At 63.7% G+C, this 109,794-nt stretch carries 111 protein-coding genes and 1 tRNA gene (2 of these 112 only partly in view); 61 read left to right on the top strand and 51 right to left on the bottom strand.

Features of this window, described 5'->3' with window-relative positions; all coding sequences use genetic code 11:
* The 3 genes in view from FHW69_RS01575 to FHW69_RS01565 are tightly spaced (at most 48 nt apart) and all read right to left on the bottom strand, a layout consistent with a single transcriptional unit that may run on beyond the window.
* Positions 1-1,374 carry the 5' portion of a molybdopterin cofactor-binding domain-containing protein gene (locus tag FHW69_RS01575; RefSeq protein ID WP_183421263.1) on the bottom strand. Its footprint begins 903 nt before the window's first position, so only the first 1,374 of its 2,277 coding nucleotides appear in the window; it begins with the start codon at positions 1,372-1,374; the stop codon falls past the left edge of the window.
* Entirely contained in the window at positions 1,371-1,919 is a 549-nt protein-coding gene (locus FHW69_RS01570) for a (2Fe-2S)-binding protein (RefSeq protein ID WP_221195349.1), read from the bottom strand. Before FHW69_RS01570 ends, FHW69_RS01575 begins: the two co-directional genes overlap by 4 nt.
* A gap of 48 nt (positions 1,920-1,967) precedes the next feature.
* Positions 1,968-3,281 carry an amino acid permease gene (locus FHW69_RS01565; RefSeq protein ID WP_183421262.1) on the bottom strand — a complete coding sequence of 438 codons (1,314 nt, stop codon included), beginning with the start codon at positions 3,279-3,281 and terminating at the stop codon, positions 1,968-1,970.
* A gap of 150 nt (positions 3,282-3,431) precedes the next feature.
* Between FHW69_RS01565 and FHW69_RS01560 the strand changes: the two genes are divergently transcribed.
* From FHW69_RS01560 to murD, 3 genes are read left to right on the top strand one after another with little or no spacing between them, the layout of a single operon-like run.
* Positions 3,432-6,044: a bifunctional aspartate kinase/diaminopimelate decarboxylase gene (locus FHW69_RS01560; RefSeq protein WP_343203940.1), complete on the top strand. Its 2,613-nt coding sequence runs from the start codon at positions 3,432-3,434 to the stop codon at positions 6,042-6,044.
* Positions 6,041-7,387 carry a UDP-N-acetyl-alpha-D-muramoyl-L-alanyl-L-glutamate epimerase gene (gene murL / locus FHW69_RS01555; protein ID WP_183421261.1) on the top strand — a complete coding sequence of 449 codons (1,347 nt, stop codon included), beginning with the start codon at positions 6,041-6,043 and terminating at the stop codon, positions 7,385-7,387. The genes FHW69_RS01560 and murL overlap by 4 nt, the downstream gene beginning before the upstream one ends.
* Positions 7,374-8,729 (top strand): UDP-N-acetylmuramoyl-L-alanine--D-glutamate ligase, encoded by a 1,356-nt coding sequence (murD, locus tag FHW69_RS01550; RefSeq protein WP_183421260.1) that lies wholly within the window; start codon positions 7,374-7,376, stop codon positions 8,727-8,729. Before murL ends, murD begins: the two co-directional genes overlap by 14 nt.
* An 18-nt stretch (positions 8,730-8,747) precedes the next feature.
* On the opposite strand, the gene FHW69_RS01545 is transcribed toward murD, so the two are convergent.
* Both FHW69_RS01545 and FHW69_RS01540 read right to left on the bottom strand, forming a co-directional pair.
* Positions 8,748-9,020, bottom strand: a complete 273-nt coding sequence (locus FHW69_RS01545) for a flagellar biosynthesis protein (protein WP_183421259.1) — start codon at positions 9,018-9,020, stop codon at positions 8,748-8,750.
* Positions 9,017-10,171 carry a flagellar hook-length control protein FliK gene (locus tag FHW69_RS01540; protein WP_183421258.1) on the bottom strand — a complete coding sequence of 385 codons (1,155 nt, stop codon included), beginning with the start codon at positions 10,169-10,171 and terminating at the stop codon, positions 9,017-9,019. Before FHW69_RS01540 ends, FHW69_RS01545 begins: the two co-directional genes overlap by 4 nt.
* 289 nt (positions 10,172-10,460) lie before the next feature.
* Between FHW69_RS01540 and tgt the strand changes: the two genes are divergently transcribed.
* The 4 genes from tgt to secF all read left to right on the top strand — a co-directional run bounded on the left by tgt (position 10,461) and on the right by secF (position 14,981).
* Entirely contained in the window at positions 10,461-11,591 is a 1,131-nt protein-coding gene (gene tgt / locus FHW69_RS01535) for a tRNA guanosine(34) transglycosylase Tgt (RefSeq protein WP_183421257.1), read from the top strand.
* A 151-nt stretch (positions 11,592-11,742) separates the two neighbouring features.
* Positions 11,743-12,084, top strand: a complete 342-nt coding sequence (yajC, locus tag FHW69_RS01530; RefSeq protein WP_183421256.1) for a preprotein translocase subunit YajC — start codon at positions 11,743-11,745, stop codon at positions 12,082-12,084.
* 43 nt (positions 12,085-12,127) lie between these two features.
* Positions 12,128-14,002, top strand: coding sequence for a protein translocase subunit SecD (secD, locus tag FHW69_RS01525; RefSeq protein WP_183421255.1), 1,875 nt, complete (start codon positions 12,128-12,130; stop codon positions 14,000-14,002).
* 16 nt (positions 14,003-14,018) lie between these two features.
* Positions 14,019-14,981 (top strand): protein translocase subunit SecF, encoded by a 963-nt coding sequence (gene secF, locus FHW69_RS01520; protein WP_183421254.1) that lies wholly within the window; start codon positions 14,019-14,021, stop codon positions 14,979-14,981.
* 339 nt (positions 14,982-15,320) lie between these two features.
* Here secF and FHW69_RS01515 read toward each other — a convergent pair whose 3' ends face one another.
* Positions 15,321-15,569 carry a hypothetical protein gene (locus tag FHW69_RS01515; protein WP_183421253.1) on the bottom strand — a complete coding sequence of 83 codons (249 nt, stop codon included), beginning with the start codon at positions 15,567-15,569 and terminating at the stop codon, positions 15,321-15,323.
* 167 nt (positions 15,570-15,736) lie between these two features.
* Between FHW69_RS01515 and FHW69_RS01510 the strand changes: the two genes are divergently transcribed.
* Positions 15,737-16,051: a hypothetical protein gene (locus FHW69_RS01510; protein ID WP_183421252.1), complete on the top strand. Its 315-nt coding sequence runs from the start codon at positions 15,737-15,739 to the stop codon at positions 16,049-16,051.
* A gap of 9 nt (positions 16,052-16,060) precedes the next feature.
* Here the strand turns inward: FHW69_RS01510 and FHW69_RS01505 are convergent, their stop codons facing one another.
* Positions 16,061-16,429: a response regulator gene (locus tag FHW69_RS01505; protein ID WP_183421251.1), complete on the bottom strand. Its 369-nt coding sequence runs from the start codon at positions 16,427-16,429 to the stop codon at positions 16,061-16,063.
* A gap of 151 nt (positions 16,430-16,580) precedes the next feature.
* On the opposite strand from FHW69_RS01505, the gene FHW69_RS19170 reads away from it, so the two are divergent.
* From FHW69_RS19170 to FHW69_RS01485, 4 genes are all read left to right on the top strand, one after another.
* Positions 16,581-17,918: a PAS domain-containing sensor histidine kinase gene (locus FHW69_RS19170; RefSeq protein WP_183421250.1), complete on the top strand. Its 1,338-nt coding sequence runs from the start codon at positions 16,581-16,583 to the stop codon at positions 17,916-17,918.
* Positions 17,919-17,979: 61 nt separating this feature from the next.
* Complete coding sequence (gene motA / locus FHW69_RS01495) at positions 17,980-18,834, top strand: flagellar motor stator protein MotA (RefSeq protein WP_183421249.1); 855 nt, start codon at positions 17,980-17,982, stop codon at positions 18,832-18,834.
* Between the two features lie 9 nt (positions 18,835-18,843).
* Complete coding sequence (gene motB, locus FHW69_RS01490; RefSeq protein WP_183421248.1) at positions 18,844-19,863, top strand: flagellar motor protein MotB; 1,020 nt, start codon at positions 18,844-18,846, stop codon at positions 19,861-19,863.
* A gap of 311 nt (positions 19,864-20,174) precedes the next feature.
* A complete protein-coding gene (locus FHW69_RS01485; protein ID WP_183421247.1) occupies positions 20,175-20,405 on the top strand; it encodes a hypothetical protein in 231 nt (76 codons plus the stop codon).
* Here FHW69_RS01485 and murU read toward each other — a convergent pair.
* Positions 20,402-21,106 carry an N-acetylmuramate alpha-1-phosphate uridylyltransferase MurU gene (gene murU / locus FHW69_RS01480; RefSeq protein WP_183421246.1) on the bottom strand — a complete coding sequence of 235 codons (705 nt, stop codon included), beginning with the start codon at positions 21,104-21,106 and terminating at the stop codon, positions 20,402-20,404. The genes FHW69_RS01485 and murU overlap by 4 nt on opposite strands.
* On the bottom strand, positions 21,103-22,110 hold the full coding sequence (locus FHW69_RS01475) for a phosphotransferase (protein ID WP_183421245.1): 1,008 nt from the start codon (positions 22,108-22,110) through the stop codon (positions 21,103-21,105). Before FHW69_RS01475 ends, murU begins: the two co-directional genes overlap by 4 nt.
* A gap of 201 nt (positions 22,111-22,311) precedes the next feature.
* On the opposite strand from FHW69_RS01475, the gene FHW69_RS01470 reads away from it, so the two are divergent.
* From FHW69_RS01470 to FHW69_RS01455, 4 genes are all read left to right on the top strand, one after another.
* Positions 22,312-23,889: a flavin monoamine oxidase family protein gene (locus FHW69_RS01470; RefSeq protein ID WP_183422226.1), complete on the top strand. Its 1,578-nt coding sequence runs from the start codon at positions 22,312-22,314 to the stop codon at positions 23,887-23,889.
* Positions 23,886-24,290 carry a cytochrome c gene (locus FHW69_RS01465; protein ID WP_183421244.1) on the top strand — a complete coding sequence of 135 codons (405 nt, stop codon included), beginning with the start codon at positions 23,886-23,888 and terminating at the stop codon, positions 24,288-24,290. The genes FHW69_RS01470 and FHW69_RS01465 overlap by 4 nt, the downstream gene beginning before the upstream one ends.
* Positions 24,287-24,775 (top strand): RidA family protein, encoded by a 489-nt coding sequence (locus FHW69_RS01460; RefSeq protein WP_183421243.1) that lies wholly within the window; start codon positions 24,287-24,289, stop codon positions 24,773-24,775. Before FHW69_RS01465 ends, FHW69_RS01460 begins: the two co-directional genes overlap by 4 nt.
* Before the next feature lie 65 nt (positions 24,776-24,840).
* Positions 24,841-26,118 carry a nucleotide sugar dehydrogenase gene (locus FHW69_RS01455; RefSeq protein ID WP_183421242.1) on the top strand — a complete coding sequence of 426 codons (1,278 nt, stop codon included), beginning with the start codon at positions 24,841-24,843 and terminating at the stop codon, positions 26,116-26,118.
* Positions 26,119-26,233: 115 nt separating this feature from the next.
* Here FHW69_RS01455 and FHW69_RS01450 read toward each other — a convergent pair whose 3' ends face one another.
* Entirely contained in the window at positions 26,234-29,248 is a 3,015-nt protein-coding gene (locus tag FHW69_RS01450; RefSeq protein WP_183421241.1) for a TonB-dependent receptor, read from the bottom strand.
* Between the two features lie 314 nt (positions 29,249-29,562).
* Here FHW69_RS01450 and FHW69_RS01445 point away from each other — a divergent pair, with 314 nt between their 5' ends.
* Entirely contained in the window at positions 29,563-30,186 is a 624-nt protein-coding gene (locus FHW69_RS01445; protein WP_183421240.1) for a glutathione S-transferase family protein, read from the top strand.
* Between the two features lie 63 nt (positions 30,187-30,249).
* On the opposite strand, the gene FHW69_RS01440 is transcribed toward FHW69_RS01445, so the two are convergent.
* Entirely contained in the window at positions 30,250-31,581 is a 1,332-nt protein-coding gene (locus FHW69_RS01440) for an ammonium transporter (protein ID WP_183421239.1), read from the bottom strand.
* Positions 31,571-31,909 carry a P-II family nitrogen regulator gene (locus tag FHW69_RS01435; protein ID WP_183421237.1) on the bottom strand — a complete coding sequence of 113 codons (339 nt, stop codon included), beginning with the start codon at positions 31,907-31,909 and terminating at the stop codon, positions 31,571-31,573. Before FHW69_RS01435 ends, FHW69_RS01440 begins: the two co-directional genes overlap by 11 nt.
* 236 nt (positions 31,910-32,145) lie before the next feature.
* Here FHW69_RS01435 and FHW69_RS01430 point away from each other — a divergent pair, with 236 nt between their 5' ends.
* From FHW69_RS01430 to FHW69_RS01385, 10 genes are all read left to right on the top strand, one after another.
* Complete coding sequence (locus FHW69_RS01430) at positions 32,146-32,589, top strand: SUF system Fe-S cluster assembly regulator (RefSeq protein WP_183421235.1); 444 nt, start codon at positions 32,146-32,148, stop codon at positions 32,587-32,589.
* Positions 32,590-32,615: 26 nt separating this feature from the next.
* A complete protein-coding gene (gene sufB / locus FHW69_RS01425; RefSeq protein ID WP_221195401.1) occupies positions 32,616-34,076 on the top strand; it encodes a Fe-S cluster assembly protein SufB in 1,461 nt (486 codons plus the stop codon).
* A gap of 55 nt (positions 34,077-34,131) precedes the next feature.
* Entirely contained in the window at positions 34,132-34,917 is a 786-nt protein-coding gene (gene sufC, locus FHW69_RS01420; RefSeq protein ID WP_183422224.1) for a Fe-S cluster assembly ATPase SufC, read from the top strand.
* Positions 34,914-36,239 (top strand): Fe-S cluster assembly protein SufD, encoded by a 1,326-nt coding sequence (gene sufD, locus FHW69_RS01415; RefSeq protein ID WP_183421233.1) that lies wholly within the window; start codon positions 34,914-34,916, stop codon positions 36,237-36,239. The genes sufC and sufD overlap by 4 nt, the downstream gene beginning before the upstream one ends.
* 29 nt (positions 36,240-36,268) lie before the next feature.
* The gene (locus FHW69_RS01410; RefSeq protein ID WP_183421232.1) at positions 36,269-37,516 is read left to right on the top strand and encodes a cysteine desulfurase; all 1,248 of its coding nucleotides are present in this window, start codon (positions 36,269-36,271) and stop codon (positions 37,514-37,516) included.
* Positions 37,517-37,610: 94 nt separating this feature from the next.
* Positions 37,611-37,925 (top strand): non-heme iron oxygenase ferredoxin subunit, encoded by a 315-nt coding sequence (locus FHW69_RS01405; RefSeq protein ID WP_183421231.1) that lies wholly within the window; start codon positions 37,611-37,613, stop codon positions 37,923-37,925.
* Positions 37,926-38,011: 86 nt separating this feature from the next.
* Complete coding sequence (locus FHW69_RS01400; protein ID WP_183421229.1) at positions 38,012-39,424, top strand: TolC family protein; 1,413 nt, start codon at positions 38,012-38,014, stop codon at positions 39,422-39,424.
* Entirely contained in the window at positions 39,424-40,557 is a 1,134-nt protein-coding gene (locus FHW69_RS01395; protein ID WP_183421227.1) for an ABC transporter permease, read from the top strand. Before FHW69_RS01400 ends, FHW69_RS01395 begins: the two co-directional genes overlap by 1 nt.
* A 19-nt stretch (positions 40,558-40,576) precedes the next feature.
* On the top strand, positions 40,577-41,317 hold the full coding sequence (locus FHW69_RS01390) for an ABC transporter ATP-binding protein (RefSeq protein WP_255494482.1): 741 nt from the start codon (positions 40,577-40,579) through the stop codon (positions 41,315-41,317).
* Entirely contained in the window at positions 41,314-42,213 is a 900-nt protein-coding gene (locus tag FHW69_RS01385) for an HlyD family efflux transporter periplasmic adaptor subunit (protein ID WP_255494481.1), read from the top strand. Before FHW69_RS01390 ends, FHW69_RS01385 begins: the two co-directional genes overlap by 4 nt.
* Before the next feature lie 2 nt (positions 42,214-42,215).
* On the opposite strand, the gene FHW69_RS01380 is transcribed toward FHW69_RS01385, so the two are convergent.
* The gene (locus FHW69_RS01380; protein ID WP_183421224.1) at positions 42,216-42,983 is read right to left on the bottom strand and encodes a MipA/OmpV family protein; all 768 of its coding nucleotides are present in this window, start codon (positions 42,981-42,983) and stop codon (positions 42,216-42,218) included.
* Positions 42,984-43,137: 154 nt separating this feature from the next.
* On the opposite strand from FHW69_RS01380, the gene FHW69_RS01375 reads away from it, so the two are divergent.
* Together FHW69_RS01375 and FHW69_RS01370 are read left to right on the top strand one after the other, a co-directional pair.
* The gene (locus FHW69_RS01375; RefSeq protein WP_183421222.1) at positions 43,138-43,842 is read left to right on the top strand and encodes an MtnX-like HAD-IB family phosphatase; all 705 of its coding nucleotides are present in this window, start codon (positions 43,138-43,140) and stop codon (positions 43,840-43,842) included.
* A 15-nt stretch (positions 43,843-43,857) separates the two neighbouring features.
* On the top strand, positions 43,858-45,261 hold the full coding sequence (locus tag FHW69_RS01370) for an aspartate aminotransferase family protein (RefSeq protein WP_183421220.1): 1,404 nt from the start codon (positions 43,858-43,860) through the stop codon (positions 45,259-45,261).
* A gap of 70 nt (positions 45,262-45,331) precedes the next feature.
* Here the strand turns inward: FHW69_RS01370 and FHW69_RS01365 are convergent, their stop codons facing one another.
* Both FHW69_RS01365 and FHW69_RS01360 read right to left on the bottom strand, forming a co-directional pair.
* Entirely contained in the window at positions 45,332-46,558 is a 1,227-nt protein-coding gene (locus FHW69_RS01365; protein ID WP_183421219.1) for a beta-ketoacyl-[acyl-carrier-protein] synthase family protein, read from the bottom strand.
* Between the two features lie 32 nt (positions 46,559-46,590).
* Positions 46,591-46,857: an acyl carrier protein gene (locus FHW69_RS01360; RefSeq protein ID WP_183421218.1), complete on the bottom strand. Its 267-nt coding sequence runs from the start codon at positions 46,855-46,857 to the stop codon at positions 46,591-46,593.
* A 90-nt stretch (positions 46,858-46,947) separates the two neighbouring features.
* Here FHW69_RS01360 and FHW69_RS01355 point away from each other — a divergent pair, with 90 nt between their 5' ends.
* Positions 46,948-48,018, top strand: coding sequence for a GNAT family N-acetyltransferase (locus FHW69_RS01355; RefSeq protein WP_183421217.1), 1,071 nt, complete (start codon positions 46,948-46,950; stop codon positions 48,016-48,018).
* Positions 47,996-48,868, top strand: a complete 873-nt coding sequence (locus tag FHW69_RS01350) for an arginase family protein (protein ID WP_183421216.1) — start codon at positions 47,996-47,998, stop codon at positions 48,866-48,868. Before FHW69_RS01355 ends, FHW69_RS01350 begins: the two co-directional genes overlap by 23 nt.
* 16 nt (positions 48,869-48,884) lie before the next feature.
* On the opposite strand, the gene FHW69_RS01345 is transcribed toward FHW69_RS01350, so the two are convergent.
* The gene (locus FHW69_RS01345) at positions 48,885-49,190 is read right to left on the bottom strand and encodes a hypothetical protein (RefSeq protein WP_183421215.1); all 306 of its coding nucleotides are present in this window, start codon (positions 49,188-49,190) and stop codon (positions 48,885-48,887) included.
* 341 nt (positions 49,191-49,531) lie between these two features.
* A complete protein-coding gene (locus tag FHW69_RS01340) occupies positions 49,532-50,545 on the bottom strand; it encodes a YeiH family protein (protein WP_183421214.1) in 1,014 nt (337 codons plus the stop codon).
* A 93-nt stretch (positions 50,546-50,638) separates the two neighbouring features.
* On the opposite strand from FHW69_RS01340, the gene FHW69_RS01335 reads away from it, so the two are divergent.
* Positions 50,639-51,514: a LysR family transcriptional regulator gene (locus FHW69_RS01335; protein WP_183421212.1), complete on the top strand. Its 876-nt coding sequence runs from the start codon at positions 50,639-50,641 to the stop codon at positions 51,512-51,514.
* A 154-nt stretch (positions 51,515-51,668) separates the two neighbouring features.
* Here the strand turns inward: FHW69_RS01335 and ptsP are convergent, their stop codons facing one another.
* The 12 genes from ptsP to FHW69_RS01275 all read right to left on the bottom strand — a co-directional run bounded on the left by ptsP (position 51,669) and on the right by FHW69_RS01275 (position 61,675).
* Positions 51,669-53,444 (bottom strand): phosphoenolpyruvate--protein phosphotransferase, encoded by a 1,776-nt coding sequence (ptsP, locus tag FHW69_RS01330; RefSeq protein ID WP_183421211.1) that lies wholly within the window; start codon positions 53,442-53,444, stop codon positions 51,669-51,671.
* A gap of 33 nt (positions 53,445-53,477) precedes the next feature.
* Entirely contained in the window at positions 53,478-53,747 is a 270-nt protein-coding gene (locus FHW69_RS01325; protein WP_183421210.1) for an HPr family phosphocarrier protein, read from the bottom strand.
* Positions 53,740-54,132 (bottom strand): PTS fructose IIA subunit family protein, encoded by a 393-nt coding sequence (locus FHW69_RS01320; protein WP_183421209.1) that lies wholly within the window; start codon positions 54,130-54,132, stop codon positions 53,740-53,742. The genes FHW69_RS01325 and FHW69_RS01320 overlap by 8 nt, the downstream gene beginning before the upstream one ends.
* 39 nt (positions 54,133-54,171) lie before the next feature.
* A complete protein-coding gene (rapZ, locus tag FHW69_RS01315; protein ID WP_183421208.1) occupies positions 54,172-55,068 on the bottom strand; it encodes an RNase adapter RapZ in 897 nt (298 codons plus the stop codon).
* Positions 55,069-55,074: 6 nt separating this feature from the next.
* Positions 55,075-56,025, bottom strand: coding sequence for an HPr(Ser) kinase/phosphatase (gene hprK, locus FHW69_RS01310; protein WP_183421207.1), 951 nt, complete (start codon positions 56,023-56,025; stop codon positions 55,075-55,077).
* 130 nt (positions 56,026-56,155) lie between these two features.
* Positions 56,156-56,476 (bottom strand): ribosome-associated translation inhibitor RaiA, encoded by a 321-nt coding sequence (gene raiA, locus FHW69_RS01305; protein ID WP_183421206.1) that lies wholly within the window; start codon positions 56,474-56,476, stop codon positions 56,156-56,158.
* A gap of 124 nt (positions 56,477-56,600) precedes the next feature.
* Positions 56,601-58,073, bottom strand: a complete 1,473-nt coding sequence (locus FHW69_RS01300) for an RNA polymerase factor sigma-54 (protein ID WP_183421205.1) — start codon at positions 58,071-58,073, stop codon at positions 56,601-56,603.
* Between the two features lie 139 nt (positions 58,074-58,212).
* Entirely contained in the window at positions 58,213-58,932 is a 720-nt protein-coding gene (lptB, locus tag FHW69_RS01295; RefSeq protein ID WP_183421203.1) for an LPS export ABC transporter ATP-binding protein, read from the bottom strand.
* Positions 58,933-58,935: 3 nt separating this feature from the next.
* A complete protein-coding gene (gene lptA, locus FHW69_RS01290; protein WP_183421202.1) occupies positions 58,936-59,523 on the bottom strand; it encodes a lipopolysaccharide transport periplasmic protein LptA in 588 nt (195 codons plus the stop codon).
* Positions 59,480-60,082 (bottom strand): LPS export ABC transporter periplasmic protein LptC, encoded by a 603-nt coding sequence (gene lptC, locus FHW69_RS01285; RefSeq protein ID WP_183421200.1) that lies wholly within the window; start codon positions 60,080-60,082, stop codon positions 59,480-59,482. Before lptC ends, lptA begins: the two co-directional genes overlap by 44 nt.
* On the bottom strand, positions 60,079-60,627 hold the full coding sequence (locus FHW69_RS01280; protein WP_183421199.1) for an HAD-IIIA family hydrolase: 549 nt from the start codon (positions 60,625-60,627) through the stop codon (positions 60,079-60,081). The genes lptC and FHW69_RS01280 overlap by 4 nt, the downstream gene beginning before the upstream one ends.
* Positions 60,628-60,661: 34 nt before the next feature.
* Positions 60,662-61,675 (bottom strand): KpsF/GutQ family sugar-phosphate isomerase, encoded by a 1,014-nt coding sequence (locus FHW69_RS01275; protein WP_183421198.1) that lies wholly within the window; start codon positions 61,673-61,675, stop codon positions 60,662-60,664.
* 153 nt (positions 61,676-61,828) lie between these two features.
* Between FHW69_RS01275 and FHW69_RS01270 the strand changes: the two genes are divergently transcribed.
* Together FHW69_RS01270 and murA are read left to right on the top strand one after the other, a co-directional pair.
* Positions 61,829-62,068, top strand: a complete 240-nt coding sequence (locus FHW69_RS01270; protein ID WP_183421196.1) for a BolA/IbaG family iron-sulfur metabolism protein — start codon at positions 61,829-61,831, stop codon at positions 62,066-62,068.
* Positions 62,069-62,114: 46 nt separating this feature from the next.
* Positions 62,115-63,374 (top strand): UDP-N-acetylglucosamine 1-carboxyvinyltransferase, encoded by a 1,260-nt coding sequence (murA, locus tag FHW69_RS01265; protein ID WP_183421195.1) that lies wholly within the window; start codon positions 62,115-62,117, stop codon positions 63,372-63,374.
* 80 nt (positions 63,375-63,454) lie between these two features.
* Here the strand turns inward: murA and FHW69_RS01260 are convergent, their stop codons facing one another.
* Genes FHW69_RS01260 through purM form a run of 3 tightly spaced genes read right to left on the bottom strand, consistent with a single transcriptional unit; the run spans position 63,455 to position 65,942 of the window.
* Entirely contained in the window at positions 63,455-64,165 is a 711-nt protein-coding gene (locus tag FHW69_RS01260; protein WP_183421193.1) for a DUF3108 domain-containing protein, read from the bottom strand.
* A gap of 60 nt (positions 64,166-64,225) precedes the next feature.
* Positions 64,226-64,900 carry a phosphoribosylglycinamide formyltransferase gene (purN, locus tag FHW69_RS01255; RefSeq protein ID WP_183421191.1) on the bottom strand — a complete coding sequence of 225 codons (675 nt, stop codon included), beginning with the start codon at positions 64,898-64,900 and terminating at the stop codon, positions 64,226-64,228.
* A gap of 4 nt (positions 64,901-64,904) precedes the next feature.
* Positions 64,905-65,942, bottom strand: a complete 1,038-nt coding sequence (gene purM / locus FHW69_RS01250; RefSeq protein ID WP_183421189.1) for a phosphoribosylformylglycinamidine cyclo-ligase — start codon at positions 65,940-65,942, stop codon at positions 64,905-64,907.
* 132 nt (positions 65,943-66,074) lie between these two features.
* Here purM and FHW69_RS01245 point away from each other — a divergent pair, with 132 nt between their 5' ends.
* From FHW69_RS01245 to hda, 3 genes are all read left to right on the top strand, one after another.
* Positions 66,075-67,052, top strand: coding sequence for a DUF2066 domain-containing protein (locus FHW69_RS01245; RefSeq protein WP_183421187.1), 978 nt, complete (start codon positions 66,075-66,077; stop codon positions 67,050-67,052).
* A 114-nt stretch (positions 67,053-67,166) separates the two neighbouring features.
* A complete protein-coding gene (locus tag FHW69_RS01240) occupies positions 67,167-68,321 on the top strand; it encodes an AI-2E family transporter (RefSeq protein WP_183421185.1) in 1,155 nt (384 codons plus the stop codon).
* Positions 68,318-69,013: a DnaA regulatory inactivator Hda gene (gene hda / locus FHW69_RS01235; RefSeq protein WP_183421184.1), complete on the top strand. Its 696-nt coding sequence runs from the start codon at positions 68,318-68,320 to the stop codon at positions 69,011-69,013. Before FHW69_RS01240 ends, hda begins: the two co-directional genes overlap by 4 nt.
* A 36-nt stretch (positions 69,014-69,049) precedes the next feature.
* Here the strand turns inward: hda and FHW69_RS01230 are convergent, their stop codons facing one another.
* A complete protein-coding gene (locus FHW69_RS01230; RefSeq protein ID WP_183421182.1) occupies positions 69,050-70,084 on the bottom strand; it encodes a metallophosphoesterase in 1,035 nt (344 codons plus the stop codon).
* Positions 70,085-70,457: 373 nt separating this feature from the next.
* Positions 70,458-71,261 (bottom strand): inositol monophosphatase family protein, encoded by an 804-nt coding sequence (locus FHW69_RS01225; protein ID WP_183421180.1) that lies wholly within the window; start codon positions 71,259-71,261, stop codon positions 70,458-70,460.
* A gap of 131 nt (positions 71,262-71,392) precedes the next feature.
* On the opposite strand from FHW69_RS01225, the gene FHW69_RS01220 reads away from it, so the two are divergent.
* The 4 genes from FHW69_RS01220 to FHW69_RS01205 all read left to right on the top strand — a co-directional run bounded on the left by FHW69_RS01220 (position 71,393) and on the right by FHW69_RS01205 (position 76,422).
* Positions 71,393-72,166 (top strand): RNA methyltransferase, encoded by a 774-nt coding sequence (locus FHW69_RS01220; protein ID WP_183421178.1) that lies wholly within the window; start codon positions 71,393-71,395, stop codon positions 72,164-72,166.
* A 94-nt stretch (positions 72,167-72,260) separates the two neighbouring features.
* On the top strand, positions 72,261-72,836 hold the full coding sequence (locus FHW69_RS01215) for a sigma-70 family RNA polymerase sigma factor (protein ID WP_255494480.1): 576 nt from the start codon (positions 72,261-72,263) through the stop codon (positions 72,834-72,836).
* Positions 72,836-73,855: a FecR domain-containing protein gene (locus FHW69_RS01210; protein ID WP_183421176.1), complete on the top strand. Its 1,020-nt coding sequence runs from the start codon at positions 72,836-72,838 to the stop codon at positions 73,853-73,855. The genes FHW69_RS01215 and FHW69_RS01210 overlap by 1 nt, the downstream gene beginning before the upstream one ends.
* 188 nt (positions 73,856-74,043) lie before the next feature.
* Complete coding sequence (locus FHW69_RS01205) at positions 74,044-76,422, top strand: TonB-dependent receptor (RefSeq protein ID WP_255494479.1); 2,379 nt, start codon at positions 74,044-74,046, stop codon at positions 76,420-76,422.
* Here the strand turns inward: FHW69_RS01205 and FHW69_RS01200 are convergent.
* Together FHW69_RS01200 and FHW69_RS01195 are read right to left on the bottom strand one after the other, a co-directional pair.
* Complete coding sequence (locus FHW69_RS01200; protein ID WP_183421174.1) at positions 76,410-77,387, bottom strand: DUF535 family protein; 978 nt, start codon at positions 77,385-77,387, stop codon at positions 76,410-76,412. The genes FHW69_RS01205 and FHW69_RS01200 overlap by 13 nt on opposite strands.
* A 71-nt stretch (positions 77,388-77,458) precedes the next feature.
* Complete coding sequence (locus FHW69_RS01195; protein ID WP_183421173.1) at positions 77,459-78,778, bottom strand: hemolysin family protein; 1,320 nt, start codon at positions 78,776-78,778, stop codon at positions 77,459-77,461.
* 129 nt (positions 78,779-78,907) lie between these two features.
* On the opposite strand from FHW69_RS01195, the gene FHW69_RS01190 reads away from it, so the two are divergent.
* Both FHW69_RS01190 and FHW69_RS01185 read left to right on the top strand, forming a co-directional pair.
* Entirely contained in the window at positions 78,908-79,537 is a 630-nt protein-coding gene (locus tag FHW69_RS01190; RefSeq protein WP_183421172.1) for a pit accessory protein, read from the top strand.
* 12 nt (positions 79,538-79,549) lie between these two features.
* The gene (locus FHW69_RS01185; protein ID WP_183421171.1) at positions 79,550-80,674 is read left to right on the top strand and encodes an inorganic phosphate transporter; all 1,125 of its coding nucleotides are present in this window, start codon (positions 79,550-79,552) and stop codon (positions 80,672-80,674) included.
* A 10-nt stretch (positions 80,675-80,684) separates the two neighbouring features.
* Here FHW69_RS01185 and FHW69_RS01180 read toward each other — a convergent pair whose 3' ends face one another.
* Complete coding sequence (locus FHW69_RS01180; protein WP_183421170.1) at positions 80,685-81,089, bottom strand: hypothetical protein; 405 nt, start codon at positions 81,087-81,089, stop codon at positions 80,685-80,687.
* 72 nt (positions 81,090-81,161) lie between these two features.
* Between FHW69_RS01180 and FHW69_RS01175 the strand changes: the two genes are divergently transcribed.
* The 6 genes from FHW69_RS01175 (at position 81,162) to FHW69_RS01150 (ending at position 89,791) form a co-directional block, all read left to right on the top strand.
* A complete protein-coding gene (locus FHW69_RS01175; protein ID WP_255494478.1) occupies positions 81,162-81,551 on the top strand; it encodes an MGMT family protein in 390 nt (129 codons plus the stop codon).
* 58 nt (positions 81,552-81,609) lie between these two features.
* Positions 81,610-83,424 (top strand): DNA helicase RecQ, encoded by a 1,815-nt coding sequence (gene recQ, locus FHW69_RS01170; protein ID WP_183421168.1) that lies wholly within the window; start codon positions 81,610-81,612, stop codon positions 83,422-83,424.
* Between the two features lie 188 nt (positions 83,425-83,612).
* Positions 83,613-85,307, top strand: coding sequence for a YbaL family putative K(+) efflux transporter (ybaL, locus tag FHW69_RS01165; protein ID WP_183421166.1), 1,695 nt, complete (start codon positions 83,613-83,615; stop codon positions 85,305-85,307).
* A 68-nt stretch (positions 85,308-85,375) separates the two neighbouring features.
* On the top strand, positions 85,376-87,190 hold the full coding sequence (locus tag FHW69_RS01160; RefSeq protein WP_183421164.1) for a glycoside hydrolase family 15 protein: 1,815 nt from the start codon (positions 85,376-85,378) through the stop codon (positions 87,188-87,190).
* Between the two features lie 33 nt (positions 87,191-87,223).
* Positions 87,224-89,224: a glucose-6-phosphate dehydrogenase gene (zwf, locus tag FHW69_RS01155; RefSeq protein ID WP_255494477.1), complete on the top strand. Its 2,001-nt coding sequence runs from the start codon at positions 87,224-87,226 to the stop codon at positions 89,222-89,224.
* A 123-nt stretch (positions 89,225-89,347) separates the two neighbouring features.
* Entirely contained in the window at positions 89,348-89,791 is a 444-nt protein-coding gene (locus tag FHW69_RS01150) for a hypothetical protein (protein ID WP_183421163.1), read from the top strand.
* On the opposite strand, the gene FHW69_RS01145 is transcribed toward FHW69_RS01150, so the two are convergent.
* The gene (locus tag FHW69_RS01145) at positions 89,766-89,975 is read right to left on the bottom strand and encodes a hypothetical protein (protein ID WP_183421162.1); all 210 of its coding nucleotides are present in this window, start codon (positions 89,973-89,975) and stop codon (positions 89,766-89,768) included. The two genes, FHW69_RS01150 and FHW69_RS01145, sit on opposite strands and share 26 nt — an antisense overlap.
* A gap of 158 nt (positions 89,976-90,133) precedes the next feature.
* On the opposite strand from FHW69_RS01145, the gene FHW69_RS01140 reads away from it, so the two are divergent.
* The 3 genes from FHW69_RS01140 to FHW69_RS01130 all read left to right on the top strand — a co-directional run bounded on the left by FHW69_RS01140 (position 90,134) and on the right by FHW69_RS01130 (position 92,002).
* Complete coding sequence (locus FHW69_RS01140; protein WP_221195346.1) at positions 90,134-90,403, top strand: hypothetical protein; 270 nt, start codon at positions 90,134-90,136, stop codon at positions 90,401-90,403.
* Between the two features lie 236 nt (positions 90,404-90,639).
* The gene (locus FHW69_RS01135) at positions 90,640-91,434 is read left to right on the top strand and encodes a PAS domain S-box protein (protein ID WP_183421161.1); all 795 of its coding nucleotides are present in this window, start codon (positions 90,640-90,642) and stop codon (positions 91,432-91,434) included.
* A 163-nt stretch (positions 91,435-91,597) separates the two neighbouring features.
* Entirely contained in the window at positions 91,598-92,002 is a 405-nt protein-coding gene (locus FHW69_RS01130; protein ID WP_343203984.1) for an HIT domain-containing protein, read from the top strand.
* Positions 92,003-92,071: 69 nt separating this feature from the next.
* On the opposite strand, the gene FHW69_RS01125 is transcribed toward FHW69_RS01130, so the two are convergent.
* The 8 genes from FHW69_RS01125 to ftsY all read right to left on the bottom strand — a co-directional run bounded on the left by FHW69_RS01125 (position 92,072) and on the right by ftsY (position 98,825).
* Positions 92,072-92,575 carry a molybdopterin-dependent oxidoreductase gene (locus FHW69_RS01125; protein WP_183421159.1) on the bottom strand — a complete coding sequence of 168 codons (504 nt, stop codon included), beginning with the start codon at positions 92,573-92,575 and terminating at the stop codon, positions 92,072-92,074.
* Positions 92,576-92,616: 41 nt separating this feature from the next.
* A complete protein-coding gene (locus tag FHW69_RS01120; RefSeq protein WP_183421158.1) occupies positions 92,617-93,318 on the bottom strand; it encodes a tetratricopeptide repeat protein in 702 nt (233 codons plus the stop codon).
* 90 nt (positions 93,319-93,408) lie between these two features.
* Positions 93,409-94,746 carry a PAS domain-containing methyl-accepting chemotaxis protein gene (locus FHW69_RS01115; RefSeq protein ID WP_183421157.1) on the bottom strand — a complete coding sequence of 446 codons (1,338 nt, stop codon included), beginning with the start codon at positions 94,744-94,746 and terminating at the stop codon, positions 93,409-93,411.
* 333 nt (positions 94,747-95,079) lie between these two features.
* Positions 95,080-95,155, bottom strand: a tRNA-Phe gene (locus FHW69_RS01110).
* Positions 95,156-95,225: 70 nt separating this feature from the next.
* Complete coding sequence (locus tag FHW69_RS01105) at positions 95,226-95,504, bottom strand: oxidative damage protection protein (RefSeq protein WP_183421156.1); 279 nt, start codon at positions 95,502-95,504, stop codon at positions 95,226-95,228.
* A complete protein-coding gene (gene mutY / locus FHW69_RS01100; protein ID WP_343203938.1) occupies positions 95,501-96,547 on the bottom strand; it encodes an A/G-specific adenine glycosylase in 1,047 nt (348 codons plus the stop codon). Before mutY ends, FHW69_RS01105 begins: the two co-directional genes overlap by 4 nt.
* Position 96,548: 1 nt before the next feature.
* Complete coding sequence (locus FHW69_RS01095) at positions 96,549-97,613, bottom strand: AsmA family protein (RefSeq protein ID WP_183421154.1); 1,065 nt, start codon at positions 97,611-97,613, stop codon at positions 96,549-96,551.
* 63 nt (positions 97,614-97,676) lie between these two features.
* Positions 97,677-98,825 carry a signal recognition particle-docking protein FtsY gene (gene ftsY, locus FHW69_RS01090; RefSeq protein WP_183421153.1) on the bottom strand — a complete coding sequence of 383 codons (1,149 nt, stop codon included), beginning with the start codon at positions 98,823-98,825 and terminating at the stop codon, positions 97,677-97,679.
* Between the two features lie 76 nt (positions 98,826-98,901).
* On the opposite strand from ftsY, the gene rsmD reads away from it, so the two are divergent.
* The 8 genes from rsmD to FHW69_RS01050 all read left to right on the top strand — a co-directional run bounded on the left by rsmD (position 98,902) and on the right by FHW69_RS01050 (position 105,021).
* Positions 98,902-99,489 (top strand): 16S rRNA (guanine(966)-N(2))-methyltransferase RsmD, encoded by a 588-nt coding sequence (gene rsmD, locus FHW69_RS01085; RefSeq protein WP_183421152.1) that lies wholly within the window; start codon positions 98,902-98,904, stop codon positions 99,487-99,489.
* 27 nt (positions 99,490-99,516) lie between these two features.
* A complete protein-coding gene (gene coaD, locus FHW69_RS01080; protein WP_183421151.1) occupies positions 99,517-100,020 on the top strand; it encodes a pantetheine-phosphate adenylyltransferase in 504 nt (167 codons plus the stop codon).
* Between the two features lie 23 nt (positions 100,021-100,043).
* Positions 100,044-100,547, top strand: a complete 504-nt coding sequence (locus FHW69_RS01075; RefSeq protein ID WP_183421150.1) for a hypothetical protein — start codon at positions 100,044-100,046, stop codon at positions 100,545-100,547.
* A 92-nt stretch (positions 100,548-100,639) separates the two neighbouring features.
* Positions 100,640-100,894, top strand: coding sequence for a YfhL family 4Fe-4S dicluster ferredoxin (locus FHW69_RS01070; RefSeq protein WP_183421149.1), 255 nt, complete (start codon positions 100,640-100,642; stop codon positions 100,892-100,894).
* A gap of 72 nt (positions 100,895-100,966) precedes the next feature.
* Entirely contained in the window at positions 100,967-102,667 is a 1,701-nt protein-coding gene (gene ggt / locus FHW69_RS01065) for a gamma-glutamyltransferase (RefSeq protein ID WP_183421148.1), read from the top strand.
* A 3-nt stretch (positions 102,668-102,670) separates the two neighbouring features.
* On the top strand, positions 102,671-103,522 hold the full coding sequence (locus FHW69_RS01060) for an MBL fold metallo-hydrolase (protein ID WP_183421147.1): 852 nt from the start codon (positions 102,671-102,673) through the stop codon (positions 103,520-103,522).
* Between the two features lie 23 nt (positions 103,523-103,545).
* The gene (locus FHW69_RS01055) at positions 103,546-104,592 is read left to right on the top strand and encodes a TMEM43 family protein (protein ID WP_183421146.1); all 1,047 of its coding nucleotides are present in this window, start codon (positions 103,546-103,548) and stop codon (positions 104,590-104,592) included.
* 21 nt (positions 104,593-104,613) lie between these two features.
* Positions 104,614-105,021 (top strand): MAPEG family protein, encoded by a 408-nt coding sequence (locus tag FHW69_RS01050; protein ID WP_183421145.1) that lies wholly within the window; start codon positions 104,614-104,616, stop codon positions 105,019-105,021.
* Between the two features lie 142 nt (positions 105,022-105,163).
* On the opposite strand, the gene FHW69_RS01045 is transcribed toward FHW69_RS01050, so the two are convergent.
* The 5 genes from FHW69_RS01045 to FHW69_RS01025 all read right to left on the bottom strand — a co-directional run bounded on the left by FHW69_RS01045 (position 105,164) and on the right by FHW69_RS01025 (position 109,346).
* Positions 105,164-106,438: an HDOD domain-containing protein gene (locus FHW69_RS01045; RefSeq protein WP_183421144.1), complete on the bottom strand. Its 1,275-nt coding sequence runs from the start codon at positions 106,436-106,438 to the stop codon at positions 105,164-105,166.
* 51 nt (positions 106,439-106,489) lie between these two features.
* Entirely contained in the window at positions 106,490-106,930 is a 441-nt protein-coding gene (locus FHW69_RS01040) for a flagellar protein FlgN (protein ID WP_183421143.1), read from the bottom strand.
* Positions 106,927-107,241, bottom strand: coding sequence for a flagellar biosynthesis anti-sigma factor FlgM (gene flgM / locus FHW69_RS01035; RefSeq protein ID WP_183421142.1), 315 nt, complete (start codon positions 107,239-107,241; stop codon positions 106,927-106,929). Before flgM ends, FHW69_RS01040 begins: the two co-directional genes overlap by 4 nt.
* Before the next feature lie 105 nt (positions 107,242-107,346).
* Positions 107,347-108,042, bottom strand: a complete 696-nt coding sequence (gene flgA / locus FHW69_RS01030) for a flagellar basal body P-ring formation chaperone FlgA (RefSeq protein WP_183421141.1) — start codon at positions 108,040-108,042, stop codon at positions 107,347-107,349.
* Complete coding sequence (locus tag FHW69_RS01025; RefSeq protein ID WP_183421140.1) at positions 108,039-109,346, bottom strand: methyl-accepting chemotaxis protein; 1,308 nt, start codon at positions 109,344-109,346, stop codon at positions 108,039-108,041. The genes flgA and FHW69_RS01025 overlap by 4 nt, the downstream gene beginning before the upstream one ends.
* A 159-nt stretch (positions 109,347-109,505) precedes the next feature.
* On the opposite strand from FHW69_RS01025, the gene FHW69_RS01020 reads away from it, so the two are divergent.
* Positions 109,506-109,794, top strand: partial view of a chemotaxis protein gene (locus FHW69_RS01020; RefSeq protein ID WP_183421139.1) — the 5' end (the start) only. Its footprint extends 629 nt past the window's final position; only the first 289 of its 918 coding nucleotides appear in the window; the start codon lies at positions 109,506-109,508; its stop codon lies off the right edge, out of view.

The raw sequence follows: 109,794 nt of genomic DNA, 5'->3' as shown, positions 1-109,794 counted from the left end.
GGTCAGATCGTCGTCGCGCGTCCACATCACGCGGATGGTGCGGTTGCGGATTTCGTCCGGTTTTTTGGCCAGCGCGATGAGCATGGCCTCGGCGACCTGATCGTGATGCAGGCGACGACCGAAGCCACCGCCGCCGCGCGGCACGCGGATGTCGATCTGCTCCGGGGTGAAGCCGGTAAGGCGCTGCACGACGGCATAAGCCTGGCGCGGTGCCTGAGTGGCGGCAATCACGGTGACGCTTGTGTCCGGGTCCAGCCGCACGAGGCAGTTGGGCGGCTCGGCCGTGGCATGAGCGACCCACGGCTGGAAATAAGTGGCTTCGAGCGCACGCGCGGCCTTCTTGCGTGCAGCCGCCACGTCGCCGTCGTCGCGTGCCGTCGAAGGCACCACCGTCTCGTTGTCGAACATCGCCAGAGCCTGCTGTTCCAGCGCGCCCGTGCCTGTTTCGACGAAAGCGCCGGGCTTCCACGTGGCCTTCAGTGCGGCGCGGCCCTGCAAGGCGGACCAGGTGTCTTTGGCCAGCACGGCGAGACCTGGCGCCTGTGGCGTGTAGCCGGGCTGCTGGCCCGTTTCCGGGCCGATGTCGATGACGTCGTAAACGCCCGACACGCGCTTCGCGGCTTCGCGATCCGCGGTATCCAGCGTGCCGCCCGGATACGGGCAACGGGCCAGCACGGCGACAATGGTGTCGCCCAGAGTCTGGTCGATGGCGTATTTCAGCTGGCCGGTGACGATGTCACGCGCGTTGACGTCGCCCACGCCCTGACCGATCAGGGTGTAGTGGTCGGCAGTCTTTACTGGCGGCGCGGTGGTGGGTGCCTGCAACGCGGCGGCGGCACTGGCCAGGTCGCCGTAAGCGAGGCGGCGGCCATCGGCGGCAATGGCCATGCCGTTGGCGCCATGGATCTGTTCGGCCGGCACGCCGAGGCGGCGCGCCGCCGCCTGGAAAATCAGCCAGCGCGCCAGTGCCCCGGCCTGACGCAGGTCGGCCCACGCGGCGGGAATGCTGTCGGCGTCGCCGCTGTGCTGGCGGCCGTAGGTCCAGCGGGGCTCGCCGTTGCCGGCTTCCACGCCCAGGCCCAGGGGTTCGACGATCACGCGCGACCAGTCGGCGTCCAGCTCGTCGGCAATGAGGCGTGCCAGCGAGGTGGATGTGCCTTCGCCGTTGTCGGGGTCACGTACGCCAATGAAAATGCGCCCATCGGCGGCGATGCGCAGGTAGGGGCCGAGCTGGCTCCATGCGTCGCCCAGCAGGGCAACGGGGGCCGGGCGTTCCAGCGCGGAGGCAGTGCTTACGCCAATGATCAGGCCACCTGCGGCGCAGCTGGCGAATTTCAGGAAACGGCGACGCGAAAGCTGAATCTCACCACTCATGCCTTGGCGTCCTTCATGGCCGCAGCAGCACGCTTGATGGCTTTGCGAATCGGGCCGTAACTGCCGCAGCGGCAGAGGTTGGTGATCTTGTCGATGTCGGCGTCAGACGGGTTCTTCTGGCGGGCCAGTAGATCCACGGCAGCCATGAGCTGGCCGGGCTGGCAGTAGCCGCACAGGGTGGCGTCTTCGGTGATCCATGCCTGCTGCACCGGATGAAGGTTGCCCTGGCCATCGGCCAGACCTTCCACGGTGGTGACCCGCTTGCCGGCGAGCTTTTCCATTTTGGTGGCGCAGGCCTGCACGGCCTTGCCGTCCACCAGCACGGTGCAGAAGCCGCACTCGCCGGAGTCGCAGCCGTATTTGGCGCCCGTAAGACGCAGTTCGTCGCGCAGGTACCAGAGCAGGGGCATGGATGCGTCGCCCGTGTGCCGGTAGCGCTTGTCGTTCACCACCAGATCAATGCCTTCGCGCACGGGCCGGGGAGCCGGCTGATGGGCGTCGGCAGTCGGGACGGGGACTGGGGCGTTCGGGCCTTGCTGTGCCATTCGGTTTCCTTCACTCGTACCGAATCATTGTCGCATCGGTGGCGTCGTTTAGTGGACGACTTTACTGAACAGGCGTCGCCAGACGAAGTAAACAGGCACGCCAGCTACCACGATGGCGCCCACGACTCCGGCACTCAGCGGGTTCTTGATGGCAGTAGCCACCACGACGCCCACCACGGTCATGAGGAACACGATGGGCAGCAACGGGTAGGCCGGGGTCAGGAAGGCCGGAGCCTCCCGGTCGCGCAGCCGGTACCAGAACAGCGTGGCGATGGTGATGGCACACGCCGACCAGTCGCCGAACGTGGCGAAATTGAGCAGTTGCTCGAAATCGGTGGTCACGGCCAGCACGATGGCCCAGCCGCTCAGCATCATCAGGGCGATGTTGGGCGTGTGATGTTTCGGGTGCAGTTTCGCCACGATGCGGAAGAACATGCCGTCATCGCCCATCACCTGCAAAACGCGGGCGCCGGCCACGAGGGTGATGTTGCAGAAACCCAGGGCGGAGATCGCGATGCCGATGGCGATCACGCGCGCACCGGCCTCGCCGAAGACCCGGCGCATGACATCCGCGGCAGGGGCGCGGCTTTCTGCCAGGCCGCCATGGCCCAGCACGGCCAGATAGGCGAAGTTGGTCAGCGCATAGGCCGCCACCACGATCAGCATGCCGACGAACAGGGCGCGGGGCAGGGTGCGCTGCGGATCGCGGACTTCGCCGGCGAGGTTGTTCAGATAGGTGAAGCCGCTATAGGCGAACAGCACCGGCAGCAGGGCGCCCACGAAGCCCACGTCGGTCACGGCCGGGTCGGCGGCCAGCGCCTTGGTGGCGCCGGATCCGGCGAAAGCCAGGCCCGTGACGACCAGCACCGCCACCGCCGCCAGCTTCAGGATGGCGAACAGGTTCTGCACCTGGGCGCCGAAACGAATGCCGAAAAGGTTCAGTCCGGTAACGAAGACCAGCGCACCCACGGTCAGCGGCTGGGTCATGGATGGCGGCAGACCCAGCGCCGGGGTGGCGTACAGGGCAAAAATCGTGGCTACCGCAGCGCTGCTGCCGCTGTAGATCACCAGCAGCATGGTCCAGCCAAAAAGGAATCCGGCCGGACGTCCAAAGGCCTCGCGCAGATAGACGTAGCTGCCGCCCGCCTGCGGGCGGCGGGCGCCAAGTTCTGCGTAGCACAGCGCTCCCACCAGGGTGAGCAGGCCGCCGCCCACCCACAGAAGCAGCAGGATCAATCCGGAGGAGGTGCGCTGCGCCGCGATATACGGGTTGACGAAGATGCCCCCGCCGATGATGCCGCCGACGACGATCAACGCGGCATCCATGAGCGTGAGACGGCGAACGTAGCCTGAGGAAGACATGGCGGCGCTTCGTGATGAGTGGCCGTGAAGGATGGCGGGCAGGGGCGCAGGGAGCAAGAGCGCCGTGCCCTCGTTGCCTTTTCTTTCCCGCAGCGCAACACTCCGGCGTCTACTTTTTACCCACCCACCACTACCGGCATAGATTCCCAAGTGAGAGAAATCGCAAACGCGCCGTTGTCCGCCAACGCGCCCTGGATCGTCATGAAGTTCGGTGGCACCTCTGTTGCCACGGTTGCGCGCTGGCGCAACATCCTTGAACTCGCAGCAACCCGTCGCGCCGAAGGCGCCCGTGTTCTGATCGTTGTGTCGGCCCTGTCCGGCATCACCGATGGCCTGAAACAGCTTTGCACTCACACCGAATCGAAACGTCGCTCGGAGGCGGCCGCCGCACTGGCCGATCGTCACCATGCGTTGCTGGCGGACATGGCGCTGACCATGCCCGAGACCCTCGGCGCGCGCCTGGCCGACCTTGCCGACCTTGCCGAAACCGGCGCCGGCCCGCTTGGCGAACTGGCCTGGCAGGCGCGGGTGCAGGCCCATGGCGAGCTGATGTCCAGCGCGCTGGGTGCGGCATTTCTCAGTGCGAACGGCCTGCCGACCGCATGGCTGGACGCGCGCGACTGCCTCGCGTCCGTTGCGTTGCCCAACCAGAACGAGCGCACCCGACTGCTCTCGGCCATGGTCGAGCCGCATTACGACGCCGAACTGTCGGCTCGCCTCGCGGCACAGGGCGAGGTCTTCATCACCCAGGGTTTCATCGCCCGGGATGAAGAAGGTCGTACCGTGCTGCTGGGACGTGGTGGCTCCGATACCTCGGCCGCTTACCTCGGCGCGCTGCTGCGTGCGCAGCGCGTGGAAATCTGGACCGACGTGGCCGGCATGTTCAGTGCCAATCCGCGCCAGGTGGCCGGCGCCCGCCTGTTGCAGCGCCTAGACTACGAAGAGGCTCAGGAAATCGCCTCCACCGGTGCCAAGGTGCTGCATCCGCGGTGTCTTTCGCCGTTGCGCGAACCCCGCGTGCCGTTGCTCATCAAGGACACCAACCGGCCGGAGCTGGAAGGCACGGCCATCGGGCCGGAAGTGCGCGAGCATGCGCCCAGCATCAAGGCGATCAGCGCGCGCAAGGGCATCACGCTGATCTCGATGGAGTCGGTAGGCATGTGGCAGCAGGTCGGCTTTCTTGCCGACGTGTTTGATGCATTCAAGCGTCACGGTCTGTCGGTCGATCTGATCGGTTCGGCCGAGACCAACGTCACCGTCTCCCTTGACCCAACCGAGAACCTGCTCGATTCGGACGCCATCGCTGCACTCGCCGCCGATCTGGCACGCGTGTGCCGGGTGAAGGTCATCGCGCCGTGCGCGGCGATCACACTGGTGGGACGCGGCATGCGTTCCATGCTGCACAAGTTGTCCGGCGTGCTGGCTGAGTTTGGTCAGCTTCGCGTGCATCTGATTTCGCAGTCCTCCAACAATCTCAACATCACCTTCGTGGTGGATGAGGATGTGGTGGACGACATGCTGCCGCGTCTGCACGAACTGCTGATCGGCGCGGGTGCGCTGCGCACCGACGACAGCCTGGTGTTTGGTCCCAGCTGGCAGGCGCTGTACGGCGCGGGCGAGCAGGTGCTGCCACCTGCCCAGTGGTGGCAGGGCGATATTCCGAAGCTGCTCGCTCTGGCGCAGGAGCGTACGCCGCGCTACGTGTACAACGTGCCGACCATCCGCGCGCAGGCCCGTCGCCTGAAAGCATTGTCGGCGGTGGATCGCGTGCACTTCGCGGTGAAGGCAAACACGCATCCGGGCATCCTCAAAGCGCTGGCCGAAGAAGGCATGGCATTCGAATGCGTGTCGCCCGGCGAGCTTGCCGCCGTGATGGCCGCCGTGCCGGAAAGTGCGCCGATTCTCTTCACGCCCAACTTTGCCGCGCGCCGCGACTTCGTGGCCGCGTTGAAGACGCGCGCCACCATCGGCATCGATGCGCTGCATCCGATTGAACACTGGGGCGATCTTTTCGCCGGTCGCGACATCATGCTTCGCGTTGATCTTGGCCGCGGCCTGGGTCATCACGAAAAGGTGCGCACGGGCGGCACGGGCAGCAAGTTTGGTGTGCCCATCGAACACATCGACCGCTTCCTCACGCTGGCGCACGAAGCAGGAGCGCGGGTCATCGGCCTGCATGCGCATCTGGGCTCGGGCATTCTCGATGCCGCGCACTGGGGCGAGGTGTATTCGCAGCTGGCTGCGCTTGCCGAGCGCATCGGCAGCATTTCCATTCTGGACATCGGTGGTGGCCTGGGCGTGCCGTCGCATCCGGGCGAAACGCCTCTGGACATGACGGCGCTGGATCGCGTGCTCAAATCCGTGCGTCAGGCGTATCCGCAGTTCCAGGTCTGGATGGAGCCTGGCCGTTTCCTTGTGGCTGATGCGGGCGTGCTGCTTGCACGCGTCACCCAGGAAAAGGAAAAGGGCGCCAGCGTGCGCTACCTCGGCATCGACACCGGCATGAACAGCCTCATCCGTCCGGCGCTTTACGATGCGTGGCACGACATCGCCAACATCTCGCGCTTCGGCGAAGCCGCTACCACCATGTATCAGGTGGTCGGGCCCATCTGCGAATCCGGCGACGTGCTCGGCTCGGATCGCCGCCTTCCGGAGTCGAAGGAGGATGACGTCATCCTGATAGGACAGGCAGGAGCGTATGGGGCGGTGATGTCGTCGCGCTACAACCTGCGTGATGAAGCCGATGAGGTGCTGCTGCCATGAGTAACTACATCGACCCGCGCGGCGCCGCAGCGTTCCGTTTTATCCGTTCGAGCTTCGCCGATGGCGTGGCCGAGCTGGTGTATGCGTTCGATCAGGGGCCCGAGCTGGTGGAACGCATCACGTTCCCCGGTGCGCCGGCCATTCCCGAGGGGCGGGCAGAAGCCTTTTCGTCGGCGCTTCGCCTGCTGCATCTGGTCGCTGGCGTCAGTTATTACAAGGCCGGCATTCCGTCGCGTATCGAGGTGCAAGGCTGGGAGCCCGATGCGGATACCGCCGTGCTCCTGGATGCGCTCTATCTGCACGGCCTGGCGGAGTTTGCGTATCGCAACAAGCTGGACCTGCGCGGCCGGGTGAACTTCCCGGCCAACGGCGCGCGTCCTGCGCCCGCGCCGGCCATTGGCCTGCCCGAGCGCTCGTTGCTGCCCATTGGCGGTGGCAAGGATTCGGTGGTTGCCGTGGAAGCGGTGAAGTCCACCGGTGCCGATGCCACGGCCGTATGGGTAGGGAACTCCCCTTTGATTGCCACGTGCGCCGAGCGCACGGGCCTGTCGATGCTCAACATCACCCGCGAACTGGCGCCCGGCCTGTTCGAGCTGAACCGGTTGGGTGCATGGAACGGCCATATCCCGGTCACCGCGATCAACTCTGCCATCCTGGTGCTGGCCGCCATCCTCTATGGCTACGACAGCATCGTGTTTGCCAACGAGCGTTCCGCATCGGTGGCCACCCTCGAGTACGAGGGGCAGGAAGTGAACCACCAGTGGAGCAAGGGCTTCGGTTTCGAGAAGTCCTTCCACGATTACCTGCATACGCACGTGGCGCGCGATCTCAACTATTGCTCGCTGCTGCGTCCGTATTCCGAGCTTGCCGTCACCTCCGCGTTCGCACGGCTGGGTACGCCGTACTTCGACGTGTTCTCCAGTTGCAACCGTAACTTCCGCATCCTCGGCCCGAAGCCGGCGGATCGCTGGTGCGGCCAGTGTCCGAAATGCCACTTCGTTTTTCTTGCACTGGCGCCGTTTGTGGCCAAACAGCGGTTGCTGTCCATTTTTGGGCGTAACCTGCTGGACGACGAAGAGCAGGTCGCGGGTTTCGACGCGTTGCTGGAGTTCCAGGACCACAAGCCGTTTGAATGCGTCGGCGAAGGGGCCGAAGCCCGGGCGGCGATGTATGCACTGTCGCAACGCCCCGAATGGCAGGAAGATGCGCTGATCGTGCGCTTCCGTCGTGACGTGTTGCCGCAGTTGAATGTCGAAGAGCTGGCGCTGGAGCCCTGGCTGTTGCCGGGGGCATCCCATCTGGTGCCTCAACGTTTGATCGGAGCATTGGATGCCCTGGGCTGAACTGGAAGGCCGCCGTGTCGCGGTGTGGGGTTTTGGTCGGGAAGGCCGCGCAGCGCTGAATGCGTTGCGCGCCCACTTGCCCGGGCAAAGCGTGGATGTGTTCTGTTCCACCTCGGAAGCCGAGGTCGTCCGTCACCTGTATGGCGCAGGCGTGGCGGTGCACGAGGCGGCGCCGGATGCCGATGCACTGGCCGGGTTCGACGTGGTCATCAAGTCGCCGGGCATATCCGCCTACAAGCCCGAGCTTCTGGATGCTTCGGCACGCGGCACCCGGTTCACGTCTGGAACGGCGCTGTGGTTTCTCAGCCATCGCAATGCGCACACCATTGGCGTGACGGGCACCAAAGGCAAAAGCACCACCAGCGCGCTGATCGCACATATGGCCCGGTCACTGGGAGTGCGTACGGCGCTGGCGGGCAATATCGGTTTGCCGCTGCTGGAACTGGATGCGGCGGAAGCGGAACTCTGGGTCATCGAGCTTTCCAGCTATCAGACCAGCGAAGCCAGCGGCGTGGATCTGGGTGTCATCACCAGCCTCTATGAAGAGCATCTGGATTGGCACGGCTCGCGCGAGCAGTATCTGGAAGACAAGCTGAAGCTGGCCGGTGCCTCGCGGCGCGTGCTGATCAACGCGCGGCAACCCGCGCTGATGGCCCGCGTCGCAGGTCATCCGGACGTCTATCGCTTCGGCGATGTGGCCGGCTGGCATGTGGCGGACGGCTGGATAAGGCGTGGCACCGAGCGCGTCATAGAGACATTCCGGCTCACGGCCCCCGGGTTGCACAACGCCGTGAACGCGTGTGCGGCGCTGGCGGCGCTGGAGTTGATGGGGTATGACGCGCGTGCGGCGGCGCCTTCGCTGGCAACGTTTGCGCCGTTGCCACATCGGTTGCAGCCTCTGGGCGAACACGACGGCCTCTTGTGGGTCAACGATTCGATCAGTACCACGCCTCTGGCGAGCCTTGCTGCGCTGGAAAGCCTGCACGGCGAGCGCATTGCGTTGATCGTCGGCGGCCATGATCGCGGACTGGACTGGACACCGTTTGTGGATGCCATGCGCCTGGAAGCGCCAACGGCCATCATTTGCCAGGGTGCCAGCGGCGAGCGGATTGCGGCGTCTCTGGAGGAGGCTGGCGTGTCGGTGGTGCATCACGCAGCCGATCTGGCTGGCGCGGTGAGCATCGCCCGGCGCGTGCTGGAAGGGGACGGCTATGTGTTGCTGTCGCCCGGTGCGCCAAGTTTCGACCAGTTCCACGATTACGCTGATCGCGGGCGCCGGTTCGCGGAACTGGCGGGGTTTGCCGCCGATGCCGCTTCGATTCAGGGGCTGGGCGTTTCCTGAAGCTTTGGGGGCGTCCGATTATTCGGCTTTTTTTGCCGCTGAAAGCAGCGTGCCCATCAGGGCGGCGAGTGCCGCGTAGAGTTCCGGCGGTACGTCGTCGCGAAGCCTGACCGCCGCCAGCAACGTGGCTACCTGCGGATCAAGATGCGGCGAGGACAGGCCCATCGCCTGAGCCCGATCCATCATGGCTTTGACGGCCGCAGCGTCCAGATGCTCGCTGTGACCGTTGTGGGTGGGGGAGGCGACGCGCAGCGTCACGCTGCGTCGCGGTGACGGAAGGCTGAGTGTCATGCGGTGGCTTCAAGCAGGACGGCACTGTAGGCACCGGCGGGTTGCGGCAAGCCGTGGATGCACGACAGGTGGTCCAGTTGCAGGCCGCTGCGTTCCAGCAACTGGCGCAGCGGCAGGAATTCGTCTTCGATGCGCGTAACGGTTGCATCGTGCTGTGCCCAGATGCGCACCGATACCCGTGGCACGCGCAGCTGTATCTCGCCCTGAATGGCGCCAAGCGCCGGGAGGTCGATGGCAAAGCCGATCGTCCACGAGCCTTCGCGGTCGTCCGGTCGCGACGCACCTTCCTCGATGCGCAACTGGAGCACGTCGTAGCCGCGCGTGCCGCCCAGCGGTACTTCCACCATCCACACGCCCGCGTGCGGCTGGGATTCCAGCTGGGCAATTTCCACGCGCGACAGCGCACCCCTGATGCCGCCGCGAAGTTGGGCGACCAGGTCGTCCATGTCGGTATCCGTGGCGGGTTCCGGCAGGCGCTGCTGCGGAACCAGTGAACGCTGGCGCAACGGCGGTGCCGTGTCGGTCAGTGTCTGCGGCAGGCCGCCGCCGCGCGCGCGCAGCGGCGGCAGTTCGTCCAGCGTGCGTCGCAACTGAAGCAGGGCGGCCTTGAAGTCGTCTGCGGCAGGGGCTTTTTCTTCCGGAGTAGCCAGGCGCGATTCGAGGAACAGGCCGCTGCGGGCAATGGCATCTTTCATTCCCGAAGGCGTGGCCACTTCCTCGCCCTTGCCGATGGCCGCCTCAAGCGTGGCCAGCGCAGCGCGCAATGGTGCGGGCAGCAGGCGTGCAGCGGGGCGGCGGGCAAGGGCACTGAGCACGCCAAGCAATGGAGCGTAGCCACTCTGTTGAGGCAGCCGCTCCCGCAGGCCCTGCATGGCGACGCGGTCGCCCGTGGGGGCGGCCACGATTTCAAGCTGGGGTTGCGGCCCCTGGGTCAGCACACGCACCTGGAACTGCGGCGGAAGCTGTGTTCCTGCGGCGTCAGCCTCCACGGCCATGCCGCCGACCTGGAGAATCAGCTTGCCCTGATCGTTCTGGCCCAGCAAGGTGGCAGACAACAACGCGCCTACCCGCCAGGTCTCCGCGGTGGCTGTGCTGCCCGCAGCTGCACCGGCCCATAGCTGAGCCGCCAGACTGGTCGGTTGGACGATCATGGGGCAGGGCCTCCTGCGTGCGTGGGCGTGGCCTGGGTAGGCACATTCCTGTTGCAGTGGGGATCGGCAGGTTTCGCAAGAACTTTAGGGGCCCCGGGGCGTTTCCCGCGAGCGTTGGGCGCTTCAGGTTGCACGGCTTTCGGCCGTTGAATGGTGACTTGTCGTCGTCGGCCCGAACCGGGGCGCCCCGCTGTCGATTGCAGGCGCGGGCATTCATGGCGGGTCATCGCTCGTCGGTGCACAGGGGCAGGGCAGGCGGCCGGTGGGTCAAACCGCTAGAATTGCCGTCATGACCCAATTGACTTTCGATCTCCTCGCCACCGATGGCGCGGCCCGGCGCGGTCGCGTCCGGTTTGAACGCGGCACGGTGGAAACCCCGGCCTTCATGCCCGTGGGCACCTATGGCTCGGTGAAGGCCATGACCCCGCGCGATATCCGCGACATTGGCGCCGAAATCATTCTCGGCAACACCTTCCACTTGTTCCTGCGCCCCGGTCTGGACATCGTCGGGGAGTTCGGTGGCCTGCATAAGTTCATCGGCTGGGACAAGCCCATCCTCACGGATTCGGGCGGCTTCCAGGTCTTTTCGCTGGCGCACAAGCGCAAGATCACGGAAGAGGGCGTGACCTTCGCCTCACCCGTGGACGGCTCGAAGGTGTTCCTGTCGCCGGAAGAATCCATGCGCATCCAGAAGGTGCTGGATTCGGACGTGGCGATGATCTTCGACGAGTGCACGCCGTATCCGGCTACCGAAAAGGTGGCCAGCGATTCGATGGAACTCAGCCTGCGCTGGGCAGAGCGCTCGCGTCAGGCGTTCGATGATCTGAAGAACCCCAATTCGCTGTTTGGCATCGTGCAGGGCAGCACATACGAGAAGCTGCGTCACCGTTCGGCAGAGCGTCTCGTGGAGATCGGCTTCGACGGCTACGCCATCGGCGGCCTGGCCGTGGGTGAGCCGGAAGCGGAACGCAACCACACGCTGGACCTCACGCTGCCGATGCTGCCGAAGGACCGTCCGCGTTACCTCATGGGCGTGGGTCGCCCGGAGGACATCGTGGAGGCCGTGCGCCGCGGCATCGACATGTTCGACTGCGTGATGCCCACCCGCAACGCCCGCAACGGCTTCCTGTTCACGGCCAGTGGCACGCTGCGCATCCGCAATGCGAAGTTCGCGATGGACACCCGGGTCATCGAGGAAGACTGCGACTGCTACACCTGCGCCAGCGGGTTCAGCCGGGCTTACCTGCGCCATCTGGACCGCTGCAATGAAATCCTGGGCGCCCAGCTCAACACGATGCACAACCTGCGCCACTACCAGCGCCTGATGGCCAGTCTGCGCGACGCTATCGAACGCGGCGTGCTGGAAGACTTCGTGGCGGCGTTCTACGCGGCCCGCCAGAAGGCGGAAGTCGACGGCTGAGGCCCCGCCGAGCGCCCCGCTTGGGTTCCCGGCGGGGTGCCCCCACGCCTTCACTCGCGGTGCACGGCACCGGGGGGCGTGGCATAATCCACGATCTTTTTAAGCGATCAGGCTTTTTTTTGAGTCTGATCCACAACTTGCGAGAATTTCGATGAGCATTCTGACCTCTGCAGCATTCGCCCAGGCCGCCGCTCCGGCTGCCGGTGCCCCCGGCGCTTTCGGTTTTTCGCCGCTGATCATGATGGCCGTGCTCTTCGGCATCTTCTATTTCATGATGATCCGCCCGCAGATGAAGCGTCAGAAGGAGCACCGCGCGCTGCTCGCCGCGCTCTCCAAGGGTGACGAAGTCGTCACCAACGGCGGTATCGCCGGCCGTATCACCGATGTGGGCGATTCGTTCGTCAGCGTCGAGATTGCTCCCAACGTTTCGATCAAGGTGCAGAAAGGCGCCATCCAGCAGGTCCTTCCGAAAGACACGCTGAAGAACTCCTGAGGCCCGCTGCCGCGGCCCCGGCCGCTTTCATGGAATGCAAGGCATGACTGATTTTCCACGCTGGAAATATGCGCTGGTCGTACTCGTGTTGCTGTTCGGTATCGTTTACGCGCTGCCCAACATCTTCCCGCCCCAGAGCGCCGTACAGATATCTGCCAACCGCGGTGCCACGGTCGATGAGGCCCTGAAAACGAAGGTTGCCGGGCTGCTGCAGCAAAGCAACACCCCTGTTTCTGCCATCGAGATCGACGCCACGGGCTCGCGCCTGCTGGCCCGTTTTCCGGATGCCGACGCGCAGTCCAGGGCTGGCGACCAGCTTCGTCAGGCGCTGGGTGACCAGTACAACGTTGCCCTGAACCTTGCTTCCACGGTGCCCAGCTGGCTCCGTGCGATCAACGCCAACTCCATGCCGTTGGGCCTGGATTTGCAGGGTGGTGTGCGCTTCCTGATGGAAGTGGACCAGAACGCGGTCATCGACACGCAGGAAACGCGCTACTCGGACGACATCCGTTCGCTGCTGCGCGACAAGAATGTTCCCTTCGACTCGGTCAACCGCAATCCGCGTGGCCAGGGCGTGGGCATCATCCTGCGCAGCGACGCCGACCGTCAGGCCGCTGCCACGCTGCTGGGCACGGAATACCCGGACCTGCAGATCAACGACGGTGCCACCACCGGCGACCGCTTCGTGCTCAACGCCACAGTGAAGCCGGCCAAGCTGCGTGAACTGGCCCAGAGCACCATCCGCCAGAACGTCACCACGCTGCGCAACCGCGTCAATGCGCTGGGCGTGTCCGAGCCGATCATCCAGCAGCAGGGCGAAAGCCAGATCATCGTCGAGCTGGCCGGTGTGCAGGATACGGCCGAAGCCAAGAAGCTCATCGGTGCAGTGGCCACGCTGCAATACCGCGCAGGTCTCTATAGCCCGGAACAGGCGATGGAAGCCGCCCGCTCGGGCAGCGTTCCGCCGGATGCGAAGCTGTACTTCGGTCGCGAAGGCCGTCCGTACCTGCTGGCCAAGAAGCCCATCGTCACCGGTGACGAACTGATCGACGCGACCTCCGGCCGCGACCAGCAGAACGGCACGCCGAACGTCAGCGTCACGCTGAACAGCTCCGGCGCACGCAAGATGGCTGAGTTCACCAACGCCAACGTCGGCAAGCCGATGGCGGTGCTTTACGTCACCCGCGTCAACGAAGTGAAGATGGTCGACGGCAAGGAAGTGAAGGTGCCCAAGACGACCGAAGAGGTCATCAACTACGCCAACATCAGCAGCCCCTTCAGCAACAAGTTCCAGACCAACGGCCTGCCGAGCGATTCGGAAGCCCGTGACCTGGCGCTGCTGCTGCGCGGCGGTTCGCTGGCCGCGCCTGTCGACATCGTGGCTGAAAGCGTCATTGGTCCGAGCCTGGGCGCCGACAACATCAAGAAGGGCTTCAACGCAGTGATGATCGGTCTGGGCCTCGTGCTCCTAGCCGCTGCCATCTACTACAAGCTCTTCGGTCTGGTGGCCGACGTCGCGCTGTTCTTCAACCTGGTGATCCTGGTAGCCGTCATGTCCCTGATCGGCGTCACGCTGACCATGCCGGGCATCGCGGGTATCGTGCTGACTCTCGGCATGGCCATCGACGCCAACGTGCTGATCTGCGAGCGCATCCGTGAAGAACTGCGCAACGGCTCGTCGCCGCTGGCTGCCATCCGCACCGGTTACGACAAGGCATGGGCAACCATTCTTGATGCCAACGTCACCCATCTTCTGGCCGCGCTTGGCCTGATGACGATGGGCTCCGGCCCGATCAAGGGCTTCGGCGTCACGCTGTTCATCGGCATCCTGACCTCCATGTTCACCTCGGTGACCGTGACCCACGCCATCACCGCGCTGATCCACGGCGGTCGCAAGCTCAAGACGCTGTCGGTCTAAGGGGCCGGAGAACGACATGGAAATTTTTAACCACAACGCCAATTTCAACTTCCTTGGCCTGCGTCGTTTCAGCATCGGTCTTGCCGTTCTTCTGATGCTGGGCTCGATCGGCCTGATCCTCGGCAAGGGCTTCAACTACGGCCAGGACTTCACCGGCGGTATCGTCGTCGGCGTGGCTTACGAGAACCCCATCGACTCGGCCGACGTTCGCGCGGCTCTGGCGAAGGGCGGTCTTGAAGACGCGCTGGTGCAGGCTGTGGGTGGCACGCGTGAGCTCAGCGTCCGCCTGCAGGGCAAGGACGATGCTGGCGCTGCCGGCATGTCCGGCGACGAAGCCGCTGGCAAGGTTGCCAACGACGTGGTCGCCGCACTGAAGGCCGCCCGGCCCGACGTACGCATGACCAGCCGCTCGTTCGTGGGCCCGCAGGTGGGTGAAGAGCTGCGCAGCGACGGTATCTACGCGGTGATCTTCGTCATCGTGGGCATCATGGGTTACCTGTGGATTCGCTTCGAGAAGCGCTTTGCTCTCGCGGCGCTTGCCACCGAAGTCCATGACGTCCTGGTGACCCTGGGCATCTTCGCGCTCACCCAGCGTGAGTTCGACCTGACCGTTCTGGCCTCCGTCCTCGCCGTGGTGGGTTACTCCATCAACGACAAGGTCGTGGTCTTCGACCGTGTGCGCGAACTGTTCCGCTCCAGCCGCAATGCATCGCCGGAAGAAGTGCTGAACAAGTCGATCAACAGCACGCTGTCGCGAACCATCATCACGTCGCTGTTTACCGGCATCACCATGGCCGCGCTGTATTTCATCGGCGGCCCGGTGGTTCACGGCTTCGCCATCACCATGCTGATCGGCATCCTGGTCGGTACGCTGTCGTCGATCTTCGTCGCCAGCCCGATCCTGCTGTGGCTGGGCGTGTCGAAGAAAGACCTGATGCCGGTGGCCAAGGACGAGGGCGAGCTCGCCCGCCGTCCCTGAGCATCACGGCACACGTGCACACAGAAAGGCCCGGCTGGAAACAGCCGGGCCTTTTCTTTTAAGCATTTCGTATTACATCGAAGCTTTCGCGCCCCCGCTATCGCTGGCGCGACAAATAACCCGGTTCCTCCAGCGCGGATTAGGCCGCTTATCTGCCACTCCGCGCGTTCTTGTCGTTCATGATTTTGGTTAATGCGGCTTTACCGTGAAAGGCCGGGCGGTATTCATGAAGAAATATTCCGGGCTCCTGCGAAAAGGCCTCCCGGTAATCTGCAAGCAACAAAAAAAGACCCGGCGGGTTTCCCGGCCGGGTCTTTTTTTCATCCCTTGGGCGACGAGTCAAAATTCCTCGTCGTCGCTCCCTGTGCGCTCCGCGCCTTCCGCGTCATCGCGCAGCGTGACCACGACATAGGCGGCTCCCACGAGGGAGGCGCAAAGCCATGCGTAGGCCATCTGCAACGACACGCGCGGTACGGCAGCGGCTACCCGCGGGGTAAATGCCACGCCGCCGATACCCACAAGGGCCATCGCGGCGGCCACCGTCCAGACGAGACGCCTGGACGGTTTGCTTTTGTGTGAAAACTTCATCGACTGAGCCCCTGTGCTCGATTCGCCGCATCCGTGAATAGAACGTGACGCTGGCGTATGTAGGAAATACCCTACAATTTCCTGCGAGACAAGTGCCGGTCAGCTGAACGCGGTTTCCCAAGCCGGGGTAAACTGGCTCGCCCCATCCCCCTGTGCCGGAAAAAACCATGGCAGAACGCGCTTTTCCCAACTATGTCATGACTTCTGGCGCCGGCAAGGACGGTGCCCGGTATTCCGCCTACCTGGTCGTGCGGCCCGAAGGCGGAAGTCGTCGGCCGGACGGAACGACCCGGCCGGAATATTTCACGGTCTACGACAACCGCAGTTTCCGCGAGCTGGCTACCGCTGAAGAAGCAGCCGAGAAGGCCCTGGCATTGGTCCAGGGTGTGGACGATGACGGTACGCCCGTATTCGCCGAGGGCGAAACCGGATTTGACGACGACCGTCCGGGTGAGAGTGATGCCGAGCCGCTCGCGGAGTAACTGATCGCGTCAATGGCGCAGCGCACCGCCGACCGCCTCCAGCAGCTGTTGGCGGTCATAGGGCTTGGCAAGGAAGGACGCGTGCAGGCCCAGTCGTTGTTCCACGCCACCCACATCGCCGGAAACAACCAGCACGGGCATGAGCATTCCCCGGCGGCGTAGCTCGTTCACCATTTCGATGCCGTCCATGTCACCAGGCATGTTGACGTCGGTGAAGACCAGGCCGATGTCCGGATGCTCGCCCACGGCGAAAAGTGCCTCGGTGGCATTGGAGGCGGTGAGAACGTGGTAGCCCGCCATTTCGAGCATGAACCCCGTGATATCCAGGACGTTTCGGTCGTCCTCGACGATCAGTACGGTGGCTTCGTCAGATTGCATCGGTATCCCAAGTCAAGGTGACGGCTGGACTGTGAGCCCGGGCGCGTTGGCAAACCGTGACGCATCCGATAGCACTGGCCTTCTGGCCAGCTTGACGCCACGTTTATCGTGCGCCTCCATACTGGGCACTCATCCGACATGGGTCTAATTTGTGGCGACTGATTCGGAAGAAAGATATCGCCAGTACGTCGAGGCCTCCGCTGACTGCATCAAAGAGCTGGACGGCGACGGTATTGTGCGTTTCATCGGCGGCCGCGGTGCGGCGGTGCTTGGTTTTGACAATCCGGCCAACGTGCTGGGTTTAAGCTGGCTGGCGTTGTGGCCGGAAGCCGCGCACGACATGTTGTTGCGCACGCTGCGAACGGCTCGTCAGGGCAACCGTGTTGACTTCAGCTGCGCGCGCCCTGCGCCCAGTGGGGCGCAACGCTGGTGGGATGTGTCGGTCACGCCGGCAATGAATGCGGACGGCACGCTGGACCATTTCATCGTCATAAGCCGCGACATCACCGACAGGGTGCAATTGCAGGTGGCGCTGGAGTCGATCAACCAAGTCCTGCAAGACAAGTTGAATGAGACGCTGGCCAGTTCCGTGAACGCCACCAGTCGCTACGGCACGCTGCTGGAACGGCTGGAGTCCGAGCACGCCGCCCGCGAGGCGGCCGAACGCATGGTTGCCGCCATCAGTTCCGAACTGGACATGGCTACAACGGCTCGCAGGCTTGCAGAAGAGAGTTCGCGTCAGGCACACCGGCAGCAGGCCATCGGTCAGCTGGTGAGCGGCATCGCTCACGATTTCAACAACATGTTGCAAACGGTCATAGTGAGCCTCAGTGGCCTTGAAGATGATATCGAGCTGTTGCTGCCCCAGCACCGGAAAATGCTTCGTTACGCGGTGGAAGGCTCCCGGCACGCCACGGCGTTGACCAGGCGGCTGCTGGCGTTTGCGCGTACGCATCCGGCCCGGCCGGAGCCTCTGGACATGGTGCAGGCCGTGCATGACTTTGCCGACTTTGCCCGGCATGGCATGGGTGGTCGCGTGGGCCTGACCGTCGATGCGCCGGACGAGCCGTTGCCGGTCTATCTTGACCGTCATGCGCTGGAACAGGCACTGATGAACGTCTGCCTCAATGCCCGCGACGCCATGGCCTCCGGTGGCACGGTGCAGATCCGCCTGTTCACCCGCGAACTGGTGGCGCTGCCCGGCGTGACCCTGCGCGATTCCGCCTCAGGCCACTACGTGGCGGTGGCCGTGAAGGACTCCGGGGAGGGCATGACTGAGGCGGTGCGGCAGCGATTGTTCGAGCCGTATTTCACGACTCGTGAGGGTGGCAGCGGCCTCGGGCTGGCCCAGGTCTACGGAAGCGTTGCGCAGGCGGGCGGCTTCATCGAGGTGGACAGTGAATCCGGGCACGGTACGACGATTCAGCTGGTCTTTCCGCGCTATATGGGCTCACTGGACATGCTGGCCGATTCTGTTCACAAAGTGTGATCAAAGTCCCTCAATGGATGCTCCTTCCTGCCGATAAACACTCTGGCAGAGAGGAACATCCATGTTGGTCATCATCGGTTTCATCGTCGTCCTGGTCAGCGTGCTGGGTGGTTACGTGCTTTCGCACGGCAGTATCGCCGCGCTTTGGCAGCCCTACGAGCTGCTGATCATTTTCGGCGGTGCGGCCGGCGCCTTTGTGAGCTCCAATTCCATGGAGATCGTGAAGGGCGCCATGCGCGACATGCTCGCCCTGCTGAAGGGGCCGAAGTACCGCAAGCAGGACTACGTGGACCTGCTGTCACTTCTGTACGACATCTTCGTGAAGATGCGCAAGGAAGGGCAGCTTGCCATGGAAGAGCACATCGAGAACCCTTCGCAAAGCTCGCTCTTTTCGGCCTATCCGCGCCTGGTGGCCGAGCATCACCTCATCGACTTCATCACGGACTGCCTGCGCCTGATTGTCGGCGGCAGCATGGATCCGCACGAGCTTGAACAGCTTCTGGACATCGAGCTGGAAAGCCATCATCACGAAGCGTCCGCGCCTGCGCTGGCCGTGCAGAAGATGGCCGATGCGCTCCCGGGCTTCGGCATCGTGGCCGCCGTGCTCGGTATCGTCATCACCATGAAGTCCATCGACGGCGACGCTGCCGTCATCGGTGAGCACATCGCCGGCGCGCTGGTGGGTACCTTCCTCGGCATCCTCCTGGCCTACGGCTTCGTGGGCCCGCTGGCTGCCGCCATGGAAGGACGCGTCAACGAAGACGGCAAGGCGTTCGAGTGCGTGAAAGTTGGCCTGCTGGCCTCCCTGCGTGGCTACAACCCGATGGTTGCCGTGGAGTTCGCGCGCAAGTCGTTGACCTCGCGCGCCCGTCCGAACTTCCAGGACCTGGAAGCGCACCTGAAAACCGCACGCTGAGTCACGACCATGGCGGAGCTGAAACAGGTCATCATCGTCCGGAAGCGCAGGAAGGGCGGTCACGCCCATCATGGCGGCGCGTGGAAAGTCGCCTACGCTGACTTCGTCACCGCCATGATGGCGTTCTTCCTCGTGATGTGGCTGATCGGCGCGGGCACGAAGCAGCAGCGCGCGGCCATCTCCGAATACTTCAAGAACCCCAGCATGACGTCCGGCCAGTCGACCATGGCTCCCTCGGGCATGACGGGCCCGGGCGGTGCCAGCACCAGCATGATCAAGCTGGGCGGTGCCATGAATCTGCCCACCGGCCCGGGTGACAAGACCTCGTTCGCGCCCCCCAGTGCGGAACAGGCCGAGAAGATGGCCCGGGAAAAAGAAAAGAAGCGCCTTGAGAAGCTGATGAAAGACCTGAACGATGCGATTGCCAAAAGTCAGGCCATGGCACCGTTCAAGGATCAGCTGCTGCTGGACATCACGTCCGAAGGCCTGCGCATCCAGATCGTCGACAAGCAGAACCGCCCGATGTTCGACCTGGGCAGTGGTGCCCTGAAGCCGTACACCGTTCAGATCCTTCACGAACTGGCCGGGTTCATCAATCAGGTGCCCAACCAGATCAGCATCTCCGGGCATACCGACAGCGCGCCTTACGTGCGTGCCGACAGTCAGTACGGCAACTGGGAGCTTTCTGCCGATCGCGCCAATGCCGCGCGTCGCACGTTGACCGATGGCGGCATGCAGGGCGAGAAAGTGGCTCGCGTGGTGGGTCTTGCTGCCTCCGTGCCGTTCGACAAGGCGGACCCCTCGGCGGCCACCAATCGCCGGATCAGCATCGTGGTGATGACCGATCAGGCGGCCAAGGCGGCGCTCTCGCCCGAACTGGTCAACGAGGCCAAGCCGCTGCCGATCGTTCCGACGCTTCGTTCCGCGGAAGCCGATCACGCGGCGGGCGGCGTTCCAGCCGCCCCGGCCGTGCATGCGTCGGACGTGTCGACGACGCGGGGTGCGTCGGTGGCGCCTTCGGGTATTTGATTGGCGCGCTCGTCGCGCGCAAGCGTGCTGCCCGCAAGATCGTCCCGTCCGGCAAAGTCATCCTCCGGACATGCGGCGGTGATACACATGCTTCGTATACACAGTATCGAAGCATGTGTGTTTGGACGTCCATTTGCGCAAGGGGGCAGTCAGCCCGGCGCATGGTCTCCGAAACACTCACCACACCAATATCATCCCGCCTTCACGCGGCCCGGTACACGGCCCGCGTGACTGCAGGCACCCCCTCCTGCGGGGTGCTTGCGCTCGGCCGCCCGGGGGCGCAGGATGGGGCAACAGGGGAGGGAGTAAACGTGGACAGTTACAATAAATTCCGGGTGGTCGCCAAAGCCATCAAGCAGGACGGGTCCGATGGTCAGCCTGTGTATAGATCCAGTTACCGCATTCTGGATACGCAAGGCGAAGAGATCGAGACCAGCACAGGCACTCTGGCGCACGGCGACATTACCAGCGCATACAACGAAGCCTTCGCTCAGGGTCATGAGCGACTGAAGGCGCTTGGCGCAGAAGGCGCCGTCGCTTAATCGCGAAGCTGCGCTTCCAGTTCGTCCCGCTGTGCGGGCGTGCCGATGTTTCGCCAGAATCCATCAAATCGCTCACCGCGCAGTGAGCCGTCACGCATCGCGCGTTGATACATGGGAAGCAGCTTGAACTTCCCCGGCGACTGGCCCGCCACGATCTGCGGCCGATACACACCGATGTTCGCGAAAGTCAGGCACTGCGCGCCCGTTGCGGGAGCGATATGGCTCGCAACGACGGGTGCGTCTTTTTCATAAAGACGTCCATCTGCCAGTAAGAAATCGCCCGCTGGATGCCAGGGTGGGTTGTCGACCATGACCAGATGCGCCACGCCTTCGGGTTGAGCCGGCAGTCGCGCATAGTCGTAGTCGCTGTAGATGTCGCCACTGACCACGATGAACGGATCAGGCCCCAGCAATGGCAGGGCGTTCAGGATGCCGCCGCCGGTTTCCAGTGGCGTGGGCCCTTCGTAGGCATAACGAATCCGCAACCCCCAGCGCGAACCGTCCCCCAGCGCCGCAGGAAACTGGTCGGCCAGATGCGAGGTGTTGATGACCACGTAGCGGACGTCTGCCGCGGCCAGCTTTTCCAGGTGCCACTCGATCAGCGGTTTGCCGCCGACGGGGAGTAGCGGCTTGGGTGTGTGCGTGGTGAGGGGGCGCATGCGTTCACCCAGCCCTGCGGCGAGAATCAGCGCATGCCTCATGCCGCGCGCGCCTCGCGGATATCGCAATTGCCTATCCTGGCTTCCAGAAGATCGGCGAACGCCGCGAGTTCATGATGACGGCGCGATACATCCAGAATATAGGTGAGCACGCGGGGCAGGTCGGTCAGATAGCCCGGCTTGCCATCGCGATACCAGAGTCGGCAGAACAGACCCAGCACCTTGATGTGGCGTTGCAGGCCGGCGAAATCAAACCAGCGCTGGAAGCGATCGGTGTCCACGGTATCCTCGATGATATGCGTGTGCAGCAGGCGCAGCCGGTAACCTTCGACCCACCCCTGAACGCGTTCGTTGTCCCACACGATGTAGCAGTCGCGAAGCAGCGAGGCCAGGTCGTACGTGATCGGTCCCACCATAGCGCCCTGAAAATCAATGATGCCCGGATTGTGTTCCGGGCAAACCAGCAGATTGCGGCTGTGATAATCGCGGTGCATGAACGCGCGCGGCTGTTCGGCAATGCCATGCATCAGCACGTCGAAAGCCGCCTCGATCACGTCCCAGTCGCTGCAAGCCAGTGTCTGTCCCAGATGGGTTTCCAGAAACCATGTAGGCATGATTTCCAGTTCCATGGTCTGCCATGCGCGGTCGAAATCTGGCAGTTCGCGCGTGTCTACGTGCGTCTGCATGTGGATCAGCGCATCCAGTGCATCGGCATACAGCGCGTCCACGGAGTCATCGTTCAGCTCGGGCAAGTACGTGCGCGTGCCCAGGTCATCAATGAGCAAAAAACCTTGTGTGGCGTCGTACGCGTGGACCTTCGGAACGTGCAGTCCTGCCGAAGCCAGCCGCGTGCCAATTGCGATCCATGGCGCCGGATTTTCTTTCTCGGGCGGGGAATCCATGACGATCACCGTGCCGCCATCTACCTCGCCGCGCCAATAGCTGCGAAAGCTGGCGTCGGCCGAGGCCGGTACGAGTTCAAGGGAGGCATCACCCGTGACGGAGCGGGCCCAGGCGAGACGAGCGGAAGTGCGGTCGGTAAGCATGGGCGAATCATACCGAGGCGCGTGCGAGGTTGGGCGTGCTGCCTGCACCGCGCCCGTGTCAGCAGGGTGCCGAAAGGCTACTTGTGAATGGAGGGTCGGCGGCTGATGCTAGGGGGATGGGGTCGGGGGATTCCGATAATGGCGCTTCCTGGCGCAGGCGGACGAGGGGAGATCATGGCAGAGGACACATTCATGCCCACGATGACCCGGCGGCAGATGCTGCGGATGATCGGCATGGCGGGCAGCGGAGCGCTGATGTACCAGGCGATGACGGGTCTGGGGTTTGCGAAGGAATCTCCATATCGACCGCCGCCCCCACTGGCAGGATCGGGAAATGGCCAGTCCGTACTGATCCTGGGTGCAGGTCTTGCGGGTCTGGTGGCCGCGTATGAACTCGGCAAAGCCGGCTACAAAGTGCAGGTGCTGGAATACAACCAGCGCCTTGGCGGCCGCAACTGGACACTGCGCGGTGGTGACCTCTACACGGAATTGGGCGGCCACACCCAGCGCTGCCAGTTCGATGAAGGGCAGTATTTCAATCCGGGACCGTGGCGCATTCCTTATCACCATCACGGCGTACTGGATTATTGCCGTCAGCTGGGCGTGGCTCTGGAGCCGTTTGTCCAGCTCAATCACAACGCATACTTTCATCGCCGCGATGCGTTTGGCGGCAAACCGCAGCGCATCCGTGAGGTAAAGGCGGACTTCAACGGCGGTGTCGCCGAACTGCTGGCCAAGGCCACATCGACCGGGCGCCTGGATGATCTGGTCACCAAGGAAGACCGCGAAATTCTCCTCGAAGCGATGCGCGAATGGGGCGGCCTGAACAGGGACTTTTCGTACGCTGCCGGGCCAGTGAGCAATGACTATCGCGGCTACGCGCGTGATGCCGGCGGCGGAGCCCATGGCAAGCCGGATTTTTCCACGCCCGTAGGATTGCATGACGTATTGAATGCGCGGCTCTGGGGCAACCTCGCCGCCAGCGATCAGTACGAATACCAGACCACCATGATGCAGCCGGTGGGTGGCATGGACGCCATCGGCAAGGCATTTGGTCGTGAAGTGGGCTCGCATGTCCGCTACGGTGCCAAAGTCGTGGACATCGCCCAGGACAGCGCAGGCGTAAGCGTTGCATATGAGGATACGAAGGCACCGGGAAGCCGGCATGTGGCGAAAGCGGACTGGTGCGTGTGCACGATTCCGCTGTCGATCCTGAGTCAGATTCCGGTGCAGGTGGGGGCCGCGATGGCCGCCGCCATCAGTGCCGTGCCATACGCCGCATCGAACAAGGTGGGCATCCAGTTCAGCCGGCGGTTCTGGGAAGAAGACGATGCCATTTACGGTGGCGTGTCTTTCAGCGATTTGCCCATCGGCATGATGTCCTATCCCAGCCACGGTTTCGGTACGAAGAAGGGCGTGCTGCTTGCCTCGTACACCTTTTTTGTCGAGGCGCTGGAATTCACGGCGCTTGATCCGGCTGAGCGCATTCGCGCGGCGCTGGAATACGGCAAGCAGATTCATCCGCAATACGCCGACACGTATGAAAACGGCATGGCCGTCGCGTGGCATCGTTCGCCTTTCACGCTGGGCTGTTTTGGCAACTGGTCCGATCAGATGCGCGAGAAGCATTACGCCGATCTGTGCGCGATGGACGGCCGCATCGTGCTGGCGGGCGAACACGCGTCGTATCTGCCAGCGTGGCAGGAAGGCGCGATTCTTTCGTCGCTTTCGGCCATCGACCAGGTGCACCGTCGCGCGTTGGCGGGAGGTCGGGCATGAAACATGTGACCTCGATGCTCGTGGCGTGTCTTGTGACTTTCAGCGCCGCCGCACAGGCGGCCGATGACCCGCCTTTTCTGGATCAGAAATCCGCAGCCACAGCCGATGGCCATGCGTTCTTCACCCACATCTGCCAGGCATGCCACATGGCGGACGGCAAGGGTGCGGCCGGGGCTGGGGCGTATCCTGCGCTGGCTGCCAATCCCAGGCTGGCCTCGGCGCTGTATCCCGCTGCGATGGTGTTGAATGGTCGTGCGGGGATGCCTGCGTTTGGGAACGTGCTCAGCAATCAGCAAATCGCGGATGTGGTGAACTACGTTCGCACGCATTTTGGCAACGACTATCACGACCCACTGACTGCCGCGCAGGTTCAGGCACTGCGTCCTCAGGAGAAACCATGAAAAAGCTCGCGCTGCTGCTTCCGATTCTGGGCCTCGCCTCGCAGGCAACCGCCACCGATGTGGTGAGGCATGCGATTCCCAACAGTACCTTCCCGATTTCTGCGGCGGTGGAAGTGCCGGCCGGAAAGACGCTGGTGTTTCTGAGCGGCGTGGTTCCACCCGTGGCGGATGCGTCTGCGGCCAAGGACAGTCCCGCTGCCTATGGCGATACGAAGACCCAGACCGCCGGGGTGCTTGGTGCCATCGAAAAGCAGCTCAAGAGCATGGGGCTCGGCATGGGCGACGTGGTCAAGATGCAGGTCTTCCTGGTGGGCGATCCGGCCAAGGGCGGCAAGATGGACTTCGCCGGATTCATGCAGGGCTACACACAGTTTTTCGGCACGCCGACGCAGCCGAAACTGCCGTCGCGCTCGGCGATGCAGGTGGCGGCCCTGGCCAATCCGGGTTTCCTGGTGGAGATCGAAGTGACGGCCGTGCGCCCCTGAGGTCCCGATATTTCAGCCCCGGAGCCTGACCGTGTACGCTTTGCTTCTTTTGGCTCGGTTGCAACATGGTCTCTCACTCGGAACCACGGATCGGCATCATTGGCCTGGGCTACGTCGGACTGCCCCTGGCGGTGGAATTTGGCAGGCATTTCGACACGCTCGGTTTTGACATCAATCCGGCTCGCATCGCCGAGCTGCGCGCCGGACGCGACCACACGATGGAAGTGGCCCCCGATGCCCTGACGGCAGCGGCGCGGCTGCGTTATACCGAAACGGTGGACGAACTTACCGACCGCAACGTTTTCATCGTGACCGTCCCGACGCCCATCGACGAAGCTCAGCGTCCCGACCTGTCGCCGCTGGAAGGCGCCTGCCGCATGCTCGGCGCGTTGCTGAAGCAGGGCGACTTGGTGGTCTTCGAGTCCACGGTGTACCCGGGCACCACGGAAGAAATCTGTGTACCCATTCTGGAAGCTGCGTCCGGCCTCACCTTCAACGTCGATTTCCACTGCGGCTACAGCCCGGAGCGCATCAACCCGGGCGACCATGCCCGGCGGGTGGTCGATATCCGCAAGCTCACGTCGGGCTCCACGCCGGAGGCGGCCGAACGTGTGGATGCGCTGTATCGCACGATCATCCGCGCCGGCACGCACAAAACCTCGTCGGTACGTGTGGCAGAAGCGGCGAAGGTCATCGAGAACGTGCAGCGTGACGTCAATATCGCGCTGGTCAACGAGCTGGCGCTGATCTTCAATCGCCTTGGCATCGACACCGAAGAGGTGCTGGAGGCGGCAGGCACGAAGTGGAACTTCCTGCCGTTCCGTCCGGGACTTGTGGGTGGCCATTGCATCGGCGTTGATCCGTATTACCTCACTCACAAGGCGGAGGTCACGGGCTATCACCCGGAACTGATCCTGGCGGCGCGGCGCATCAACAGCCGCATGGGTACCTATGTCGCTGATCGGGTGATTCGCCTGATGAGCGAGCGTCGTCTGCATATCGTGGATGCGCGTGTGCTGGTGCTGGGTTTCGCCTTCAAGGAAAACTGCCCCGACCTGCGCAACACCCGCGTGATCGACATCACCCGCGAATTGCAGCACTCGATGGCGCACGTGGACGTTTACGATCCCTGGGTCAATGCCGATGACGCCGAACGTGAATACGGAATCCGGCCGGTGGAAACCATCGACGAAGGTGCATACGACGCAGTCATCATCGCCGTGGCGCATTCGCAGTTCCGCGAATTCGGCGCAGAACGCATCCGTAACTTCGCCCGTCCGGGCGGCGTGGTGTACGACGTGAAGTCGGTCCTCCCGCAGGAATCGGTAGACGGGCGCCTCTGATCCGGCGTGTGTGTGGTGACTACAAAAAAAACCCGGCCTGGGGGCCGGGTCCGAGATATCTCGAAGTAGTCATCACATCACGCGCGCGGGAGGACGCGCGTGACGTTTTGTTGCTTTACAGGTCGTAACGCACCGCGAAACGGAAGTAACGCGGGGTGCTGAACGAGATCGGGCGCTGGTAGGTCACAACCGGTGCGCCGGCGGCGTTCTCGCCAACTTCGATCAGGCTCTGCGTGCGCTGCTGGGTGAAGACGTTGAAGATGTCCGCGTTGAAGGCCAGCTTGTGGTCTGCAAACGCCGGACGGTATTCCACGCCAAGATTGAGCTGTTCGGACCACGGCAGACGACCACGGCTGCCGCGCGGCGAAACCTTGCCGTCGCAGTAGAAGTAGGCGGCACCGTACTTGACCGGATCGCCAGGGGCCACGCCCAGGCAGTTGATCGGACGACCCGATGCAACCGTGAGGTTGGCGCTGAACAGCCACTCAGGATTGAACTGGTAGTAACCGTAGGCCTTGAGCTGGTGCTTGCGGTCGTTGGGCAGCGGACCATTGGAGCCGACCATCAGTTCCGGTGCATCCCAGTCCTGCGTGACCGACGGATCGCGCTGGCCGATGTCCGACTTCAGCATGCCCTCGGAGTTGCCGAAGCTGTGCGACCAGACGTAGTCGATCTTGCCGTACCAGTCCTGGTTGAACTGATGCTCGGCGTACAGATTCAGAGCCACGTACTTGCGCTTCAGGTCCGGGAAGCCGATGCCGTTGTTCGTGAAGTCCTGCTTGGTCAGCGTGACGTCGCGGAAGGTGCCCTTGCCATCCATGTTGACCTGGAAGGTATTGGACTTGCCCGGATTGAACAGGTAGCAGCCGGAAATGACGGCCTTGCTCATGTCCACGTTGTTGCGCGTACCCCAGTTCTTGAACGGGCGCGAATCGCAGAAGTCGTCGATCGAGCTCTTCAGTTCGCGATACGTTCCCTTGGCACCCACCGTCCAGTTGTTGCTGAACATCTTGTCGAAGCCGAGGATGTATTCGTCCTGGTAGTACGCGCCCATGCCCTTGGCCGCAATGGTGCGCGGATCGGGGTTGGTGCCGTCATGACCGTTGGATGCGTACTCGCTGCCATTGGGTACGAAGCCAATGGGCATGCCCGTAACCGGGTCGATGCTGGTGAACGAGCCGAACTGGCGCAGGAAATACGAGCCCGATGCGGCGCGCACCGCGACGTTGGACGGGATGGCCAGGTGGTAGCGGCCTGCGTTGCCGTAGATCTTCAGGCTGGAGTCGCCGAACACGTCCCAGCTGATGCCCAGGCGCGGAGCGAGCTGATGGCGCTGCTTGACGTAGACCGTACCGGCGCCGTTGAGGTTCTTGAACTGCTCGTTACGCAGGCCGATGTAAGCGAGCCAGCGATCGTTGACCTGCCACTTGTCTTCGATGAACTGCGCTTCCTGCACGGTCTCAACGTTGGACGCCGCGTAGTAGTACACGCGCTGCACGTACTGCTGGCCCGGTGCGAACAGCACATCCGGATAGCCGTTGATCTTGCCGCTGCTGTTGACGTTGCCGTAGGACCAGTAATAAGCGCCGCCCTTGCCGCGACCGGATTCCGGGCCCTCGTACGAGTTGCCTGCGAAGGACTGCAGGGTCTGGTTGTCCAGACCGGCGCGAATGTCGTGGTCACCAGCGACATACTCGGCGTCCAGGCGCCAGCCGTGGGTCCGGTCCTTTGCGCCGGCTGCCAGCAGCTGGCCCACCAGATAGCAGTTGGGCGGGAATACCGCCTTGCCTGCGACGGTGAAGCTGCCGCTGATCAGCGGGCACTGGCCGCCGATGCTGTTGGTCGTCTGCACATGCTCGGACGTGCTGCGGCCGTACAGGGCGTTGATCGTCAGGTTGTCGGTGATGTAGCCGGTGTACTTGCCGATGTACACGTCGCCGCCGGGCGTCGCGCCAGCAGTGCCGTAGTTCTTGGTATATGCCGAGCCGCGATAAGCGCCGCGCTGACCGGTGGCGTAGCTGTAGCCGTAGATCTGATCGGTGTTGGTGGTCTTGTCGCTGAAGCCGGTCAGTTCAAGCAGGTGGCTGTCCGTGATGTTCCAGTCAACCTTGGCCAGATAACGCGAGGTCTTCGTGCTGTAGTTGGTATACGTAGGCGCTGCCGTCGAACCGATGGTCTTGCCATCCTGGTTGATGAAGTCGCCGGTCAGGTAGAAGAACAGCTTGTCCTTGATCAGCGGGCCGCTGACGTAGGCGGAGTATTCCTTCAGCGTGCTCTTGTTGCGCGAACGATCCTGATACAGCTGGCCATTCTTCAGGTAGATGTCACGCGGTGAATCGCGCAGGCCTGCAGGAATATAGACGACCTGGCCGCCAGCCTTGAAGTTGTTGCCGCCGCGCTTGGTGATCATGTTGATCACGCCGCCCGTGGAGCGGCCGTACTCGGCACCGTAGCCGCCGGTGTAGATCTGCTGCTGGTCGATGGCGTCGAACGGCAGGCTGGTCAGGCCCAGGCCGGTGAGGGCGTTGGTCACGGCATAGCCGTTGACGTAGTACTGGTTTTCCGCCGCCGATGCGCCGCCGAAGGAAGCCACGTTGCCATAGCGGGAGTCGCCGCCCACCGCACCCGGTGCAAGCAGGGCAGCCGAAGTGACGTCACGCGCAATGGGAAGCTTCTGCAACTGGTCGGAGGTGAGCACGGTGCGCGAGTCGACCGACGAGACGTCGATGGCCGGAAGCACGTTGCCGGTGACCTGCACGCCTTCCAGCGTCTGGGCATTCGTCGCGCTTTCGGTCACGAACGACACGTCGGTACCCGTACCGAGTACCACAGATACGTTCTCGCGGGTTTGCAGTACCTGGCCATCGCGCAGGACCGAGACGTCGTAACGACCGACCGGAACCGACGAGATGCGGTAGCGGCCATCCGCATCAACAGGGACGTCGCGGCTGAAGCCGGTGTCTTTGTTTTGCAGGTGGACGACCGTGCCGGCTTCGCCGGAGGTGCGGCCGAACAGGACGCCCGAAGAGTTGGACTGTGCGTGGGCGACGCCTGCGATCGACAGACCGAGTGCGAGCGCCAAAGCGGTGTGCCGTAAAAAACGGGTACGACCGGAGGTGGAACTGATCATGCAAAGAGCCCCTGTCGGGCCTCGCGAAGGAGGCCCATCTCTGTTGTTTGTAGTGGCGGTTTTGAAGCCGCATCGCGCAGCTTCCAAACCTCAAAAACTTTTCCCCGAAAGTCTTTGCGGCCGTGACGCAGGAAGTTGCGACAACAGAATTAACTGGAGATTTCGTGATTGTCAATTATTTGTGAAATGGCTATGACACTAGTGTCCTAGGCCCCTTTTTGCCGAAAAACCGCACATGGCAATAGTTGTCGGGGACGTAAAGTCATTGCGAATGACCCTCGTCGTACACTTGGCTTTTCGCCACGGAGATCGTCATGAGCACCAAGCCACGCGTCGACTTCTTCTACTCCCCGCAGACCCGCGCAGGCGGCACGCTGATCCTGCTTGAGGAGTTGAATGCCAACTACGACTTGCATGTGTTGAACATGAAGGAAGGGGAGCAGCGTGGTGAGGCTTACCTGGCGATCAATCCGATGGGGAAGGTGCCTGCCATCGTCCATGACGGTGCGCTGATCAGCGAACAGGTGGCGGTGTTTCTGTATCTGGCCGACCTGTATCCGGAGGCGGGTCTTGCGCCGCCGATTGGTGATCCGTTGCGCGGCCCGTATCTGCGCTGGATGGTGTTTTATGCCAGTTGTTTTGAACCTGCGGTGGTCGACAAGGCGCAGGGTCACCCTCCCGCGCCGCAGGCGATGTGTCCGTACGGTGACTTCAACACGATGATGAACACGTTGCTGGCGCAGCTTGACAAGGGGCCCTATCTGCTGGGTGATCGCTTCACTGCCGCAGATGTGCTGTGGGGCAACGCATTGTCGTGGATTACTAAGTTTGGGTTGGTGGAGGCCACGCCGCGCATGCAGCAATACATCGAGCATGTGGCTGCGCGCGAAGGCACGAAGCGCGCGCATGCCCGCGAGGCGGAGCTGGCGGCAGCGTAGTGCGTATGGACGTCTGAACGAGTAACCGGGCTTGCCTTTTTCCAGGCAAGCCCGATCCTTTTTTCACGACAGGTTGTAGCCGCGCTCTTCGTGCAATGCGATGTCCAGGCCGACCTGCTCCTGTTCTTCATCCACGCGCAGGCCCATCGTCACGGCAATGCCCTTGAAAATGGCGTACGACAACACCGCGCTCCACACGATGGTGAACGCCACGCCCTTGAACTGAATCCACAGTTGCAGGCCGACATCCGTCACGGTGCCGAAGCCTCCGAAGGTTGCGGCAGCAAGCGGGCCGGTAAGCAGGGCGCCCACGATGCCGGCGATGGCGTGCACTCCGAAGACGTCCAGCGAATCGTCGTAGCCAAGCTTTCGCTTCAGTCGCGTCGCGCAGAAGAAACAGATCACACCCGCGGCAAGGCCGAGTACCAGCGCTCCGCCCGGTCCTGCCGTGCCTGCGGCCGGCGTGATGGCCACCAGTCCGGCGACCGCGCCCGATGCGATGCCAAGCACGCTGGGGCGACGGTGCGTGATCCATTCCACGGCCGTCCATCCGATCGCGGCTGCCGCCGTTGCGATCTGCGTCACCAGCATGGCCATGCCTGCGCTGCCGTTGGCAGCCACGGCGGAGCCTGCGTTGAAACCGAACCAGCCCAGCCAGAGCATGCTCGCGCCTACCAGCGTATAGCCCAGGTTGTGCGGAGGCATGGGCGTATTGGGGTAGCCGCGACGCTTGCCGATCACAAGGCAGCCGACCAGACCGGCAATGCCGGCGTTGATGTGCACGACGGTGCCGCCTGCAAAATCAAGCACGCCCAGGTCACCAAGGAATGATCCGGCGCCGCCCCACACCATATGCGCGATGGGCAGGTAGACGATGGTGAACCACAGTGCGGTGAACACCAGCAGGGCGGAAAATTTCATGCGCTCCGCGATGGCGCCCACGATCAGGGCGGGTGTGATGATCGCGAAGGTCATCTGGAACATCACGAACACCGCTTCAGGCACGGTGTTGTAAAGGCTGCCGGGTGTGAGGCCTGCCAGCATGGCGTGACTGAATCCGCCGACGAACGAATGCAGGTTGGTCGTGCCGGCGCTCATGCCGGTGGTGTCGAATGCCACGCTGTACCCGTAGGCCACCCACAGCACGGTGACCAGTGCTGTAATTGCAAAACACTGCATCAGCACGGAAAGCAGGTTTTTTGCGCGCACCATGCCGCCGTAGAAGAGTGCGAGGCCGGGAATCGTCATCAGCAGCACCAGCATGGTGGCGGTCAGCATCCACGCGGTGTCGCCACTGTCCAGTTTGGGAGTGGGCGCCTGCGCGAAGGACACGGCGGGCAGGAGGGCAAGGGCTGTGATCGCCCCGCTGGTGTAACGACGCAAGTCAGAGCGCATCGGCGTCCACCTCCTGCGTGCGAATGCGGATCGCCTGTTCCAGGTCGATGACGAAGATTTTCCCGTCACCGATCTTGCCCGTGCGTGCAGCGTTGGAAATGGCCTCGATGGCGCGCTCCAGCTGGTCGTCGGCGACGGCGATCTCGATTTTCAGTTTCGGCAGGAAATCCACCACATATTCCGCACCCCGATACAGCTCCGTGTGGCCGTTCTGGCGCCCGAAGCCCTTCACCTCGGTTACCGTCATGCCTTGCACCCCCACCTCGGCCAGCGCCTCGCGGACGTCGTCCAGCGTGAACGGCTTGATGATCGCGTTGACCCATTTCATGCGCCGTGCTCCCCCGTTGGTTGACTGGGATGAGCAGTGCAGGTTGCGTGCCACTCGCCCGTAGGGCGAAAAGCTTTGTAGAAACCTCGGGTTGGCGGCGGGCGGGGCGCGGGCTGCCGTCGGGTCGCTCTGTTGTGGTGCGTCATTGCCCGTTTATGGTGCAGCGCACCCGAATTGCATCGGAGACGGTAAATCTGTACCATTTTGGTCCGGTTTCCACTTTCCCCATTCCGCCGATGCTCCGTGTCAGCCGCCTGACCGATTACGCCACTGTCGTCATGACAGTGATCGCAGCGCATCCTGTCGACGTGCTCAGCACGGCGCAGATCGCTGACGAAACGCGTCTGGAGCTTCCCACGGTCAGCAAGCTTCTGAAGTTGCTGGGTCACGCAGGTCTGGTGGATTCGTTCCGTGGCGTGAATGGCGGCTATCGGCTCGCCCGCGCGCCGGAGGCCATCAGCCTTGCGGACATTGTGGAAGCCATGGAAGGGCCCATTGGCATGACCGAATGCAGCGTGGCGCATGGCCACTGCGAACGGGAGTCGCAATGCGGTGTCCGTGGCAGCTGGCAGCAGGTCAGTGGTGCCGTGGATGGCGTGTTGCGCGCCATGACCCTGGCACAGATGCTCGCTGGCGCCCCCAAGGCGACGGCAACACACGCGGCAAGTGCCGCGGGGTAAGCGAACGCATGAACGAGAGCGAAAACATGACACGCGAAGTGGCAGCACCCGTGCGCGATAACGCCGAAGTCGAGGCGGCGCTCAACCGTCGCTATGAAGCCGGCTTCGTCACGGATATCGAATCCACCAGCCTCCCGCCGGGCCTCAATGAGGACACCGTCCGCCAGCTGTCTGCCATCAAGCAGGAGCCGGAGTGGATGACCGAGTGGCGTCTGGCTGCGTACCGGCACTGGCTGACCATGCCCGAGCCGGACTGGGCCAAGCTGGAAATTGCGCCCATCGACTATCAGTCGGTCAGCTACTACTCGGCGCCGAAGGCTGGCCTGAAGTCGCTGGACGAGGTCGATCCGAAGCTGCTGGAAACCTACGAAAAACTTGGCGTGCCGTTGCACGAGCGCGCGAAACTCGCGGGTGTGGCCGTGGATGCGGTGTTCGATTCGGTTTCTGTCGGCACCACGTTCCGCAAGGAACTGGCCGAGGCAGGCGTCATTTTCTGCTCGATGTCCGAGGCCATTCGCGAACACGGCGAACTTGTCCGTCAGTATTTGGGCAGTGTAGTTCCCACCGCCGACAACTATTTCGCGGCACTCAATTCGGCCGTGTTCTCCGACGGCAGCTTCGTGTTCATTCCGAAGGGCGTGCGTTGCCCGATGGAGCTTTCCACGTACTTCCGCATCAATGCGATGAATACGGGACAGTTCGAGCGCACGCTGATCGTGGTGGAAGACGACGCATATGTGTCGTATCTGGAAGGCTGCACGGCGCCGATGCGCGACGAGAACCAGCTGCATGCTGCCGTGGTCGAACTGGTGGCCATGGAGCGGGCGCAGATCAAGTATTCGACGGTGCAGAACTGGTACCCGGGCGATGAGAACGGCGTTGGCGGCATCTACAACTTCGTGACCAAGCGCGGCGATTGCCGTGGCGCCGATTCCAAGATCAGCTGGACGCAGGTGGAAACCGGTTCGGCGGTCACCTGGAAGTATCCAAGCTGCGTGCTGCGTGGTGATCGTTCGGTGGGCGAGTTCTACTCCGTGGCGCTGACCCACCATCGCCAGCAGGCCGATACCGGCACGAAGATGATCCACATCGGCAAGGGCACCAAGTCGAAGATCGTCTCCAAGGGCATCAGTGCCGGCCGTGGGCAAAACAGCTACCGCGGTCTGGTGAAGATCGAGAAGGGTGCCGATGGTGCGCGCAACTACACGCAGTGCGATTCGCTGCTGATCGGCAAGAAGTGCGGCGCGCACACTTTCCCGTACATGGAAGTGAAGAACCCCACGGCCATCGTGGAACACGAGGCTACTACCTCGAAGATTTCGGACGACCAGCTCTTCTACTGCCTGTCGCGTGGCATTGGCGAGGAAGACGCCGTGTCGATGATCGTGGACGGCTTCTGCAAGCAGGTCTTCCGCGAACTGCCGATGGAATTCGCCGTCGAGGCGAAAAAGTTGCTCGAAGTATCGCTCGAAGGCGCAGTGGGCTGATCGGCCCATTCGCGACTCGAAGCACTCACGTCTTTAAACGGATAGCACCATGCACATGCTGAAGATCGACAACCTCCACGCCCGCGTTGAGGGCAAGGAAATCCTGAAGGGCCTTTCGCTGGAGATCAAACCCGGCGAAGTACACGCGATCATGGGTCCCAATGGCGCAGGCAAGTCGACGCTTGGCAATGTGCTGTCTGGTCGCGAGGGTTACGAAGTGACGGCGGGAAGCGTGCTGTTCAACGGCCGCGACCTGCTGGCGCTGGAGCCGGAAGAGCGCGCCGCTGAAGGGGTCTTCCTCGCGTTCCAGTATCCGGTGGAAATCCCGGGCGTGAACAACACCTATTTCCTGCGTGCGGCGCTCAACGCGCAGCGGAAATATCGTGGTGAAGACGAACTCGATTCCATGCGCTTCCTGAAGCTGGTTCGCGAGAAGCTCAAGATCATGCAGATCTCCGACGAGCTGCTGCATCGTGCGGTCAACGAAGGCTTCTCCGGTGGCGAGAAGAAGCGCAACGAAATTTTCCAGATGGCCGTGCTGGAACCGAAGCTGGCCATCCTCGATGAGACCGATTCGGGTCTGGATATCGACGCGCTCAAGCAGGTTGCCGAAGGCGTCAACGCGCTGCGTTCGCCGGATCGTTCGTTCGTCGTGGTCACGCATTACCAGCGCCTTCTCGATTACATCGAGCCGGACTTCGTGCACGTGCTGGCCGGTGGCCGCATTGTGGAAAGCGGCGACAAGTCGCTGGCGCTGAAGCTGGAAGAGCAGGGTTACGCGTGGCTTGCCGATGCGCATCCGGAGCTGGCCAAGGCGGAGCTCGCCGGAGAGCGCGCATGAGCGAGACCCAGGCCATCCGCACGCCTTTCGTGCAGGCGGTGCTGGACAGCTCAGGCACCGCTGACACCTCCGGCATCGCATGGGTCGACGCTGCGCGCCGTGACAATCTGGCGTCGTTCGCGGCTACCGGTTTGCCCGAAGCACGCAACGAATCATGGAAGTACACGTCGCTGCGCGCGCTGTCCCAGCGCGGCTTTGCGCCCGTGGACCTTAAGGCTGCGCGTACTGTCGCGGTCGATGTGCCAGTGCTTCCCGGCGTTACCGGTGCGCGCATGGTTTTTGTCGACGGCGTTTTCCGTACCGACCTTTCCGCGCTTGAGGCGTTGCCCGCCGGGCTGACGCTTCAGTCGCTGCCCGATGCGCTGGCTGCGGACCCCGAGCCGCTGCGCTTCGCGCTTTCCGCGCGTCATCGCCATCAGGCAGCGGATGCCTTTGCGCATCTGAATGCGGCGCTGGCACGCGATGGCGTGGTGGTGAAGGTGGCTGCCGGTGCGCATGTGGCATCGCCTGTGCACATCGTGTTCATCAGCACACAGGCTGGCGTTGCCTGGCACGCGCGCGCGGTCGTGGACGTGGGTCAGGGCGCGCATGTCACCCTCGTGGAGCATCACGTCGGACTCAGCGACGTGGCGTCATTGGGTACGCTCTTTGCGGATTACACGCTGCGTGATGAGGCCGTGCTGGATCTGGTGCTGGTGCAGGACGCAAGCGCCAGCGCCACGCTGATCCGACGCAGCCACGCGCGCGTCGGCGCGCGGGCCGTGGGAACGGTGCATGCCGTGGAGCTGGGTGGGGCGCTCGTGCGCCATGAGCTTATGGCCGAACTGGTAGGCGAAGCGGGGCGTTTCGATTCGCGGGGCGTCTTCGCGCTCAAGGCCCGTCAGCACGTGGACACTCAGATGGAGGTGCGCCACCAGGCGCGCGACACGGCGTCCGACGCGCTTTGGCGTGGCGTGGCCGATGGTCGTTCGCGCGGCGTGTTCCGCGGTGCCATCGTGGTGGCCGAAGGCGCCGATGGTAGCGACGCGGCTCTGAGCAACAAGAATCTCCTGCTGTCCGCTCAGGCGGAAATTGATACCAAGCCGGAACTCGAAATTTACGCCGACGAGGTCAAGGCCGCGCACGGTGCCACCATTGGCCAGTTGGATGAGCGCTCGCTGTTTTATCTGCGCTCGCGTGGCATTCCGCTCACTCAGGCACGCAGCCTGCTGACGCTGGCCTTCTGCCGCGCCGCGCTGTCCAGCCTGCCGAATGAGGCGCTGCGCGAGCATCTGGGCGATCTTCTGGTGGCGCATTTGCCCACCGGCCCGGTCGACGCCTGAAGCGCCCCACGGATCACGACGGAACTGCCATGAACGCCAAAGTTGAATCCCGCGACCTGCCGCTCGACGTGGAGCGTATCCGCGCCGATTTTCCCCTGCTGGCGCGCACTGTCCACGGCAAGCCGCTCATCTACTTCGACAACGCCAACACCGGCCAGAAGCCGCTGTCGGTGATCGAGGCGGTGGACAGCCATTATCGCCAGCACAACGCCAATGTCGCCCGCGCCGTGCATCAGCTTGGCGAAGAAGCGACCGCAGCCTATGAGGGCGCGCGCGACAGCCTGGCCCGTTTCATCAACGCGCCCTCGCGCAATGAAGTGATCCTTACTTCCGGCACCACCCAGTCGATCAACCTGGTTGCGTACAGCTGGGCGCTGCCTCGCCTGAAGCCCGGCGACGCGATCCTGACCACGGTGATGGAACATCACGCCAACATCGTGCCGTGGCAGCTGGTTGCCGAGCGCACGGGCGCCGTCGTGCGTGGCGCGCCCATTGATGCGAATGGCGAGCTGATCGTCGAAGCGTTCATCGACATGCTGACGCCGGACGTAAAGCTCGCGTGCGTCACCCACGTGTCCAATGTGCTGGGCACGGTCAACCCCATTCGCGAGCTGGCGCGCGAGTGCCGCAAGCGTGGCATCCCGTTGCTGGTCGATGGTTCGCAGGCCGCGCCGCACCGTCCCATCGACGTGCAGGCTCTGGGCTGTGATTTCTACGCGGTGACCGGCCACAAGATGCTTGCCCCGACAGGTACGGGTGCGTTGTGGGCGCGCCGCGAGCATCTGGAGTCCATGCCGCCGTTCTTCGGTGGCGGCGAGATGATTCGCGAAGTGCGTTTCGACGGCACCGTGTTCGCCGATCCGCCGCATCGTTTTGAAGCGGGTACGCCCAATATTGCCGGTTTCGTGGGCATGACGGCGGCCATCGACTATCTCAATGGTCTGGGCTTTGATCGACTGAAGGCGTACGAGCAGGACCTGCTTGCATATGCAACCACGGCACTGGAGTCCGTGGCAGGTATTCGCATTTTCGGCCGCGCGGCCGAAAAAGAGCCTGTGATTTCGTTCCTGATCGAAGGTGCGCATGCCAACGACATGGCAACGCTGCTGGATCTGGAAGGTGTCGCCGTCCGCTCGGGCCATCACTGCGCTCATCCGCTGATGCAGTTTTTCGGCGTTCCTGCCACGCTTCGGGCGTCTTTGGCCTTCTATAACACCCGGGCGGAAGTGGACGCATTTATCCAGGCTATACAGAAGGTTCGCAAGCTACTGCTCTGACGGCCAAGTCGGGGCTATCATGCCGCATGTTCCCGACCCCCACGCCCATGGCCACGCGACTTCCGATCCCTGTGACATTTCCGGAGCTGTCCGCATGACGGACTGGGTACGCGTCGGCACACGCAGCGAATTGCTGCCGGGCGAGCATCGCATCGTGTGGGATGGCGACACGGCCATTGCCGTCTACAACGTTGACGGCACGCTGTACGCAATCGAAGACGTCTGCACGCATGACGGCGGGGAACTGGCGGGCGGCCCTCTCATCGGATTTGAAGTGGAATGTGTGCGCCATGGCGCGCGGTTCGATCTGCGCAATGGTGCGGTGACCTGTCCTCCGGCTTATGAGCCGGTCGCCACCTTCCCGGTGCGTGAACAGGACGGTGTGATCTGGACGCGTGACGACCGATGATGCGCGGGTCTTCGCAACATGCTGGAAAGTTATCCGTAAGGTTTGCCGCGCACTATCCGCGGCATTCTTGTATCGGACGTATCCCCATGCGTCGGCTCGTTAATATTTCGCTCGCGCTGGGTTTGCTCGCCACCTCCCTGGTCGGCTGCGCCAACCTGGGCAGCGTGACGTATCCGCCGCCGGTTCCCGCTGTGCCCTCGCACTGGAGCAGCTTGCCGGCCCCCGCGCCCATGGCGCCGGACATGCAGGGCTGGTGGAAGGCGCTGGGAGATCCGGCGCTGGATGCCGTTGTCGAGCGTGCGCTCGCCAATAATCTCGACGTTGCGCAGGCGGTGGAACGACTGCAGGCAGCACGCGGACTGGACCATCATTCAGGCGATCGTTTCCTCCCTTCGCTGCGTGCGAAGACGGAAGACGCATTCGATCCCGACGCCAGCGCATCGTTCTTCGTTGCCGGCTTCGATGCCATGTGGGAGCTGGGATTCTTCGGCCGTGCGACCGGCGCATCGCGAGTGGCGCGCGGCGAGCTTGCCAGCAGCGAGGCGAATGTGCGCGCAGCGCGCGTGACCGTCATTGCGGAAGTGGTGCGCCAGTGGATTGAAATGCGCGCGGCGCAGCAGCGTCTTGCCCTGCTTCAGGAGGTACGTGACGCATCCGCACGCCGTGCCGCGCTTACTCAGGTGCGCGCAGACCAGCGTCTTGCCTCCCCGGTGGATGTGGCGCGCGCGCAGGGCGATCTGGCCAGGGCCAGTGCTGCCTTGATCGAGCCGCGGCAGGCGGCGGATACGGCATCGCGTCAGCTTGCCGTGTTGCTGGGCCTCAACACGCCCGATCCAGCGTGGAGTGTGGCGGCCGACGTGCCCGAACTGGGCGCATGGAAACTGGACGGCGCGCCGGCGGAGCTGCTGCGCACGCGCCCGGAAATTGCCCGTGCCGAAGCGGACGTGCTGCGCATGGCAGGCGAGCTGGGTCTGGCCCGCGCAGACATGTATCCGAGCATCGGGCTCGGCGCCTCCATGATCTGGTCCACCGAAATTCTGAGTTACCGCCGCACGCATACACGCGGCATTGTGGGCGCAGGCCCGGTGATCGACATTCCGCTGTTCGACTGGGGCATGCGTGCCGCCACCGCTCATGCCAAGGGTCATGAATTTCAGGCGGCCGTGCTGGCGTACCGGCAAAGCGTGCTGGTCGGCGTGGCCGAAGTGCAGACAGCACTGAACAACCTTGATGCCCTGCGTGAACGCGAAGGGAGCAGCCGTGACCTCGTGACGGCAACGGCACAGGCAGATCGCGCCGTGGTCACGCGCATCGACCTGAAGCTTGCCAGCGAATGGGACCGTACGGAATCGCGAACCGCACTCGCCCAGGCGAATGCCGAACTGGTGGATGCGCGCGCGACCCGCGATCTGGCTTATGTGGCGCTGTTCAAGGCACTGGGCGGAGCGCCCGTGGTGGCCAGCGATCACGAAGACCAGGAAAACGAGGCGCGGCGCTGATGGTGGCGCTGGCCCGCAAGACGCTGATCTACGAATGGCGGCGTTTTCTGCCGGCGATTCTCGCCGTGGGTTTCGCCGGTCTGTTGCAGGTGTTGCAGGCCGCGCTGGTGCTCGGCATTTTCAGCAGCGCCAGTGTTTACATCACCGGTTCGCATGGCGACCTCTGGGTCGGCTACCCCGGAACACAGAGCGTGGATCAGGGCCGAGCACTCGATCCCAATGTGGAAATGCGCCTGCGCATGGACCCTGCGGTCACTCGCGTGGAGCCTTTCATCTGGCTGGATGGCGACTGGCGTGGCGATCAGGCCACGGGCGGTGTATCGGTGTATGTCTCCGGTATCGACCCGCGCGACAATAGCCTGATGTTCGCGCGCGTGCTGGACGCCGAGTTGCGATCACGCCTGCGTGAGCCCGATGGCGTGATCGTGGATCGCGCGGATCTGGACAAACTGGGCGTGCGCGTCGGTGGCACGGCGGCGATCAACGGGCATCGCGTGCGCGTGGTGGGCGTGGGCTCGGGCCTGCGTGCGCTGGGCGGCGTGAATATCATTGCGTCTCTGGAGACGGCGGCGCGCCTTGATGGCGACCCCGCGTCGTCGGGTCGTCCCACCTATCTGGTGGCTGAGCTGGCGCCGCATACGGACGCCGCGTCCGTAGCTCGCCGGCTGCGTCACGCGCCGGGCTTCGGCCCCTATGATGTCTGGACGTCCCGCGCGTTTGCACGCCGCACGGTGCTTTACTGGATGTTCGATACAGGTGCCGGTGCCGGCGTGCTGTTCCTTGCGGGCATCGTGTTCCTGGTGGGTGCCGTCATCACGAGCCAGACGCTCGTCGCCGCCGTGGCAGGCTCGGTGCGCGAGTACGCCACGCTGAACGCATTGGGCGTGGGTTTGCCGGCTCTTCGCTGGGTGGTGCTTGAACAGGCCTTCTGGGTGGGGGCGCTGGGATTGCTGGGCGCGTCTGTGGTGGGTGGAGTGCTGATGGTGATTGCACGTGCGCGCGATGTGCCCGTGCTGCTCAGCATGCCGGTCACACTTGTGTGTGCGCTGCTGGTGATGCTGCTGGCCGCGGTGTCTGGCCTGGCAGCCGCGCGCGCGTTGCGCCGCGCCGACCCTGCCACGTTGCTGAGGTGACCGGATGAACGCCTCTGCCATGTCACCCATTCCGAGCCTTACCGCACACGGTGTGGCGCGAGCGTTCGTCAGTGGACGCATTCGCACCAACATCCTGCATGACCTGTCCATCGACCTTTACGCAGGCGAGCTGACCCTCATTTCGGGACCATCCGGTTGTGGCAAGAGCACCTTGCTTGCCGTGCTGAGCGGCTTGCAGCGCATCGACGCCGGCCGCGTCACAGCGCTTGGCAACCGCATCGACGAGATGGGTCAGCGCGAGTTGGAGCGCTTCCGCCTGCTGCACACCGGCTTCGTGTTTCAGGGCTTCAACCTCTTCCCTGCGTTGAGTGCGCTGGAGCAGGTGGAACTGCCGTTGCATTACCTTGGGCTTCCGGCCAAAGACGTTCGCGAGCGTGCGTTGCGTGCACTGGAAGAGGTCGGCATGGGCGCGCGTTCCCGGCTGCGCCCGACGGAGCTTTCCGGTGGCGAAAAGCAGCGCGTTGCCGTGGCACGCGCCATGGCCAAGGAGCCGGAACTCCTGTTTGCCGATGAGCCCACCAGTGCGCTGGATGCGGCCAATGGGCAGATGGTGATCGACATGCTGCACCGTATTGCGCGAACCCACGGGACCACGGTCCTGTGCGTCAGTCACGATCCGCGCCTGTTGGGCCACGCCGACCGCGTGCTGTCGATGGAAGACGGCCGGATACTCAGTGACCGGCGCAATTCGCCGCTCGCTCCCTCTCATTCCGTGAATCAGCAGGCGTCGTCGCCATGAATGTCCCCGCCATGACCCGTTGCGTCGCCGCATTGCTCACCATGACTCTGCTCGCCGCCTGTTCGGAGCGCGAGCATGCGCCCGCCGCTGCCGCGCCCGTCTCCTATGCCGCCGTGGCGCGGGGCCGCATCGACATCGAAGGTGGCCTGCTGCCGCTGGCGATGCGGCGTGACGGCATTCTCGCCAGCGTGGCCGTTCACGAAGGTGACCACGTGACGGCAGGGCAGACACTGGCTCGTCTGGACGATACGGCCGCGCGCATCGCGCTGGCCTCTGCGCAGGCGGAACGCGATCAGGCGCAGGCGCAGGCCGCCACGCTGGAGAAGCGCGTGGCAGCGGCAAAGCTGCGCGCGCAGCGTCTGGCTTCGGCGGCGGCGGGCGGTGCCACCGATGGCCAAAGCGCCGATGACGCCGCCGAAGCGCTGTCGCAGGCAACGGCAGAGGCGGAGTCGGCCAGGGCGCAGGCCAGCCTGCTCGGGCAGAAAGTCGCTTCCGCTCAGTACGACCTTGCCATGCAGACCCTGCAGGCGCCTGTGGCAGGCGTGGTCACCCAGCTCAACAACCGGGCTGGCGCCGCCGCCGGCCCCGCCAGCCCGCTGCTTGTGCTGCTGCCGGACGGCCCGCGCATCGTCCGTGCGGAACTCAGCGAGGCTTACGTCAACGACGTGACCGTGGGCATGAAAGCCCAGGTCACCATCGACAGCGATGCGGGTGCCAAGCCGTTGCAGGCCACGGTCGTGCGGGTGGGCTCGGTGGTGGGCGCAGGCACGCTGGAAGATGATGCGCAGGCTCGCGCGACCTCACGTAGCGTGGATTGCGTGCTGTCGATTGAAAGCCCGCAGGAACTCCGCATCGGGCAGCGTGTGCTGGTTCGTTTCGCGAAAGCCGGCCCCTGACCTCAAAAGTGATACACGAACGCCAGTGACTGCGAGAACTGCGTGCGCGTGCCATAACGGCGCACCAGCGGGCTGGATGCGGCATCGCCCAGCAGGCGCCCGTAGTTCAGCGACAGCGCGAAACCGGTGTGCTGGCTGGTCGGAATGAACGCGTCGTATTCGACATAGGCCTGCTCGCCGCCAGCGGCAGGCCGCCATGCCTGCGTGCCGATGCGCTCGGCCTCGGCAGCGGTGACGCCGAAGAAGCGTCGCATCGCCGCGCCATTCATGGCTTCCCACTGAAACTCGAACGAATGCTCGATGTAGCCCAGGTCCGGAAGCTTCCAGTCGGCATAAACGGCAAAGTAGGCACCCGCGCCGCCGGTGTCGTGAGAGAGATGGCTGCCCAGCGTCCACTGTTTGCTGAACTCGTATTCCACATAGCCACCGCCCAGAAAACGCGGTGAAAGCGAGGTTATCTTGCCGCCCAGTGCGCCAAGGTCATCACTTGTTCTTCCCCAGAGGTAGTTTCCGTAAAGACCGCCGTGCCATGCTTGGCCGTGAATGAAGTCGACAGTGAGGCCATCGGCCGTGGACAGCTCGCCGATATCCGGAAGCGTGATGTCGATATAGGGCAGGGGTTGTATGCGATGGTCGCGGGAGCCCATCCAGGAGGGCATCCGTTCAGCGCCAGCGCCGATGGCGTAGCTGGCCTCTTCGCTGGCGAAGGCCGCGCAGGACGGGATCAGGGACAGGAGTGCGATTCGGGCAAGGGGACGGCAAAGACTCATCGGTTCGCTGGCGTGAAAGTTCGCCGAAGATCATAGCGGGACCGTGTGTTCAGGAGGTCTACGGTGCTATGTGAAACCCGTGTGGAGAGGGGGAAAGGGGTGCGAAAGGAACCCTCCCTAATCTGCGCTCAACCCTAATTGGTGGACATCCCAAGTGGATCACTCGGTTTCATGGAACATCCTTTGCGACTTCGACGGCACGATTACCGTCGAGGACGTCATTGACTCGCTGCTGGATCGCTTCGGCCGTCCCGGCTGGGAAATTCTTGAGCGCGACTGGCGCGCGGGCCGCATCGGCTCGGCCGAATGCATGGCCGGGCAGGTCAGCCTGCTGGACGTCACCCGCGCGGAAATGGATGCGCACCTGCACGGCCTGCACATCGACCATGGCTTCCCGGCGTTCGTGACTGAGGCCTCGCGCCTTGGCATGCCGATTCGCGTGGTGAGCGATGGCCTGGATTACGCCATTGCCTCGATCCTTGAGCGTCATGGCCTGAATTCGCTGCCCGTGGCTGCCAATCACCTGAACATGGCGGGCGACCGCGAATGGCGCCTCACCTCGCCGTTCCGCCAGCCGGACTGCCGCAGCGGCACCTGCAAGTGCGCCTGCGTAGCCGAGTCGCGTGCGACCGGCCGAAAGACCCTTCTGATCGGCGATGGTGCGTCGGACTTCTGTGCCGCTGACACCGTGGACTTCGTGTTCGCGAAGAACCGCCTGATCGAGCATTGCCGCGCGGCGGGTATCCCGTACGTGCCCATTGCAAGCTTTGACGAGGCGCTGGAACTGCTTCCCGCGCTTGCTGACGGACGTCTCCCACCCGAGATCGTCGTCGCCCCGACTCCCGCACTTACGACGTAACAGGATCGAACCCGCATGAACGTTCTCTCCAGGAATCCGCAGATCGTCATCGACGACGCGCAGCTGCTTGCCGATGAGGCGAAGTACTGCTCGTTCGGCGACACCGTGCACTATGTCGATCCGCCGAAGATCTTCCGCCACGCGGAAGGCAGCTACATCTACGACAGCGAAAACATCCCCTTCCTCGACCTGCAGATGTGGTACTCGGCCGTCAACTTCGGTTACGGCAACAAGCGTCTGAATGATCGATTGAAGGACCAGATCGACCTGCTCCCGCAGGTGGCCAGCCAGTACCTGCACCAGACCAAGATCGAGCTGGCCAAGACCATCGCGGTGGACGCGAAGTCGAAGTTCGGCCTCGACGGTCGCGTGCACTTCAACGTGGGTGGCGCGCAGGCGGTGGAAGATTCGCTCAAGCTCGTGCGCAATGCGCGCAACGGCAAGAGCCTGATGTTCGCGTTTGAAGGTGGCTACCACGGCCGCACGCTCGGCGCGTCGTCCATCACCTCCAGCTATCGCTACCGTCGTCGCTTCGGCCACTTCGGCGAGCGCGCGATGTTCATCCCGTTCCCGTATCCGTTCCGTCGCCCGAAGGGCATGACGCCGGAAGAATATTCGGATGCCTGCGTGCGCCAGTTCGAGCGTCTGTTCGAAACCGAATACAACGGCGTGTGGGACCCGAAGGTCGGCCAGGCTGAATACGCTGCGTTCTACGTCGAGCCGATCCAGGGCACCGGCGGCTACGTCATTCCGCCGAAGAACTTCTTCATCGACCTGAAGAAGGTGCTCGACAAGTACGGCATCCTGATGGTCTGCGACGAAATCCAGATGGGTTTCTGGCGCACCGGCAAGCTGTGGTCGATCGAGAACTTCGGTGTGAACCCCGACGTGATCGTGTTCGGCAAGGCGCTGACCAATGGCCTGAACCCGCTGTCGGGCCTGTGGGCTCGCGAAGAGTTGATCAACCCGACCATCTTCCCGCCGGGCTCGACGCACTCCACGTTCAACTCCAACCCGCTGGGCACCGCCCTCGGTCTGGAAGTGATCAAGATGGGTTACGAGCTGGACTACGGCACGAAGGTCGTGGAGAAGGGCAAGCACTTCTTGGATGGCCTGAAGGATCTTCAGAAGCGTCACAAGGAAATCGGCGATGTCGACGGCCTGGGTCTGGCGCTGCGCGCCGAGATCTGCACCGATGACGGCTTCACGCCGAACAAGGAACTGCTCGACAAGATGGTCGACATCGGTCTGGCCGGTGGCCTTGAGCACAACGGCAAGAAGATCGGCCTCGTGCTGGACGTGGGCGGCTGGTACAAGAACGTGATCACGTTCGCTCCGTCGCTGGACATCAGCCACGAAGAGATCGACCTCGCCATCTCGCTGCTGGATCAGCTGCTGACGAAGGCGAAAAAGGGCTGATAAGTCCTCCGGGCGAAGGAGTCGGCAACAGCCGGCTCCTTCGCCCTGTTTTTTGGTGACACGATTTGTTTCAGTCCGGTGCGCGCACCGCGAGCACCGCATTGAGTCCGCCGAAAGCGAACGAATGGGACAGTGCGGCCGCTACCTGCACACGCCTTGGCTCGTTGCGTATGACGTCAAGGTCACACGCAGGGTCCGGGTCCAGGAAGTTGGCCGTGGGAGGAAGGATGCCGTTGCGCAATGCTTGCACCACCGCCACAAGCTCAAGCGCACCTGAGGCACCCAGCGCATGACCGTGCATCGACTTCGTGGAAGACACCGGCACTTCGGTGGCCCGTGGGCCGAATACCTGATGGATGGCTCGCGTTTCGGTCACGTCGTTGGCCTGCGTGCCCGTGCCGTGCGCGTTGATGTAACCGATGTCGCTGGCGCTCAGGCCGGCATCGCTCAGTGCGGCCTGAATGGCTCGCGCCGCACCCTCGGCAGACGGTGCCACGATGTCGCCGGCGTCGGCACTCATGCCCGTGCCCGCGATCTCCGCAAGGATCGTCGCGCCGCGTCCTCTGGCGTGCTCCAGCGTTTCCAGCACAAACATGGCTGCGCCTTCGCCCAGTACCAGCCCGTGACGCTGCTTGCAGAAGGGGCGACAGGTATCGTCGGCCAGGATGCGCATGGCTTCCCATGCGCGGAACACACCGAAACTGAGGCAGGCCTCCGCGCCGCCGGTCACCGCCACGTCGGCCATGCCGCTGCGCAGCAACGCCACGGCCTGGCAGATGGCGTGATTGGCCGATGCGCACGCGCTGGACACCACGAATGCCGGGCCCGTGGAGCCCAGCTCCATGCTGATGTGGCTGCACGGTGCGCTGGTCATGATGCGCACGATGCTCAGCGGATGCACGCGTACGGCGCCTTCGCCGTAGAGCTTGCGGTCCTGCTCGTCGCGCGAGGTTTCGCCGCCAGCGCCGGTGCCCACAATCACCGCCGTGCGATGGCTGTTGTCGCCACCGTGGGGCAGGCCGGCCTGTTTCGCCGCCTCGCGTGCAGCGAGCAGGGCGAACTGCGAAACGCGATCCAGCAGGGGCAGCACGCGTTCGTCGAAATGATCTTCGGGTCTGAAATCGTGCAATTGCGCCGCGATGGTGGCTTTCAGGTCCTTCGCGTACGGATGGCGCAGAGGGCCAATGGCCGAACGTCCTTCAGACAACGCGCCCCACAGAGGATCCACGCCAATGCCGAAGGCGCTGACTGCGCCCAGGCCGGTCAGGACCACCCGTCGTTCCATCCGATTGCTCATGGCATCTCTCCATCGACAGCACGCGGGCGGAATCAGGCGGGGGGCGCGGAACCTGCCTTGATGGCGAGGCCCTTCTCTACGGCCTCCACCAGACTGGCGATGGTCTCGGTGTCGAAGTTGGCATTGCCTTCGGGCAGTGTGACCTCGAAGGCTTCCTCGATATCGAAGATGATCTCGATGGCATCCAGCGACGTGACGCCGATTTCGGCCAGCGTAGTGCTGGTGCTGATGGTGGATCGGTCTACCTTCGCACTTGCTGCGATGATGTCCAGCACCCTGTCTTCAACAGATGTACTCATGACCCCAACCTCCTCGTCGTTGCGAGCCCGGATGCCGGAACGGCAGCCGGAGGGCACGGCGCCCCGAGCATAGCGGCGGAAACCTTACGCATGGCTTTCCTGAATCAGCTTGAGCCGGATGCGCTTCTGGCGCATTTCGACCAATCCCCGCCGCTGGGCTTCAAGACCCTGCGGACGAAGGATGGCATCCCCGCGTTCGTCGCGCCATTCGATCTGCTGACCACGGCCGATAATGCGCTACGCGAACGCGTCCGTGCTCTGCCACTGTACCGGCTGTGGTCCGGTTTGTTGCGCCCGCTGACCTGTTTCGTGGGTACCACGGTCAGCGAGTACGCCATGTTCCCTGGCTCTGCCGAGCCCGAAGCATTGGCGCAGGAACTGCGCTCCACGGTGGCGCGCCAGTATCCGTTGGTGGTGGTCAAGGATATTCCCGAGGAATCTCCACTGCTTGGCGCCGCAGAGAGCGCATGGTCCAGCCGCTTCATCGAGGCCGCGACGCAGGCGGGCTTCGTGATGGTGGAGGGTCAGGCGCTGGCGTGGGTTCCCATCGACTTTGCGTCTGCCGATGAGTATCTGGGGCGCCTGTCGTCCAGCCGTCGGAAGAACCTGCGCCGCAAGTTGCGCTCGCGCGACGATCTGGACGTGGAAGTGATTCCCACGGGCAAGGCGTTTGCCGACCCCGAGCGGGTGGCCGCGTTCTATGCGTTGTATCGGCAGGTGTACGAGCAGAGCGACATTCATTTCGATCTGCTGGATCTGGAATTCTTTCGCCGCGCATTGCAGGACGAAGACGGTGGCGGCGTGGTGATGGTGTATCGCCACCAGGGCACGCTGGTCGGCTGGAACCTCTGCTATGTGCACGAGGGTCGTCTTCTGGATAAATACATCGGCTTTTCGTATCCGCTGGCGCGCGAGCACAATCTGTATTTCGTGAGCTGGATGTACAACCTCGAATACGCCCGCGCACAGGGTCTTACGCATTATGTGGCGGGCTGGACCGACCCTGAGGTCAAGGCATCGCTGGGCGCACGTTTTCACATGACGCGCCACGCGGTGTACATCCGCAATCCCTTGCTGCGCTTCGTGCTGAGGCGCATGACGAAACACTTTGAAAGCGATCGACAATGGCAGGAAGAGTATGAAGCGTCCCGTCGTACTTGATATGGACAGCTCCGTCGGGCCGTTGGCCGGGCGGGTGGTTCTGCCGCTGGAGCAGTGGCAGGAAACGCTGCGTTTTGGCTGTTCGCTGAGCGCGCTGCGGCGCTTCAGGGAAACGCTGGATGCAGCCTTGCCACTGGACTACGGCACGGTGTTCATGGGCAGTGGTGATTTCCACCATCTGACCTGGCCGCTGGTGGAGCGCGTTCGCCCGGTGGAACCGATGGATGTGGTCGTGTTCGACAATCATCCGGACAACATGCGTTTTCCGTTCGGCGTGCACTGCGGGTCGTGGGTGCGTCGCGTGGCGATGTTGCCGCACGTCAATCACGTGCACGTGGTGGGCATCACGTCCAGCGACATCGGTGCGGGTCACGCCTGGGAAAATTACCGTGGTCCACTGCGCGCGGGTCGCCTCACGTATTGGTCGTGTGGCGTGGATACCACCTGGTCGCGTCGTGCGGGTATGGCATCGGCGTTCCGTTCGTTTGATTCGTCCTCCGCGATGATCGAGGCGTTTGTCGAAGCACTTTCTGCGCAGCGCCGGCCGGTTTATCTGTCTATCGACAAGGATGCCTACGACGCGTCCGTCGCGATGACAAACTGGGATCAGGGCACGTTGAATGAGGCCGGCGGCGAAGCGATGATGGATGCACTCGCGGGCCGGATCATCGGCAGCGATGTCACGGGCGAGATTTCGCGCTATCGCTACAAGACGTGGTGGAAGCGCCGCCTGAGTGCGATGGACGGCCAGGACGACATCCCCGAAGCCAGCCTCGCCGCATGGCAAGCCCAGCAACACGCACTCAACGAACGCCTGCTTCTGGCCATCGCCCGCAACAGCGCGCCGTGATCCATCCCCGGCTCTCTTATGGGAGAGAGTCGAACGGCCCGGCCTTCAGAATCTCCAGCGCCTCAGGCGGAATACGATCCGCCTGAGTGAGCCAGATCGCCGTGATTGCCGGCAGCGAATCGCTCAACAGCCGCTTGCTGAGGTTGTGCATGCGCTGCAACGTCGCCGGACTCACATCGGCTTCGGTCGTGTATGACATCAGGTCATTGAGGGCTGTGGCATCACCCAGTCGCAGGAACAGATCCTCATGCAGCCGGTGGCTGGTGATGGACATTCCCGTGTTGCAGGTAGGGCAGGGGACGGTTTGATCGGTCGGACGCATGGCGGTTCCTTTACCTCGAAGGTCCGCACCTTGCCGCAGCAAGGTGGCGGACGTGTCGGGGTCGAAAACCGGTCAATCACACAATCCGGCCAGGCACGAAACCTGCCCGACACGCCCGCCTCAAAACGACGTGCACTCAGAGCGCAGGCGGCGAACCGCCTGCGTGTGTGATTGATACGGGTTTCGACACCCGGCCGCCGAGGATTCGGCGACGCAGGAAGCATCCCGATTCACGAAAGGCAGAACTATCCGATTATTCCGAAAAAATCATTGGAATTATTTGAGAGTGGGACTGGCATGCATCGCTCGCAGCCTCACTCTCACAGCTTCTCAATTCGGGATCACAGTCGGCCGATCAGGTACTGCACGACGAGGCTGGTGATGGCGACCGAGGCCCAGACTCCGAGGCCCAGGAGAATCGGGCGCGGGCCAGTGGAGGCCATGCGGCGCAGGTCGGCGGAGAGGCCGATGGAGGTGAGGGCCACGATGATGAGGCATTCGGCGGCGAAGTGAATCCACGGCAGCAGCACGTCGGGAACGAGGCCAGCGGTGCGCACGGCGGATGCCACGAGGAACCAGAGGATGAACCACGGGAAGATGCGGCGCATGCTGAAATCGGTGCCACCGCTGCGCTTTTCCTTCCAGCCCACAATCATCGCCAGCACGAGGCAGATGGGAATGATCAGCGTGGCGCGGGTGAGTTTGACGATGGTGGCGTAGTCGCCAGCGGTCTGGCTGTAACTGTAGCCAGCTGCCACGACCGACGAGGTGTCGTTGATGGCGGTGCCCGCCCACAGGCCGAAGCCCAGGTCAGACAGATGCATGAGATGGCCGAGGGCGGGGAACAGCAGCACCGCCACCAGGTTGAACAGGAAGATGGTGGAGATGGCGAACGCGGTGTCATGTTCGTCGGGTTTGACGATGGGCACCACGGCCGCGATGGCGGAGCCGCCACAGATGGCGGTGCCAACGCCAATCAGCAGCCGCAGCTTGTCGTGCACGCGCAGTACCTTGCCCAGCACAAACGCAGCGATACCGGCCGCGGCGACAGTGGACAGCGTGACCGACAGTGATTCAAGCCCGGTATGCGCCACCTGAGTCAGGCTGAGGCCAAAGCCCAGCGCGATGATCGACCATTGCAGAATCTGCTTTGAGGCGAAGCGGATGCCCGGCTGATAGCTGGCCGATGGCGCTGCGAAATGCCGCACAAGCAGACCCAGCACGATGCCAAAGACGGCGCCGCCCACCAGCGGCACCAGCTTGCCCAGCCCGAATGCCACCGCCGCAATGGCGAAGGCAAGGATCAGGCCGGGCAATTTTCCTGGCGTGGGGACAGTGGCTGCGGTGGCGGACATGCGGGTGGGCTCGATAAAGAACTGGACACATTGTCCTCCCGCCCTTTTGATAAGCATATTGAATAAGTTTTATCTGGCGTATAAGTACAACTTATGATCGGAATCAGCCCTCGCCAGCTTGAAGTCTTCGTGGCCATTGCCCGCGAGGGCAGTGTCCGTGCCGCCGCCGAACAACTGCACCTGAGCCAGCCTGCCGCCAGCATGGCGCTGGCGGAGCTGGAGCGGCAGCTTGGGGCAGCGCTGTTTGCGCGCGAGAAGGGCCGTCTGCGCCTCAATACGCGGGGACGCGAAACGCTGCCGCTGGCACAGGAGCTGATCGAACGTTTCGCGGAACTGGAAGGACGCGCAGGCGGCGCCATGACCTCGTTGGCCGGCGAGTTGCGCATCGGTGCAAGCAATACGGTCGGCAATTATCTGGTGGGTGATCTGGTGGGGCCGTTCACGGCGGCGCATCCCGGGGTGTCGTTGCGGCTGGGCGTCGCCAATACGGCGCGGATCGCCGAAGGCGTGCTTGAGCATGTGTACGACGTGGGGTGCGTGGAAGGGCCTGTGACGCACGCATCGCTGGAAACGCGCCCGTGGCGCGACGACTCCCTGGTGGTGTGCGTGCGGCCGGATCACCGGCTGGCAGGCAGGCAGCGGCTGCGCCGCGATGATTTCGCGGGCGAGCGCTGGGTGCTTCGCGAACGCGGCTCAGCCACCCGGGCATTGAGTGAGCGCGCGCTGGCCGACTTGCCCGAGGGCACGACGGTGCTGGAGCTTGATCAGTCCGAAGCCATCAAGCAGGCCGTGATTGCGGGTCTGGGTATCGCCTGCCTTCCCGCCGTGGCCGTGGTCGACGCCCTCGCAGCGGGACGGCTGGTCACGTTGCGCACGCCCTTTCTTGATTTGCGCCGCACCCTTTCGCTGGTGCTGCGCCGCTCGCGCTACCGCGGCGCGTTGGTGGATGCGTTTCTGGGCATGGTGTGATCTGGTCAAAACATGACCAGTGCAAGGCAAGTGCCTGTTCTGAAACGCGCCGTGCGGGTTATCCACATGCTTATGCATCGGCTGTCCACATGGGGTGTGGATAAGCGGTGGCCCACGTCGACGCGCCCGCTAAAGTGCCCAGGCCAGACGCGTCTTACAGCGCCTCGACCTCGTCGGTGTCGCACTCGCCGATGGCGCCGGGTGAAAGGATGGTGGCGAGGTGGGCTTCCACGTCGTCGCGCGTATGCGAACGGAACAACTTTGGCGCGGCCTGGCGAAGCACCTTGCAGTCCAGGCCGGTGAGCTTGTCGCGCACCTGCAACAGCTGGCCCGGATGCATGCTGAATTCTTCGAGGCCCATGGCCACCAGCAGCGGCGTAAAGGCGGTGTCACCCGCGATTTCGCCGCACAGGCTCACCGGCTTGCGCGCACGTCGTGCCGCCGCGATAACGTGGGCAATCAGCCTGAGGAATGCCGGCTGAAGCGGATCGTAGATGCCTTCCAGTGCGTCGTTGTTGCGATCGGCGGCCAGCACGTACTGGGCAAGATCGTTGGTACCGATGGACAGGAAGTCGGCTTTCTGCAGGATGCTGGTAACACCGATGGCAGCGGCCGGCACCTCGATCATGGCGCCGATGTCCAGCCGTTCGGGCAGCTCGTGGCCTTCGCGACTCAGAGCTTCGCGGGCTTTCTTGATGAGTGCGCGCACCGCGACCATCTCGCCCATGTGGGTCACCATGGGAACCAGGATGCGGATGGGACCGTAGCAGGCCGCACGCAGGATGGCGCGCAGCTGCACGCTGAAGATGTCCGGGTAGCGCAGCGACAGGCGCACGCCACGCACGCCGAGCGCGGGATTGTCTTCGCCGCGGATGGCGAGGCCGGCCGCGTCGGCCTTGTCGGCGCCGAGGTCCAGCGTGCGGATGGTGACGGGCAGGCCGCCCATGCCCAGTACGAGGTCGCGGTAGGCGACGAATTGTTCTTCCTCGGAGGGAAGCCCGCGCTGGCGCAGGAACAGGAATTCGGAACGATAAAGACCGATGCCATCCGCGCCACGAGCGCGCGCCTGGGCCACGTCACCGGCGAGTTCGGCATTGGCAAACAGGCGCATGTGGGCGCCATCGCGCGTGAGCGTGGGGGCGGTGGCCAGGGCGGCCAGCCGGCGACCTTCCTGCGCGGCCTGACGCTGCCACTGGCGATAGCGCGCGAGGTCCTGGGCCGTGGGATGCACGATGACGTCGCCGTTCTCGGCGTCGATCAGCACCAGGTCGTCGTCGTTGATGGTGGCCAGCGCATCGCGCGTGCCCACCAGCATCGGGAGGTTGAAGCTGCGGGCAAGGATGGCGCTGTGCGAGTACACGCTGCCAGCGCTGGCCACGACGCCCAGCAGACCCTGGCCGGCCATGGCGGCCATGTCGGCGGGCGCCACGGTGTCGCTGACCACGATCTCGCCCATGCGCGCCGCCAGCTTGCGTTCTTCGCGGGTGGACTGCTGCTGGAGGACGGACATGACCCGGCCGATGACCTGGTCGATGTCTTCGCCGCGGCTTTTCAAGTAGGGATCGTGCATGGCGTCGAACACGGCAGCCAGGCGGTCACGCTGCATCTTCAGCGCGGCGCTGGCGGTGTAGTGACCGACGGCGATCAGTTCGTCCAGACCGCGGAGCAGTTCTTCGTCGTCCAGCAACAGGCTGTGCGCATCAATGAAGTCGCCCACTTCGCGGGCGAGTGCGCCGTGCAGCTTGCTGCGCAGCTCGTGCAGTTCCTGTCGAGCCGTGTCGATGGCCTTGTGCAGCCGTTCGATTTCCGGAGCAATCTCGTCGTTCTCAAGCAGCCGCGTGTCGACGGAATAGATGCTGGGCTGAACAAGGCGCGCGCGACCGAGGGCCATGCCCCGGGCAGCAGGAGTACCTGTCAGCACATACCTCATCCGAACCTCTCCGTGCCTGCAGCAAACATGCGATTACGCGCCTTCGTCGAATTTTCTGTTGAACAGGTCGATGACGGCAGCCAGTGCGGCTTCCTCATCCGGACCATCCGCACGGACAGTCAGGGAGGTTCCCAGACCTGCGGCCAGCATCATCACGCCCATGATGCTCTGGGCGTTGACTTCGCGTCCCTTGCTGAGCAAGCACACGCTGGATTTGAATCCTGCAACGAGCTGAACCAGCTTGGCGGATGCCCGCGCATGCAGGCCGAGCCGGTTGGATACCACGATGTCCTGTTCAAGCATGATCTATGAAGATCCCCCCGCGACCGCCCGTGGCTGCAATCTCCGCCAGTTCGGACAACGACTTTTCAGAATAGTTGAGGACACGCAGCAGCATCGGCAAATTCAGCCCGGACACGCAGCGAAGATGGACACCCAGCTGGCTGAGTGACAGGCCGATGTTGCAGGGCGTGGCACCGTAAAGATCGGCGAGCACCAGCACGCCGTCGCCATTGTCGAGATCGCGGGCGTGCTTCGCGGTCAACGCGCGCATGACGTCGGGGTCGGCGTTGGCTGGCACTTCGACCGCATCGACCGCGAGCGGAAGCGTGGGAATGACGTGCCGCGCGGCAGAGATCAGCGCTTTGCCGACCGCCTCGTGAGTCATGAGCAGGACGCCGACGCTCATGGTCGCGACACGATGGGAGAGAAAGCTTGGATCATGGCGTCATTCGAGTTCGCGGTGGAAAGTGAGTACGTTGCCGCGCTCCGCGCGAAAGTGCTGGGCGAGCTTCTCGACCAGGTAAACGGATCGATGGCGGCCCCCTGTGCAGCCAATGGAGACGGTGACGTAACTGCGGTCAGCGCCCTGAAAGCGCGGCAGCCAGGTCTCCAGCCAGCGCACGATATCCACATAATACTCGCCTGCCATCGGCTGTGCCTCCAGATATTCACGGACGGGCAGGTCCCGGCCGGAAAGGGGGCGCAGGGCGGGCTCCCAGTGGGGATTGGGCAGGCAGCGGGCGTCAAAAACGAAATCAGCGTCCGGCGGCAGGCCGCGACGGTAGGCAAACGACTCGAAAAGCAGGGTGGTGCCGTCGGAGGCCTCGGCGTAGCCCGTGGCGAACAGGCGGCGCAGCTGATGCACGTTCAGGTCGCTGGAGTCGATGACCTTGTCGGCGATGTTCACCAGCGGACGCAGCAGCCGGCGCTCCTGGTCGATGGATTCCGCCAGGGACAGCCGCTCGATGGACAGCGGATGGCGCCGGCGGGTTTCCGAGTAGCGCTTGATCAGCACGTCGTCGCGGCTGTCCAGGAAAATCAGGTGCACCTGGACGCCGGCCATGGCCAGCTCGGACAGCACCTGAGGCATGCGCTGAAGGTCGGCCACCCGGTTGCGCACGTCCACACCCACGGCGATCCGCTTGCGCGGGCCATGCTCACCATGGCTTACCGCCGCTACCAGCTGGGGCATGAGCGCGGCCGGCAGGTTGTCGACGCAGTAGAACTCGAGGTCTTCCAGCGCGCGCAGTGCCACGGTCTTGCCGCCACCGGACATGCCGGTGAGCACGACCAGATGGATGGCGTTGGCATCCACAATGGGAGTGAAGGGACTTTCAGTCATCTTGGGCTACCAGGGCGGAAGGCGGCGCATCTGGTGCGCCTGTCGGTCGATGAAGGTCTGGGCAGGATCAATGCCCTTGCTCTTCAGTACATGGTTGCGCACAGCCGCTTCCACCAGTACCGCCAGGTTGCGACCGGGTGCCACAGGGATGGTGATCATCGGCACGTCCACGTCCATCACGTTGCGGCGGCTGACGTCGCCAGTGAGGCGGGTCATGCCATCGGTTTCCTCGCCCTCACGCATGGGCTTCAGGTGCACGACGAGACGAAGGTACTTCGACGGCTTGACCGCCGTGTGACCAAACATTTCGCGAACGTTGAGCACGCCCAGACCGCGCACTTCCAGAAGATCCTGAAGAAGTTCAGGGCACGCGCCGTCAATGACGTCCGGCGCGATGAGGGTGAACTCGGTGGCATCGTCGGCAACCAGGCGGTGGCCGCGGCTGATGAGTTCCAGTGCCAGCTCGCTTTTGCCTGAGCCCGGGCCGCCGGTAATCAGCACACCGATGGAAAACACTTCGAGGAATACACCATGCAACGTGACCCGCGGCGCCAGCGTGCGTGCGAGGTGATATTGCAGATAAGTAAGCAGCTCGTGGCCGCGCTTGGTGCTTTGCCAGAGCGGTGTGTCGGTTTCCTCGGCCACTTCGCGAAGGTCCGAAGGGATCGACTGATCCTTCGTCACGATCAGCGCGGCGGGTTGATAGGCGGCGATCTTGTGGATCGTTTCCCAACGCTGACGCGAATCGAGCCCATCCAGGTAGATGAGTTCTTCGGTGCCGATGATCTGCACCTTGTTCGGATAGATGACGTTGAGATAACCCACCAGCGACGGACGCCGGCTTTGCTTGGCGTTGGGTTCCAGAACGCGGGCTTCGCCACGCATGCCAGCAGCCCAGCGGAGCGCCATGCGCTCGTGCACTCCATCGAACAGTTGTCGGGCAGTAAGCCGGTCCACTAACGATCCTTGGGCTCGTCGTTTGTGGGGCTATTGTGCCATCAACCCGTGGTGGGGTCAGGAAATGGCAGTGCGGGGAAGGGGAGTGGTCCGAGTGCCGCCCGCAGGTGCGGGCGGCGGGGAATGCTCGTCAGACCGCAGCGCGTGCGTTGCGAACTTCCTGATTGTGGTGATCGGTGAGCTTTTCCTTGTGCTTGCGCAGCTGCTCGGAAAGCTTGGTCATCATGTCGTCGATGGCGGCGTACATGTCCGGGTTGGTGGCTTCAGCGTGAAGCTTCTTGCCCGTGCACAGCAACGAGCCTTCAGCGCGCTTTTCGGCATCCACCGAAAGCACCACGGACAACGTGGTTATGTTCTCGAAAAGGCGTTGAAAGCGGCTGGTATGCGATTCGACACGCTCGCGCAGTGCCGGGGTGATTTCGATGTGCTGGCCGCTGAGTTGGACTTGCATGACGCCTCCTTCTTGCTGAGGTTGCCGTCCTTGTGGACGACGATGACGGAGCGGCACCGGGCCTGCTCCTCGATCCTGAACTTTTGGGACACACACTTTGCAGTGGGGTTCCCCAAGAGCGTAATCAACCTGCGCGAGTGCGTTCGCTTGAACTTGGAATACGTAACGCTTCGCGATACTTCGCTACCGTACGTCGTGCTACCTGAATGCCACGTCGATGCAGTTCCTCCGCGAGGGCCTGATCCGATAGCGGGCGCCGCGGATCTTCCGCGGTGATGAGTTTGCGAAGCATGGCCTGGATGGCGGTGGCCGATGCGCTGCCACCGTCTTCCGTGGCCACGCCACTGGAAAAGAAATGCTTCAGTTCAAACGTGCCGCGCGGCGTATGCAGATACTTTCGCGTGGTTACCCGGGAGATGGTGGACTCATGCATGCCCACTTCTTCGGCGACTTCGCGCAGCACCAGCGGATGCATGGCTTCGGGGCCGTAGTCGAGGAAAGCGCTTTGCCGACGCACGATGACCTCGGCCACTTTTTGCAGGGTTTCCGCGCGTGATTGCAGACTCTTCAGCAACCATCGCGCTTCCTGCAACTGACCTTTCATCCACGTGGCATCGTCGCCGCGAGCACGGGCAATGAGGTTGCAGTAATGCTGGTTCAAACCGAGGCGCGGTTGCGCGTCGGCATTGAGGCTCACCAGCCAGCGCCCATTTTCGCGGCGCGCATAAACATCCGGCGCCACGTATTCCACGGGCGTGGCATCCAGCGCTGCGCCGGGGCGCGGATCGAGGCTGCGGATGAGCGCGGCCGCCGCGCTGGTTTCTTCCTCACTGGCGCGCAGCCGTCGCGCGATGCGCACGATGTCGTTGCGGGCCAGCAGTTCCAGTTCTTCCTCGACAATGCGGATGGCAAGGTTGCGCTGGGTGAATTCCGGTGCGAACTGGCTGAGCTGCACCAGCAGGCAATCTTTGAGATTGAGGCTGGCCACGCCAGTGGGATCAAAACGCTGCACGCGCTGGCGCACGGCGTCGATGTCGTCATGCGTGGCATTGAGGCCCGGCGGAAGCGCGGCGGCTACAGCTTCGATGCCATCGTGCAGGTAACCGTCTTCGTCCAGCGCGTGGATGATGGCCGTGGCAATGGCGGCATCGCGCGGATTGAACTGCGAGAGATTGAGCTGCCATTCCAGATGCTGTTGCAGGTTTTCCGGCGCGGCGTTCTGCGGTTCAAAACCGTCTTCGTCGGCCGAGCCGTTGCGCGAGGGGCCGCCGGAATAATCGCCGGGGTCACCGTGCGTGCGGTCGTCTTCCCATTCGGGTGCAACATCTTCGCTGGAGGCGCTGGCCGGCTCCTCGTCTTTCTTGGACTTGGGTGGCGCTTCTTCGCGCAGGGGGAATTCAGCCGCTTCGAATTCGCTCTCGTCTGCGCCTTCTGATTCGGCGTCTTCGGCGAATTCAAGCAGGGGGTTGCCTTCGGCAATCTGGCGCAACTCCGCCTCCAGCTCCAATTGCGACAACTGCAGGAGCCGGATGGCCTGTTGCAGCTGCGGAGTGAGGGTGAGCTGCTGGTGAAGGCGAAACTGAAGTCCGGGTTTCATACCTGCCGAATGTGATGCGTCAAAGGCATCCTAACCCCTCGCGCTGGCGCGGGCCAGCGGGACAGGTCACATCATGGGAATGGCTGCGTCTCGACACCGGTGAGCCGGGGCGGCGCGGGGTGATTTCACCGCGCCAGGTTCAAATCTTGAACTCGCGGCCGAGATAGACCTCGCGCACCTTTTCGTCTGAAAGGATGTGCTGAGGCGTGCCGCGCGACAGCACTTCACCGTCGTTGAGGATGTAGGCACGGTCGCAGATGCCCAGCGTTTCGCGGACATTGTGGTCCGTAATCAGCACGCCGATGCCGCGCTCTTTCAGATGGCGAACGATGCGCTGGATTTCACCGACCGAAATCGGGTCCACGCCAGCGAACGGCTCGTCCAGCAACATATAGCGCGGACGGGCGGCGAGGGCGCGGGCGATCTCCACACGACGACGTTCACCACCGGAAAGGCTGATGCCTTTCTGGTCCGCAATGTGGCTGATTTTCAGTTCGTCGAGCAGGCTTTCGAGTTCTTCGTTGCGCTGCTTTTCCGTCAGGCCTTCGCGAAGCTCAAGCACGGCCAGAATGTTGTCCGACACGCTGAGGCGACGGAACACCGAGGCTTCCTGCGGCAGGTAACCAATGCCCAGTTTCGCGCGAGAATGCATGGGCAGCGCGGTGATGTCCTGCTGGTCGAGCTTGATGACGCCCGCGTCGGCATGGATCAGGCCGACCACCATGTAGAAGCACGTGGTCTTGCCCGCGCCGTTTGGGCCCAGCAGGCCAACCACTTCGCCTTCCCGGATGGAAAAGGCGAAATCACGTACTACCTGGCGCGCGCGAAAGCGCTTCTGCAGGCCTTGGGCTGAAAGCATCGGTCAGGATCCGTTGGGGCAGGTGGCAGGCGCCGCAGCCGGCTTGGCCGGCGGGGTGCCCGTTTTGGGCTTGGGCTGGAAATTCATGGCGACCTGGCCACCCTCGCTGCTTTCGCCCTTCATGGTGCTGTTGGCGGTGTTGTAGGTGAGCTTTTCGCCCGCCGCATCGCCCTTTCCAGCCTGCTTCACGCTGGCATTGCCGGTCAGGATGGCGGTGTCCTGCGTGGACAGGTAGTCGATCTTGTTGGCATGCCCGTCCATCGGCTGGCAGAAGTCGTCCAGCTGGTGAATGGTGGCGGGGTTGCCCTCGACGACCACGCGGGTGATGGAGTTGTCGGCGTCGGTATATACCGTGGCCTTGGAGCCGGTGATCTTCAGCGTGCCCTGGGTCATGACCACGTTCGTCGTGAAGATCTGCAGGCCGTTGGGCTGCTGCGATCCGTCGAACGACTTGGACGTGACATTGGCGACCTGATCCCGGTCGGTCGTCCTGGCGGCCGCCGGCAGGCTGACCAGCAACCCGGCGCCGAACAGGGCCAGAAGGAGGCTAGCGCTTGCGCGGCTGGGGCTGAAACGAACTGTGGACGTCATCGAGTAGCTCCAGGTGCTTGGTGTCGAGATTGGCGCGCATGCCAATGCCGTTCATTGTAGATGTTCCCTGAACGATCTGGGCTGCTTCGTCGGTCTCAAGGCGGTTTTCCTTCGGCCACGCCGTGACCTCCGAGGTGGTGATCTGCGCAGCCTGGGTGGTGCCGAACGCCGGGCGCTGCATGAACACCTTGCCCTGCAGTTTCAGCAGGCTGCCGTCCTTGTTGACCCAGCCGTACTGGGAATTGCCCTTCCAGGGCGGGGCCACGGTCTTGACCGAGGGCAGGACGAAATCGGGCGCATTGATGTACAGCGACTCGTCGCCCTCGCGACGCTCCAGGTGAGGGGCAATCAGCTGGAACGCGGCCTTGCCTTCCTCGTTGTAGGAGTCGAGGGTGAAGTTGATCAGCGTGTAGCCGGAGCGGGGCGGGCCCACGAAGTCGCTTTTCTTGGCCTCCGGTGCCACCCAGTAATACAGCAGCACGCTGGCGCCCAGCAGCACGGCCAGGGCCACGCCTGCCGTGGTGCTGTTGCGGTCGCGCAGAAGATTGAAAACGCTCACAGCCAGCGGTCCAGCTCGGCCTGTGCCTTGCCCTGGGCGGCGAGGATCATGTCAGCCACTTCGCGTGCCGCGCCGTAACCACCGGAAAGGCGGGTGCGCCAGTGGGCGCGCTCCGCCACCCAGGGGTGGGCGTTGGCCACGGCCACGGCCAGGCCGCTGATGCTCATGGCGGGCAGGTCAGGGAGGTCGTCGCCCACGAACACCGCTTCGGCGGGCGACATGTGCAGCGCGTGGGTCAGCTCGATGAGGCAGGCGCGCTTGTCTTTCTGGCCCTGGTAGACGTGGGCGATGTCCAGCTCTTCCGCACGCAGTGCCACCGGGTGGCTGATGCGGGCGGTGATGATGGCCACCTTGACGCCGTTGTCCTGAAGGCGCTTGAGGCCCAGGCCGTCGTGGACGTGGAACACCTTGGTCTCGCGCCCGTCTTCGGCATACCAGAGGCGACCATCGGTCAGGGTGCCATCGACATCGAACACGGCAAGGCGGACGCTTCTGGCCCGCTCGGCCACGTCGGCAGGGATGTCGATGTAATGCTTATAAGCCATGACGATTCGCTTCAGGGTGTTGCTGACGGGAGGATCAGACTACGCGGGCGCGGAGCAGGTCGTGAATGTTCAGGGCGCCCACGACGCGCTGCGCTTCGTCCACGACCAGCAGGGCGTGAATCTGGTACTGCTCCATGAGCTGGGCCGCTTCAACGGCCAGCTTGTCCGAGCCGATGGTTTTCGGGCCGCGGGTCATGAGTTCGGCCACTGTGGCGCCGCGCAGGTCCACGCCGTCGTCGTCCAGGGCGCGGCGCAGGTCACCGTCGGTGAACACGCCCAGCAGGCGCCGGTCGGCGTCTACCACGGCCGTCATGCCCAGATGCTTGCGGGTCATTTCCATCAGCGCCTGGGTCAGCGTGGCGTCCGGCCCCACGACGGGGACGTCGTCACCCGCGTGCATCACGTCGGAAATATGCAGCAGCAGGCGACGGCCGAGGCTGCCGGCCGGGTGCGAGCGGGCGAAGTCGTCTGCCGTGAAGCCCCGGGCTTCCAGCAGCGCGATGGCCAGCGCATCACCCACCACCAGTGCGGCGGTGGTGCTGGCGGTAGGCGCCAGACCGTGCGGGCAGGCTTCGGACGGGATGCCAGCGTCCAGATTCACGTTGGCCTGGGTGGCCAGCGAGGACTTCGGGTTGCCGGTGACCGAAATGACCGGAATGCTCTGGCGCTTGATGGCGGGCAGGATGAAAAGCAGTTCGTCCGTCTCGCCGGAGTAGGAAATGGCCAGCAGGATGTCATCGGGCATGATCATGCCCAGATCGCCATGGCTGGCTTCACCCGGGTGCACAAAGAACGCAGGGGTGCCCGTGGAGGCGAGCGTGGCGGCGATCTTGCGGGCGATATGTCCGGATTTGCCCATGCCTGACACGACGACCCGGCCCTTGCACCCCAGGATGAGGTGGCAGGCTTCGACGAAGGTGGTGTCGATGCGCGACTCCAGCGCCCGGATGGCGGCGGCTTCGGTCGCAATGACCGTGCGCGCGCTCCTGAGCACGGCATCGGCGTTCACATGAGCGGGTTTGACGGGTGCAGCGATACGGGCGTTCATGAGGTCTCTGCCTTGAGGCGTCCATTTCTGCGACACCGGATTTCCATTACCATTACATATTCTCATTTTATCGTCGCTGCCATCGACCGGTGATTCAGGGTTCGTTTTGAATCCGCCCGGCACAACGGCCGACCCTCTATACCCGGAGACCTCATGGACGCTGCCCGTATCCAGGCATTGATTGAAAGCGGCCTGCCCGGCGCCCGGGCGGATGTCCGCGGCGACGACGGCGTTCATTTCGAAGCCGACGTCATTGCCGAACAGTTCGCCGGCAAGCTCCCGCTTGCCCGCCATCGCCTCGTTTACGCCACCCTCGGCGACCTTATGGGTGGCGCGATTCATGCGCTTGGCCTCAAGACCCTCACTCCGGACGAGGCCGCCGCGCGCCGCTGACGGCGCCGCGATGCCTCTGTAGTCCTCTTAACGCTCAAGGCTTTCCATGGCAAAGATCCTGATCAGTGGCGGCACGCCGCTCAACGGCGAAGTGGGTATTTCCGGCGCGAAAAACGCCGTGTTGCCCATTCTGGCCTCCTGCCTGCTTGCCGATGAACCGGTCAGCATCGGCAATGTGCCTCACCTGCACGACGTCACCACCTTCATTGAACTGCTGGGCCGCATGAACGTGCGTCTGGTGCTGGACGACCGCATGAAGATGCACGTCGACCCGCGCCCTGAAAATACCTGCGTGGCCCCGTATGAGCTGGTGCGCACCATGCGCGCCTCGATCCTGGTGCTGGGTCCGCTGGTCGCGCGTTATGGCAAGGCGGAAGTTTCGCTGCCGGGCGGTTGCGCCATCGGTTCGCGTCCGGTCGATCAGCACATCCGTGGCTTGCAGGCGCTTGGCGCGGATGTGACCGTTGAAAACGGCTACATCAAGGCCACCGCGAAGCGCCTGAAGGGCGCCCGCATCGTGATGGACATGGTCACCGTCACCGGCACCGAGAACATCCTGATGGCCGCCACGCTGGCCTCCGGTACCACCATCATCGAAAACGCAGCACAGGAGCCGGAAGTCGTTGATCTGGCCAATTGCCTCATCGCCATGGGCGCGCAGATCGAAGGCGTGGGCACCTCCACGCTGATCGTGCACGGCGTCGAGCGCCTGCATGGTGCCGAATACGAAGTGCTGCCCGACCGCATTGAAACCGGCACGTTCCTGGTGGGTGCAGCGATGACCGGTGGCAAGGTCCGCGCCCGCAACGCACGCGCTGGCACCATGGACGCCGTGCTCGCGAAGCTGGAAGAAGCGGGCGCGCACATCAACACGGGCGACGACTGGATCGAGCTGGACATGCGGGGCCGCCGTCCGAAGGCTGTGAACATTGTCACGGCTCCGTACCCGGCATTCCCGACCGACATGCAGGCGCAGTTCACGGCACTCAATTGCGTGGCCGAAGGTGTAGGCGTCATCACCGAGACGGTGTTTGAAAACCGCTTCATGCACGCGCATGAACTTCAGCGGCTGGGCGCGGACATCCGTCTGGAAGGCAATACCGCCATCATCACGGGCGTGCCCAGGATGAGCGGCGCACCGATCATGGCAACCGACCTTCGCGCCTCGGCGTGCCTGGTACTTGCCGGTCTGGTGGCTGAGGGCGACACCACCGTGGATCGCGTTTATCACATTGACCGCGGCTACGAGAACATCGAAGAGAAGCTGGGCGTGCTTGGCGCGAAGATTCGCCGCCTGCCGTCATAAGGGCAGTTAACCTGCCCGACAAAAAGAACGCGCCCCGGAGGCGCGTTCTTTTTGTTTGCTGACCGCTGACGCCGAACGGGTTACTTGCCCGAGAAGCTTTTCAGTTCCATCGTCAGGTTGCCGCCGTCTTTCTGCGCGAGCTTCACCGGCACCGGGAATTTCGCCGGCACGTACCATGCGTTGAAGCCGCGGTCGGCGTCCACGCGATCCACGCGCACGGCGTCAAACGAGCCCGCCGGCACCGTGACCTGTTCCTTGCCTGACACCTTGAACTGCTGGCTCTGCACTTCCTGCTTCACGGCCACCGGAATGCTGACCTGCTGTTCGCCTGCGCGCAGCGCAACGCCGAGGGCGAGCGGCAACGTGTTGCGCTCCACCATGCCGACCGCAGCGTCGTACTTGAACGACTTGCCGTTGTCGTCAACGTTGACCTGCTTGCTGTTCCAGTCAACCTGGAGGCGGCGCGTCTTGGTCTTGAGCGCACTCATGGTGTAGTCGTAAGAGAGGGCTTCGGGCACGTTGCCCGACCAGCGGAAGCGTGACACTTCACTGACGTTGGCGCCGAGCATGGCGGCGAGGCCAGCGGTGCCCTTGGAGACATTGCTGTACTCGTACTCGCCATTGCCGGCGGCCTTCAGCGTGAGCGTGGCTTCACCAAGCGGATCACCGTCCTTCAGGACCTGGTAGGTGGCGGTGAATGCCTGGGGCACGCTTTCGGCGGCGAGAGCCGGGCCAGCGACCAGGGCGAGGACGAGGGCGGTACTGCGCAGGAGTCGGGATGAGATAGTCATGTGCCCGAGTTTAGCTCGCGATCCTGAACGATGGCACAGGAAGCGGGTAACGCCCGCCACTTAAACGTGGCGCAGCTGCAATTGCCCGGACGTCGCAAGAATCAACGGCTCGCGAAGTGCTTCGCCATCAAGGAAGGGGGCGTCGCGCCAGGTCAGCCGGCCTGAAGCAATGGCGGCGACGGTGGCTGGCAGAAGTCGGTGTTCCTCGCGCAGCAGACGCTGGGCCAGCGACTCTTCGGTGTCGTCCGGTTGAACCGCAATGCGCGCTTGCGCGATGACCGGGCCGCCATCCAGTTCTGCCGTAACGAAGTGAACGCTGGCGCCGTGCTCGGCGTCGCCCGCTTCGAGGCAGCGGCGATGCGTGTGCAGGCCGCGGTATTTCGGCAGCAACGATGGGTGCACATTGATGGCGCGACCGGCCCACGGCGCAATGGCGTCGGCATCCACGATGCGCATGAATCCGGCGAGCACCAGCAAATCGGCGCCGCTGGCTTCCACGCGCCGGAACAGTTCGAGATCGAAGTCCCTGCGCGTGGGGAAGTCGCGCGGATTCAGCGACAGCGTGGGAATGCCGGCGGCCGCCGCGATATCCAGCGCGCCAGCGGCCGCCTTGTCGCTACCCACCAACACGAACTCGGCCGCCAGCTCGCCGGCATCGCGCGCAGCGATCAGCGCCGAGAGATTGCTGCCGCGCCCGGAGGCGAGCGCGGCGATGCGCAGGGGACGGGCGGACACGGGATCAGGCGATGTGGACGCGTTCTTCGCCCGTGGCCTCGACGATGGAGCCAATCGTCCACGAGGCCAGGCCATGCTTGCTCAGTGCTTCCTGAGCGGCGGCCACGTCGGCAGCGGCCAGCAGCACGGTGAAGCCGATGCCGCAGTTGAACGTGCGCCACATTTCTTCGCGCTCGACGTTGCCTTCGCGCTGCAGCCACTGGAACACGGGCGGCAGCGGCCAGGAGGCGCTGTCCAGCTCGATACCCAGGCCATCGGGCACGACGCGGATGATGTTTTCCTTCAGGCCGCCACCGGTGATGTGGGCCATGCCATGGACCGGCACGTTCTTTACCAGGTCGAGGATGGGCTTCACGTAGATCGTGGTCGGCGCCATCAGGGCATCGCCCAGCGACACGCCGTCCAGGTCGGTGTCCAGCGGGCTGCCGGCGCGCTCAAGGATGCGGCGGATCAGCGAATACCCGTTGGAGTGCGGGCCGGAGGAGGCCACACCCAGAACCACGTCGCCAGCGACGATGCCGCTGCCGTCGAGCATTTCAGATTTTTCTACGGCGCCGACCGTGAAGCCGGCCAGGTCGTATTCGCCCGGCGGATACATGTCCGGCATTTCGGCCGTTTCGCCGCCGATCAGGGCGCATCCGGCCAGCTCGCAACCGCGCGCAATGCCGCCCACCACCGATACGGTGGTATCGACGTTCAGCTTGCCGGTGGCGAAGTAGTCGAGGAAAAAGAGGGGTTCGGCACCCTGGACCAGTACATCGTTGACGCACATGCCAACAAGGTCGATGCCGATGGTGTCGTGGCGTCCGAGCTGCTGGGCAAGCTTCAGCTTGGTGCCCACGCCGTCGGTACCGGAAACCAGTACGGGCTCGCGGTAGCGGCCGGAGAGATCAAAAAGACCGCCGAAACCGCCCAGCCCGCCCATGACTTCGGGGCGGAAGGTGCGCTTCACCAACGGCTTGATGCGTTCGACAACGGCGTTGCCTGCATCAATGTCGACGCCGGCGGCACGGTAGGTGAGGGAGCCCTGGTCGGAGGACATGATGGCGATTCCGGCGCTGATGAAACGCGCAATGATAACAGCATGCACGCCCGACCTTGATGACCGGCCATGGACGGCGGCAGCCGGATTGGGCAGACTCCCTCTTTCTATATAGTGCGATGCCTACCCGCCATGCGCCCAAGCCGTCTTCTTGCTGTCCTGATGCTGCTCGCCCTGGCGGTGATTTCGCCCGTCATGGCGCAGACCACCGATTACTCGGTCACGGTGCCCGTCGCCGACACGTCTCAGGCCGTGCGGGACCAGGCCTTCGCCTCCGCGCTGACCCAGGTCCTGGCCCGCGCCAACAATGGCGCCGATCCGCGCTCCAAGCCCGGTTACGCCGACGCCATGAAGCAGCCCGGCGGCCTTGTTCAGCAATACCAGTACGCACGGGCAGGGGCGGGCCTCACGCTCAATGTCAGCTTTGATCCAGGCGCCGTTCGCCGTGTGCTCTCGGTGGGTGACGCTGCGGCGTCGGCCCCGCGCTCACCGGTTCTGGTCATCGTGCGCGATTCGGCCGGCAAGGTTCTGGGCTCGCAGGAACTGGTGCCGCTGTCGCAGATGGCGGACAGCCGCGGCTACCCGGTTGTGGCGCCGCGCGCCGACGAGGTGCCCGATCAGCTTGCCATCGCCGGCGCCGATGCGGCCACGCTGGCCAATGTGGCCCGTCAGTACAACACCAGTTTCATCCTGCAGGGCACCGTGCGCGAAGACGGCACCACGGACTGGACGCTGGTCTCCGCTGGCCGCTCGCAGAGCTGGAAAGACAGCGGCGAAGCCCTTCCGGCGCTGCTGGCCAATGGCGCCAATGCCATGGCTGATCGCCTCGACCGCCAGTTCGTGACCTCGGCCAGCGGCGCATCCAGCGGCAAGATCTGGGTGTCGGGCCTGAAGTCGGCCACCGACTACGCTGCGCTCCTGGCCACCTTCCAGAGTGACCCGGCCGTACGTTCGGTATCCACCCTTTCCGCACACAATGATGGCGTCATGCTGTCGGTCACGGCGTCCGCACCGCTGGCGCGGCTGATCTCCGGCTACGCAGCCGGTGGTCATATCCTTTCGGCAGATGCCCACGAAGGTGCTGATATCGGCACGCGCTGGGTGCCTTGACTTGAAAGCGCCGCGGCAACAGGGCGCGGCACGGGGGCAGGCACAATCGGGCACACTTGCGTCACGGCCGCCTCGGGAAAATGGCGGGTTCTCACTTTGTCGATTGGATAGCGCATGACTCACGACACCTCGCGACGCTGGCAGCTGCTGGGTATTGCCGCGGTCATCATTTTCCTCATCTGGCTGCTTGCGCCGGTCATCATGCCCTTCGCGCTGGCTGCGATGCTGGCCTATCTGGGTGACCCGCTGGCAGATCGCCTGCAACGCCTCGGCATGGGACGCACGCTTGCGGTAAGCATCGTTTTTGCCGTCATTTCCATTGTTTTCATCGGCGCATTGTTGCTGCTGGTGCCGCTCATCCAGCACCAGGTGGAAAACCTTTCGGAAAATCTTCCCCGCTACATCGAGTGGGTGCGCGGTACGGCCTTGCCGTGGGTGCAGCAGCGGCTGCATCTTGATCCGGACACCTTCCAGACCGACAAGCTGGTGGCCACGGTCAAGGAGCACATCGGTTCGGTGGGTACGGTGCTTGCCGCCACCGTTTCGAAGGTCACCCAGTCGGGCATGGGCGTCGTCATGTGGATGACGAACCTGGTGCTTATTCCGGTGGTGGCGTTCTACCTGCTGCGCGACTGGGACCGGATGATCGAATACATCCGCCGCATGCTGCCGCGTTCCATCGAGCCGGTGGTGGTGCACCTGTCGCGTGAGTCGGATCTGGTGCTGGGCGCCTTCGTACGCGGCCAGCTGCTGGTGATGCTGGCGCTTGGCGTGTTTTATGGCCTTGGTTTGACGCTGGTTGGCATCTCTATTGGTCCATTGATCGGTATGATCGCCGGCTTGCTCAGTTTCGTGCCGTACTTGGGCTTCATGATCGGCTTCGTTGCCGCCCTGATTGCCGCACTGGTTCAGTACGGCGACTGGACGCACGTGCTTCTGGTGGCTGGCGTGTTCACGGTTGGCCAGTTGCTGGAAGGTTATGTACTGGTGCCGCGCCTCGTGGGCGGCAAGATCGGCCTGCATCCGGTGGCGGTGATTTTCGCCGTACTGGCTGGTGGTCACCTGTTTGGATTCCTGGGTGTCCTGCTCGCGCTGCCCGCCGCCTCCGTGGTGGTCGTGCTGCTTCGCTATGTGTTCGCCCGTTATCAGGAAAGTGAGTTGTATACCGAGCCTGCCACCGATATCCCCGATGAGGTCGAGGTAGACGTCGATGTCGACGTTACCGTGACGCCTCACCATGTCCAGAAGGTCGATGACGCAGGTCCATGAGTACGCAGCTTCCCCTCGCACTTCGCTGGCCACGTCGCCAGCGCTTCGAGCACACGTACGCGGGTGAGAATGCCGCGGCGATCGAAGCGGTGCGCCTTACCGCCGTCTCGGCAGCTGCCCCATGGGTGTTCGTGGCCGGTCCTTCGGGCAGCGGTCGCACGCATCTTCTGATCGCCGCCTGCCAGGCGGCCATTGATGCGGGTCGTACCGCGCAGTACCTGCCATTGGCGTCCATGCGCGGATCGCGTGCGGATGCCATCCGGGGCATGGCTGGCAGCGACATGCTGGCGCTGGACGATATCGACGCCATCGCCGGGGATGATCTGGCCGAGCACGCCCTGTTCGACACGTTCAACCGTTTTCGTGCCGAGGGCGCCACGCTGCTGTTTGCGGCGCACGCGCCGTCGGTGGCGCTGGACATCATCCTGCCTGATCTGCGCTCGCGCCTGGGCTCGTGCACCCAGGTGCTGCTCAAGCCGCTGACCGATATCGAACGTCGCACCATCATGCGTGAGCAGGCGAAGGTGCGCGGCATCGAGCTGGATGAAAACGTGCTCGACTGGCTGTTCGCACATCACGCCCGCGATCTGGGCGCATTGCTTGATCTTCTGGATCAGCTTGATCGTGCGTCACTGGCGGCTCAGCGCCGCGTGACCGTTCCTTTCCTGCGCAATCTGCTGCGCAAGGATTGAAAGGCGCGCCGCCGAAGCGGCGCACCTTTACGTGTCTCAGCCGTGTCCCGGCACGCGGATCTCTTCCATCAGCTGCTTGTTCTCCGGATCGTTGTTACGCACGCCAAAGACGCGAAGCAGTCCGGCGCGCGGATAGTGCTCCACGATCAGGTACGTACGTTGCGACGCTGAGCCGCTGAGAAACACAGGCACCTGTCCGAAGTTGCTCGTGTAGAAGTGCCGCCCCAGCGTGCCGTGATAGTGGCCTGCGAAGGCCACGGGCACCTTGTTGTTTGCCATGAGGTCGCGGAACACGTCATCAGCATTGGCCGGCCACGTCGGCTGGTGCACGTGCACGATGGCGAAATCGTAGTCGCGCGTATTGGCGCTGACCTTGGGCAGCACCTCGGACAGCCACCGCACGGAAGGGGTGATGTTGAAGTGGTAGTTGAAGGTCTTGTTCGTGGTGAACGAGAGTTTGTAGGTCGGATAGTTGTTGAGCTGGAAGTTCACCACGCGCTCGAAGCCGGGAGCTTCGAAGGCATACGCGTAGCTGCCCTCGAACGTGCCGCCGAATGCGCCGGTTCGGTCGGCAAAATCGAACGACAGCACCTTGCGCGAGCGCACGTGATCGCGCAGCCCGTCCAGGCTGTCCCGTGCGCAGCCGTTGTTGGCACAACCGCGGCTGCCGCCTTCGGGCGGTTTGACGTTGTTCGCGTAGTCGTGATTGCCCAGGCCCAGGTAATAGTTGTCGCCGAGGATCTTGTACATGTCGTTCATGACGCTGCGTTGCCAGCCGTGGCCATACGCCGTGAGATCGCCGTTGATGATCACCGGGATGTTCAGATGGGGCCGCGCGCGACGGTAGTTGGCGATGCTCTCGTACTGCTGGCGGATCAGGTCACGCGAGTGGGCTTCTTTCTCTGTATCCGGCTGGTTGCCGTTGCGATCCGTGACGTCGGTCCAGGGGTACTGAGGATCGGACGTCACGATCATCGTGTGCGGCGTTTCGCCGAAGAACTGCGCGTGTGCCGCGGAGGAGGCGCTGATGCACAGCAGTGTGACCAGCAGTGGGGGAAGTGTGCGTTTCATGGGGAATTCCTTTTCAGTGGGGATGCCTCCTGTGGGGGAGGCGGCCACATTCTGCAAACTTCATCACACCTAAAGCGGAACTACGTCACATAAAGTCGCGTATTGGTTGAGCCCTGACGAGCGAGTATTTGAGAGGCTGATGGTGCCTGAGGCCTGGGCCTACATCGTTGCCTCTTCGGCTGTCGCGTCACAGGAATCGCTCGCAGGCTCACGCCCACAGGAGCGGGCGCGTGGACACGCGGCATTTCATCCGGGTTAGCGTTTCTGTGGGGCGTGTGAGCAGCAGGTGCTTGCCCAGGGTGATGGCTCGGGCAATCGCCAGGCATCCATGCCCGGCCGATGCGCGGCCCCGTCAGGGCCGCGCCTTCACGTCTCAGGCCTGGAGCAGGCGCGGAGTGGCGTGGGCGCCGATGACCTGGGTCATGGCTGCGGCAATCTTGTGGTTGGCCGCGATGATGTTGCCGTTGGCCGGAAGGCCCTCGCGACCTGCGAAGTCGCCGTACACGCCGCCTGCTTCGCGAACCAGCAGGGCGCCCGCCGCCATGTCCCACGGCTGCAGGCCCGGCTCGAAGTAACCATCGAGACGCCCGGCGGCGACGTAGGCGAGATCCAGCGCGGCCGAGCCCATGCGGCGGATGTCTTCCGCATCGGCGAGCAGTGCCTGGGTCATGGCCAGCTGCGATTCCAGGTGGTTGCGGGCACGGTACGGATAGCCCGTGCCCAGCAGGGCGCCGGGCAGGCCGTCGCGCTTGCTGACGCGGATGCGGCGATCATTCAGGTAAGCGCCATCGCCCTTGCTGGCGGTGAAGAGCTCATCCCGGAGGGGGTCGAACACCACGCCGTACACGGGCTCGCCCTTTTCAAGCAGGGCAATGGACACGGAGAAATGAGGGATGCCACGCAGATAGTTGTGCGTGCCGTCCAGCGGGTCGATGACCCACACGAGCGGTCCCTTGCCGATGGCGCCCGATTCTTCCGCCAGAATGGCGTGGGTGGGGTAAGCGCGGCGAAGTTCCTTGACGATCTCGGCTTCTGCCAGTCGATCGACTTCAGATGCGAAATCCATCCGCTGCTTTTCTACGATCGAAAGGCCTTCGATGCGATTCATGTAACGCAGGATGATATTTCCTGCGGAGCGCGCAGCGCGCGCCGCTACGTTGACTGCGGGTCTTGGCATGGGATCGGCTTGGTCGAGAGCAAAGGCCGCGGTCTGGCCGCGGCGGTGGGCGAGTTTAGCATCTGCGGCGCCGCGCCCCAAGTCGGGACCGTTGTAGACTTTCGGGCTTCCCGACCTTCAGACCTGCACCCATGGCCTTATCCGAGCTCTCTGACCGCTTCCGTTTCGTCCTGGTGCGCACCTCGCACTCGGGAAACATTGGCTCGGCAGCCCGCGCCATGCGCACGATGGGCTTCGACGGCCTGTCGCTGGTTGCCCCGAACCGCTTCCCGGACCCGGAGGCCACTGCGCTGGCCGCTGGCGCGGATGACGTGCTGGACAAGGCGGAAATCCACGGCGATCTGGTCGAGGCGCTGGGCGGCACCACCTTTGCGCTGGGACTGAGTGCCCGCCGCCGCGGCGTTACCTTGCCGGAACTGGACCCCCGCGAGGGCGCCCGGCAGGCCCTGGCCGCCGCCCGTCGCGGTGAGAAGGTGGCGCTGGTCTTCGGCAATGAGCGTACCGGCCTTGAGAACGACGAGCTTTCCCGTTGCCACGCCATGGTGCGCATTCCGAGCGTGGACGACTTCAGCTCGTTGAATCTGTCCCAGGCCGTTCAGGTCGTGGCGTACGAACTGCGTACGGTCATGCTGGCCGATGAAACCCCCGAGCCCGTGACCCCGCCTGCCGAGGACGAGGTGCCCGCCGACGCCGAGCAGGTGGAGCGCTTCTTCGAGCATCTGTCGCGGACGCTTGACGACATTGATTTCCACAAGGGCCGTTCGCCGGTGACGATCATGCTTCGTCTACGCAAGCTGTTCGCGCGGGCCCGTCCTGAGCTGCGCGAGCTGCGTATCCTGCATGGCATCCTGGCCGACGCGCAGCGCATGGCGCAGCTGGCCGGACAGGCCGACAAGGACAAATAGCGCCTTCCGCACGACGGCGGGCATCTTCCATTTCAAAATCTGGCCGTACGAACGTCTTAGCTCATGAACCCGCCAAGACGCCCGGCCAGACCCGATGCTCAGTCCCGAACGCATGGACCCTTTTGAACCTGACGACGATCCGTCCGGAGGTCACGACCTTCCGGACGACCGTGCGCAGCGCATTGCCCGGCTTTTCGACGAGCACAACGGCGCCCTGATCGCGTTCCTGACCTGTCGCCTGAATTCACGGGCCGATGCACAGGAAGTCGCTCAGGAAGTGTATGTCCGCATGTTGTCGATGGATCGGGGCATTCGCATCGAGTCCCCCAAGGCGCTGATGTTCCGCATTGCGGCCAACCTGGCTGTGGACGGACTGCGCAAGCAGCAGGTCCGCCAGCACGCGCCCGCCGACGCCGAGGCCGACGACTGGACCGTCGCACCGGTGCCAGAGCAGCACACCGATGCCATGAACCAGTGGGCCGTGGTGGAAGAGGCGCTGCGCGAACTGCCGCCCAAGACCAGCCGGGCCTTTGTGATGCACATGATTCAGGGGCAGGCGTTCGACGCCGTTGCCCGTTCAATGAACCTTTCCGAGCGCATGGTGCGCTACCACGTCAGCCATGCGCTGGCCTATTGCCGGGCGCGCTGCAACAGAGCGGAGGGCCAGTAATGGCAAATATTTCAGTGTCTTCCGATGAGCTGTTGTTGCGGGACGCCGCCGAATGGTGGTTGCGCCTGCGGGAAAACGACGCCGACGAGCCGACGGTGGCCCAATGGCTGACCTGGCTGGAGGCCGACCGAACCCATGCCGAGGCGTTCGAGCAGATCAATCAGCTGTGCGAGCAGGTCGGTGGGGCGGATGAGCTTCGTCGTCGCCGTCTGGTCATGCGTCATGCGTCGCCCGAAGTGTCGCCCCCGGCACGTCGTCCGTGGCTTCCGCGAGTGGCTGCGGCGCTTGCCGCGTCGCTGGTGCTCGCGGTCGCCGGCGGCGTGGCCTGGACACATTTCGGCGGGATGTCCACGGAGCCCGGCGAGCGCTATGCCAGCAACGTGGGCCAGAACGAAGACTTCGCGCTTCCGGATGGCTCGAGGGTTTCCCTGGGTGGGGCGTCTACCGTGGTGGCTCATTTCGATGCTGGCCATCGCGGCATCGACCTCAGCTCGGGCGAGGCCTATTTTCATGTGGTCCACGATCAGGCGCGCCCCTTTGTGGTGACGGCGGGCCCGCTTGCCATTCGCGACCTGGGCACGGCCTTCAATGTGCGTCGGACCAACGATCGTGTGGTAGTGGCGGTGACCGAGGGGCGCGTACGTATCGCCCCCTCCGGCCGGCACGTGTCGGATGCGGCGCAGGGCGCACTGGAGCTGGTCGCGGGTCAGCAGGTGTCGTACGACCCGGCGACCGAGGCCATGAGCGTGACCAACGTGACGCCCGAACATGCCGCGGCGTGGCGCAGCAATCGTCTGGAATTCGACAACGAGCCGGTGTCGGTCGTGGTGGCCAACATCAATCGCTACAGCAAGCGGCCGGTGGAAATCGCCGACGCGGGTCTGGGGGCGATGACCTTTACGGGAACGGTCAGGACGGACGCCATCGACAGCTGGCTGGAGGCGCTTCCGCAGGTTTTTCCGGTCAAAGTCAGCGCGACGGGCAATCGCGTCGTGCTTTCCCGGGCCGGGCGGCTATAAGTGGCGCCCGGCACGACCCGCCCCCCATGTGTTGATGGCACTGGGGTTTTGCCGGGGGCCGTGTCAGACTTTCCGTTTTAAGTCATCGTCATGCGACGGAAGGGGCACGCGACAGAATGAGCAGGCGCACGCAAAAAACAGCGGGCGGATGCTTTGTGCTGTGGCTTGCTTCAACCAGCGTGACCGCCATGGCGGCCACAGGTGCTGGTGGTGGCGCGCAGTCGTCCACGAAGGTCAGCATTGCTATTCCGGCGCAGGCGCTTTCCACGGCACTGATCGCACTGGGCCAACAGGCCAACGTGCAGGTACTGACAGCCGGCGGCGACGTCGCCGATGTTCGCAGTGCCGGTGCCAGCGGTCAGCTCACCGTGGACGAGGCGATGTCCACGCTGTTGCGCGGTACGGATCTTGACTACGCCGCGTTTGATTCGGCCACTGTGGTGGTCCGTCAGCGCGAAGCGCCCGTGCTTCTCGCCTCGACACGTGAGCGCACACCCTATGAACCCGAAAAGCCCGGCATCACGCCGCTGCTGCCGATTACGGTTGAGGGTCTGGATGCGGGCGACCGGGGTTACAAGGTCGACGCGACGCGCGGCGCCACCCGTACCGATTCCCGGCTTGTTGATGTGCCGCAGGCGGTGTCCGTTGTCACGCGCGAAGCGATGAGTGCGCAGCAGGCGGTGACGGTCGGCGACGTGGTGCGCCAGGTCGCGGGCGTGCAGTATGTCGACGGACTCGTTGGTCCTCCGCTGTTTCGCATTCGTGGGTTCAACGCCGGTAACGGAATGACCGACGGCATGCCCAATGGCGTGGCGCGTACGGAAGATCTGGCGCCTCTGGTGGCGGTCGAACGCATCGAGGTGTTGAAGGGGCCGGAGGCCATCCTGGGTGACGCATCAGTCAGCAACAATTTCGGCGGTTCGCTGAATGTGGTGATGAAAAAGCCGCAGGCCGAAACCGTGCGCGAACTCAGCTGGTCGATGAGCCGGTATGACGGCGCGCGGCTGGGCCTCGACCTTGCCGGTCGGTTGGGGTCGTCGCAATCGCTTACTTACCGTCTGATTGTCGCCGGCAACAACGCGGGTGACACGCCGCAGGGCTATCGCGGGCGCCGTGGTGGTTACCTTGCGCCATCCATCACCTGGCAGGGTGAGTCGACCCGACTCACCGCGGGCGCGGAGCGCGTCGACAACCGTGTGCCCAGCCCTGATCACGCGGTGCTTCTGGGTAACTCGCTGTCGAGCGCGTCACCGGACTATCTGCGTCTGGGCAGTGCCAGCGATCACTCGCTGTATCGCACGAACCGCGTGTTCTACTCGCTGGATCGTGCGCTTGGCCAGGACTGGACCTTCCGCAGCGAGGCCCAGTACGTGCGGCAGAAAAATAGCGGTCAGGCCTGGACGCTGACCAGTAGCGATGCGCTCACTGCGCTTGGCGCCACGGTCACACCGGGAGATGTGGGCGCGGTCGCGCGCAGTTACCGCTATTCGGACGCCTATTACACGTTCCAGAACGACATCGTGGGCAGCTTCGATCAGGGCTCGCTCCGGCACACGGTCGTTCTTGGCGTGGATGTGTCGCGCACGCACACTGGCACCGATGCGCCCAACGACTCGATAACGCGCGCCACCGTCCGTCCGTATGACGTGTACACCAGTTCGTTGCTGCCGCCCGCGCGTCACGAAACGCAGAAGGTGTCGAGCAACGTGCAGACGCTCGGTGGCGCCTGGACCACCACCAGCGGTGTGTTCTTGCAGGACCAGATCGTGATTGGCGAGCGCTGGGACGTGTTGCTCGCGTTGCGTCGCACGGCGTACGAGTTGCAGATTCAGGGCGCGGGTTCAGCACAGACCCGGCAGTCGCAGTGGGTGCCCAAGGCGGGTGTCGTCTACAAGGTGACACCCGATGTGTCGGTGTATGCCAACACGGTGAGTGGTTTCCAGGCGGATTCGCTGCTGGGCCAGGATGGCCGTCCCTTGCCGCCGGCCCATTCGCGGCAGGTGGAGGCGGGCGTGAAGCTGGATCTGTTTGACCACAACGCGCGTCTTACGGCTGCGGCTTATCGCATTTCACTGGATCACAGCGTTGACCTGGTATCACCGGAGCCGCCTTACTTCGCGACTCCGGGTCCGGGACAAACCAATCACGGCACGGAAATGGAGTTCGCCGGTTCCGTGGCGCCCGGTTTCGACGTGCTGGCCAGTTACACAAACGCACACATCCGCAATCACGACGGTACGCCAACCACCGGCGCGCCGCGTCAGCAGCTGAGTGCATGGGCGACTTATCGTTTTCAGCGCGCTCCATTGCAGAACTGGGGCGCGGGCGCGGGAATCATTGCGCGTAGCCGCAGCCTTGGTCGTACCAGCGAAGACGGCGATTATTTCAGCATTCCCGGACAGGCCAGTGTGGAGACCACGCTGACCTACTACGCGCCGTCGTGGCGTGCCACGCTGGGCGTGAAAAACCTCTTTGCCCGCACGCTGTACGCCGTGAACTTCGATGCGGCATTCGTCCCGGTGCGTGAGGGCAGGGTCGTGATGCTCAGCGGCGTCTACGACTTCTGATTGCCCCAGCCAAGCGTCCGCATCATCAGCGCGCAGGCGTCATCACGAAAGCTTTCGCGCAGGTGTCGGGGTACTCCACGCGGGCTGCTGGCAACGACCGGGTCAGGGGTCGGTTCGTCGCGTGGAATCTCAAAGCAGCCTTCCGGATCACGTACGCCACCGTGCTCGATCCAGAAGCGGTCGTAGGCATACTCATCAGGCAGGTCGCGTCGCAGGTTGGGCAGCGCCCGGCGCGAGACGCCGCGAATGCGGTCGATACCCTGGGCGCGGGCCATGGTCCTCAACAGGGAAATCAGCAGGTGGCGCGGGCGAACGCCGTGCGAGCCCTGGATGAATCGGTGTACGGGCTCATGTCCCATGTAGGCCCACGAACCGCTGACGGCGCCGACGATCAGCCCCTGCTTGCCCGCAAACGTCATCACGCAGGACGCGAGCATTTCCTTGTCGGCGTTGACCACGAAAAGGTCAAGCTCGCCCGCCTGTCCGCTGTGCGACTGGCGCAGGTACACGTGAGCCAGTTCGCCGGTGTCTAGCACGAGCGTCGCCAGGCGCACGGCATGGCCCTTTAGCAGTTTCTCGTTCAGGCGCGCAGGGAAACGCTGAAGCATGAAACGATAATGGGCCGACACGGCCTGACGACGCTCCTCACGGGTAAACGTGGTGCAGATGTAGTCCCGGTGCCAGCGGTCATACAGCCGCGGATCGGTGCGCACGGCCTGGCGCATGGCGGGCGTGGCGTGCAGAAAGCGCAGCCAGCCAAGCTGCTTGCGGGGAGCGGCCAGGGTTCGCAGGGTGTAGCGGCCAAGAGCGGCCAGGCGGCGGGCGGTGGAGACAGAGGCATCCAGCTGGCGCCAGCGCGAGGCCAGCGCCTCAAGCTGCAACCGCCAGCCGTCGCCACGCAGGGCACCCGACGGTGCGCTGGCGTGCGCTGACGCGTATTCATCCCAAGTGCCGACAGCCTTCATGCCCGACCTAACCTTATCGCGATCAACTTCGATTACAGGCTTAGACGGGCGAGCACTCTTTTTTTGAAACCTCAGCCGGAAGCGGTGTTCTCGACTTCCGGGGTAATGGAAACCAGCAGCTTGTCGATGCGGGCTCCATCCATGTCCAGCACCTCAAACGTGGTGCCCTGCCAGGTGAACGATTCGCCTGCGCGCGGGATGTGGCCAAACTGGGCGGTGACCATGCCTGCGGCCGTGCGGAAGTCGTGCTCGTTTTCGTTGGGCAGGTGGTCGATTTGCAGCAGCTCGCGCAGATCATCGGCCGGCAGGGCGCCGTCAATGAGGTAGCTGCCATCAGCCCGACGCACGATGGGGCCGTCGCCGGACAGGTCGTCCTGGGCCGGGGCGGTGGCGCCGACGACGGCTGTCAGGAGGTCGTTCAGCGTGATTAGCCCCTCGATATCGCCGTACTCGTCCACGGCGAGGGCCAGCTGGGTGTCGGCGTCGCGGAAAGCCTCCAGAAGATCCAGCGCACGGGCGGTCACTGGTACGAACAGGGCCTTGGCCACGTGCTCGAACAGGTCGCGCTCGCCACTGGTCAGCTGTACCAGCAGGCGTTTGACCTCCACCACACCCACGACGTCGCTCTCATCCCGGCGGTATACGGGGTAGCGCGAGTAGGGCGTGTCATGGAGTACCTGAAGGTTGTCCTCGCGGGTCCCTTCGATGTCCAGCCAGGCGATTTTCTTGCGCGGGGTCATCACGGAATCGACCGTGCGGTCGCCCAGGCGCAGGACCCGGTTGACCATGTTGCGCTCATCCGGGTCGAGGATGCCCTGCTCGGCGCTTTCCGCCACCAGCAGACGGATTTCCTCTTCCGTGGCGGCACTGGAGCCCTTGCGATGCAGGTGCAGCAGGCGAAGGATCGAGGTGCTCAGCAGGTTCAGCAGCCAGACCAGCGGCAGAGTGATACGGGAGACCACCATCATGGGTAGCGCGATCTGGCAGGCGATTTTCTCAGGCGCCGTGAGCGCAGCCCGCTTGGGCACCAGCTCGCCGATGACGATCTGCACCAGCGACATCAGCACGAAGCCCAGCAGCCAGCCCAGCACGCGCGCATAGGGCGCCAGCCAGGCGGGCTCGCCATCGTGGAGCAGGTTGGTGAAGGTCTCGCCCAGGCTGTCACCGACCATGGCGCCGGTAATCAGGATGATCAGGGTCATGCCTACCTGCACGGTAGACAGGAAGCGCTCAGGCGATTCGGCCAGATGCAGCGCCGTGCGGGCCCGGCGGCTGGTGCGCCCCATCTGCTTGAGCCGGCTCTTGCGCGAGGCGACGACCGACATCTCCGAGAGGGCGAAGAAGCCATTGGCCAGGGAAAGGAACAGAAGCAGCAAAAGTTCGGTGAGCATTGGCGTTCTTATAGCAAAACACGGTGCCCGGGTCGTGTACGTGCCTGTTCGCACGCGAAAAGTTACCGATTCACGAAGCGTCCTAGTAACATTCCCGTCATATATCCCTAATGTTCTCAGGCAGCACGCATGTTTTCACTCCAGACGATGTTCGGTAAGGGCGACAAGTTCTACGGGCTGCTAGAAGCCAGCGCGGAAGCCGCCTGCGAAAGCGCCAAGGCGATGCATGAGCTGGTTACCCGCCCGGATCGCACCCCCGTGATGGCCGCCTTCAGCACGGCCCGTGCCCGTGAAAAGGCGCTGCACGGCCAGATCGGCGAGGAACTGGTGAACACGTTCGTTACCGCGCTGGATCGCGAGGACATCGAGGCGCTGAATTCCGCGCTCTATAAAATCCCCAAGACCATCGAGAAGTTCGCCGAACGCTACGTCATCGTCGCAGATCGTCTGACCGGTATCGACTTCAGCCAGCGCGCGGCGCTGCTGGAAAGCTCGGCCGAGGTCGTGGTCGCCATGATCGGCGAACTGCGCCGTGGGCTGCGCATCGACCCGGTCAAGAAGCTGCGTGACCAGCTGCACGCGCTGGAATCGGAGGCCGACCGCCTTCTGCTTGACCCCTACCGCACGCTTTACGCGGAAGGTTCGGACCCGCTTCGCGCCATCCTGGCCAAGGATCTGTTCGAGCTGATCGAGAAAGCAGTCGACAAGTGCCGTGACGTGGGCAATGTCGTCTACTCCATCGTGCTCAAGAACTCCTGACGGCTGCGACCCATGAGCATGGTTTTCGCGGTCGTCCTGATCGCACTCGCTTTTACCTATATCAACGGCTTCCACGACACGGCCAATTCCATCGCCACCGTGGTCGCCACCAAGGTGCTGACCCCGGGCCAGGCGGTCCTGCTGGCAGCGGTCACGAACCTGGCCGGTGCCCTGTGGGGCACGGCCGTGGCAGCCACCATCGCGTCAGGCCTGATTGATTCGGGCGTGGTCGAGGTGGGCTCGCAGTTGCTGATCAGCGCGCTGCTCGGGGCCACGATATGGAATCTCATCACCTGGTGGCTCGGCTTGCCGTCCAGTTCCAGCCATGCGCTGGTCGGTGCCCTCTGCGGCGCGGCCATGGCGGCCTCCGGCGACAACATTCATTCCATCATCTGGTTTGAGAGTGGTGCGCACTGGTGGGCAGGCAAGGGCATCGTGCCCAAGGTGATCGTGCCGATGGTCGTGTCGCCGCTGCTCGGCTTCAGCATCGGTTTCGTGGTCATGGGCGGGCTGTACGCCATGCTGGGCTGGTTCTCCAGTCAGAAGGGCCCGCTGCATCGCCTGGGCCGCACGCCCTTCGTCAACAGCTTCTTCGGCAAGGCGCAGATTCTGTCGGCCAGCGCCATGGGCCTGTCCCATGGCATGAACGACGCCCAGAAGAGCATGGGCATCATCGCCCTGGCGCTGGCTGGCGCGACGGCGGCGGGGCAGTTCGAGCATCTGCCCACGTTCCTGCACTTCCTGCGCATTCAGCACGACAACGCGGCTGCCGGCGGTTTCCCGATTCCCGTGTGGGTCAAGGTCGTGTGTGCGCTGACCATGGCCGCAGGAACGGCGGGCGGTGGCTGGCGCATCATCAAGACGCTGGGCCACAAGATGGTCAAGCTTCACCCCATCAATGGCTTCGCGGCTGAAGCCAGCTCGGCAGCGGTCATTCTGTCCGCATCCCTGATGGGCGTGCCCGTATCCACCACGCACAACGTGTCCGCGTCGATCATGGGCGTGGGCGCGGCCAAGCGCTTCAACGCCATCCGCTGGTCGGTGGTCGAGCGGATGGTGTGGGCCTGGATTCTGACGTTGCCCATCACCGCGGCCGTTGCCTACGGTCTGGTGCGCCTGGGCCAGTGGCTGTTCTGATCGACGCCCCTTAAAGGGCGTCGGCGTCGCCGTTGATCGAGAATTCGAGCGTGTCGCCCAGCACGCCGATTTCCTCGATCAGCCGCGCAAGTTCGCGGTCGTCCAAGTATTCGTACGGGCGATTCTCGCAAAGATGCAGGTAGGGCGAGCCATCCAGGTCGGCGGTGGCCAGAAAGCCCGTGCGCAGCTCCCAGTTGAAACGCAGGCAGCGCTTCGCGTCCGTGCCGGCCAGCGGGCCGATGGGCGTGGAAATGCGCAGGTAGCGGCGGCCGTTGTCATCTTCCAGCTCAGCCAGGTATATGCCCTGGTGGCGTCCGTCCGTCAGTTCGACATCGAAACTGATGAGGTACGGCTCGTTGTGGCGGAGTTTGTAGATGCCGCCGATGTGCGAGCGGATCGCTTCAAAATGGCGCATGACAGCGGTCCATCAGTGAAAAGAATTTGCCGATGGTAACCTGTGCGACAGCGCAGGGGAGACGACGGCCGCATGATGGTTCGCAAAATCGCTGACAAGCCAGTGACCCACGAGGACGCCGACGAGGCGCGTGCATTGCGTGCGCAACGCATCATCGAGGCCGTGGCCGCCATTCCGAAGGGAAGGGTGGCCAGTTACGGCGCCATCGCCGCCCGCGCAGGCTATCCGGGGCGGGCCCGCCTGATCGGGCGGGTGCTGGGCGACGCGCCAGACCGTCTTTCGCTGCCCTGGCATCGCGTGCTGCGCGCCGATGGGCACATCGGCATTCCCGAAGGCAGCAAGAGCTACCGTGAGCAATGCCGTCGCCTGCGCGCCGAGGGCGTGGAGGTGGTCAACGGGCGCGTGGCCATGAGTCATTTCGGATTGGATCACGACCTGGATCGTGCGATCTGGGGTGGCTGACCCGGTGGCGAGGACGCTGCGCACACGGTAAGAGCGCGCCGTTTGTTAGCATGCGCAGATGCAGTCTCAAGCTCTTGACCTTCTCCACACTGTTTTCGGTTATTCCGAGTTCCGCGGCCAGCAACAGGCCATCGTTGAGCAGGTAGCCGGAGGCGGCGACGCCCTCGTGCTCATGCCCACCGGCGGCGGCAAATCGCTGTGCTATCAAATTCCCGCGCTCATGCGTGCAGGCACCGGCATTGTCGTGTCGCCGCTGATCGCGCTGATGCAGGACCAGGTCGACGCGTTGCGTGAGGCGGGTGTCCGTGCGCGTTATCTCAATTCCAGCCTCGACAGCGAAACTCAGCGTGAGGTGGAAAGCCAGCTGCTGGCCGGCGAGCTGGACATGCTTTACGTAGCCCCGGAGCGCCTGCTGACCGGCCGCTTCATGGCGTTGCTGGATCGCATTCCCGTCGCGCTGTTCGCCATTGACGAAGCCCATTGCGTTTCCCAATGGGGTCACGATTTCCGTCCGGAATATCGCGAACTTGGACAGCTTCATCAGCGCTTCCCCGACATTCCGCGCATTGCGCTGACCGCCACGGCGGACCAGCGCACGCGCGATGAGATCGTTGAGCGGCTGGCGCTGGACCAGGCCCGCCAGTTCGTTTCCAGTTTTGACCGCCCGAACATCCGCTATCGCGTGGCGCCACGACAGAACGCGCGCAGGCAGTTGCTGGACTTCCTGGACGGTCATCGCGATGAAGCCGGCATCGTCTATTGCCTCAGCCGTCGCAAGGTGGACGACACTGCCGCGTGGTTGCAGGAAGCCGGAGTCACCGCGTTGCCGTATCACGCGGGTCTGGACGGCGAGACCCGCATGCGCCACCAGCAGCGCTTCCTGCGCGAAGACGGCATAGTGATGGTTGCCACCGTGGCGTTCGGCATGGGAATCGACAAGCCGGACGTGCGCTTCGTGGCGCACCTGGACCTGCCGCGCAGCATGGAAGGCTATTACCAGGAAACCGGCCGTGCGGGTCGTGACGGTCTGCCGGCCGAAGCCTGGATGGTTTACGGACTGGCCGACGTGGTCACGATGAGTCAGATGATCGCTTCGTCTGAAGCAGGTGATGAGCGTAAGCGGGTAGAGCGCGCCAAGCTCGAATCGCTGCTGGGCTACGCAGAAACCACGCGCTGTCGGCGCCAGTTGTTGCTGCATGCCTTTGCGGAAGTTTACGAAGGCGCCTGCGGCAACTGCGACAACTGTCTGGTGCCTCCCAAAACCTGGGATGCCACCGTTGCCGCGCAGAAGGCCATGTCCTGCATTTATCGCAGCGGTCAGCGGTTCGGGGCCGGGCACCTCATCGAAATTCTCCGTGGCGAAGCGGGTGAGCGCGTCCGCCAGCTGCATCACGACGAACTGCCCACCTTCGGCGTGGGCAAAGATATGGACGAAGCACAGTGGCGCTCCGTGTTCCGCCAGTTGCTGGCCGCTGGCCTGATCGAGGCGGACCCGGAAGGCTTCGGCACGCTGCGGTTGTCGCTGACCAGCAAGCCGGTACTCAAGGGCGAGCAGAAAGTGTGGTTGCGCGAAGATGCCCGCGTCGAAAAAGGCGCTCGCCGTCGCAAGGAACGCAGCACGGCTCCCGGCGGCAGCCTGGGCATCGAGGCGTACGAACAGCCGCTGTGGGACGAGCTCCGTCGCGTGCGTGCGGAACTGGCCAGACAACACGGTGTGCCCGCTTACGTCATCTTCCATGACGCCACGTTGCTCGCCATGTTGCGCGCGTTGCCCGGTGATGAAGACGAACTGGGGTCCATCAGTGGCGTGGGCGAGCACAAGCTCAAACGCTACGGGAAGGATTTCCTCGCCGTACTGACCGCCGCGTCCTGATCCTGTCCGTATCGGCCGGCGTCACACGCGGTTTGAGAAACATCTCACACAATGAGTGACGCTTTTAATCTTGCGTCGTCCCCCCGTTGCCCATACATCTGGGGACCCGGAATACGTTAACGTCCGGACGGGGGATATTCGCTGTTGCCACGGCGTGGCGCCAGTAAACGACGACTCAAGGAGCCGCCATGCACGACGCAACGCCTCTCATCGCCACCATCGTTGGTGGACTGGTGCTCGCTTTCATTTTCGGTGCCATCGCGCACCGGCTCCGGCTCCCCGTGCTGGCGGGCTATCTGCTCGCAGGTGTGGTGGCCGGTCCCTTTACCCCTGGCTATGTCGCCAACGCGGGTATTGCTCAGGAGCTGGCTGACCTCGGCGTCATCCTTCTGATGTTCGGTGTAGGTCTGCACTTCTCGGTCAAGGATCTGATGGCCGTCAAGGCCATTTCCATTCCCGGCGCTGCGGTGCAGATGACCGTGGCCACGCTGCTGGGCATGGGACTCGGTTGGGCGCTTGGATGGCCGCTCGCGCAGGGGTTCGTGTTTGGTCTTGCCCTGTCGGTCGCAAGCACCGTGGTACTGCTGCGCGCCATCGAGGAGAGACGTCTGCTGGATACCGATCGCGGCCGCATCGCAGTGGGCTGGCTGATTGTGGAAGACCTCGCCATGGTGCTGGCGCTGGTGCTTCTCCCTGCCATTGGTGGCTTTCTTGGCACCGGTCAGGCGCAGCACGACCAGTCGCTGGGCGAACTGGCCAAGGTGGTCGCCTTCACCTTCGGCAAGGTGGCGCTGTTCATCGCCCTGATGCTGGTCGTGGGCAAGCGGATGATTCCCTGGGTGCTTCAGGCCGTGGCGCAGAGTGGCTCGCGGGAACTGTTCCGCCTGGCTGTGCTGGCCATCGCGCTGGGCGTCGCATTTGGTGCCGCGCACCTGTTTGATGTGTCCTTCGAGCTTGGCGCGTTCTTCGCCGGCATGATGATGGGCGAGTCCAAGCTCTCCCAGCAGGCTGCGGAAGAAACGCTGCCGTTGCGCGACGCCTTTGCCGTGCTGTTCTTCGTCTCCATCGGCATGCTTTTCAATCCGGGCATCCTGCTGTCAAGCCCGTGGATTGTGCTGGCCGCCTGTCTCATCATCATCTTTGGCAAGTCGGCCGCTGCCTTCGTGATCGTTCGGGCCTTCGGCCGTCCGATCAAGACGGCGCTCACCATTTCCGTCAGCCTCGCGCAGATCGGCGAATTCTCGTTCATCCTCGCCGGCCTTGGCGTGACGCAGGGATTGCTGAGCGAGGAAGCGCGCGACATCCTGCTTGCAGCAGCCATCGTGTCGATCCTGGTCAACCCGCTGCTTTTCGTGGCGCTGGATCGCTGGGTAAAACGCAGCGAAGCGCTGGAAGTGCCCGTGGTCGAGGCCATCATGCCCGACGAAATCGAACCCCAGCCGGTCAGCTCGCTGGCAGGCCACGCGGTGCTCGTGGGCTTTGGCAGGGTGGGGCGCCGCGTTTTCGAAAAGCTGCGCAAGTCCGGCCAGCCGGTGCTGGTGATCGAAACCGACGAGGACGCTGTCAGGCCGCTGCGCGAAAACGGCGGAGCGGAGGTCATCGTGGGCAATGCGGCCTCCGTCGCGGTGCTGGCGGCGGCGAATCTGGCGCAGGCAGCCTCCCTGATTGTTGCCGTGCCCAACCCGTTCGAGGCGGGTCAGATCGTGCGCTCGGCCCGCGCCGAGCGGCCGGACCTGGATATCGTGGCGCGTGCCCATTCGGAAGAATGCGTGGCCCATCTGGCCGGGCTGGGCGCCAGTCGCGTGATCTACGGAGAGCAGGAACTTGCGCGCAGCCTGTTTGAGGCCTCCTGCGAAAGGCCCAGCGCCCCGCCGGTCTTCTAAGCACACGTCGCACTAACGGCGTCGCCGCTACCTTCAGCCGATCAACAGATCGACTTGAGGAAACCCTGATGGCGGCACGCATTGAAGATTACGCAATGATCGGCAACTGCCGAAGCGCCGCCCTGGTGCGGCGCGACGGCTCGATCGACTGGATGTGCGTGCCCCGCTTCGACGCGGCGGCGTGCTTTGCGGCCCTGCTGGGTACCGACGAACACGGCCGCTGGCTGATCGCTCCGCATGACGCCGAGGCCACCAGCACGCGTTCCTACATCGACGGCAGTCTTGTCCTGGAAACCGTGTGGACCACGTCCACGGGCCGGGCACGCGTCGTGGATTTCATGCCCATCGTGGGCGACGCCGTCGGCATTGTGCGTATTGTCGAAGGCCTGGAAGGGCGCGTGGATTTCGGGACCGATCTGGTCATCCGTTTCGACTACGGTTGCAGCATCCCCTGGGTGGTGCGCCAGGAGGACGGCTCGACGCGGGCGGTTGCAGGCCCGGATCTCCTGATTTTGCGCAGCCCCGTAGAACTGGAGGGCAAGGACTTCCACAGCGTGGCCGACTTCGCCGTCAACGCGGGCGAGTCCATCCCATTCGTGTTGACCTACGGCCAGTCGCATCTGCCCGCACCCGATCCCATCGACGCTGCGGATGCGCTGGAAAAAACCACGGCGTTCTGGGAAGAGTGGTCGTCCCGATGCAACGGTACGGGCGAATGGTCGGATATCGTGCGTCGTTCACTGATTACGCTGAAGGGTCTGAGTTACCTGCCTACTGGCGGTCTGGTCGCTGCGCCCACGACCTCGCTGCCCGAGCACATCGGCGGCTCGCGCAACTGGGACTATCGTTTCTGCTGGGCCCGGGATGCGACCTACATGCTCACCGCCCTCGTCAACGCGGGCTATCACGACGAAGCTGCGGCATGGCGTGACTGGGTACGTCGTGCCATTGCGGGCACACCCGGTCAGTTGCAGGTGCTGTACGGCCTGGCGGGTGAGCGGCGCATGCATGAACACGAACTGGATTTCCTGCCCGGATACGAGAATTCCCGTCCCGTTCGCATAGGCAATGCAGCCGCCGAACAGTTTCAGCTGGATATCTTCGGCGAACTGGTGGGTGCGTTTGATCACGCACTGCGCAACGGCGTGAACATGAAGCCGGAAGACGACAGTGTCCAGGCAGTCTTTCTCGACCACCTCGCGGGCATCTGGCGGACGCCGGACGAGGGCATCTGGGAAATCCGCGGCGAGCCGCAACATTTCGTGCATTCCAAAGTCATGGCGTGGCTGGCATTCCGTCGCGCGGCCGACCAGGTGCGTGACGGACGCGATCCTGCACTTACGGCGCGATGGGCCGAGCTGGCGGACGAGATCCATGCGGACATTCTTGCCAACGGCGTGCACCCGGAGCACGGCTACTTCGTGCAGGCGTACGGTTCGGAGCATCTGGATGCGAGCCTTTTGCTGGTCACGCTGACCGACTTCCTGCCGCCCGATGACCCCCGTGTGCTGAAGACCATCGAGGCCATCGAGACGAATCTGATGGTCGGTGGTTTTGTTCGCCGCTACCACACGCAGACGGGTGTGGATGGCCTGCCGCCGGGCGAGGGTGAGTTCCTTCCATGCAGCTTCTGGCTGGTGGAAAACTTCGTTGCCACCGGGCGCCATGAGGATGCCCGTGAGCTTTTTCTTCGCCTGGTCGGCCTGTGCAACGATGTGGGTTTGCTGGCGGAGGAGTACGATCCGCGCAGTAAGCGGCTGCTGGGGAATTTCCCGCAAGCTTTTTCGCATGTGGCACTGGTCAACGCTGCTTTCAGCATGACCCATGCGAAGAGTGCGACCGCCGACGTGCATCGTGGCGAGTCCGTCGCGCAACGCGCCTGAATTCAACTATCGCAGTCTGAAAGGAGTTCGTGCATGAGCCAAGCCCAACCGAAGCGCGCGATGTCGCGGTCGCATCCCGCCGATCCCTGTACGGTGGTGATCTTCGGCGCCAGTGGCGACCTTACCAGCCGGCTGGTGGTGCCCGCGCTTTACAACATGCGTCGCACCGGCCTGTTGGCTGACAATTTTTCCATCGTCGGCGTCAACCACGGCAAGCTTGCCGATGCCACCTGGAAGCGCAATCTGCGTGGCGCGCTGGAGCGCTATGTGGGCAACGCGGGGGGCTCGGGCAAGCTGGACAACGAGGCATGGGACTGGCTCGCCGACCGCATGACCTATCACGCTGGCGACTTCGACGACGCCAGCACTTTCAGCAGCCTGGCGACGAAGCTCAAAGCCATTGAGCGTAAGCGCGGCACCGAAGGCAATGTGCTCTTTTATCTCGCCACACCCGAGCGTTTCTTCGGCGATGTGATCGAGAAGCTGAAGGAAGCCGGGCTCACTGAAGACAACAACGGTTTCTGGCGCCGCGTGATCATCGAGAAGCCGTTTGGTCATGATCTGGCCTCTGCCGTGGCACTCAATGAACGCATCGGCAAGGTGCTGCGCGAAGATCAGATTTACCGCATTGACCATTTCCTCGGCAAGGAAACGGTGCAGAACATTCTGTCGTTCCGTTTTGCCAACGGATTGTTCGAGCCGATCTGGAACCGTGATCGCATCGACCACGTGCAGATCACCGTGGCTGAAACCGTGGGTGTGGAACGTCGCGGTTCGTTCTACGAGCAGACCGGTGCCCTGCGTGACATGGTGCCGAACCATCTCTTCCAGTTGCTCGCCATGGTGGCGATGGAACCGCCCAGTTCTTTTGACGCTGAAGCCGTACGCACGCGCAAGGCCGAGGCCATCGAAGCCATTCGTCCCATTGGCCCGGAAGATGCCGTACGCGGTCAGTACGGCCCGGGCGCCGTTGCTGGTGCACTGGCCCGTGCCTATCGTGAAGAACCCGATGTGGCGGCTGACTCGGTCACGGAAACCTTCGTGGCAATGAAGCTTGCCATCGACACGTGGCGTTGGTCAGGCGTGCCGTTCTACCTGCGCACGGGTAAGCACATGACCCGGCGCACGACGGAAATTGCCATCCGCTTCAAGTCCGCGCCCTTTGCTCCGTTCCGTGGCACCGGCATGGATGCGTTCGGGCCGGACTGGCTGGTGTTGCAGATTCAGCCGGACGAAGGCATTTCCCTTCAGTTTGATGTGAAGCGTCCTGGTCCGCGTGTGGAGCTTGCCCCCGTTCGCATGGACTTCAAGTACGCAGACTGGTTCCGTGCCGAGCCCAACGTGGGCTACGAAACACTGCTGTACGACTGCATGACCGGCGACGCCACGCTGTTCCAGCGCGCGGACATGGTCGAGGCTTGCTGGCGCGCCGTGCAGCCGGTGCTGGACGACTGGGCGCAGCGTACTCCGGCTGATTTTCCGAACTATGCGTCGGGCAGTGCGGGACCAGCGTCGTCGGACACCCTGCTTGCGATGGGCGGTCGTTCGTGGCGCCCGCTCAACGCCAACGTGGACCCGGCGGGGCGACGTGTCAGTGCGCGCAAGTCCGCGGCGTCAGATAGTGCTGAAACGAGTAGTCCAGCCGCGAAAAAGGCTGTGCGTAAACCCGCGGCACGCAAGACGGCTACCGGCAAGGTAGCTGCGAAGAAGGCTGCGGTGAAGAAGTCGGGCGGCCGGACAGCGGCAGTGACGAAGTCGGCGGTGCGGAAAACGACGGTGAAAACCGTTGCCCGCGCGGCTGTCGCAAAACCGGCAAAGGCCAAAGTGGTCAGCGCGAAAAAAACGACCGCGAAGCGTGCTGCCGTGAAGTCCGCGGTCGGCAAGTCAGGGACGGCGCGCAAGGTTTCAGCAGCTGTCGTGAAAAAGCCTCCGACCCGTGCCAGTGCGGCACGAAAGGCGCCGGCCAAAGCCTCGGTCTCACGCAAGCCAGTGGTCCGCCGGAAGCCGGCCGCAGGCCGAACGACGCGTCGGTAAGCACCATGTAACCGGTGTGGCCGAAAACGGCCACACCGGTATTCACGAGCGCTAGACCCCTGCGCAGCCTATGGTGCTGCCAGAAGCCGGATAGGCCCGGCGGCTTGAAGAAGGGGAATCACCATGTCTTACGCTTCGCGTATGTACGTCAGGCTGTACCTGCCGGCTGTGTTGGCGCTGGCGGCGGGGTTTGCCGCTGCCGCCTGTGCGAAGGCGGCGCAGGAGTTGCCGGGTGATTTCGGTGGACGCGCGGTCTACTCCGATGTGCCGACGTACCTGTTTTTCCTGGGCTTGGTCGTCGCCTGCGCCATCGGCGTGGGGCAGACCATCCGCGTGAAGCTCTGGGAGCGTGGCCGCACGTCAGGCTGCTATGTGTGCGGGTGTCTTCTGGGATCTGCGCGGGCAGGGCGTCGTGGGCTGGGCCTGTATCGAAAGTGCCTGGGCTGCGGCAAAACGCATGGCACCAATCATCTGCTTCTCACGCCAGCCATGACGCCGGTGCGGGTCGCTGCGAACGATCCGCTACCGACGTCACCTGCGATCAGGAGCGCACGTTGGTCACGGTAAGCCTGTGACCAAGCCGCTCCAGAAGCTGTTTCAGCTGCTCGGCTTCGGCCGGCGTGGCGTCGTCGTTGAGCGACAGCCACAGAGTGTCGCCGCCGAGGCCGTGCACTTTCTCGTTGAACTCGATTTCAATGGCAGCCTTGCCGCCGGGCTGAATCACGGATACCGCAAAATTCCTTGCATGCACGCCTTGGTTTCCCCTGTATTCCAGTGCAAAGGTTGTAGCGCATTTTAGCCTCTGCGCCTGTGAATGGCCGCACGCCAAAAGGATGATTTCGTTACCGACAGCTCATTCACCCGGACACGACGCGGCCATGCCCATAACTCCCTGTCAGGAGGAACGTCATGATCCAGCTCAATCCGCCGCTACCGATGAACACGCCCAAGGGCGAAGGTTTCGCCCACTTCCTGCTGGACTATGGTCCGGAGTCAGATTTGTACTGGACCGTGTTCATCACGGAGACCGGTGAGATCTGGACCTTCGCCAATCGGGAAGTGCGGGCATCGAAGAACATCACGCTGGGCCGCGTATCGCCTTCCAGCCCGAAGTCCGCCCCGGCCCGCAAGGCTCCGGCCGAGCCTCGCGAAGCCGTGGTGTCTTTCGCTCAGGTCTGATTCGTTTTGCGGTACACCCTCCGCGCGTCGCTGGCGCGATGGCGGGTTAGCCGCGCGATCTCTCGCCGGCCGGTCGGCGAGGAGGGTCGATAAACTGAACGAAATGACAAAAATGATTTTATCCGGGTAAAGGTCCTTTAGAATGCGCCGCTATGTGATGTGGATCACATTGTCGGAGCGGGCAAAGTATGTGGTGGTGGGGCAAGTCGCGGCGCGAAGACGCTGATATGCGGGCCATGCTGGAGGCCATTGAACGTACTCAGGCCGTGGTGGAATTCGGTCCCGATGGCGTGGTTCAGCGAGCCAATGCCGTGTTTCTTGCTCTCACGGGCTATGAGCCCCGGGACGTGCTGGGCCAGCACCACATGTTCTTTGCGGGCGCTGACGGTGTGCGCAGCGATACTGATGCCGCGTTCTGGCAGCGGCTTCGTGAAGGTGCGGCAGAATCTGGCGTGTTCCTGTGGCGAGGGCGGTCTGGACGGCAACTTTGGTTGCAGGTGGCCTACACGCCCGTGCCTGATCGGAAGGGCAGGATCTCTCGCGTGGTGGCGTACGCCACGGACGTGACTCAGGAGGTTGCCTACACGGCCGACCTGCGTCAGCAACTGCACGCGGTGGACCGCTCGCAGGGCGTGGTCGAGTTCTCGATGAACGGGACGATTCTGGCGGTCAATCAGACCTACCTGCGTGCCCTGGATTACCGGCTCGATGATGTTGTCGGAAAACATCACAGCATATTCGTCGACCCGGAAGAGGCGAAGACCGAAAACTACATGGCGTTCTGGCGCCACCTTCGTTCAGGCCACCATGACAGCGCGCTATACCGGCGCTTGGGTCGCAATGGTCGCGTCGTCTGGATTCAGGCGACTTATACGCCGATCCCTGATGCCAACGGCCGCCCGATCAAAGTCGTGAAGTACGCCAGCGAAATTACGGCACAGGCCATTGCGCCGGAGCGCGAGCGTCGCCTGTTTGGCGCGGACGTCGCCGAGACCATGGCGGCGGCGCGTGCGGCTCCGGCACTTCTGTAAGCCAGCCTGCCATCGCGATGCCTCTGGAACCTCTGGCTCGGAGTTCCTTGACGGGTATCCGGAGCGCGCCACAGAATCCGGACGACGCCCCGCCATGGGCTCCATCTGTAGTCAGGCCTCTATGAAGCATGCTCCACCCGGATACGACTGTCCGTTTTGCGGTATTGCTGAAACGCTTCCGTCGCCGGCTCCGGAATCAGCTGTTGTACTGGTGGACGCCCATGTGTTCGCTCTCGTTCCGACGCACCATTACGCTGGAATAAAAGGCAATTGTCTGGTGGTGCCCCGGAGCCACTACGAGAATGTGCTGGACATCCCGGACGACCTTGGCAGCGCGTTCTTCCGCGCCACGCGTCGCCTCGCGCACGCCATGCAGAGTGCCTTCGGGTGTGAAGGCATTTCCACCCGTCAACACAACGGGCCCGCCGGCAATCAAGATGTGTGGCACTTTCATCTTCATGTATTTCCGCGCTACGCGAACGACGGACTCTATGGAGGGCAGAAGGTGGCCTACACCATCGCGGAGCGCATGGAACTGGCAGCCAGTCTCCGGGACGCCTTGCGATAGGGTGCACTTTGTCTGGCCAGATTCCGGGCAGGGGCATATCGCGCGCAATCGCGCTCCCACAGGGGCAACTCAGTGGCCCGCTCGGGCCTGCCCCAGATCAAAAACATCCAGACGCACAGCCTGACGCACCCATCGAGCAGGACGCCTGTCGCCGGGAACGACGAGGCGGAAGGGGCCGTCGGTGGCCTCGATTGCTTTTCCGTTGGCTTTGTCCGCAACGATCACGGTGCCGGCGCCTACATCGGGAGAGAGTTCGGCTATGGAGAACGCGGCGGTATAACCATCCGTCGCCGTGACGCGCACCACGTTGGCCATCGCGCGCCCTGTCAGCTTTCCATCGGCAACGGCGCCAGCCTTGCGGAGCACATCCATCAGCGCGACGCCTTCAAAATCCATCACCGGGCCGCCATGAATCGACCCACTGACATGCGTTCGTACAAGTCCTTCAAGCGCTGCTGTCGTCAGCGTGACGGTTGAGGCGGGTGAGATCGTTGCAGGACTTTCGGCAGCCCGCGTCAGCGGAGGGGCCAGAAGGAGGCAGGCTGCCAGTCCGCAGGTAAATGCAATACGCATGGGGATACTCCGCCAGGCCGTCCAGTGTGGAAGGCCGGACGTTACCAGAAGCGCCACCACGGACGGGCTTCCATAATGCGGCGCGCACCAATATGCCCGTGCGCGGCGGCTTTCCGATACCACGCTTTGGCCACGGCCATGTTGCGTGTGGTGCCTTTGCCTGCGGCATGAAGTCGGCCCAACTCGTACTGGGCCTCAGGCACTTCCTGAAGCGCCGCCATGCGTAGCAGGCGAAATGCGTCAGCAACGCCCGCTTTATCCGACCGGGTGCCAAGGGTCAGCATGCCCAGTGCGTACTGCGCTTGCCCGTGCCCCAGGTCGGCAGCCTCGTTGTACAGGGCGATGGCGCGAGTCATGTCCTGCTCGACCTGAAAGCCGACTTCCAGTTGCTGTGCCTGACGAAAAAGTGAGTCCGCATCGGCGGCAGCCGCTGGAGCAGTCAGCGTTTCGACGACGTCGGCGGGACGAACACCAGTGATTGCCGCAATGCGTGCCGCTGCGCTGGAGTGACCATGGGTGTGTGCTTTTTCATACCAGTGCAGCGCGAGGGTGCGGTCGGAACGTACGCCCCGACCGAGCATGTAGGCCGTGCCCAATGCATAGGCCGCATCGGTATGCCCGGCAGCCGCGCGTGCTTCAAGCAAGGCCAGCGTGGCAGCATCGTTATCGGTAACCACGACAGGCTCGCCCGGGGAATGCGGCGAGCGATCAGGTGCAACGAAGTCTTCGTGCTGCTCTGACATGCGGTCTACCCCGTGAGGTGCGGTCACAGGGCGGCCGGCTGGCCGAAGGTGTGACGCGCTGCACATTCTCGCGGAGAATCCGCCTCGCTGTCACGATGCCAGTCGAAGGTGGTCCTCGTGGCGACCGTAAACCGCTTCCAGCTCCGCCGCCGCCTGATGCACCCGCAGGATGCCGGCCGATTGCAGGGTGGCACTTTCGTTGATGGACGCTGTGACTTGGGTGACTCCTGCGATGGCTTCTTCAAGCTCGCGCATGGCGTCACCGGCGGTACCGGCGAGGCTGGTGCCTTCGCTCACGTCCAGTTGAGCCGTGGCGACCAATCCGTGAATGTCGCTGGCTGCACGGGCGCTGCGATGGGCAAGCTGGCGAACTTCGTCGGCCACCACCGCGAAGCTGCGTCCGCTTTCGCCTGCACGAGCCGCCTCGATCGTTGCGTTAAGCGACAGCACGTTCGTCTGGAAGGTGATCGAGTCAATCAGGTCCAGCACCGTTGTGATCGAGCGCGTGCTCTGCTCGATGGAGTCCATTTTGCGGATGACGCTGGTCACAACTTCGCCGCCACGGGCGGCAGCCTGCATCGCCCCCGTAGCCATGTCGCTGGCGCTGACGGCTTTTCGCGCATTGTCCGTCACCGTGTCAGACAGGCTCACAACTTCGCGCTGCATGGCTTGTGCAGCCACCGTTTGCGGTGTGATGTCGGTGGCGTACTTGATGACTTTCACCGGTACGCCGCGCGCATCGAAAATGGGGTTGTAGGTGGCCTGAATCCAGACGACCTTGCCGCCCCGGCCGTAGCGCCGGTAGAGCGCCGCATCATGCACGCCATCGCGCAGGCGTGCCCAAAATTCGTGGTAGGCGGCAGATGTCGCTTCGTCGGGCGCAACGAAGATGCGATGGTGCTTGCCCACGATGTCTTCCAGCCGATAGTTCATTGCTGCGAGGAAGTTGTCGTTCGCATCGAGGATGGTGCCGTCGAGTGCGAATTCGATTACCGCCTGTGCACGATCAATGGCCTGAAGCCGTCCATCCATGTCGGCCGCTGCCGTGCGCTGCTGTGTGACATCGGTCGCGTACTTGATGACGCCATGCACGATGCCCCGGCTGTCGAACAGCGGGTTGTAGGAGGACTGTAGCCAGATAGTTTCTCCGTTGCTGTTCACTCGCTGATACAGGCCGGCATCCGGCACGCCTGAGCGCAGGTCATCCCAGAACTTTTCGTAGGCCGGAGTGGATGCGTACGTCGGATCGACGAACATGCGGTGATGCCGTCCAACGATGTCTTCCAGCGCATAGCCAGTGGCCTCGAGGAACAGGGCATTGGCGTGGCGTACGGTTCCGTCCGGGGCGAATTCGATGACGGCCTGAACCTTGTCGAGCGCGGCAAGCCGCGACCGCATGTCGGCTGTTCGTCTGAACCACTGGCGCATGGGTATCTCCGGACGGGGTGGGGTAGTCCGGGTATCGGCGCCTGAAAATGCTTCTTTAGCAAATTTGCCGAATTTGTCACATTTTTGGGTTTTAGTACGTGCTAGCCGTTCAGGTTAAGCAGATCGGTCATTTGTGGGAGCAGGCTCGCGTCCGAGCCCAATCACTCTCACCGTGCAACTGCTTCGGCCGCCACTCATCTGGCAGCCAGGGGCGCATCGGAAGCGGGGCGCTTGCATTTCAGCAACTCAACCTATGTGGTGTCGCACCTGGGCACACCCGCCGCAAACCCCAAAAACAAAAAAGGCCCGCAACGGATGCGAGCCTTTGAAGAATGGTGGCTGAGGACGGAATCGAACCGCCGACACGGGGATTTTCAATCCCCTGCTCTACCAACTGAGCTACTCAGCCACTGGATGCCCGCAATCGAACGTTGCGTGCTGGGTGGAGCCGCGTATTAAAGCGGCTGACGAGCGGGTCGTCAAGTGTGATCTTCAGGGGGAACGTAACCGACGGGTTGCACGACGTCGCCACCGAAGAAGAATTTCTCCATTTCGCCGCTTAAAAACGTGCGCGTCTTCGGGTCCAGCGGGCTCAGGCGCATTTCATTGATGAGCATGGTCTGGTGGGCCAGCCATTGGGTCCAGGCTTCTTTGGACACCTGGTCGTAAATGCGACGGCCGAGATCGCCGGGCCACGGTGCAAATTCGAGGCCTTCGGCTTCGCGGCCGAGCTTGGCGCAGTTGACGGTGCGCGTCATGGGGATGTCTCCAGAAGTTGGGTCAGCAGCGTGCGCACGGGCGCGGGCAGGCCCATGGCCTTGATCGCCTCCGCATTGCACCAGCGCAGGTCGGGTGAATCGCCGACGGCGCGCAGGGGGCTCGCATGGTCGAACAGTATGGGCGATACGTCCAGTTTGTAGTGGCTGAAGACGTGGGTGAACGAGGGGAGGGCGCTGGCTTCGTCCACGCGTGCCAGTTGCTGCGCACGGGCAGCAGCGTCTTGCGCATCGGTGGCCTCTGGCAGGCTCCACAAGCCGGACCACACGCCCTGTGGGCCGCGTCGCTCAAGCAGCACCCGGCCTTCGCTGTCTCGCATGACCAACATGGCGGTCGTGCGTGTGGGGCTTTTCTTTCCGGGCTTTGCCGTTGGCAGCACGGCGGTAAGTCCGTCGCGATGCGCGACGCAGCGTGTGGCCTGCGGACAAAGCGTGCATAGCGGCTTTGTGCGCACGCAGACCGTGGCTCCGAGATCCATGATCGCCTGGGTGTAGTCCGCGCTGCGCGTGGGTGGCGTGTGTTCATCGGCGAACACCCACAGACGCTTCTCGATGGCGCTCTCACCGGGGTGGCCAGCGACGCCGTGATAGCGGGTGAGCACGCGCTTGACGTTGCCGTCCAGAATCGGAAAGCGAAGGCCCCACGCCTGCGCGAGAATGGCGCCTGCGGTGGAGCGCCCGATACCCGGCAATGCCATCAGCGCATCAAGGTCACGCGGCAACTCGCCCGCATGCCTCTCCACGCAAAGCTTCGCGGCCTGATGCAGAAAGCGTGCGCGTCGGTAGTAGCCAAGGCCCGACCAGAGGGCCAGCACAACGTCTTCGTCCGCTTCAGCAAGATCGCGCAGTGTTGGCAGGCGTTCGACGAACCGCTGGAAGTATCCGATGACGGTCACGACCTGGGTCTGCTGCAACATGATTTCGGACAGCCACACGCGATAGGCATCGCGCGGGTGCTGCCACGGGAGGTCTTTGCGGCCGTGGTGATCGAACCAGCGCAGCAGTTCAGTAGCAAATGGATTCACGTCAGGGCTTTTTGGTCGGCGCCGAAGGGGCGGCAGATGATGCCGCGACGGGAGCGTCGCTGGCTTCGATGCGCAGGCCTTCGACATGGAAGCTGCCCGAGTCGATGACATCGGCCTGGATGCTGCCGCGAACAGGCGGCAGTGTCAGCGGGCCGCCCTTGTTGAACGATGCCCACCAGTCGGAAATTTCCAGTGGCGGAAGGCGGACGTCGGCGTGGTCTTTTTCGCCATCAAGGCGAAGCGCGATCGACAGTGGTTCGTTCTGGCTGGCCGGCGTCACGCTGGTGACCACGTCATAGCTTTCGCCACCGGCGCGTACGATTTTGCCTGCAAGCTGTGCGCCAATATCCGCACCACCGTTCCACGTGGCTTCGCCCGCGAGGTCTGCGCTGAAAGCCGGGTCGCTGGTGATGTGCAAGGCGACGTCGCCAAGGGACAGGATGCCCGCGTCGAGGTTCGGCGTGGTCTTGAGGTCTACCGTGTAAGGCGTGCCATCTGCCGTGTGCGCTGACAACGAGAAGGGGAAGCGCTCGCCGCTGGCCAGCCGTCCTGCTTCCACTGCCACGTTGCTTAGCACGAGGCGGTTGCCACGCAGGAGTGTGCCGCGCGTGATGCTGAAACCGGCATCAATGGTGGGCAGCGTCGCGCTGGCGGTGGATGCGCGCGAAGGCAGGCTGTCCACGTAGGCGGTGAGTGCGCCAAGGTCGATGCGTGCGCCGTCGAGTTCCAGACGGGAAATGACGGTTTCGCCACCCAGAAGCGTATGCCAGGGCAAGACCAGCCGTCCGCGCGATGCGGCGACCATCGGCGCGGTGGCTCCGTGTGCTGTAAGGGTGAGGCCGCTGAGTTCAAGGGCGGGGCTTGGCCACAGCGTGGGGCTTGCCGGATTGGCGAGCGTGAGCTCCAGGCCAACGCGGCGCGCCTGTGCCTGCAGAAGCTGCGTAAAGCGTTCCGGTTGCAGTACCACGTGCACGGCGATGAACACCGCCAGCAGCAGTGCGAGCGCAAGGCCCGCCACGGAAAAGAGAATGATCCTGAGGCGCTGGTTCATGCGCGCGCTACCCATGGCCGCCGTCGCCGTGGCTCACCCATCGGTGCGCCACGTGCGGCGATGTGCGTGCTGGCGTGGTCAGTTGCCAAGCGCCTGGGGAAGCAGTCCATCGACGAATGCCTCCGCGTTGAAGGTGCGCAGGTCGGTTGCCGTTTCGCCAAGGCCGACATAACGGATGGGCAGGCCGAACTCGCGGGCGAGAGCGAACATGACGCCGCCCTTGGCCGTGCCGTCCAGCTTGGTGACCACCAGACCGGTGACGCCCACGATCTGCAGGAACTGGCGCACCTGGCTGATGGCGTTCTGGCCGGTGGTTCCGTCAATGACCATCAGCACTTCGTGCGGCGCGGCCGGGTCCAGCTTCTTCATCACGCGTGCGATCTTGCCCAGTTCGTCCATGAGGCCGCCCTGGGTATGCAGGCGCCCGGCGGTGTCGGCGATCAGAACCTGAGACCCGCGGGCGCGAGCAGTCTGCAAGGCGTCGAAGATGACGCTCGCCGAGTCGGCGTCCTGTCCCTGGGATACGACAGGCACCTTGTTGCGCTCGCCCCAGGTCTTCAGCTGTTCCACGGCGGCAGCGCGGAAGGTGTCGCCCGCAGCGAGGATGACCGAGCGGCCTTCATCGCTGTAGCGGCGCGCCAGCTTGCCGATGGTGGTTGTCTTGCCCACGCCGTTGATGCCGACGGTGAGGATGACAAAGGGCGCCTGGGTGCCGACATCCAGCGGGCGTTCCACTGGCTTGAGCAGGGCAACCAGTTCCGCCCGCAGGGCGGCCAGAAGAGCGGACGCATCTGCAAACTCGCGCTTGTGCATGCGTCGACGCAGGTCTTCCACCAGGTTCGTGCTGGCTTCGACGCCCACGTCGGCGGTGATGAGCGCTGTTTCCAGTTCATCCAGCAGGTCGTCGTCCAGCTTCGGATTGCGGACGAACAGGGAGGTGAGGCTTTTGGCAAAGCCGCTGCCGGACAGCCGGTCACGCCAGCTGCGGCGCACGGGCTGGGCGGCCTCGACGACAGCCGATTCCTCCACGTCCGGCGTGACCGCGGGGACATCGGCCGGTGCGGGCGGAGCCTCTGCGAGCACTTCCGCAAGACCCGGAGCACTGTCCAGAGAGCCCGCGTCAGCCGCAGGGGAGGGAGCCGGTGGTGCCAGCTCTTCGACGGGTGCCGGGTCAGCGGCGGGCGTCGGGGTCGGCTCGGCGGGCTTTTTCTTCCAGAACTTGAGCATTGCGCGAAGGATTCAAAGACAATGCGCGCATGCTATCACTCCCGTTCCAACTAGCCGCTGAGCGGCGAGGCCGCGCATGACCGGCCGGGCCGCCTCCGGGCGCATCCGCATCAGTGGCGGAAACCTGCGCAATTCCCGCCTGGATGTACCCGATCTGCCGGGGCTCAGGCCCACGCCGGAGCGCGTGCGCGAAACACTGTTCAACTGGCTGCAGCCGGTTATCAATGGCGCCCGTTGCCTGGATCTGTATGCAGGCACCGGTGCACTGGGGATCGAGGCACTTTCCCGGGGCGCCTCCTGTGTGCGCTTTGTGGAGCGCGAACCGCGCCTGGCGGCTGCGTTGAGAGCCAATCTCGTCCGGTTGAAGGTGGAAAACCCCGAGGTGGCAGCAGACGACGCCGCACGACTGGTCAGCCAGGCACCTGCCGGCAAGCCCTATGACGTGGTGTTCCTGGACCCGCCGTTCGCGCTGGAAGCCTGGACATCCATTGCCGCCCAGCTGGAAAAAGCAGGCTGGCTCGCGGGCCACGCCTGGATCTATGTGGAAAGGGCCCGCCATACTCCGGTCGAAATGCCCGCAAACTGGCTGGCTCACCGGGAGGGAGTCGCGGGTGAAGTGGCCTACACGCTCTATCGCCGCCATCCGGTCGATCCGTTAAGCTAAGCGACGATCCTCCAGCCGCCCCCACTCATGACCATTCCGGCCAATCCGCGTCTTGCCGTTTACCCCGGCACGTTCGATCCGATTACGAACGGGCACGCCGACCTTGTGTCGCGCGCCGCGCCGCTGTTCGACCGCATCGTGGTGGCGGTGGCGGAAAGCCCCAACAAGGGCCCGGGTTTCAGTCTGGGCGAGCGCATCGCGCTGGCCCGTCTGGCGCTGGCCGACCTGCCCAATGTGGAAGTGCGCGGCTTCGACAGCCTGCTGGCGCATTTCGTGTCCGAAATTGGTGCCGGTGTGATCCTGCGCGGTCTGCGCGCGGTGTCCGACTTTGAATATGAGTTTCAGCTGGCCAGCATGAACCGTCATCTGATTCCTCAGGCCGAGACGCTGTTCCTGACGCCGGCTGAGCAATACAGCTTCATCTCTTCCTCGCTTGTGCGTGAAATCGGTCGCCTTGGCGGCGATATTTCCGGCTTCGTGCATCCGGCGGTGCAGCAGGCCATGCGTCATCGCTGGCGCAATCCCTCATAAATACCATCGTTAAGGTGATCATCATGCGTAAGTTTGTCCTCGCCGCGTCCGTGGCCCTGACCGCCGCCCTGGCGCTGACCGCTTGCAACAAGTCCGAGGACGCCGACAAGGCTCCCGTGGCTCAGGAAGCTGCTGTCGCCAAGCCGACCAATGCGTCCGACACCAAGGCATGGAGCCAGTACTTCGGCCAGATCGTGCGCAAGAACATGCAGGGCATGACGGCTGACCGCCCGTTCCCGTACTTCGTGCCGGCCGGCGACGACGATGACGGCAAGGACAAGCGCGACCGTCAGCTTGAGAACGTGCAGGGCACCGTCGCCCGCGGCGTCACGCCGGGCAACATGCTGGTGTTCGGTGGTCCGGAGTCGGCCAAGACGGCTGACCTGATCGTTGAAGCCTTCAAGGGCGCTCAGCCGGGCTCGTTCAAGGGCGTGATCGTCCTGTTCATCGGCGACCAGGCTGACCAGCAGCGCGTCACCGACGCTCTGGCGGCCAGCGGCGCCACGGTTCGTTTCGTCGCCATGTAATTCCTGCCCGCAAGGGTGGCAAGACGAAGGGGTGCTGCAGCCTGCGGCGCCCCTTCGTCGTTTTGAGGGCTTTCGTAGGGTAAAATCAGGATATGTCACTCAAGATTCTCGAGACCTGCGTCAATTGCGACGTCTGCGAACCGGTTTGCCCCAACAAGGCGATCTCGCTGGGCGAGGAGTACTACGTCATCGAGCCCAGCCTGTGCACGGAGTGCGTGGGCCACTACGACGTTCCTCAGTGCATTGAGGTGTGCCCCGTGGAGTGCATTCTTGTGGACCCGGATCACGTTGAATCCAACGACCAGCTCACACTCAAGTACCAGCACCTGATGGCGCAGGCGTCCTGACACCCCCCGTCCCGGCGGCCATGCGTTAACCTCTCCCCAGACGTTCGTTTTCGTTTCAGGAGATGCGTTTTCATGGTTCATGCCCATCCGTGGCGCGCGCTTGCCGCGAGCCTGCTGCTAGTCGTCAATGTCGCTGCCGCGCAGACGTCATCTTCGCCCGCTACTGAAAAAGGCCCCGGTCACGCGGCCATCGCGAGCGCCAACTTCCACGCTACCGACGCCGGCTTTGAAGTGCTGGCCAAGGGCGGCAACGCGTTTGACGCCGCCGTCGCCGTGTCGTCCACGCTGGCGGTGGTGGAGCCGCAAAGCTCTGGCATCGGTGGTGGCTTCATGGCGATGCTTCATCGCGCCTCGGACAATCGTGACATCTTCCTCGACGCCCGCGAGACGGCGCCAAAAGCCGTCGACATGAAGGTCTACGTCGGCAAGGACGGTAAGCCCAATCGCGACACCTCGATGAATGGCCCGCTGTCGGCCGGCATTCCAGGTGAGCCTGCGGGCATCGTCTGGATGGCTGAGCACTACGGAAAACTTCCGCTACGTGAATCGCTGGCACCGGCCATCCGTATTGCCCGCGAAGGCTTCCAGCCGGACGAGCGTTTCCTCGCCGCCATCGACGGACGCAAGGAAGTCCTCGCCCGCTGGCCGGCGTCTGCTTCGCTGCTCCTGCCCAATGGCAAGGTGCCGCAGAAGGGCTGGACACTGCGTCAGCCCGATCTGGCAGCCACGCTGGAGCGACTGGCAGAGAAGGGCGTGGATGGCTTTTACGCGGGTGAAACCGCGAAGATGCTGGTCTCGGCCTCACGCGCTGCCGGCGGAAACTGGACCGCAGCGGATCTCGCCTCCTACCGTGTGAAGGAGCGTGAACCGCTTACCGTCGACTATCGCGGCTATCGCATTGTCACCGCGCCGCCCCCGTCGTCGGGTGGTGTCGCGATTGCGGAAATCCTCAACATTTTGTCCGGCTTTGACCTGACCAGGCTGGACAAGGCGCATGCCACGCATCTGGTGATCGAGTCGATGCGTCGCGCGTTCCGAGATCACAACGAATACCTCGGCGATCCGGATTTCGTGAAGATGCCGCTGGACATGCTGCTATCGCGTTACTACGCCGATGGCCTGCGCGCGACCATCTCGCCGGACAAGGCCACGCCGTCGGATCTTCTGCCGGCGGCGATGGCTACCGACCCGGGTATGCACACCACGCATTTCTCCGTGATTGATGCCGAGGGCAACATGGTCGGCTCCACGCTGACGGTGAACCTGGAATTTGGTTCGGCGTTTGTTGCTAAAGGCACAGGTGTGCTGTTGAACGACGAGATGGACGATTTCGCTCTCGTGCCCGGCCAGCCGAACGCATTCGGCTTGCGTGGCGCGTACGCCAATGCGCCGGAGCCGGGTAAGCGCATGCTGTCTTCGATGTCGCCGAGTTTCGTGTTTGGCAAGGACCGCACGGCGGTGATCGGATCGCCGGGTGGTTCCACCATCATCACCCAGGTGCTCGAAGGCATTCTGGCGTTCGTGGATGGCAAGAGCGCCGCCGACATCGCTGCGCAGAAGCGCTTCCACCATCAGTACCTGCCCGACCGCGTCGATGTGGAAGCCGGGGTGTTCGACGAAGCCACGGCCAAGACCCTCACCGACATGGGGCATGTGCTCAAAGACCGTTCGCCGTGGGGCTTCATGAACGTGGTCATCTGGGATCACGCCACGAACCGCCTGGATGCGGCCAGTGATCCGCGTCGCCCGTCCGGCCTCGGCAAGGTGCAGTAAGGCATGAAGCTCTGGTCGCTTATGGGCAATTCCCAGCAACTGGATGGCGGTGCCATGTTCGGCAACGCCCCCCGGGCGTTGTGGTCACGCTGGATCGCACCGGATGAGCAAAATCGCATTCCACTGGCATGCCGATGCCTCCTGGTCACCGGTCTGGACGGCCGCAATGTCCTGTTCGAGACGGGTATTGGCGCGTTCTTCGAGCCTGCGATGCGCGAGCGCTATGGCGTGGTGGAAAGCCGCCACGTTCTGCTCGACTCGTTGGCCGAGGCGGGCCTGACCCACGAAGATGTCGACGCCGTCGTACTCTCGCACCTGCATTTCGACCACGCAGGCGGACTGCTTGCGCCGTGGCAGGAGGGTAGCCCGGCCCGCCTGCTGTTTCCGAACGCCCGCTATCTGGTCGGCGCGGATCACTGGCAGAGGGCGCTTGCGCCCCATCCGCGTGACCGCGCTTCGTTCATTCCGGAACTTCACACGCTGCTGGAAGCCAGCGGCCGGCTGGAGTTGATCGGGGAAGACGGGCATAGCTCGCTGGGGCCGGCAGTGCGCTTCAGTTTTTCCGAAGGGCACACGCCGGGCCTGATGCTGGCCGAGGTGGGTGGGGTGGCATTCTGCGCCGACCTTATTCCGGGTGCCGCGTGGGTGCATCTGCCGGTTACCATGGGCTACGACCGTTGGCCGGAAAAACTCATCGACGAAAAGAAGCAGTTTCTCGATGACAAGATGGCGCGCGGCGTGCGCCTGTTTTTCACCCATGACCACGCGTGCGCGCTGGCATCGGTGACACGTGATCCAAAAGGGCGCTATACGCCGGTGGATGTGATCGAGCGTCTTGCTGGCCTGGACGCATAAAGACGTAAAGGATTGGGGGCGGGATGAAGTCGAAGTTCACTATCACGGGGCAGGGTGTCCAATGGTTGCCGCGCGCGGCCGGGGCACTGTTGCTGCTTGTTGGCCTGGGTGTCGTGGCTTACAACGAACATCAGGTCATCGACTTCATCGCCAGGAGCGCGCACCACGGTGCGCCCGTGCTTGACCTTGGTGACAATGGCCGACCGGGCAGCGGTCAGTACGGCTCGCTGACCCGGGTGAGCGGCGTACCCCGCGTGGTTGAAGTGCCCCGCGATGCGGAATTCAACGTTGCTGTGGATTCCCCCGTTCTCATCCGTCATGTGGAAATGTTCCAGTGGCGCGAGCGCAACGTGAGTGGCGTCACCAACTACGAGCTCGATTGGGTGGATCACCCCATTGATGCATCAGGTTTCGCTCACACCTCAGGTCACATCAACCCCGGCGCATTCCCGATTCAGGGGCGTCAGTTCGACGCGGGTGAAGTTCGCCTGGGCAATTTCCGTTTGTCGACGCCAATCCTGCGCGCATTCCCGGACACGGTGCGCATCGTTCCGGACATGGCGAAGCTGCCTCCGAATCTAGCGGCGACGTTCCAGAAATCGGACGACATGCTCGTGACCAGTTCGAAGCCCGGGCATCCGCGCCTGGGGGATCTGCGCGTGAGCTGGGAAGCGATTCCGTTGCAGTCTCTGACAGTGCTCGCACGCATTGACGGCGACACCCTCGTGCCCGCCAGCGGAAGCACGGCGGCAGGTCCGGGCTTTGAGGTTCAGGTGGGTGATCGCAGTCTGCTGGATGTGTTGCCCAGCCTGCCCGAGCCGCCCCAGGGCGTGCTGGCGCTGCGCCTGCTGGCTCTTGTGCTGGGCGTGGCGGGTGCTTTCCTGCTCGCGCGTGGCAGCCGCTTCAGCGGGGACGTGCTCTTTGCGCTGGGCGCAGGCTGCGTGGTGGTGGCAGCGGTTGCTGGCGTCATGTGGCTGGGCGCGGACGCGATGACCGCCTCCGTGTGGATTCTGGTCGCCGTACTGGCAGGCGGCCTCGCCATCTGGCGTGTGCAACGGCCTGTTTCGTAACACCACCTCAGGGAACTGACCATGCGGATCACAGGGCTTTACGCTGCACTGCTCACACTCTGGACGCTGATTCTGGCGATTCGCGTCATCGTGCAGCGGAATCGTGCCAAGGTCGGCATGGGCGATGGCGGCCATGCGGAGATCGCACGTGGCATCCGGGCGCACGGCAACGCTACGGAATACATTCCGCTGGCGCTGATCCTGCTGTTGATTCTGGAAATCAATCAGACCACGCCGTGGCTGTTGCACCTGTTTGGTATCGCGCTGGTGCTGGGCCGTGTGGTGCATGCGGTGGGCCTGTCGCGCTCATCGGGTTACTCGCCGGGGCGCGCGTCGGGCATCGTGCTCACGCTTGTCACCATGGTTGCGATGGCACTGTTGCTGATTTGGCAGTATGTGGTGATCCACATCATCGCGGCGACGGCTTGAGGCAGGGCGGTACGGTGGCGTTGCCCGCGCGTGTCTGCTTGCCGTCGTGGCGGCGCGCTGACTCTTCAGCGCAACGTGTGAGGCGACATTGATCGTGCCCTGAATGCAGATCGGCCCGCCGAAGCGGGCCGATCCGTGCCAATCAGGCCTCGGCAGTGACTGTGCCGTCTGCGAAGGCGTAAACGTGATCTGCCCAGTTGGCGGCATCCACGTACATGGCAGCCATTGTTTGCAGATGCTGTTCGCGCAGCGCGTTGTCGGTTTCCAGTTCGCCCTGTTCCCAGTGACGGATCTGATCCAGCAGCGGCGCAAAAGGACCCGCGCCCTCAAGCAGGGCTTCGCGGATTTCGATGGCGAGCGGCAGGTGTTCCATGACGTAGGCCATGGACACGTTCATCAGCGTGTCCAGTAGCGAGAACAGGCCTGCCGTGAACGCCATTTCCTGGAGTTCCGGCTTGATGCCGCGGGCGAGCTTTTCGCACATGTGCGCCCGGATCAGCGCCAGGCGCAGAAGTTCGGGTGGACGCTCATCCATGCCGGCAACCGCCATGGTGAAAATCCAGTTGCGCATGCGGTTGACGCCGAAGAACACCGCCGCCTGTTCCACCGACTTCAGCTGGCGGGGCAGGGCGAAGTACGCGGAGTTGACGCAACCCAGAAGCTTGTAGCTCAGGATGGCGTCGTCGCGAATGATCTTGCCGAGCTCCACCGGGCCGTTATCCGGGTCTTGCAGTGCGCCCATAAGGCGCAGCACGCCAAGCTTGCTGGGGGCCAGGCGCGGCATGTCCACGCGCTCGGGGCGCAGCAGGTATTTGCCCTGGAAGCCGTCTACGTCCTGGTCGGCGTAATCCACGTAGGTTTCATGGCTGTCGATGCCGGTGACGATGACTTTGACGCCGAATCCATGGACGTAGTCCATGTGCGCGCGGGCGGCGACCGGGTGGCGGTGATCGACGGCGACCTTGGCGAACTGCACGATGCGCAGCAGTGCGTCGACGCCCGCGCGCTGTTCCGGGTCGGGCGGCAGGCTGAAGTCTTCCAGCACGAACAGGCAACCGTGGCCCTTCAGTTCGCGCAGGCGTGCGAGCAGTTGCTCGTCCATGCCCACTTCCGCGCCGACGCTGGCGCCAAGACGCGCGTTGTGGCGAAGAATGTCGCTGTGTTCGAGCAGCAGGTCGCGCGACATGTGCAGGAATGCACGGTTGTCGCGAACGAGGCGCTTGAGGCTGCCATCGGCGATGGCGCTGAGCGTGGCCTGGGTATGGGCGAGCGAAGCGGCTTCGATGTCCGTGCCGGCCGGACGCGGGAACAGCAGTTCGTAAGCAAACAGCGACTGCTTTTTGTCAAGAATGGGTACACGAACGATCGGCAGGATGCCGTCGTCATTCACCGCGGTCGGCTGAGGTATGGCTGACATGTCTTTCGGGCGCCGTTGGGTGATCGTGGGAATGCGGGGTGCCAGCAGCCGTCAGGCCTGCGCGAGAGGCGCGGATCTCAGAGAGCTGCGGGGCAGTCCCGTGGGGCCGTAGGTGTCATCGCCGGGGCTGCCGGTCAGTACCCGCAGGGCTTCGCGCACATGCGAAATACGCTGCGCAACGATGCGGCCATTGACCTCGTTGAGGTGGCGGCACTGCGCAAGCGCGGCAAGCGTGGCGGACCAGCGGGGATCGGCAAGCGAGTCGACGCCGGACGCTTCGGAGAGCTGCCGACGTTCGACGTCCAGTTTTTCAATACGGTCGAGCAGGGAGGTCTTGGTCCTGCCAACGGTTTCCAGTGCACCCACGTCGCCGGCATCAAGCGCCATGCGCTCTTCGATCAGGCTTTCGTGGAGAGCGTCCGTCTCGCGCGCCAGATCGCTCATGACGGCACCGAGTGCCGCATGGAATTCAGGCTGGAGGGACTCGCTCATGCCTTGCCGCCGATCTGACCCTCCATCGCCAGCAGCTTGCTTGCGATGGCCTGCGAGTCCGGCTTGTAGGTGCCGTCGGTGAGACGTGCGCGGATCTGTTCGACGCGGTTGGTGTCGATGCCGTCGCCGCTGCTGGCAGCGCTGAGCGCCTTGGCCGAGTCAGTCAGCTGGACGCTGTCGTCAGTGCGACTGACAGCCGAAGTGGACAGCACCGAAGCCGTGCTTGCGGCGGTGTCTTTCTGGCGGGCCTGCTGAGCCTGCTGTTGGGCGAGCAGCTGGGCCTGGAGGCCGGATTTGATCGTCGTATTCATGGGTTGTCCCTTGAGGGTTTGTTCCCTTCAGGCAGCTTATCGGCTTTCAGCCGGGAAACTTTAACCGGCACCAGGCCGCAAAGTGTGACAGAGGTTGGATTTCGTTCATGGAAGTACGGAGACAACGCCTTCTCCGCTGACCACGGCGTCGAGCACTTTGCCGGAAGCCGAATTGCGTACGCGAAGACGGGTGCCGGTGTCGCCCGCGCCCATGGCTACGCCCTGGGCGTGGACCACAACGCCCTCGACGTTGGCCACCATGCTGACCGTGTCGCCGATCCTTACTGCCTGACGGCCAGCCAGCATGCCAGGCGTCAGTACGGTGCCGGCGCGCAGCGGACGGGCCAGCGAACGGCCGTCGATCTGGTCCAGGGCCGCCACGTAGCCGTAGGCCAGGCTGGCGACGTCACGCTCTTCTGCGTGAACATCGTTCGCGCCAACGCCATCGCCGCGGGCAAGCGGACGGGTGGTGACCAGCACCTGGGTAAACATCTGGATGCGTACGGGAATCCGCACCGTCCAGCTGCCCGGGCACTGGGCGGCCACGGTGGTGCGGGCGCCAAGGGCGCGTCCGCCCGGAACGCTGAAGACTGGGCGTGACGGGCAATCTGCCAGCGCCAGCCTGCTGTCCAGCGTGCCTGCCTCAGCGACGAGGCGGGCTCCGGGCAGGGTGCGGTTCTGTTGCAGCCATTCCACGGCAGACGCTTTCAGGGCGTCCATCGACTGCCCAGCGCGCGCGACCACCGGTAGCACCAGGGGCGCTGCACACAGGAGGGCGAGCAGTGGGGCGCGGATGGTCATGCGGTGGCTTCGGAGAGTGCGCCAGAGAGGTTCTGCACGATGGCGTCCAGTTCGCGCTGCATGGCAGGCACGGCGTGCGATGCATCGGCATGCTTGCCGTCTGCCAGAAGAACGATGAACTGGCTGGCAAGCAGCGAGAAGCGCTCGCCTGCTTCGGTGAGGGCGGGGCCGACGGCGTCCCCGCGACGCTTGCGCAGCTGTTCGATGCAGCGCATCAGCGGAGTGGTGTCCAGCCAGCGACGGTCAAGGCCCGCCGGGTCACGAACGGCGAGGTCCAGTGCGTAGCGCATGCCCTGGGTGGCTTCGCGGATCATCTGGGTAAGGCTCGCTGCGTCCATGCCGCCTTCGGTCTCCAAGCGGGACATGCCGAGGCGATGGGCCAGTACGGCCGCACGCGAGGTGGCATCCGCCTGGCGGCGGGCTTCGTTGGCCACGCGGCTCAGCGAGCCCTGGGTGGCCTGAATCGCCGCAACGCGAGCGTGCAGGGCGCCCATGCCTTCGCGGGCGGCATCAATGCTGCCGCGGGCGTGGCGTACGGCATCGTCCACCTTGCTCAGCGACGTCTGCATGCCGGCGATACCCGACTGCGTCTGCTCCAGACGACGCAGGCTGTTCTGCACGGCCTCGTCGAGCTGGCCGGAGAATTCGCCCACGGCCTGAGTGACCGAGTCGATGCCAGCCGTGGCCTGCGTGGTTTTTTCCGCCAGCTGCTTCACTTCGTCAGCCACGACCGCGAAACCGCGACCGGCTTCGCCGGCACGGGCCGCTTCAATGGCGGCATTCAGTGCCACCAGGTTCGTCTGATGCGCGATGTCCTGCACGGCAGCAGTGAGCTTGCGGATTTCCGTGAAGTAATCACCGAACTGAGCGTGATTGCGGGTCATGCCCGTCAGCGCGCTGCGAAGCAGGCGCAGCTGGCCGTCGAGGTCGCCTGCACTGGCAGCGCCCTGGCTACCACTGTCAGATACACCCGAGATGCCGTCGTGGGCCTGATCCAGTGACGTCGAAATCCTGGCGCTGGCGTCCGTCAAACGACCGACGGCATCGCGGACACCGTCGACCGAGCCGGTCAATTCCTGCAGCGTGCCGCCGAGCGCCTGCGCGTTGGTCAGCACCATGCCCTGCTGTTCAATGGCCTGGATGGTGGTAGCCGGCGCGGTGCGCGGCTCCGCCGTCTTCAGCAACGGCGCCAGGGCGCGGGCTGCGGCGGGGAACTGGGACGAAACGGCGCGGACCCGCGAGGCCTCGCCCGACGCAATGGCATCGGCGAGAAGGCGGACGTGCTGGCTCCACAAAAGGCTCATGATTTGGGCGTTCACTCATAAAGGACGCCTCTAGATCGTCCGGAGGCTTCAGGACTTGAGTGAAGCAAGACATGTGCCATGACCGGCGGATGTCATCACCTTCAGAAAAAGGCCGCGCGGCCGATACGCCAGCGACTCCTTCTGATTGTAGTGTCGCCCATGGCCCGCCCGCTTCTCGATACCGTGGAAACCTTCACCCGACTCGCGGGACATAACCGCGTGGCGATGCTGATTTTCCGTCTGGGCGACCAGCAAGGCTTCGGAATCAACGTGTTCAAGGTGCGCGAAGTTCTCCGCCGGCCCAGGCTGGAGAGGATGCCCAGCATGCACACTCTGGTGGCGGGCAGCTTCGACTATCGCGGAACCACCATTCCTGTCATCGACATGGCCGCTGCCATGGGCTACCCGCCGCTCGCGGGTGACCCACAGGCCCATATCATCGTGACGG

The organism is Luteibacter sp. Sphag1AF, assembly GCF_014192715.1.
GTDB lineage: Bacteria > Pseudomonadota > Gammaproteobacteria > Xanthomonadales > Rhodanobacteraceae > Luteibacter.
Note: the sequence above shows the minus strand (reverse complement) of the source record. Positions and strands in the feature narration are given on the sequence as shown.

What these genes read in the sequence shown, in the direction of transcription:
- lptA (WP_183421202.1), bottom strand. Translation starts at nt 59,523, where the DNA reads ATGACGTCCACAGTTCGTTTCAGCCCCAGCCGCGCAAGCGCTAGCCTC.
- FHW69_RS01275 (WP_183421198.1), bottom strand. Translation starts at nt 61,675, where the DNA reads ATGAACGCCCGTATCGCTGCACCCGTCAAACCCGCTCATGTGAACGCC.
- FHW69_RS01240 (WP_183421185.1), top strand. Translation starts at nt 67,167, where the DNA reads ATGACTCACGACACCTCGCGACGCTGGCAGCTGCTGGGTATTGCCGCG.
- ybaL (WP_183421166.1), top strand. Translation starts at nt 83,613, where the DNA reads ATGCACGACGCAACGCCTCTCATCGCCACCATCGTTGGTGGACTGGTG.
- FHW69_RS01455 (WP_183421242.1), top strand. Translation starts at nt 24,841, where the DNA reads ATGGTCTCTCACTCGGAACCACGGATCGGCATCATTGGCCTGGGCTAC.
- FHW69_RS01390 (WP_255494482.1), top strand. Translation starts at nt 40,577, where the DNA reads ATGTCACCCATTCCGAGCCTTACCGCACACGGTGTGGCGCGAGCGTTC.
- ftsY (WP_183421153.1), bottom strand. Translation starts at nt 98,825, where the DNA reads ATGCTCAAGTTCTGGAAGAAAAAGCCCGCCGAGCCGACCCCGACGCCC.
- FHW69_RS01505 (WP_183421251.1), bottom strand. Translation starts at nt 16,429, where the DNA reads ATGCAATCTGACGAAGCCACCGTACTGATCGTCGAGGACGACCGAAAC.
- FHW69_RS01430 (WP_183421235.1), top strand. Translation starts at nt 32,146, where the DNA reads ATGCTCCGTGTCAGCCGCCTGACCGATTACGCCACTGTCGTCATGACA.
- FHW69_RS01160 (WP_183421164.1), top strand. Translation starts at nt 85,376, where the DNA reads ATGGCGGCACGCATTGAAGATTACGCAATGATCGGCAACTGCCGAAGC.
- FHW69_RS01340 (WP_183421214.1), bottom strand. Translation starts at nt 50,545, where the DNA reads ATGTCCGCCACCGCAGCCACTGTCCCCACGCCAGGAAAATTGCCCGGC.
- FHW69_RS01335 (WP_183421212.1), top strand. Translation starts at nt 50,639, where the DNA reads ATGATCGGAATCAGCCCTCGCCAGCTTGAAGTCTTCGTGGCCATTGCC.
- murL (WP_183421261.1), top strand. Translation starts at nt 6,041, where the DNA reads ATGAGTAACTACATCGACCCGCGCGGCGCCGCAGCGTTCCGTTTTATC.
- coaD (WP_183421151.1), top strand. Translation starts at nt 99,517, where the DNA reads ATGACCATTCCGGCCAATCCGCGTCTTGCCGTTTACCCCGGCACGTTC.
- FHW69_RS01190 (WP_183421172.1), top strand. Translation starts at nt 78,908, where the DNA reads ATGTTTTCACTCCAGACGATGTTCGGTAAGGGCGACAAGTTCTACGGG.
- FHW69_RS01320 (WP_183421209.1), bottom strand. Translation starts at nt 54,132, where the DNA reads ATGAGCGTCGGCGTCCTGCTCATGACTCACGAGGCGGTCGGCAAAGCG.
- FHW69_RS01185 (WP_183421171.1), top strand. Translation starts at nt 79,550, where the DNA reads ATGAGCATGGTTTTCGCGGTCGTCCTGATCGCACTCGCTTTTACCTAT.
- FHW69_RS01025 (WP_183421140.1), bottom strand. Translation starts at nt 109,346, where the DNA reads ATGAGCCTTTTGTGGAGCCAGCACGTCCGCCTTCTCGCCGATGCCATT.
- FHW69_RS01360 (WP_183421218.1), bottom strand. Translation starts at nt 46,857, where the DNA reads ATGAGTACATCTGTTGAAGACAGGGTGCTGGACATCATCGCAGCAAGT.
- raiA (WP_183421206.1), bottom strand. Translation starts at nt 56,476, where the DNA reads ATGCAAGTCCAACTCAGCGGCCAGCACATCGAAATCACCCCGGCACTG.
- yajC (WP_183421256.1), top strand. Translation starts at nt 11,743, where the DNA reads ATGAGCATTCTGACCTCTGCAGCATTCGCCCAGGCCGCCGCTCCGGCT.
- FHW69_RS01140 (WP_221195346.1), top strand. Translation starts at nt 90,134, where the DNA reads ATGATCCAGCTCAATCCGCCGCTACCGATGAACACGCCCAAGGGCGAA.
- FHW69_RS01120 (WP_183421158.1), bottom strand. Translation starts at nt 93,318, where the DNA reads ATGTCAGAGCAGCACGAAGACTTCGTTGCACCTGATCGCTCGCCGCAT.
- sufD (WP_183421233.1), top strand. Translation starts at nt 34,914, where the DNA reads ATGAGCGAGACCCAGGCCATCCGCACGCCTTTCGTGCAGGCGGTGCTG.
- FHW69_RS01220 (WP_183421178.1), top strand. Translation starts at nt 71,393, where the DNA reads ATGGCCTTATCCGAGCTCTCTGACCGCTTCCGTTTCGTCCTGGTGCGC.
- FHW69_RS01175 (WP_255494478.1), top strand. Translation starts at nt 81,162, where the DNA reads ATGATGGTTCGCAAAATCGCTGACAAGCCAGTGACCCACGAGGACGCC.
- murU (WP_183421246.1), bottom strand. Translation starts at nt 21,106, where the DNA reads ATGAGGCATGCGCTGATTCTCGCCGCAGGGCTGGGTGAACGCATGCGC.
- FHW69_RS01440 (WP_183421239.1), bottom strand. Translation starts at nt 31,581, where the DNA reads ATGCGCTCTGACTTGCGTCGTTACACCAGCGGGGCGATCACAGCCCTT.
- FHW69_RS01325 (WP_183421210.1), bottom strand. Translation starts at nt 53,747, where the DNA reads ATGCTTGAACAGGACATCGTGGTATCCAACCGGCTCGGCCTGCATGCG.
- FHW69_RS01205 (WP_255494479.1), top strand. Translation starts at nt 74,044, where the DNA reads ATGGCGGCCACAGGTGCTGGTGGTGGCGCGCAGTCGTCCACGAAGGTC.
- FHW69_RS01385 (WP_255494481.1), top strand. Translation starts at nt 41,314, where the DNA reads ATGAATGTCCCCGCCATGACCCGTTGCGTCGCCGCATTGCTCACCATG.
- FHW69_RS01475 (WP_183421245.1), bottom strand. Translation starts at nt 22,110, where the DNA reads ATGCTTACCGACCGCACTTCCGCTCGTCTCGCCTGGGCCCGCTCCGTC.
- hda (WP_183421184.1), top strand. Translation starts at nt 68,318, where the DNA reads ATGAGTACGCAGCTTCCCCTCGCACTTCGCTGGCCACGTCGCCAGCGC.
- FHW69_RS01545 (WP_183421259.1), bottom strand. Translation starts at nt 9,020, where the DNA reads ATGACACTCAGCCTTCCGTCACCGCGACGCAGCGTGACGCTGCGCGTC.
- FHW69_RS01515 (WP_183421253.1), bottom strand. Translation starts at nt 15,569, where the DNA reads ATGAAGTTTTCACACAAAAGCAAACCGTCCAGGCGTCTCGTCTGGACG.
- FHW69_RS01095 (WP_183421154.1), bottom strand. Translation starts at nt 97,613, where the DNA reads ATGGGTAGCGCGCGCATGAACCAGCGCCTCAGGATCATTCTCTTTTCC.
- FHW69_RS01410 (WP_183421232.1), top strand. Translation starts at nt 36,269, where the DNA reads ATGAACGCCAAAGTTGAATCCCGCGACCTGCCGCTCGACGTGGAGCGT.
- FHW69_RS01570 (WP_221195349.1), bottom strand. Translation starts at nt 1,919, where the DNA reads ATGGCACAGCAAGGCCCGAACGCCCCAGTCCCCGTCCCGACTGCCGAC.
- murA (WP_183421195.1), top strand. Translation starts at nt 62,115, where the DNA reads ATGGCAAAGATCCTGATCAGTGGCGGCACGCCGCTCAACGGCGAAGTG.
- FHW69_RS01370 (WP_183421220.1), top strand. Translation starts at nt 43,858, where the DNA reads ATGAACGTTCTCTCCAGGAATCCGCAGATCGTCATCGACGACGCGCAG.
- FHW69_RS01210 (WP_183421176.1), top strand. Translation starts at nt 72,836, where the DNA reads ATGGCAAATATTTCAGTGTCTTCCGATGAGCTGTTGTTGCGGGACGCC.
- rsmD (WP_183421152.1), top strand. Translation starts at nt 98,902, where the DNA reads ATGACCGGCCGGGCCGCCTCCGGGCGCATCCGCATCAGTGGCGGAAAC.
- FHW69_RS01200 (WP_183421174.1), bottom strand. Translation starts at nt 77,387, where the DNA reads ATGAAGGCTGTCGGCACTTGGGATGAATACGCGTCAGCGCACGCCAGC.
- FHW69_RS01460 (WP_183421243.1), top strand. Translation starts at nt 24,287, where the DNA reads ATGAAAAAGCTCGCGCTGCTGCTTCCGATTCTGGGCCTCGCCTCGCAG.
- FHW69_RS01135 (WP_183421161.1), top strand. Translation starts at nt 90,640, where the DNA reads ATGCTGGAGGCCATTGAACGTACTCAGGCCGTGGTGGAATTCGGTCCC.
- zwf (WP_255494477.1), top strand. Translation starts at nt 87,224, where the DNA reads ATGAGCCAAGCCCAACCGAAGCGCGCGATGTCGCGGTCGCATCCCGCC.
- FHW69_RS01040 (WP_183421143.1), bottom strand. Translation starts at nt 106,930, where the DNA reads ATGAGCGAGTCCCTCCAGCCTGAATTCCATGCGGCACTCGGTGCCGTC.
- motB (WP_183421248.1), top strand. Translation starts at nt 18,844, where the DNA reads ATGGCGGAGCTGAAACAGGTCATCATCGTCCGGAAGCGCAGGAAGGGC.
- lptB (WP_183421203.1), bottom strand. Translation starts at nt 58,932, where the DNA reads ATGCTTTCAGCCCAAGGCCTGCAGAAGCGCTTTCGCGCGCGCCAGGTA.
- FHW69_RS01195 (WP_183421173.1), bottom strand. Translation starts at nt 78,778, where the DNA reads ATGCTCACCGAACTTTTGCTGCTTCTGTTCCTTTCCCTGGCCAATGGC.
- secF (WP_183421254.1), top strand. Translation starts at nt 14,019, where the DNA reads ATGGAAATTTTTAACCACAACGCCAATTTCAACTTCCTTGGCCTGCGT.
- motA (WP_183421249.1), top strand. Translation starts at nt 17,980, where the DNA reads ATGTTGGTCATCATCGGTTTCATCGTCGTCCTGGTCAGCGTGCTGGGT.
- recQ (WP_183421168.1), top strand. Translation starts at nt 81,610, where the DNA reads ATGCAGTCTCAAGCTCTTGACCTTCTCCACACTGTTTTCGGTTATTCC.
- purM (WP_183421189.1), bottom strand. Translation starts at nt 65,942, where the DNA reads ATGTCCTCCGACCAGGGCTCCCTCACCTACCGTGCCGCCGGCGTCGAC.
- FHW69_RS01060 (WP_183421147.1), top strand. Translation starts at nt 102,671, where the DNA reads ATGAAGCTCTGGTCGCTTATGGGCAATTCCCAGCAACTGGATGGCGGT.
- FHW69_RS01540 (WP_183421258.1), bottom strand. Translation starts at nt 10,171, where the DNA reads ATGATCGTCCAACCGACCAGTCTGGCGGCTCAGCTATGGGCCGGTGCA.
- FHW69_RS01350 (WP_183421216.1), top strand. Translation starts at nt 47,996, where the DNA reads ATGAAGCGTCCCGTCGTACTTGATATGGACAGCTCCGTCGGGCCGTTG.
- FHW69_RS01230 (WP_183421182.1), bottom strand. Translation starts at nt 70,084, where the DNA reads ATGAAACGCACACTTCCCCCACTGCTGGTCACACTGCTGTGCATCAGC.
- FHW69_RS01470 (WP_183422226.1), top strand. Translation starts at nt 22,312, where the DNA reads ATGACCCGGCGGCAGATGCTGCGGATGATCGGCATGGCGGGCAGCGGA.
- secD (WP_183421255.1), top strand. Translation starts at nt 12,128, where the DNA reads ATGACTGATTTTCCACGCTGGAAATATGCGCTGGTCGTACTCGTGTTG.
- ggt (WP_183421148.1), top strand. Translation starts at nt 100,967, where the DNA reads ATGGTTCATGCCCATCCGTGGCGCGCGCTTGCCGCGAGCCTGCTGCTA.
- FHW69_RS01045 (WP_183421144.1), bottom strand. Translation starts at nt 106,438, where the DNA reads ATGTCAGCCATACCTCAGCCGACCGCGGTGAATGACGACGGCATCCTG.
- sufB (WP_221195401.1), top strand. Translation starts at nt 32,616, where the DNA reads ATGACACGCGAAGTGGCAGCACCCGTGCGCGATAACGCCGAAGTCGAG.
- ptsP (WP_183421211.1), bottom strand. Translation starts at nt 53,444, where the DNA reads ATGAGGTATGTGCTGACAGGTACTCCTGCTGCCCGGGGCATGGCCCTC.
- FHW69_RS01215 (WP_255494480.1), top strand. Translation starts at nt 72,261, where the DNA reads ATGCTCAGTCCCGAACGCATGGACCCTTTTGAACCTGACGACGATCCG.
- FHW69_RS01115 (WP_183421157.1), bottom strand. Translation starts at nt 94,746, where the DNA reads ATGCGCCAGTGGTTCAGACGAACAGCCGACATGCGGTCGCGGCTTGCC.
- FHW69_RS01225 (WP_183421180.1), bottom strand. Translation starts at nt 71,261, where the DNA reads ATGCCAAGACCCGCAGTCAACGTAGCGGCGCGCGCTGCGCGCTCCGCA.
- murD (WP_183421260.1), top strand. Translation starts at nt 7,374, where the DNA reads ATGCCCTGGGCTGAACTGGAAGGCCGCCGTGTCGCGGTGTGGGGTTTT.
- FHW69_RS01400 (WP_183421229.1), top strand. Translation starts at nt 38,012, where the DNA reads ATGCGTCGGCTCGTTAATATTTCGCTCGCGCTGGGTTTGCTCGCCACC.
- FHW69_RS01355 (WP_183421217.1), top strand. Translation starts at nt 46,948, where the DNA reads ATGGCTTTCCTGAATCAGCTTGAGCCGGATGCGCTTCTGGCGCATTTC.
- FHW69_RS01075 (WP_183421150.1), top strand. Translation starts at nt 100,044, where the DNA reads ATGCGTAAGTTTGTCCTCGCCGCGTCCGTGGCCCTGACCGCCGCCCTG.
- tgt (WP_183421257.1), top strand. Translation starts at nt 10,461, where the DNA reads ATGACCCAATTGACTTTCGATCTCCTCGCCACCGATGGCGCGGCCCGG.
- FHW69_RS01510 (WP_183421252.1), top strand. Translation starts at nt 15,737, where the DNA reads ATGGCAGAACGCGCTTTTCCCAACTATGTCATGACTTCTGGCGCCGGC.
- FHW69_RS01435 (WP_183421237.1), bottom strand. Translation starts at nt 31,909, where the DNA reads ATGAAATGGGTCAACGCGATCATCAAGCCGTTCACGCTGGACGACGTC.
- FHW69_RS01380 (WP_183421224.1), bottom strand. Translation starts at nt 42,983, where the DNA reads ATGAGTCTTTGCCGTCCCCTTGCCCGAATCGCACTCCTGTCCCTGATC.
- FHW69_RS01280 (WP_183421199.1), bottom strand. Translation starts at nt 60,627, where the DNA reads ATGGCTTATAAGCATTACATCGACATCCCTGCCGACGTGGCCGAGCGG.
- FHW69_RS01395 (WP_183421227.1), top strand. Translation starts at nt 39,424, where the DNA reads ATGGTGGCGCTGGCCCGCAAGACGCTGATCTACGAATGGCGGCGTTTT.
- FHW69_RS01300 (WP_183421205.1), bottom strand. Translation starts at nt 58,073, where the DNA reads ATGAAACCCGGACTTCAGTTTCGCCTTCACCAGCAGCTCACCCTCACT.
- FHW69_RS01150 (WP_183421163.1), top strand. Translation starts at nt 89,348, where the DNA reads ATGTCTTACGCTTCGCGTATGTACGTCAGGCTGTACCTGCCGGCTGTG.
- FHW69_RS01450 (WP_183421241.1), bottom strand. Translation starts at nt 29,248, where the DNA reads ATGATCAGTTCCACCTCCGGTCGTACCCGTTTTTTACGGCACACCGCT.
- FHW69_RS01070 (WP_183421149.1), top strand. Translation starts at nt 100,640, where the DNA reads ATGTCACTCAAGATTCTCGAGACCTGCGTCAATTGCGACGTCTGCGAA.
- flgM (WP_183421142.1), bottom strand. Translation starts at nt 107,241, where the DNA reads ATGAATACGACGATCAAATCCGGCCTCCAGGCCCAGCTGCTCGCCCAA.
- FHW69_RS01050 (WP_183421145.1), top strand. Translation starts at nt 104,614, where the DNA reads ATGCGGATCACAGGGCTTTACGCTGCACTGCTCACACTCTGGACGCTG.
- FHW69_RS01270 (WP_183421196.1), top strand. Translation starts at nt 61,829, where the DNA reads ATGGACGCTGCCCGTATCCAGGCATTGATTGAAAGCGGCCTGCCCGGC.
- sufC (WP_183422224.1), top strand. Translation starts at nt 34,132, where the DNA reads ATGCTGAAGATCGACAACCTCCACGCCCGCGTTGAGGGCAAGGAAATC.
- FHW69_RS01055 (WP_183421146.1), top strand. Translation starts at nt 103,546, where the DNA reads ATGAAGTCGAAGTTCACTATCACGGGGCAGGGTGTCCAATGGTTGCCG.
- FHW69_RS01260 (WP_183421193.1), bottom strand. Translation starts at nt 64,165, where the DNA reads ATGACTATCTCATCCCGACTCCTGCGCAGTACCGCCCTCGTCCTCGCC.
- FHW69_RS01345 (WP_183421215.1), bottom strand. Translation starts at nt 49,190, where the DNA reads ATGCGTCCGACCGATCAAACCGTCCCCTGCCCTACCTGCAACACGGGA.
- FHW69_RS01445 (WP_183421240.1), top strand. Translation starts at nt 29,563, where the DNA reads ATGAGCACCAAGCCACGCGTCGACTTCTTCTACTCCCCGCAGACCCGC.
- FHW69_RS01105 (WP_183421156.1), bottom strand. Translation starts at nt 95,504, where the DNA reads ATGACGCGCACCGTCAACTGCGCCAAGCTCGGCCGCGAAGCCGAAGGC.
- FHW69_RS01465 (WP_183421244.1), top strand. Translation starts at nt 23,886, where the DNA reads ATGAAACATGTGACCTCGATGCTCGTGGCGTGTCTTGTGACTTTCAGC.
- FHW69_RS01405 (WP_183421231.1), top strand. Translation starts at nt 37,611, where the DNA reads ATGACGGACTGGGTACGCGTCGGCACACGCAGCGAATTGCTGCCGGGC.
- FHW69_RS01180 (WP_183421170.1), bottom strand. Translation starts at nt 81,089, where the DNA reads ATGCGCCATTTTGAAGCGATCCGCTCGCACATCGGCGGCATCTACAAA.
- flgA (WP_183421141.1), bottom strand. Translation starts at nt 108,042, where the DNA reads ATGACCATCCGCGCCCCACTGCTCGCCCTCCTGTGTGCAGCGCCCCTG.
- FHW69_RS01565 (WP_183421262.1), bottom strand. Translation starts at nt 3,281, where the DNA reads ATGTCTTCCTCAGGCTACGTTCGCCGTCTCACGCTCATGGATGCCGCG.
- FHW69_RS01125 (WP_183421159.1), bottom strand. Translation starts at nt 92,575, where the DNA reads ATGCGTATTGCATTTACCTGCGGACTGGCAGCCTGCCTCCTTCTGGCC.
- FHW69_RS01245 (WP_183421187.1), top strand. Translation starts at nt 66,075, where the DNA reads ATGCGCCCAAGCCGTCTTCTTGCTGTCCTGATGCTGCTCGCCCTGGCG.
- FHW69_RS01365 (WP_183421219.1), bottom strand. Translation starts at nt 46,558, where the DNA reads ATGAGCAATCGGATGGAACGACGGGTGGTCCTGACCGGCCTGGGCGCA.
- rapZ (WP_183421208.1), bottom strand. Translation starts at nt 55,068, where the DNA reads ATGACTGAAAGTCCCTTCACTCCCATTGTGGATGCCAACGCCATCCAT.